Here is a 115343-nt window from a genome sequence, read left to right as displayed (position 1 = left end):
GTCGCGATACTCGACAGCGGGATAAAACGCTGCCCAATACGCAGGGTAACGGCCTTAAGGCTTTCCACCGTCGTCAGCGCACCACTGACGCGAAGCGCGATATTCTCTTTATCGGTGCGTATTTCCCCAGCAGGTGCCACTGCGTTCTGAGCGGTTAAGGCATCGCTCACCTGCTGAAGATTAAGGCCCATGCCGTCCAGTTGCCTGGGCGAAAAGGCGACAACGATCTGTTCTTCCTGTTCACCCAGTAGGGTGATTTTGCCCGTATCGGGCACATCCATCAGGCTACGACGAATCTCATCGACCTTATCACGCAGTTCACGCGGGCTAAATCCGTCGGCGGTAAAACCATAAATCGTGCCAAACGTATCACCAAATTCATCATTAACACTGGGGCCCTGAACCCCTTGCGGAAGGGACGGGGCAATATCCTGTATTTTTTTACGGATTTGATACCAGATAGTCGGCACCTGTGCCGGTGGCGTATCATCGCGCAGATTGACAAATATCACCGACTTCCCGGCGCGCGTTTCACTTTCAATAAAATCCAGCGAAGGCGTTTCCTGAAGTTTCTTTTCCAGCGTATCGGTGACCAGTTGCATGGTGTCCTCGACCGAAGCGCCAGGCCATTGGGCGGACACCACTGCGGTTTTAATGGTAAAGGCCGGATCTTCATTACGGGGCAGATCGATGTAACTGAGTACGCCGGTCGTCATCACCAACAGCATAAAGAAAATGACCAACTGCTGGTGAGCTAATGCCCAGGCGGACAGATTAAATTCGTTCCGATTGCTGTCCGACCTCATTTTTCACTCTCCTCAAGCTGAACGCGTTCACCCGGCAACAGCGTTTTTACACCTGCGGTAACCACGCGCTCACCGGGTTGAACCCCGGCACTGAGATAGATCTGCTGTGCGTCAAAGCGTGCCAGCGTAACGGGCCTGACCTGAATCTGTTGGTTTTGCGTGTTCACCACGAGTACCGCGGGGCGATCCCCGGCCCGCGTCAGTGCACTGGCTGGCAGGGCAATCACCTGGTCGGCTTTTCCAGAGAAAACGCCTAAAACGGTCGAACCCAGTGCCATCGCGGCGGGCGGATCGGTCAGCATAACGCGGAGCCGCCAGGTGCGTGTTTGCGAATCGGCCTGCGGGCTGATATCGCGAAAACGGCCCTCTGCCGTTACGGCGGGGTTTGATAACAGCGCAATCTTAACTGGCGTGGTCGTTGCACTTTCAGAGAGTGTAGGTTCGGCAAGGTCAAAAACGGCATCGCGATCGCCGTCAGCGGCCAGCGTCATTACCGTCTGGGCGGCACTGACGACCTGCCCGGGTTGAACATTCACCGCCGTAATCACGCCAGCCCCTGGCGCAGTAAGCTGTGTCCAGGCCAGATTATCGCGCGCGTTTTTAAGTGCGGCCTCACTGCTCTGGCGACGGGCGACTGCGGCCTGCCAGTCGCCTTGTGCGCTATCTAACTGCGCACGAGAAATGGCCCCGCCCGGCATGAGCAGTTGCATACGGCGGAGTGTGAGAGCGGCAACGTGTTCTGATGCGCGTGCGCTGTTGAGGTCGGCAGTGGCACTGCTGAGCTGATTTTGGGCGGCATTATTCTCTAACGTGGCAAGTACCTGGCCTGCGTTAACGTGCTGACCAATATCGGCGGCTCGGGCAATCACGCGGCCATCCAGCCGGAAGGCTAAGGCAATCTCCTCATGCGCCCGGATTTCGCCCGTCTGCGTCATCAGGCCCCCCGAGGAAAACGGCGGCACCGTTACGGTCCGAACAGGTCGTAGTGTTTCGTCCTGAGCAGGCTTTTCGTCTTTACAGCCTGCAAGCACCAGCATGCCCACCATCACGAACAGTGACGGTACAACATAATTAAAGATGGCAAGGTGACGCAGTGCCTGACGAGCAAAAGAAGGAAAAAAATCTGTCATAACCGGATTCCTTAAATGAGACAGGCTCATTTAACGTGGGTTATGTCCAGAAACCTTTTATGGATCATCAAGAAATGGTCAAGGTGAGCAAAAAATGCCTGACCAGGTTGGCTGACAGGCAGACTCGCGCGGTATTTTACGCAGTCTGCATGGCGTCATGTAAGGGCAGGGTAATGGTAATGTGCAGTCCGCCCTCTGACGGCAGCTGCGCCTGGATATGACCGGCATGAGCCTCAACGATAGCTTTCGCAATGGACAGTCCCAGACCACTGCCGCCGGAATGGCGGGCACGTGAAGACTCTGCCCGGGTAAAACGGTCAAAAATAACGGCTAAAAACTGAGGTTCGACGCCAGGCCCATAATCACGAAACTGCAGGGTGATTGCCGTGGCGGACGCCTGAGCATAAACGGAAATTCGTTTGCCTTCTGCAGCATAGCGCAACGCATTCTCCATCAGAATCGTCACGACCTGACCTAAGCGAGAAGCATCTCCCGTGTAAGGCAGCGATGCGGGCGACTGAACCTCTATTGCTACCTGCCCGGCCTCGGCCTGAAGCGCCAGCCAGGCGGTTCTCTCACGCAATAACTCAGCAAGGTTGAACCGGGTCAGACTCAGGCTGAGCTGACCTGCCTCTGCTAACGACAGTAAATGAAGCTCATCCGTCAGACGACTCAACTGCGTCAGCTGTTTCATGATCATGGAAAACTGCTGGGGTTCGGGTGCAAATACCCCGTCCACAATGCCTTGCAGGCGTCCCATTGCGGCGGTCAAGGGAGAACGCAGTTCATGAGCAATCGCGACATGCGACGCTTTAAGTTCACGTTCGTAACGCACCAGTTGCTGTGTCATCAGGTTGAAGTCTTCTGTAAAACGCACTAACTCTTGCGGCGCGCCATCAACCTGACCGACCGAGGTGCCGAATTTACCCTGTGCAACATCCCGTGCCGCGTGCGCCAGTTGACTAAATTGTTTCGCCAGTGGCAGGGCAAAGCGCAATCCCATCACGACAAAAAAGGGAATAATCACCGCGACCAGCACCGCTACGGTAATCCAGTCCGCAGACGCGATAGAGGGATCGGAGAAGCCGACGCCCCACCACTGATCGACAATTTGATGGAAGCGAGCCGTATCGCGCTCCGGATGCACGCGCAGTCGAGAAAACTCCTCCCACAGCGCGGTTGGCATCCGGTAGTAAACCCAGAGCGTTTGCAGGGCAAACCTCAGCCACATACAGAACGCAATAAGAATGACGCTGCCTAAGCCGAGAATGAGTATACGAATGCAAATCCAGCGCCACATGGAGTCATGGGTTTTCTGCTTCATGGTTGTCTGAACCTGTAACCTACGCTGCGAACGGCGGGTAAAATTTCCGACATCCCTGCAGCTTCAAGTTTGCGACGCAGATTATACACATGCGTATCAACCACCCGCTCAAGGGCATCACTTTCTGGAAGGCAGTTCTCAAGTAAAAATAAACGGCTGAAAGGACGCGTGGGCGCGCGCATCAGGGTAACCAGAATGGAAAATTCCGTTGGCGTCAGATCGAGCCTGTGGACGCCGTTAACCACGGCGGTAAGTGATTCAGGATCAACCTCCAGTCCCGCCCAGCAGAGCTTTTCATCTGGCACTTTCGCCTGCTGTGTGCGACGCAGTACAGCCTGAACACGTGCGACGACCTCTCCGGGATTATAGGGTTTGACGACATAGTCGTCAGCGCCATAACGCAATGCGCCAATCCTGTCGGGCGCTTCCCCCATCGCGGTTACCATGATGACAGGCGTATCACCGCTGCGCCGGATGGCAGCCAAAACTTCGGTGCCATTCATCACCGGGAGCATGACATCCAGCAGAATCAGATCGGGTTGCCAGCGCTGGGCCTGTTCCAGACCGGTCATGCCGTTGCTGGCGATCGCCACGTCATAGCCATCTCGTTTCAGATAGGCTTCAAGTACGCCCGCTGCATCAGCGTCGTCTTCAATAATCAGCACGCGTTTCGTTTTCATTTGGGCCACCTTGACCGTTTCTCCATCGTTTCCTGGGCTTACGTTGACACGTTGTTTTTATACTCCAGCCTGGTCGCGACATCGTCGCCTTAGTGACACAACCTGATGAGATCAAGCAAAGTGATAATAACCGGAAAACATGCGCTTCACATGGTCAGTTTAATGCTGACGTTAAGTGTTCTGGCTAGAACCAAAGGAGGCAATTGCCTCCTTTGGCGCCCCTCGTCATCAGGCACGACAACGATCGTTCCATGAGTCTCTGTAGATAATATTACCCTCCGTATACTTCCAGGTAATTGCCTCATAACGTAATTCGAGTGTTTCCAGATGGGTGCTGCTCATACCTGTAGGGGCAAGGTAAGGGGAAACTGTCGTGATTTTGACGTTTTCCAGGATGATATTGAAATATTCAGACTCAATGCCCGATTCCAGTATTCGGTACATCTTGATCGTTGCTTTTTTCAATGTGCGGCCTTCACAGACGGCGCGATACAAAATAGGTGTCGTTTGGTCAAATTCTTTCACTATCGTGATCGGACTATGAACGCGCGTTCCGGTAAGTTTTCCCCAGCTTGGGTCAACTGGAATAGTGACACCGTGAGAGAATGATTTTAACTCGATAGAACCCAGACGGAGTGGCATCATGCAACTACCGACTATCGGAGATCCGTTCTCATCTTCAAGCCATAAATGTGCGGGTGTAGACATATTATTTCCTTATAAATAAATTTACGATGATGCTAACGTTTGAACTTTACAATCTCACATATTGATAAAACAACCATCACAAATACAAAAAATACGGGGATAAGCCAGATTGGGCTGTCAGGAAAAAACAAACCCTGAACTAAAGCGAAAATTATTGTCAGCACTGACGGGCCATAATACGAGATCAATGATCTGAATACCCGTCTGAAAAACCTTTTAATAAGATTCATCATGATTATCGAATCATCCTGGTGATGATAGCTGCAATATCATCATCCGATGCCCATTGTGCTTTAAACGCCTCAGCCCGCTCAAACAATGGCTCTATGAGGAAGTACATCATTTCTAGTTGTTGCATGTAGAGTGCAGAGTAATAGGCTGGGTATTGGACGTGTAGGCGATGGGCACTATCTGCCGCTTTCTGTACCACGCCGTATATCCCAATAGCCCCTACAACCTCGCCCGCTCTTCGCCCTGCCAGTGCACTGAGTTCAAGACTTAGATTCATGCCTGCTGCGACAAATGATGCTGTTGCCAGAGCAAATCCAGCGTTTGTGAGTGAACTGGCGGCAATATGGATATTAACAGCCATAAGCATTTGTTTGATGCGCTCCAGTTGATCGGGGGTTTTATATTTAAATATTTCTTCGAAATATATTTTAAACATGTCATACGCAACATTGCCATGTTGCAAAAGATAAATAACGCTGTTTTTGAATCGAATGTCTTCGGTCTTTTGTTTCTGGCAGACATCCTGATATTCATCAGTAAAACAGGATGTGTAATACAGTGCTCGCGTTGCACCTGCAGCGATCGTCTCAATCTGATTTGATACGGCTTTTCCTGCACCCGCTAATGCATGGTCGAGTTTTAACGCAAGAATTTTATTAGCCTGAAAATAGCTGATAACTTCATTGCTGTAGTACATAACTGCTCCTTGCTTATTTCATTAAATCCTCTTGCTCATTTTTGTCCAGGGGAAAGCGTCCGATAAACAGTCGGCAGCGAAACGGAAAATAATTCGGCCAGATCGCTTATTGAGTACTCACCGCTTCCGTGCATCCTGCAAAGTTCTTTTTGCTGTTTATCTGACAACTTTGGCTGTTTTCCTCGCCGTTTCCCTTTTGCCCTGGCGATGGCCATACCTTCGCGTGCAGAAAAATGCGCACTGTATGGCCTGATTTTGATGAAGGCCAGCAACTGGAGTATTTGTCGCTTACGTCAGATGAGCTGGCGCTCGCAACCAGCCGCCCCGGAATACTGGCGCAAATTTATTGTATCCTGCAGACGAGTTATTTTAAGGCCAAACATGCTTTCTTTCATTTTCTACCGAAGGATGTGGAAAGTGATTTCGATTTTATGATTCAGCGTTACTTTCGTTAAGTATCACTCACCGACAAAATCATTACCGGTCATCAATATTACGCCCAGCGTAAGCTTACTACCGACTTCTTTGGGTCCCATCAGTGGTCAGGCTCCGTTGGTCCACAGTTGGATGCCCGTGCAGCGCAGATTGTGCGTCGTGATATTACTCCTGGATTTGTTGCCACCGAACTTATCTGCTGGCTGAATGAGAAAACTGTCCGGCCAGGATATTCAACGCTTCAGAAAATCATCAGTAAAGCGCTGTCAACGAACGTTAGCGCCTTTCCGCGATACAGAAACACAAAGTGCACTGAACTCACTCTTCTGCGCGGATGATCCAGAACGTTATAAAAGATGTCTTATCCAGCCTTTAGGCCAGATAAATCAGAACGTTATCATCGATGAGAAACTTCATCTGGACCAGGTTGTCTCCACGCTGGGGATGAAAGACATTACTCAGGGTGCCCTGACCCGCAAATGCCGTATGGCAAGCCCGCAAAATTTTGTCGGCTTCCGGCTCACAACCCTTAATGCGGATCAACATGCCCGTAGCGGATACAGTCAGTACAGTGCCAAGGGGGGTTTTTACGGTACGGATACCAGCGTAACGTGGAGTCACCAGTTTGCGTCAGGATGGGGAACCAGTTTAATCGGCGACTATCGTTGGCTGGATAAAAATGCTGCGGACAGTCCTGTGGTATTCCGTCACAATGATGCCTCTCTGACGGCGGCGATAACCTATTCTTTCTGATAGCGTTTGGACCAACAGCATAAACCTGACTGCTACTGGTCCATCATATCCTGTGACGATTAACTAAACCGTTGAAACAGGCGAGTAAAAGCTTCAGCCTTTATGGCATGCCACACGTTCATAGCCTGTCGGGGATGTTTTTGAAGCGGCTTTGCGCTTTCTGCTATTGATTTTAGGCAGCCAGATTTTGAACTGTTCAGCCAGCAGTCTCGCCTGTTGTTCATCAACTGTACGGCAAATAAACAGCTTGCTCTTGGTTTGATGGGTCACATCAGTGGCGTAAATTTCATAGCTACTGCCGCGCTGATCGTACTCAATATCGGTGAAATGCATGTGTGGCCACAGGCCTGTTCTGACCTCAAACTTACTCAATTCCATATTTGTTACCGTTCTGTTATTACTATGATTAATGTCGTTATCCCTGGTCGGGCCAGTAACTGTAGAACAAATTAGGATTTGTGCCACCGCCGGACAAATTTTTTACCTGACATTCCATTCTGTTGTATAAAATCAACGCATTATCCTCAAATGAAGACGGCTTTTAAGGAGAAAACGATGATTGTAAGAACGTGGCACGGATGCGTTCCGTTAAAACATGCAGAAGGGTTTGCCAGACATCTTCAAAGGACCGGCGTTGAACACGCCAGCGCGACATCGGGAAACAAAGCCGCATTCGTCTATCAGGAAACACAGGGAGAGTGGCAACACTTCTTCCTGGCGACGTACTGGGAGGATTTAACTGCGGTGAAAAATTTGCTGCTGAGAACGACAACGTCGCAGTGACCTGCGTGATGATATGACGTTTGCGCTAACCTCGAATTTCAGTGCTGCGTCTGCTGAAAGTCCGTGCGTTTAACGGCTAAGGTGATCCACCGCCAGGCTGACAAAATCGCAGAAGATAGCCGTCGGGGTCCTGAACCAGGAATTCTTTCTGACATTCATATTGAGCGCCGGTGTGATAACAATTTTCGCGCAGGGGACGAAAGAGGGGCGTTCCGTGCGTAAGCAGTCGATTGTAGAGCGTGTCGATATCCGCTACTTCAATCTGAAAATTGATCCCCCGTCCCAGAGGTCGGGCCAATTTTGCGGTCTGCCAGCCTTCTTCATGCATCTGCTCAATCATTAACTGTGCTTCACCATAACACAAATAGGCGAAGTCCGGCTGAACTCGTCTTATCCTGACTTCCCAGCCGATAACGTCAACATAAAAAGCATAAGACGCGGCAAAGTCCGCGACGGTCAGCTCGGGAACCATAGGGTTCCAGTAGAGAGTATCAACTGCGTTTTCGGCGCACATGGTTACGGGTAACTTTATGTAAATAAATAAAATAATGCGACATGCGTTTTTTTTCAGCAATTGTCACAACGCTATCCGTTTAAATAACAACAGGATTCTGCCGTCTAACTTTCAACGATATGAAAGCCTCTGTCAACCACCGCACATACTGAACCCGCTCCTCAAAAACCTCTTTTTAGTACCTTCACGCAACTGTCAAACATATCTGTTTATTTAAAGTGATTAGTCTGGTAAAAGTGATAAATATCATGTCAATTTGTTAATTACATAAGGTGTTTAATGTTCGGTTAAGGTTGCGGGCGTATGATTTGATACCGGTATGAAATAAAGGTTTTGCTAATAATTTATTTCACCAGGCAGATTTTAATGATTTTGCATGTTTTTCGCAGATTTTGGCGATTTTTGATGAACGTTAAACGACATTTTGTTCATTATTTTATTTCAAAATTGCGCTCAATTTTCTGGAAAAATTGCAAAACAGTTTAAGGATATTACTTAATGGCATTTCTTCCGTTTTCACGACCTTCTTTGGGTGAAGCTGAACTGTCTGCAGTGCGTGATGTGTTTGCATCTGGATGGATTACTACCGGGCCAAAATGTGCCGAACTGGAACGTGCATTCTGCCAGCTGACCGGGAATCAACATGCTATTGCCGTGACGTCTGCAACAGCAGGTATGCACGTGATGTTAATGGCGCTGGGCATCAAGGCAGGTGATGAGGTCATTACCCCTTCGCTGACCTGGGTTTCTACTCTGAACATTATTACCTTGCTGGGCGCAACCCCGGTAATGATTGATATCGACGTTGATAATCTGATGGTAACGCCTGAGGCCATTGAAGCGGCGATAACCCCTAAGACCAAAGCCATCATTCCTGTCCATTACGCCGGCGCGCCTGTCGACATCGATGCCATTTATGCTATCGGTAAACGCCACGGGATTCCGGTCATCGAAGACGCCGCACATGCCGCAGGCACTTACTACAAAGGCCAGCATGTTGGTGGACATGGCAATGCGATTTTTTCTTTCCACGCAATCAAGAATATGACCTGTGCTGAGGGTGGGCTGGTCGTCACGGATGATGCCGCGCTTGCCGATCGAATTCGCAGCCTGAAGTTTCATGGTCTTGGCGTTGATGCCTTTGACAGACAAACCCACGGCCGTCAGCCACAGGCTGAAGTCATCATGCCTGGGTTCAAATACAACCTGCCTGATATCAGCGCAGCTATTGCGCTGGTCCAGCTCGAAAAGTTGCCTGAAATTAACCAGCGCCGTGCGGCCATTGCGCAACGCTATCTGGAGGCGCTCAAAGACACGCCGTTCAAACCGCTGGTTCCGCCAGCCTGGCAGCATCAACATGCCTGGCATCTGTTCATCATTCGTGTTGATGAGCAGGCATGCGGTTTCTCTCGTGATGCGCTGATGCAGAAGCTTAAAGAGCAGGACATTGGAACCGGTCTCCATTTCCGGGCGGCGCATACTCACAAATATTACCGTGAACACTATCCGCACCTATCACTGCCCGCCACTGAGTGGAACAGCGAGCGTATATGTTCGATTCCGTTGTTTCCCGACATGACCGACGATGACGTTGAACGCGTTATCAGCGCACTACGTGGACTGACTGGGGTTTAAATGTTCGACGATAAAGAGATTGAAAAAGTATCGGTGGTTATCCCGGTCTATAACGAGCAGGAGAGTTTACCGGCGTTGATTCAGCGTACCAATGACGCCTGCAAAACCCTTAATCTGGACTATGAAATCCTGCTGGTCGATGACGGTAGCCAGGACGCCTCCGCCGTGATGATTGCGGATGCAGCTTCACTGCCGGACAGCCATATTGTGGCTGTGTTGCTTAACCGAAATTACGGTCAGCACTCTGCCATTATGGCGGGCTTCAGCCATGTCAGCGGTGATTTGATTATCACGCTGGATGCAGATTTACAGAATCCCCCTGAAGAGATCCCGCGTCTGGTTGCTGCCGCTCAGGAAGGCTATGACGTTGTGGGAACCGTGCGCCAGAACCGCCAGGACAGCTGGTTCCGTCGTCAGGCCTCACGCACTATCAATCAGATGATTCAGCGCGTGACCGGCAAATCGATGGGCGATTATGGCTGCATGCTCCGGGCTTACCGCCGCCACATTATCGATGCCATGCTGAATTGCCACGAACGCAGTACGTTCATTCCGATTCTGGCTAACACCTTTGCACGGCGCACCATTGAATTACCCGTGACGCACGCTGAGCGTGAGCATGGCGATTCAAAATACAGCTTTATGCGCTTAATTAACCTGATGTATGACCTGGTGACCTGCCTCACCACCACACCACTGCGCATGCTGAGCGTCCTCGGCAGCCTGATCGCGCTGACGGGGTTTGCCTTTTCCCTGGTGTTGATTCTGCTGCGTTTGTGCTTTGGCGCAGCCTGGGCTGGTGATGGCGTCTTTATGCTGTTTGCCGTGCTGTTCATCTTCATAGGTGCACAGTTTATTGGCATGGGGCTGCTTGGCGAATATATCGGCCGTATCTACAACGATGTCCGTGCCAGACCTCGCTATTTTATTCAACGTGTTATCAATCCTCAGAAAGACCGTTCTGTACAGGAAACCGAGTAATGAAAACTATCGTCTTCGCTTATCACGACATGGGTTGTGCGGGCATCAATGCGCTGTTGAAAGCAGGTTACACCATCAGCGCCATCTATACCCATGCCGACACGGCGTCAGAAAATCACTTTTTTGGCTCAGTGGCGCGAATCGCGGCTGAAAATTCTATCCCGGTTTATGCTCCGGATGAAGTTAACCATCCTCTGTGGATCGATCGCATCAAATCGTCTGAACCCGATGTGATTTTCTCTTTCTATTACCGTAACCTGCTGTGCGATCAGATTCTGAACAGTGCGAAGCAGGGTGCCTTTAACCTTCACGGTTCACTGCTGCCAAAATATCGCGGACGCGCACCGTTAAACTGGGCGCTGGTTAACGGAGAAACCGAAACCGGTGTCACCTTACACCGCATGGTTAAAAAAGCGGATGCGGGCGAGATCATTGCTCAGCAGCGTGTCGCCATCGCCGATGAAGATAACGCACTAACGCTGCACCGCAAACTGGTCGACTGCGCCACTGAGCTGCTGGAAAGCGCGTTGCCTGCCATGAAGCAGGGCAATATCGTCGGCACTGCGCAAAATGAAGCGGAAGCCACCGTAGTGGGTCGCCGCACGCCTGAAGATGGTCGGATTAACTGGGCATTGCCAGCCAGCCAAATCAATAATCTGGTTCGTGCGGTAACTGACCCATGGCCGGGTGCCTTTGCTTTTGCTGGCACCACCAAATTCGTGGTCTGGAAAGCAAAAGTATTATCTACTGCGCATAATGTCCGTCCTGGCACCGTGCTGTCTGCGGAGCCTTTCGTTGTCGCTTGCGGTGAGGGCGCACTGGAGATTCAGACCGGACAGACCGCCAATAGCGTTTACATGAACGGTATCCAGCTGGCTCAGCATCTTGGCATGGTGAATGGCGCGCTGCTGTATTCCCAGGCCGTTGCAGCCGTTAAACGTCGTACGCGTGTATTGATTCTGGGCGTAAACGGCTTTATCGGTAATCATCTGACCGAGCGTCTGTTGCAGGACGATAACTTTGAAGTGTTTGGCCTGGATATCGGTTCAGATGCGATTAGCCGCTTTGTCGGTCATCCGCGCTTCCAGTTCGTTGAAGGCGATATCAGTATTCACTCTGAATGGATCGAATATCACATCAAAAAATGTGATGTCATCCTGCCATTAGTGGCCATCGCGACACCGATCGAATATACCCGTAACCCGCTGCGCGTTTTCGAGCTGGATTTTGAAGAAAACCTCAAAATCGTGCGTGACTGTGTCAAGTACGGCAAACGCATCATTTTCCCATCGACGTCTGAAGTGTACGGCATGTGTACCGATGCAAACTTCGATGAGGATCACTCCAATCTGGTTGTGGGTCCGATTAATAAACAGCGCTGGATTTACTCCGTTTCCAAGCAGCTGCTGGACCGCGTCATCTGGGCTTATGGTGAAAAACAAGGGCTACGCTTTACCCTGTTCCGTCCTTTCAACTGGATGGGCCCGCGCCTGGACAACCTGAATGCGGCGCGCATCGGCAGTTCACGCGCCATCACACAACTGATCTTAAACCTGGTGGAAGGATCGCCGATCAAGCTGTTTGATGGTGGCCGTCAGAAACGTTGCTTTACCGATATCAGCGATGGTGTAGAAGCGCTGTTTAAAATTATTGAGAACAAAAACAATAATTGCGACGGACAAATCATCAACATCGGTAATCCGGATAACGAAGCGAGTATCAAAGAGCTGGCCGAACGCCTGCTGGAAAGCTTTGAACGTCATCCGCTGCGTGCCAGCTTCCCACCGTTTGCCGGTTTCCGTGAAGTGGAAAGCAGCAGCTATTACGGTAAGGGCTATCAGGATGTTGAACACCGTAAGCCATCCATCCGTAATGCAAAACGCCTGCTCGGCTGGACACCAACCGTGGAAATGAACACCACGATTGATAACACACTCGACTTCTTCCTGCGTACCGTTGAGCTTCAGGACGACAAGGAATGAAGAAAGTTGGTCTGCGTGTTGATGTAGATACCTGGCGCGGGACAAAACTTGGCGTCCCCGCGCTCCTGGATCTGTTCAATAAACATGATCTTCAGGCGTCGTTTTTCTTTAGTGTCGGACCCGACAACATGGGACGCCATTTATGGCGTCTGATGAAACCGCGCTTTCTGTGGAAAATGCTGCGCTCACGCGCAGCATCACTTTATGGCTGGGACATTCTGTTAGCCGGAACGGCCTGGCCAGGAAAGCGGATCGGGGCAGGGATGAGCGATATCATTCGCTCAACCGCCGATCGCCATGAGGTCGGTCTGCATGCCTGGGATCATTTTGCCTGGCAAACCTGGGCCGGCGTCTGGAAAGAGCCGCAGCTCATTCAGCAGATTGCCATGGGCCGCGACGCGCTGGAGGCGATAACCGGTCAGCCAGTGACCTGCTCAGCAGTGGCTGGCTGGCGGGCAGATGGTCGGGTTATTCAGGCTAAAGAAACCTTTGGCTTTCAGTACAACAGCGACTGTCGCGGGACGGCACCCTTTCGACCGCAGTTAAGAAACGGCGAACTGGGTACGGTCCAGATCCCCGTCACGTTACCGACATGGGATGAAGTGGTCGGACCCACGCTCAGTGCCGAGCGTTTCAACGATTATATTCTGGAAAAAATCCAGGCTGATCAGGGCACGCCGGTTTATACCATTCATGCCGAAGTGGAAGGTATCAGTCAGCTTGATGCTTTTGATACGTTGTTGCAGCGTGCCCGTGCGCAAGGAATACAGTTTTGTCCGCTGAGCGAACTCTTACCTGAAGACCTTGATACTTTACCTGTGGGTAAGGTTGTTCGTGGTCATATCGCTGGCCGGGAAGGCTGGTTGGGTTGTGAGAATTTAACAAGGTAAGCACCATGACTGCCACCAAAAAGACCCTTTTACTGGTTTCACTTTTTATCCTCTATTATTTAGTTCCTCTGGAGTTCCGTAACCTCTGGCAGCCTGATGAAACACGCTATGCCGAGATCAGCCGTGAAATGCTGCAAAACGGTAACTGGATTACGCCCCACTTCTTTGGTCTACGTTATTTTGAAAAACCTATAGCGGGTTACTGGATCAATACCGTGGGTCAGGCCATTTTTGGTCACAATAACTTTGCGGTCAGGATTGGTTCCGTCTTTTCTGTGCTGATGAGCGCGGTATTACTTTACTGGCTGGGATGCCGTATTTTTGTCCAGCATAGCGTTGCTTTAACGGGCAGCGTCATCTTTTTAACGTCCCTTCTGGTTTACAGCATTGGCAGCTATGCTGTGCTGGACCCGATGCTGACGCTGTGGATGGTGGCTGCCATGTGCAGCTACTGGTTTGCCACTGAGGCGCAAAACACCCGGCAACGTATCGTACGTTACCTGTTGTTGGGGCTGGCCTGCGGCATGGGTTTTATGACCAAAGGTTTTCTGGCGCTGGCCGTGCCGGTACTGGCTATCCTGCCGTGGGCCGTCTGGAATCAGCGTTTCCGCGAACTGATTATCTATGGCCCCCTTGCCATAATCAGTGCGGCGTTAATCAGCGCGCCCTGGGCGATAGCCATTCAGCAACAGCAGCCTGATTTCTGGCATTACTTCTTTTGGGTTGAGCATATTCAGCGGTTTGCCGAAGATAATGCGCAGCACAAAGCCCCTTTCTGGTATTACCTGCCTGTTCTGGTTGCCGGCTCGCTTCCCTGGCTGGCGCTGCTGCCGGGGGCATTGCGGTCGGGCTGGCGTGAACGTAAACAGTCCCCGGGTGCAGTTTATCTTCTGAGTTGGGTTGTTATTCCTCTGGTGTTTTTCAGTATTGCAAAAGGCAAACTGCCAACGTATATCTTGCCCTGCTTTGCGCCACTGGCCTTGCTGATGGCTGAGTATGCCTGGCAAAAGGCCCGCAATCACACGCGCGTGTTTAAAGTCAACGCGTGGATCAATGTCCTCTTTGGTAGCGCCTGCGTCGTGGCGTTGTTAGTGGTCTTTGCGCCCTGGGGATTAAGCCATCGACCTCTTTATGGTTCACACCAACTGCTGGCATTGACGATGGCCGTGCTGTCCTTTGCCGGCTGGGCCATCGTGGGCGTTTTCAGCCTGAAATCGCCACAACATCGTTGGCTGGCCGCGGCACTGTGTCCTTTAACGTTGGCGCTGTGTGTCGGCTCGGCCATCCCTGAAGGGGTTGAAAATACCAAGCAGCCGCAGGTGTTTATTCGCAGTATTGAAAGCAGCCTTGCTAACAGCCGCTATATCTTAAGTGATAATTCGGGTGTGTCATCGGCGATCGCCTGGACAATGAAACGCAGCGATATCATTGCATACAGTGAAAAAGGCGAACTGCAATATGGCTTAAGCTTCCCTGACGCACGATCAGCCTATGTCAGCAGCGAAGATTTCCCCCAGTGGCTTCAGGCGCACCGTAAACAGGGCAATGTCTCGCTTATTATGATGCTGGATCGAGGAGAAGCCACACCAACAGATTTGCCGCCAGCGGATGCCGTTTATCGCAACGGTCGGATGCTTCTGCTGCAATATAACGCGGCGGAGTAGCCATGAGCCTGTTGTTGGTCTTACTGACCAGCCTGCTGACCTGCGCGGGTCAGCTCTGCCAAAAGCAGGCGGCGCGTCAAACAAACCGGGCTAAACTCACCGGCTGGCTGATTGCCAGCCTGGCGATGTTGGGCCTGGGGATGATCGTCTGGTTGTTGGTGCTGCAGCGTTTACCGGTAAGCCTGGCGTACCCGATGCTGAGTATCAACTTCATCTTAGTGGCGCTGGCTGCACGCTTTATCTGGCATGAAAAAATGACCCGCTGGCAATGGGCTGGCACCGTCCTGATTGTCGCGGGCGTCGCTATCATAGGGAGTTATGCATGACGGGCTATCTGCTGGCAATGTGTAGCGTTTTACTGGTGACGGTTGCTCAGTTGATGCTGCGCTGGGCAATGCACCAGTTGCCCGCGTTGTCTCTGCTTATGACGCACTATTCCCTCCACTGGCTACCGCTGCTGGTATTGTGCGGCGGATTAACGGCTTATGCCTGCTCAATGGTGTGCTGGTTTTTAGCATTACGCCATCTACCGCTGAGTCGGGCTTATCCGCTGCTAAGCATCAGTTACGTACTGGTATGGCTCCTGGCTATCAGCCTTCCGCTGTTCGCTGAGCCATTCCATGCAGGCGCGATGGTGGGCGTGTTTCTGATATTGGCCGGATTACTCTGTATGTGCGTTAAACCTGGAAAAACAGGCTGAGCACCGCTCTGTCTCTCGGCAGATAAATCAGCCTTGCTGTTGGCTAATGGCAGGATCATTAGGCGTGCGAAATGGCGGGAGCAAAGCGTCGCTTTGGCCGCGCAGTCTGCATATTCGGATGGAGAAGGGTGCTTTCGCCTGAATGAAGCAGAGAAGGGATTGATCTTCTTTGTTCAACGGGAATCAGACGAACTGGACAGTCATGCTGACTGTAGATGCGTCAGGAAGGTAAACGCCGGCATAAAGCCGGCGTTTGTTTTAGCAAGGATCAGAAAGTCTCCCAGTTACCTTCTGCCGTGCTGGGCTGACGTGGAGAGATCAGCGTCTTAGGTGCAGACTTCGGTGCGCTGTGGCTGATGGCCATACCACTTCTGTTCGCAGGCACACGGAAGACAGCGACGGTTTTCTCCAGCTCTTCCGCCTGAGATTCCAGCGAGCTGGCGGCGGCTGAAGACTCTTCAACCAGCGCGGCGTTTTGCTGCGTTGTCGTATCCATCTCCGTCATGGCCTGAGCGATTTGCGATATTCCACGGTTTTGCTCATCGGAGGCTGCAGCAATTTCACTCATGATGTCTTTCACCTGGGTCACAGACAGCACAATTTCATCCATTGTGCTTCCCGCCTGATCGACCAGCGTTGAGCCTTCGTTAACGCGGTTCAACGAATCACGAATCAGTGTTTCGATTTCCTTCGCCGCAACGGAACTGCGCTGAGCAAGGTTTCTGACTTCGCCTGCCACGACCGCAAAACCACGGCCCTGTTCACCGGCTCGTGCCGCTTCAACGGCCGCGTTGAGTGCCAGAATATTCGTCTGGAAGGAAATCCCATTGATGACGCTGATGATTTCACCAATTTTACCCGAACTGGTCGTAATACCTTGCATGGTGGTGACAACGTTACGGATGATGTCACCGCCTCGCCCAGCGTTCACAGACGCTTCCGTTGCCAGTTGGCTGGCGTGGTGGGCGTTCTCGGCATTTTGCTTCACGGTTGAGGTTAACTCTTCCATGCTGGCCGCAGTTTGCACCACGGCAGCAGACTGCTGTTCAGTGCGCGATGACAAATCCATATTACCGGCGGCGATCTCAGAGGAAGCGCGTGCCACGCTGTTCACACCGTCGCGCACGTTGGTGATGATGTTTTGCAGGCTCTCATTCATCACACTGACGGCCTGCATTAACTGCCCGAGTTCATCACGACGCGTGGTTGAAAGCGTAGCAGTGAGATCGCCTTCAGAGATACGCTGGGCAACGCTCAGGGTTTCTTTTAGCGGAACAGTAATTGAGACGGTGATGCGCCAGGCCACTAACAAGCTAAGCAGAACACAAATAGCCGCAACGATTGCGATCTGGCTTTCAGCGCTACGTAATGCGTCAGCGGATTCAGACGCCTGATAGTTAAAGAGTCCAGCCACATATCCATTCAGCTTTTCTGCTGTAGCACTGAGCTCCGTCGATGCCGTTGATTCCTTACCCATGGCGGCAATGTAATCCACGAAACCCTGTTTAAGTTTCGCTAAATCCGTTTTTTGCGTATTCAACACCGCCTGGATTTCGGGGACAGAAAGCGCTAACAGCTGAGCACGTATCTGTTCGACAGAGGTAATGTTGCCATAAATTTCGGTCTTGCTGGACTCACTGGGTTTATCAATAAAGCGTTCTACATCACCCGCAATTTCCTTGAGGAGTGAGGCCAACCGCAATACCTGTAGCATCGCTTCGGGCTGAGCGGAAAGATTCAGCCCATCAAGGCTTTGTCCAAGAGAGAGGAGATCATTATCCTGAATCAACGTAGCCGCCGCTGAGGAGCTTTTCGCCGCACTGTAAAATGCCTGCCGCAGCGTCTGATAGTTTTGTATAGCAGTGCCTAATACACTGAGTTGTTCTTTGCCTTCGGTGTTCCAGTCAAAATTTTTCAGCTTATCAAAGTGGGTACTTAGCTGGTTGAGCGCACTGGCGTTAACCTGAGCATATTGATCATCTTTAGTATATTGATACAGCAGACGGTTCGTGCGTGCCTTGCTGAGAGCATTGACCATATCAACAGTAATATCTTGTTTTGCTGCATTCTCTTTGATGCTTTGAAAGCCTTTGAACGCTAAGAGAGCAATAGCCAGAGTGGCAACAATCAGCACACAAAAACTCAATCCCAGCTTTTTACCCATTTTCATATCGGAAAACGTACGCGTAATAGACATAATTTCACCCTGATAGGCCGATACAGAATTATTATTTTGCAGCCTGTTTTTAAACCACACTGCTTAATAAAACTTATCGACTGCCACAATGAAAACTTTAAAGACATTTTGAAATATAAATTCACAATTGTGACATGGATGCATTTATGTGGATTTTTATGGCTATTTCAGGCTTTGGTGTTAATAGTAAGGGCCAGGATAGTTAGGGAACGAATAATTTATGGCGGATTTTTGCTGACATACTTTTACATTTATGGCCAATGCAAGCATAAATATTTAATATGATTTTAAGCGGAAACTCAACTAATAATTATATTAATATCAATAACATAAATATAAATCCGCGCTCCATCAGTAAATTAACAGCTTAAAGGCTTAATAATCACTGGCGAAACCGAATCATCCACAAAAGATACGTTAACCTCTCTTAACATGTGTTAGCTGTTATGTAGCATTCTGGTTATAATTTGTATTAGTTAATTACAGAGATTAAATAATATTTCACCGACACTCCATCAATGAGAGGGACGTTTAATCTGATTAATCTTTTTCAACTATTTGGAAACAGGCTAACCAAACATGCAATATATGACCTTTCTTCTTGCTGCGTTAATTTTTTGCGGCTCTGCTGCTGCGGCCCCGTCGGCGTCAGAACCCGTTTCGCAACTCTCGCGTGCGCTTCATGAGAGAATGTTATTAATGAAGGATGTCGCCGCCTTCAAAAAAACCCACAATAAGCCGATTGAAGACCTGGCGCGAGAGCAGGATGTACTGGCAGAAGCCAAGGAGAAATCGGCACAAGCCGGGCTTGATCCGCAGTCCGTAACGGTGTTTTTTCAGGGTTTAATGGATGCCAGCAAAGCGATTCAGTATCGCTATCTGGCTGACTGGTTGGGCGCACCTCATTCCGTGCCGCCCGCAAAAGATCTGGCAGACCTGAGGAAGCAAATTAATCTGTTAGACGGACAAATTTTGCAAGCCATCAATCAGCAACTGTCACAGGGTGGTTTCACAAAAGATGAGCTGACCCATCTGCATCAGCAACTCAACGTCCAGCATCTGGCGGATAACGATATCAACCACGTTTTACAGGGGCTTGAGCAAATCAAACTCAAAGGCTAACGCGTCGCAACGGGCCGACAAGCACGTTGAATACTTATGAACGCCTTCTCATACTTTTCGCAATGCCATCGTTAACACGCTATCCGCCCGTTAAGGCGGATAGCGTAAAATGTCGCCCGGTTAATTAGCCTGGCGGCTCTTATCACTTATTGTCCTAAATCGTAAATAGCGCGCCTTATCATGCTCAGCCTGTCGGGCGAGATAACGTACCCGGAAAATATCGTGCCGCGTGATCACCCCAACCACCTTGCCAGATTGTGGCACCGTCACGACGACAATACCGATTTCCTGATCTGCAATCTGGCTGCACAACGTATCCGGGCAGATACTGACAGGTTTTTCATCTTCCACCAGATCTTGCCAACGACTGTCTGGTGACTTGTTCTGCCTTTGCCAGTGAGTCCTGTCTTTACGCGACACTACAGATAAAAACACGACCATCGGGTAATGATGATGTGCATGGCGATCTGACATCCGTTCAATGACCTCACTCAGCGTGAGCGATGCATCCAACGTCGCGGGCGACGTTGACATAATTTGCCGGGCTTTTGTGGTTTCTGGCGTATCGGTCGTATATTCCTGCTCGATGTGCGTGCGATGACACCGATGATAAGACGGTGCGGCCAGAATATGCAGCGCGTTGGCATTTCCCGACATCGGGTTTTCAGCAAATGAAAACTGTTTGTACCAGAACACATTCGTCATCAGTGCAATGAGCTTAAGCAAGGCAATGGCACCGAAAGCACCACCCATGCCTGGCAGCAATCCCCTTAAAGTCAGTATAATGACGCGTTTCGTTACAGTGTGGTCGGCTAATTTGAGCCTGGCAGGTAATTCACAGCGAGCTCCTGCATAATGTCTTCCTGAGCAAGGTAAAGGCGGGGAACTTACATCGCATCGCGACCTGGATTAAATGACAAAAGGTTATTGCATGTCACAGCCGAAGATGAAAGATGCTGATTACGCCTTACTGGCAAACTTCCGCGCGACGTTACGCACGTTTATCGCGTTTAGTGAAAGTCAGGCTCGCAGCGTTGGGGTACGTTGCCGAGCGGCTGATTTTAAAACCACACAGCGCATCAGGACTGATTAGTCGGCTGGAGGAAGCGGGGTTGATTACCCGCGAAGCGGATGCCGCCGATCAACGTAGGATGGCCCTAAAATTAACGCCTCAGGCAGAAGTCTTGCTTGAGGCGCTGTCTCTGGCGCATATAGAAGAGTTGAAAACCTTAAAGCCCTTGCTGGTGAATCTGGTCGATGATTTTGGTGGCTAAAACAGTCTCAAACGTGGCGGCAGAATAGCGGCGTGTTTCACCGTAAACAGTCTATATATTTCTGTGCAGATTGCATCACGACCTGTTTCGCATTGGGCGCAATGTCGCGTCCTTCAAACGCACTGTAAAGTCGTTCGAAATCATAGGGCTCAAGGCGGGCGGCGATGTCGCTGATTTTAGCCGCCGGCAAAGGGAGCATATTGGGGTAACTCCACATAAAGGAGACGGCGTTCGCGCCAGCCGTGACCTGCACAACATCGCCTGACAGTAAGACGCCATCGTCTTTCGCCCAGTGCAGCACCGTGCCACCGTCGAAATGCCCTCCTAAACGTAACAGTGTCACTTCAGGCATGATTTCTTTGGCCTCGCCCTCCCATAACCGCAGGTACGGACTGTCGCGCATAATCCACTCGCTATCGCTGGCGTGCAGATAAATCGGCGCATCAAAAGCCGCCGCCCAGTCTTGCATCGTGCTGTAGTAATGAGGATGAGAAATGGCAATCGCACTAAGGCCGCCAAGTGCGCGAACAATATCAATCGTTGCATCATCAAGGTTAGGAATACAGTCCCAGAGGACGTTGCCCTGTGTGCCTTTCACTAAAAAAGCGCGCTGATCGATGGCAAATCCTGGCACCGTTTTCAGGCTCAACAAGGCTTTTTCATGCTGATACCATTTATTGCTGTGGCCTGCGTGCAGTGCCTCAGGTGAAATCCATTGTTGCCCCTGTTTAGGGACATACTGACGTTCATCTTCACAAATTTTACAGTGCGCGATCTGAACATCCAGCTGTTGATAAGACGTGCCGCATGTGAGGCAAATTTTAATCATCACGGTCGCTCCCGTTAACCATTCAGATTAATTTTAGCGTTTTTACCCGGTGCAGGTTTCAATTTGTGCGAGGACAGACGTCTAAAAACATGCCGGGCTGTATATCAAAAAGTCGCTGCCGTTCAGACTAAACCGTCCCACTTCACGCATTCCAAGGCGCTGGTGAGCCTGAATGGAATGATAATTGTCAGCCTGAATAAACAGAACGGGGGCTTTATTACCGTAATATCGGCACATTTCATCGTACAAACCCGTCAGTAAGCCCTGACCACGGGCGGCCGTGCTGATGCAGACCGGGCCGTAAATCCAGCACTGCTGCGCGGGCGGCCAGGCACGAAGCATCGTTTTCACGATCTCCGGACCTTGCTGGAACGATGTGGTGCTAAATAACACGCCGGCGATCCCAGAAGCGGATTGCGCGACCACCACAAAGGCCCCCGGATGATTCAACATCCCGGCAACCTTTTCGCCAGGAAAATCCCCGTTCAGCGTTCCGCCATTCCCCGCTGAGTTTTCCTGAAGCAGGGCAGTGATGCCTGCCAGGTCCTGCGACGTTGCTTGCCTGATGACATATTTATCCGAACTGACCATGCTCTCTCCCTCCTGAACCGGTGTTGCGGTGGCGTGTTATCACGCCTACCTCTTCGATGTGTTCCCTACTGTATCCCACGTCGCCCGCGACCATTTTAACAATGTCACGTTTACTGCCGTCAGCAGGCAATGGCGGCGCGCTGGATTGGCGCTATGTGATTTTGCAGGATGTACCTGTGGAGGCGGAATATAAAGCCAGCTAACACATTCTCATAAAAAACCTGCTTCTAATCGCATAGAATACGCATACGCTTCCCCAGGTTTTTCGGGGATGATTTTAGCCATCAAAAAGAGGAAAAATGATGTCTGATAAACCGTTGAAAATCGTCACGCTACTGGGAAGCCTGAGAAAAGGTTCGTACAACGCAATGATTGCCCAGGCGCTACCGCAACTGGCCCCACAGGGCGTGCTGATTGAGGCGCTTCCATCCATTCGGGATATTCCACTTTATGACGCCGATATTCAGCAAGAAGAGGGGTTTCCTGCCTCTGTTGAAAAGATCGCTGAACAGATTCGTCAGGCAGATGGCGTGATTATCGTCACACCTGAGTACAACTATTCTGTCCCGGGCGGATTGAAAAATGCGATCGACTGGTTATCCCGCGTTCCCAATCAGCCGCTCGCGGGAAAACCGGTGGCGATTCAGACCAGCTCCATGGGCGCGATCGGTGGCGCGCGTTGCCAGTATCACCTGCGTCAAATTCTGGTGTTTCTTGACGCCATGGTACTGAACAAACCGGAATTTATGGGTGGTATCATTCAGAATAAAGTTGATGAACAGGCGGGTAAGGTGATTGAGCAGGGCACGCTTGAGCATCTGGCCAGGCAATTAGCGGCATTCAGTGATTTTATCCGCAAAGTTAATTAGCCTGGTTTTCCCGCAGGCGGTCTGAAAAAAACCACGCTTAAAAAAAGCGTGGTTTTTAAATTGAGGATTAGCGCAGTAAAGACAGCATGGTCTGTGGAACCTGATTGGCCTGTGCCAGTACAGATGAACCCGCCTGCTGCAGGATCTGCGCACGTGACATATTTGATACCTCGGTCGCATAGTCCGCGTCCTGAATACGGCTACGTGCAGCAGTCAGGTTAGTCACGGTATTATTCAGGTTGCTGATTGTAGATTCAAAGCGGTTTTGAGACGCACCCAACAGGCTACGTTGGCTGTCGACGGCCTTAATCGCTTTATCGATATCCGCCAGCGGGGTGCTACCAGAAGCGCTACCACTACTACCACCAGTGACTGCACCTTTCAGCACGTCGAAGCCGATAGCCGCGGTGCTGCGGGCTGTACCATTAACCGTCTGCCCGGTTGTCACACTGGTGTTCTGCACAGTACCTGAAGACGCGTTACCCGCTGCAGCCAAATCGAAGCTGTCACTTGAGCTAATGGTGATACCGATAGTCTGTCCATCCTGAGAACCGACCTGGAAATTATAAGTGCTGTTGCCTGAACCCGTGTTCAACACTTTAATGCCGTTGAAATCCGTCTGTTTCGTGTCACGGTCAATTTCCTGCATACGCTGGTTAACTTCGGCCTGGATAGAGTCGATATCAGAGGCTGAGTTAGAGCTGTTCTGCGCCTGTACAGTCAGGTCGCGGACGCGCTGCAGGTTGTTGTTTATTTCATCCAGCGCGCCTTCAGCCGTCTGAGACAACGAAATCCCATCATTGGCGTTACGCGCCGCAACCGTCAGACCGTTGATATTTGACGTAAAGCGGTTAGCAATGGCTTCGCCAGCGGCATCATCTTTGGCACTGTTGATGCGCAGACCCGATGACAGGCGCTCAATCGCCGTACCGAGAGATGACTGAGACTTATTCAGGTTATTTTGAGTAATTAACGACAGGACGTTAGTGTTGATGACTGACATGGTAAATTCCTTCTTATGAGAACGTATTATTTACGCATTATTATTATCGAACCCTTCCTGCTAAACTTTAATAAAAAAAAGCCAGATAAGATTAATTATTGAATAAGTATTTTGTTGTAAAATCTCAGTTGTAAATATAAGAATCAACCGGAAAGAAATGATTATAACCCCACACAAAACCCAACCAAAAAACCAATTTCCTTAAGGTTAAACACGTTTTGTTACAGCGTAAGGCTTTAAAAAGCACAGATGATTAAAGGGTTTACTCAGTATTCCACAAAGCGTTTATCTGTGACCTTTTCGCTAAAAGATGCTTTCATTAGAGAAACTGCATTAAATATTTAAAAATACATTGGGTAAGATATATCATTAACGGAATATAAAAAACCAATACTCACGTTAATGAGGTTTGTACAGGCGCGAGGTTAAAGCAGTAGCGTTGACGATACCGCGCGGCATAAAAAATTCTGCATTAGTTTTTGGCTTATGACAAAGGCGATGTGTCTTGTCAGCGTGCGAGCATTCGCCTAATGGATATTGGCCCGGCAATGCGACGAGGTTCTGGATAAAGAGTTACGCCAAATTCATGGCTTACGGATGCGATAAAAAAGTGCTATTGAGGAAGTAACCTAATACCAGATAAAATCAGGGCCTTATAATGGATAAATGCTGATGGCGCAGGAGCACCATCAGCATTAAAGGTAGAATGTTCATGTGGCAAAACGGCGTGAGGCAGGCGTTACATCTTCGCGAACTGGGCTGACAGATAATCACCCGTCTGCGTCATTGAAGAGACCAGCGTACTCAGATTGGTAAATTCCGTTTTGTACTGTGCCATCACTGCCGTGATTTGATCGTTGACGGTATTGTACTGATCGGACAACTGTTTTAACGAGGTATTAATCCCCGTGGTCGCATTTGATACTGTGCCGTTACTTGCCAGCATATCATTCAGTTTATTGGTCACCTGCGTGGCGAAACCTGTTGTTTTTCCATCCCCCGTCAAAAAGCTTAAAACATCTGCGGGTTGGTTGGTTAAGGCGGCATTCAGCTTCGTACTGTCTACCGTCAGATCACCTTTATCGTCCTGCGTTATTCCGAGCTGAGAAAGTACCTGAATATTTCCTGTACCCTGAGGATCGGAAAATTGACTGCGCAGACTGGTCTGGATATTCATTAATGTATTATCCCCCAGCAAATCGCCATTATCTGTACTCTGTGCCTGTCCTGCCTGAACCGGAGTATAGTTTGTCTGGTCTGCGATGGTTTTCTGCAGCGAATTATACGCATCAACATACGACTGAACGGCTGTCGCCATTGGCGAGGTATCTGTAGCAATGGATAAGGTTTCAGGCGATCCGCTGTTAACTTTATTAAGATTCAGCGTTACGCCCTCCGGCGCATCCGTCACGATGTTGCTGCTGCGCGTAATAGATAATCCGTTAACCTTCAATTGAGCATCCTCAGCGGCAACCTGCTGTGTCATAGCGTTATTACTCCCGCCCTGGCTATAGTTAATGTATTGCGACAATGTGGCATCATTTGTACTTACGGTCATGGCATTCGCCGTGCCGCTATCGCGCGCCGTCAGGGATAAATAGTAGGTATTGTCATTGGCCATAATCACACTGGCATTGACGCTACCTTGTTGCTTGTTAATCGCATCACGGATATCAGACAAGCTGGTCTGATTCTGATTTAACGTCACGGTTAACGGCGATTTCTGTCCAGGCTGGCTGATCGTAATCGTGCGTGATGCCATGCTGCTGTCGCCCAGATCGGTCGTTTCGTCGCTTGCCGATTTGGAGAGCAGGGACTGCGACGCCGCTAACTGGTCAACTTCAACAGAATAATTTCCAGCTGCAGCACCGCTGGCAAGCGTAGCCGTAAAGGCCGAATTCGAGCTGGTCACTTTTGTTGTCGCAATGCTGGAGGCATTTTCCAGCGCAGAGGCTGCGGTCTGCAATTTCGACATTGAACTTTGTACCACGCCCCAGGCCGTCAGTTGCGCATTATAAGACGCTTGCTGATTGGTAATGGGTGTCAGTTGCGCCTGTTCGGCTGACTGTATGTTGTCATATAAGGTATTGAGGTCGAGGTTAGTACCAGCGCCAAGTGTGCTTATGCTTGCCATATTCTTGTCCTGATGAAGTGACACCAGTGATTAAAATACAATGCATTAATTAGGTGTTTTTCTGATTTTAACGGTTGTTGCAAATCGGTTTATGGTCATTACGCGACTATCAATTTTTTGTTAAGCCGGTAAATATATGTTAACAGAATAACAAATTGTAATTATTAGGTGGTAGTATTTGCCGTATTTCCTGACGCCGTTATTCTCTCGTTTAAAACACCGAGATTATTAATCAACAGGTTAAAGTTACGCCGCGCAACTTAAGTAAAATTCAGGCCAGCTAATCTCTAACGCAAGGTTATAAAGCATCCTTATAAGTTCCTGATCATCATTTCTGCCGCACGGATGCTAAACAGCCTGGTGATACTTAATACAAATTGCCTGTCACCTTAAAATTATCATCAATTAATCAATGAGATTACGTAGGGTTATCGCATCTTTCTTAATGCTTTTATTAAGTGCGACGTCTTCATCACTGCATAAAATATTTTATGAGCCCGAAACCTTACATTTGTTACATTGATTTACCGCTCATATCGAAAGGCTAACAAAGCGCTGTATCAGGGGGCAGTTTGGTCCTCAAAAGCCTTATGCCCGTCAGGTTTGCGAGAAGTAGTAAAAATTTCTACTAATGCTGTCACGTGCCGCAGCTGCGCGTAGGCCAGTAGGAACGCTGCCACTTTAAAGTGACAGCCCTGCACAAACTGTGAAGAGAAGGGTTACAAAAGTAATAAATGGAATGACCTTCCCACTGTATTAGATACAACGATCAGTTAGTCATGTCGGGTTGTTTACCTTCTATTTTTACATGTTTCCAGCTTGCTGCTAAAAATCTCAATAAATCCGTTCTGGGCCGGCTTGCCCGGCTGGATAAGACGCAGTTCCACGCCATGCTCAAAGACCCATTGATCCCGTGCGAGGCAGGTGAATTCCGGTCCCTGAACGGTTCTTATCTTAGCCGGATAGCCACGAAAGAGCGTGATACTGTCCAGAATACGCGAGACCTGAACGCCTGAAATACCGAAAGCAGCAGTGATCGCCAGACACATATTTGTAAAATTACTAATAAATTCAGTTACTTAACTTTCCGGTCGCTGGTAAGTGCATCCATGGCAAATTCCATTGACCAGGTCCGGGCGAAGAAGCGGAAGCCGCTCAGGCGCCAGGCCCTTACGATGTCGTCTGCGCTTCACGCCCAGACCGTTAAGGTGGTAAATGCAGTATATCTGGGATGGGATTTTTTCTGACGTGTCAGAGGCAGCCTCTATTTTCAGATAATCAGGGATGAAGAGTGGCAGATGGCACGAGATATGCCATAAGTAGCGAAGCCATGCTATCTGTGATTTTGCCGACTGGCTCGCAACGTCAGCCGTGATTGTCCAGGGCATTTTTATACCGTTCATAAGCGGACAACCGGCAGGAAAAGCAGCCAGCGTTCTCCTAAAACGAACAGGATGTACAGCAAAAACGCCCGCGAGCCGTGGCTGCTTTTTACCAGCCTTATGGGATATAAGCCGCGGGTGATAATTAAAATATACAGCCGCCCTATGCAAACAGAGCAGAACTTCAGAGATGAGAAAAGTGAGCGGCTACGGTCTGGGACTTCGGGCAAGTAAAAGCTGGGGAGAAAAGCGGATATCGATGCTTTGCCTGGTCGCGACACTTTACAGCATCATCATGTGGCTGACAGGGTATTACCCTGAAAGTAAGGAATAAACAGATGGTTTCAGGCTAATAGTGTGAAGTCGCGGAGGGTATTGTCGTATCTGACATTGAGTGAGAATGTCATCCGGCAGTCACCGGGGATCCTGTTGGGGATGAACCCCGACAAGGTATATGCCGATATGGTGAGAACCTATCGAAACATCATCATGGTGTATTGATGATGTTTCTGGGGATCCTTCAGACCGTAAGGGGCTTACTAATTTGGCCGTTCAGGTAAAACCTTGCCGATCAGATAGACAACCGCGATAGACAAACCAATCGCTATCAGTCTTTCATGCCAGGTTTCATAGTGAAAGAACCAATAGCAGCACAGCAGGAGAAGCAACCCGCCTATGATTGCACCTGACGCTTCTATAAGGCTATACATGATGCGTTTACCTAAGCTCAATTTGGCAGGCCTATTATCTCTCATTGGCATTAACCTCCTTGTCTACCATCTCAATGATCCTTTCAAAGGCAGTGACCTGTCCCCCAGTATTAGATACAACCTTCAGTTAGTAATGTCGGTTGGTTTTTCTTAATGTTTCCCGTTTCGCCAGCCTGCTGCAAATTCAGACGGCGTTTGGTAATTCAGCGATGAATGAGGTCTGGAATGGAATGTACTGACGTTAAGGTTTATGGCTCCGGGGAGAATAATTTATCCGTACGAGCTGTACATGACGCTGCAATTAGTCATTTTTCGCGCCGTACGCCTATTTCTCCGTACCCGAACGGGCCTGCTTATTCGTAGCACCAGCGTCCTGCGTGGGCTGATTCGATTAACATTGCAATGGTAAAGTCAGGAACTTCAGGAACGCTTCGCCGACGGCGGAAAGGATTCAGTATCGTCAGCAGTGGCAGCTCGGGTGGATAGTACGTTTCAATAGAGAAATTCTCCCTGCTAACGTTGAATTGCATAAAAAATTCATTCATCAGCGACTGCGCCTCGTCTTTACTGAGATGGAGATCCGCATCCAGATCGGTTTCTGGCCTGAGTTCCTGCGCTGTGAAAACGCCGCGTCCGTTATGACGCTTAACCAGTGCGTAAATTTTCTCATCCAGTTCGTCGATTACCATAGTTTGTCATCCCCCCGTGCTATCCGGTTGTATTCCACAACGCTGTGATAACCAATCTGTGAAACATCAGCAGCCAGAATGACCCAGCCCGGTCCAGGTACCAATCTGCGCCACCATCCGTATTCTGAGAGTTGAAGGCGGATAACCTCCGACAAAGGAAGGGAGCTTTATGCCCCAGGGGAATTTGGCATCACCAAATACGCGCCTTGCAGCTTTTGAAGCATACGACGTTCCGGTAACCGTACCGCCAGGTTTTCTGCGTGTGGCGATGATATTGCGTCCTGAGAGTATGGCCACAATGGCACTGAAATCACGCACACCCAGTTGAAGAGCGACCTGTTCACAGAAAATTATAAAGAACAGTTCACCGGCAGAGAGATTCGGGCGCCCGGCATAGAAATAGGTCTGTCCCAGCTCCTCAGTTGTATCCACTTCCTGCTCCCGTAATCGCAGTTGCAGCTATATTCCTGATGTGAGTCTGAAGATACCGCTGAGAATGATGACTGGCAACCTGACCGTCAGGTATGCATGACCCGCCATCTGCGGGACTGACATCAGTTTCCTTCTGCCTTTTCCTCTTTCTGGTAAACCGGATCGGAGCCCTTTGGCAGAGTCAGGGAAATCTGGTGTTAACAGACGAGGCGCTCACGGAAATATTCCCGCAGCGCCTCAGGATGCTGCAGTTCTGTTTCCATCGGGATGACAGGTTTATTCATCAGCTCTTTCAGGCAACGCCCGAGGCAGCATTTTCAATGAGGTAACAGATGGACGACGTTTACTCGACATTTTTCGCATAAAAAATGACATTACTCGTCCGGATACCCGCCTTCTCTTGACCACCATTATTTCGGGTCAATACAGCCCGTATTACACCTGCATAATCCGTCAGGTCAGGGATTCACCCCATGTTCTCGATGACTTGCTGTACCACGAAAGCGAGCTGGAAATAAGGGAGCATTACACCGATACAGGGGGTTCACTGATCATGTCTTTGCCCTGATGCATCTGCTGGGATGTGTGTTTTGTCCGCGAATCAGAGATCTCCAAGACAAGAAGTTTTTTAGCAAAGGGAAAGCAGACCAATACCGGCGCTTCAGTCACTGATATCAACGACCACACTTAATCTGAAAGAGATCGAAATTCACTGGCGTGAAGTGCTGCGTCTGGCAACCTCGATAAAGCAGGGGACCGTGTATATAGAAAGAGTGATCGATGCCCTGAAACGTAAGGGGCTGAAGCTCAACGAACAACTGCTGTCGCATCTGTCACCATCAGGGTGGGAGCATATCAATCTGACAGGCGATTAGATCTGGAAAGCAACCGTATACCGACTTCCGATAAATTTCGTCGGCTGAGACCAGCTAAAGTCGAAAGGTTAAAAAAAGCCTTAACGTACAATAATTTTCGATATCCAAACTGCCCCCTGTCAGGTATTAATTCCCCTGATCTGGACGCTTATTTTAAAACGCTCGGTTAGAAGTAACGGGATAGAGGTTTTTAATTTTACAGGCGTTTTACCTGCAGCGGTTCAGCGCTACCGCAAAAAGCGTGCGTCAAACCGGAAGGGGATGTCGCGGGCCTGCTTAACAATCGCATTGAACGCGGGATGTTCAGGATTAAGCAGATAGTTTGATTCCACCGGCGAGAGGGCGTTGGGCACGCGTAATGCCACGGAACCACCACTTTGTACCCAGGCATCCCCGAACAGGCGCAATGCAGCAGGCCCTTCCGGTGCAGCCCAGTCGGCGGGTAGCTGATTGATATCAACCCACTCAATCAGTCGATCGGGAACCTCTATACTCAGGAGTGTAAAAGAGTCCAGCACGCTGGCGCTTTGCAGATGGATCAGCGTCTCCAGCATGGTCAGCGAGGCCGTTTCAGAAGCATAAACCATCGACACACCGACGCTGTTCCAGCGACCGCCACCTTCACGCGCACCAAAACCACTCCAGGCCGATCCCAGATAACGCGTCTTAGTCATGCGGTAGAGCTTCACGAATAAACACCGTGTTCGAGTCGGGTAATGAGTTTCAGTACTTCATAAGCCCCGGTTTCAGACGCCACCAGATCGGCCGGTTTTTTATTGCCCAACGCGCGTGCAGGCTCATTGAGCCACTGGCGTGCTTTTTCTTTATCGCCCTCAAACAGCTCAACGGCACGATCCATCACGCGAATAAATCGCACCAGCCGTTCGCTCTGTTCTGCAGTGAAGCGACTCTTTACGCTACGAGTAAATGTCGAGCCGGCGATGCCGGTCATCCGACGCAGCTCTGCCTGAGAGATTTGCGCCCACGTGACAATGCGACTGGCGACCGTACCGTCAAGGCCATCATCGATTTGATCCATCAGCACAACGCCGTCCGCACTGCTCAGACCGGCAAACTGCCACAGGCGATCGGGTTTTGCCGCGGATGCGGGTAATGTGAATTGTTTCATGATCACCTCCATTTGGTTATTTGATTATAGCCAAATGGCGATAGGGTTCAATGCGCCATTTTTTGCGCTGTCATATTTAGAAAATAAACCCGGTTTATTCTTTTTTTGGCGGAGAAAACGGGGAGGGTAAGCAACACATCCTTCGGTTTTGATCTGGCATTCTGTGGTCAATAGCTGACAGAAGAAAGGGACATGCGCAGTAAGAGGGATGAACAGGGGCGATAACAGCCGAAGTCGCCTGTCTGCGTGCGGCTGACGACAAGCAGGTCAGTCAGTTGAACGTCATCATCACAGGTAAGCGGCACTCTGTGCTGTCTCTCGCTGTTTCGCATGACTTTTGCCATGACAGGATAGTCACCGTGACGAAAGATTGTCGGTGACTGTGATATATTGCCGCTCTTAGTAGTGCAGGCGCTGGGTTCAACCGATAGGGACTATCCGTTATGAAACGACACGACATCAACTCTTCAACATTATTTCGCAGTGCGGGATTCGATCCGACGTCTGGGGTGCTGGAACTTGAGTACCGCAACGGTACGTGCCGCCGCTGGCTTGCTGTACCGGCCCATACCTATCAGGGATTCTGTGCAGCCGTCGATCAGGACGCGTTTTTTCGCGAAAGCATCGACAACCGTTTTTTTTCTATGTATCAAAAGAGTGATGCATAGCGATATAAGATGACGGCTCATTTTTTCAGGCATGGCGGTGAAGATAAGCGTCAAACGCCGTCTTTCTCGCTAAGTGGATAGGGCGACGGCGATAAGGTGATTTTGCGGGTCCGTGCGAATTATCTTCCCTTCAAAGCAATCATTGAAACACTCAATGATTGCCTGAAAAGGACCGCTCAGATAACCCACTAATGGGCTACTTACCGCCACTGAATTACATCATTTGCGGTTCGCGAATCGCGTTACCTTTCTCGAAACGTGACAGACGATAAGGTGCGATGTCTGTATAAACGGGATTATTCGTCAGCAACTGTGCGCACAAAAGCCCTGCGCCGGGACCAATGGCGAAGCCATGTCCACTGAAGCCGGAAGCAATAAACATCCCTGGTATTGCACTTACCTCATCAATGACGGGCACTAAATCAGGTGTGGTGTCAATCCAGCCCGCCCAGGCATAATCAACTTTTATCCCATTCAATTCTGGAAATAAACGGGTCAACTCCGCAAGACCATTGCGAATGATGCTGTTATCCGGGTTGGGATCAAGGACACGGATTTTTTCAAACGGTGAACGGCTGTCATGATGCCAGCTTCCAGCCGCTTCAGGGCCCGAAAAGAACGAGCTGTTAAGCCGGACCTTGAGCTTTTTAGCCACTTTACTGCGATACATTGGATAGAACTTTGCAGCATAACGGATGTTTTGCGGTGCCAAATCAATTTGTCCAAGACCGGGCACGGCAACGGTATAACTGCCATCCTCACGGCGGCGAAGGCAAAGGTTAGGTGTACTCAGACATCCTTTCACCACTTCAGGCGCAACGGTCGTTTTGAACACCGTGCCCAAAATATTCGCTGCAGGGAGTTCAATGCCATATTGTCTGCAAAAACGTGAACTCCATGCTCCACCACAACAGATAACCCGGCTGGCGTTTACCCGCCCGCGTTCTGTCCATACACCTGAGACCCGGCCCGCACTAATGTCCAGTGCGCGCACCGCGCAGTGCTGAAATATGCTGGCACCCAAATTTTGCGCACCGCGAGCGATGGCCGGCGCTGCCTGCGAAGGTTCCGCGCGACCATCAGTAGGTGACCACACGCCGCCTCGCCAGGCCGTTTTATCTCCAATCCGTGCCTTAGCTTCCTGCGCAGATAAGAGATGACTGGTAAAGCCCATTTGCTTCGCTTGCTGACCCCATGTTTCCCAACGCGCCAGATCAGCATCGTTGACTGTGCCATAGAGAATGCCGCTCCGCCTGAAACCAAGATCCATTCCGATTTCGGCACTCAGTTCATCCCAGCGCTGTAGGCTGCGCATCGCCATAGGCAGTTCATACAAGTCACGATTCTGCTGGCGCACCCAGCCCCAGTTCCGGCCAGACTGTTCACCGGCAATAACGCCTTTTTCAAACAGGGCCACTGAAACGCCCTGTTTCGCCAGTTCATAGGCCGTTGACGTACCAACAATGCCACCGCCTATCACAACAACATCGACAGTGGTGGGGAAGACGGAGCTGTCATGGACGCTATCGACCTTGATTCGCATGGGTTAACCTTGTTTCAGATATGATGTCGCGGCGGAATATGCATAATCCACAATACACGGGCTTCTGTGTCGCTATCGTTGAAAATATTATGCGGGAGATGGCTTTTAAACTGAAAACTGTCACCCGCTTCGATTAAGGTTTTCCCCCCCTCTACCTCAAGGGTCAGTTTACCTTCCATTACTACACCTGCTTTTTCACCCGTGCCTGTCAGCATCTCTTCTGAACGTGTGCGCGGAGGAATACTGATATACATAAACTGAATATCGTGTTCGCCTGAGGGCGATAACATCTCTTTAGTTATCCCCAGTTTGCCAACATGAAAGTGCGGCCGCTCATGCCTGCGTCGCACGTAATGCTCTGCGCCCGGCCGCATTACGTCATCTTGTTCAAGGAAGGCTGTCAGTGGCACATCTAAGACCACACGAAGTTGCTCCAGAACGCGTATCGTAGGGTTAGCCAGATTACGTTCAATCTGGCTAATTGCGCCCGCTGACACATTAGCCTGTTGCGCCAGCTCTTTGATCGTCATGCTACGAGACTTACGAATTAATTTTAAACGTATACCGATGTTAGCCTCTGCTGCACTCAGCTCCTCTGCGTGCATTACCGCTGTTTTCATAACCATGCTCCTTAAGGTTTGTCGCATCCCTGTGTGAAAGCGCGATCAGGGCATTCCCCATTTAGCTTTAATTTTTTGCAGTGACCCATCTGCTTTCATTGCTGTCAGCGCATTATTAATATCGGCAAGCAGCTTATCGTTGCCTTTTTTCACACCAAACGCCATGGGCGATATATGCTCGGGTTTATAATCGTCTACAACGTGCATACCTTTAAAAGATCCAGTTTTTTCCTGAACTTTCAAAATAGGATAATCATTCATGCCTGCCGCGATACGACCCAGTGACAAATCGCGCATCATATCTGAAGGGCTATCGTAGACTTTGACTTCTTTAGCAATGCCGCTTTTTATAAGGCTTTGCGTGTAGTCAGTGCCTGTCATAGTACCCACGATTTCGTCCTTAAGATCTTGTTGCGAATGGTAGGTTTTTTTATTGTCATCACGCACGACGAGTCCAGGCCCAAATGCAGTCACCGGCTGAGAAAAGGAGATGCGTTTTTCCCGCTCTGGCGTCGGTGTCATTCCCGCCACGATCATGTCAATTTTGCCTGCAATAACAGACTGAATAAGGGTGGAGAAGGGCACGGCGCTAAAATTAATCTCCAGATGCTGACGCCTGGCCACTTCGGCGGCGACATCGGGCATGAATCCTTCGATTTTTCCCGTTTTTGTATCCAGAAAGGTCGTTGGCGCACTGGATGGCGGGGAGCCCGCCGTCAACAACGCCGCATTAACACTGCAAGTGAAGCCTAATGCGGCAAACAACAAAGCCACACTTACGCACGATCGGTTAGACATGACGCACTCCTGCTTAAAACGGGGACCATTAACTTCAATATAATGAAATTAATTATCCTGCTGTCAATCATTTCTTTTCTAAAAAAAATCCCCCCTCACAAATGAGCATCAAACCCTTTGATTTGCGACTATAAGCGATCTTAAATGAAGGTTGTCGTACAAATAAGTTAATGCTATGACGCCATGAGAGGAAAAGTTTGACAGTATTTAACGGGGGAATATTCATTAAAATGAATTTTTAGCATGCCACCTAACACCGGCTGGAGCGCATAATGGACTGGAGCAGCATTCATGTATATCTCCCTTTTCTCTTGAAAGGGGCTGAAATGACAATCTACATCACACTGTTGTCGTTACTTATCAGTACGCCGCTCGGCCTGATCTTTGCTGCTGCAAAAATGTGCCCTTTTAAAATCATTTCATGGCCTGTAGCTGTCATCATTAACATCACCCGTGCGTTGCCCATGATTGTGGTGCTGTTTTACATCTACTTCGTTTTTCCCGACATTGGTATAACCCTTACCTCTTTTCAGGCCAGCGTGATCGGTATTGCTTTCTGTTTTTCTACCTTCCTCGCAGAGATCTTTCGTTCTGGCATTGAATCCGTGGATCGCGGTCAACTGGAAGCTGCACGTTCTATGGGAATGAGTTTTAGTAAAGCGATGCGGCGGGTCATATTGCCTCAGGCCTTTCATGTTGCACTGCCGCCTTACAGCAACACCTTGGTGATGATGCTTAAAGATTCGGCTCTTGCTTCAACGATCGCGGTAACCGAAATGACACGCCAGGGACAGCTTCTTGCTGCCTCGACCTTTGATAACACAACGGTATATACCCTGGTGGCGTTACTTTACCTGACGTTATGCATGCCATTGCTGGCCTTTACCAAACACCTTGAAAATCGTCAGAAAAGAGGAGCCTGAGATGATTGAAATTATTGATGTTCATAAGCGCTTTGGCTCAGTAGAAGTGCTTAAAGGGGTCAGTTTTCGCGTCGAAGAGGGCGAAGTGGTTTGTCTGGTTGGACCTTCAGGTTCCGGAAAGTCCACGGTGCTGCGCTGTATAAACGGGCTTGAGACGTATGAAAACGGTCAAATTCGCGTTCTCGGTCAGCATGTTGATAATAAAAGCAAAAATATCAATTTGCTTCGACGCCAGATAGGTATGGTTTTTCAGCGCTTTAATCTCTTTCCCCATCGCAATGTGCTTGAGAACGTGATGGAAGGCCCGATTTACGTTAATGGCGAATCACGCAATGCCGCAGAAAAACGCGCGAGAGAATTGCTGGAAAGAGTAGGGCTGGCAGACAAGGTTTCCGCGTGGCCGGCGCAACTTTCAGGTGGTCAGCAGCAACGTGTGGCCATTGCCCGAACACTGGCGCTACAGCCCAAAGCGATTCTTTTTGACGAACCCACCTCCGCGCTGGACCCCGAACTGGTTGGTGAAGTGTTGCAGGTTATGCGTAATCTGGCACAACAAGGCATGACAATGATCGTTGTCACACACGAGATGCAATTTGCACGAGAGGTCGCGGATCGCGTTTGTTTCCTGCATAGCGGGCAAATTGTGGAACAGGGGCAAGCCGAACAGGTCTTGCTGCGTCCTCAGGAAGCACGCACCCAGGATTTCTTGCGTCGGGTTCTGAGGGACTCCGGCGTGTCGAATATGATGAATGCGTAAACGTCAGAAAAAGCAGTTCTGATCACGTAAAAATGGTTATTACACGTTGTCAGTGCTGCGTCTTTCTGGCAGCTGCAAGGCCGGGAGAGTAAATGAACATATGACCGGGGGACCGGTGAACCTGTGTTGTGTTCATCCCCACGTTCATTGACAACCACACCGTTCTGCTTTGCTGCATGGTCCTTTTAAGCCCGAAGCTGAATGCCTTTGATAATGATGTCCTGAACACTCTTCACCGTTTGTTCAAAAAACACCGGATCGCTGAGCGTTTTACCGGTGATCGCCTCAACCTGCACGCCAAAATCCGCGTAATGCTGCGTAGTTGCCCACAGCATAAAAATCAGCTGCATCGGATCGACCGGTGCGATCAGCTCGTCTTTAATCCAGCCGCGAATAACATCCGATTTATCTTCCACCAGCGTTTTCAGGCTGCCACCCAGTTCCTGTTTTAGCAGTGGCGCGCCCTGCACCATCTCCAGACAAAACAATCTCGACGCCTGCGGATGGTCACGGGATACGCACAGTTTCAGACGGATATATTCGCGTATGGCTTCCAGTGGATGCTGATCGGACTGCAATGCTTTAAGCGGTGCTAACCAGATATCCAGCAGCCCTTTCAGCACCGCAATATATAAATCTTCTTTCGAGGGAAAGTAATAAAACAGATTGGTTTTTGAGACGTCAGCACGTTCCGCTACCTGCTCCAGTCGGGTGCCGTGGAAGCCATACAACGAAAAAAATTCCAGTGCAGCCGCCATGATAGCGCTACGTTTGGCGGCGACCGCCCGCGAGCGGCGCGTCAATGATTTCGACGCTGCCTGAGGGGACTTGCTTTCGCCGGCGGCAGATTCCGGGCTTTTGACCAATGGCTTCACAACGTCTCCATGACATAAACATCAAGGTGGAAAGCATAACAAATAGGGATAGGGGCGACTATCGTCATGCACGCCATTTATGAAAGCGGCGAAATAAGATCCCGCTTAACCGACTATTTAATAAATTTGCACCATTTGCGCTCAATCCTGCCTGATTTACGTGCAGTTATTTTTGAACAAATGGTCTGAAACAGACCAACTGCTCCATAAAAAAATTAAACCCCGCTTTAACCTCATGAAAATAAACATTTTTAAAAACATGGCATCCACTTTGCAGTTGTTCTCTCGTCAGGAGATTTCAGCACGGTGCAATCAGGAACCCGCAGGACGCACTTAAGCCGCGCAGATATTTTCGCAAGCCCTTGTTGTGGTCCTTATTATTTTCAATCGAGGTGAGCTATGAAAATCGGTGTCTTTATTCCTATCGGCAACAACGGTTGGCTAATTTCAGAAACTGCGCCGCAGTACAAACCTACCTTCGAACTGAACAAAACCATTGTGCAGAAAGCCGAGCACTATCATTTCGATTTTGCGCTTTCGATGATCAAACTGCGCGGCTTCGGCGGTAAAACTGAATTCTGGGAACACAACATGGAATCGTTCACGTTGATGGCCGGTCTGGCTGCCGTGACCTCCCGCATTCAGCTTTACGCGACTGCCGCCACGTTGGTGATGCCACCAGCAATCGTTGCACGTATGGCTGCCACTATTGATTCCATCTCCAATGGCCGGTTCGGCGTGAACGTCGTCACCGGCTGGCAGAAACCGGAATACGAGCAAATGGGCATGTGGCCAGGCGATGACTATTTCAGCCGCCGCTATGATTACCTGACCGAATATGTCAGCGTGCTGCGCGACTTGTGGGGCACGGGCCACTGCACGCTCGACGGTGAATTCTTCAAAATGGACGACTGCCGCGTCAGCCCGCGTCCGCAAAGCCAAATGAAAGTCATCTGCGCCGGGCAAAGCGACGCAGGCATGGCGTTCTCCGCCAAACACGCCGACTTCAACTTCTGTTTCGGCAAAGGCGTCAACACACCCACCGCTTTTGCGCCGACCGCCGCGCGCATGAAAACGGCGGCAGAAGCCGAAAACCGCGACGTCTCCTCTTACGTTTTGTTCATGGTGATTGCCGACGAAACCGACGAAGCCGCCCGCGCCAAATGGGAGTTGTACAAAGCCGGGGCCGATGCCGAGGCGCTCTCCTGGCTCACCGATCAGAGCAGTAAAGACACCAAATCCGGTGCGGATACCAACGTCCGCCAGATGGCCGATCCGACTTCCGCGGTCAATATCAACATGGGCACACTGGTTGGTTCTTACGCCAGCGTCGCCAGAATGCTCGATGAAATCGATACGGTTCCCGGCGCAGGCGGCGTGCTGCTGACCTTCGACGATTTCGTCAACGGTATCGAAAACTTTGGTCGTTACATCCAGCCATTAATGAAAACCCGCCAGCACATCGGCATTGAGCAGAAAGAGGTCGCATGATGAACGTTGTTGAGAATCAGACAGTGGTCCGCCGCGCGCCCCAAAATACCGGCGAGGAAACGATCCTCACAGCCCGTCCTGAAGCCATTGCCTTCACGCCGCAGCAAACGGCGCTGATTGTGGTGGATATGCAAAATGCCTACGCGACTCAAGGCGGTTATCTTGATCTGGCGGGCTTTGATGTCTCTGCCACTGCGCCAGTGATTGCCAATATCAAAGTGGCGATAGCCGCTGCACGCGCTGCGGGCATCAAAGTGATTTTCTTCCAGAACGGCTGGGACAATCAGTACGTCGAAGCGGGCGGTGCCGGTTCACCGAACTACCATAAATCCAATGCGCTGAAAACGATGCGCAAACGCCCGGAACTGATGGGTAAACTGCTGGCGAAAGGCGACTGGGATTATGACCTGGTCGATGAACTGCAGCCGCAGCCGGGCGATATTGTATTGCCCAAACCGCGCTACAGCGGTTTCTTTAATACGCAGCTCGACAGTCTGCTGCGCAGCTACGGCATTCATCATCTGGTATTTACCGGCATTGCGACCAACGTATGCGTCGAATCGACCCTGCGTGACGGCTTCTTCCTGGAATATTTCGGTGTTGTGCTGGAAGACGCGACACATCAGGCCGGCCCGGAATTTGCGCAGAAAGCCGCCATTTATAACATCGAAACGTTCTTTGGCTGGGTCTCCAGCGTGGGTAACTTCTGCGACGCGCTAGGTTACAAAACTGAACAAAATGCGGCCTGACCGCTTTATAAAAAGGACGATTAACGATGCCTAAAAGCGCCATTATTCCGGCTGGCAGCGGCGTTCCGCTGGCGCCTTTCGTTCCAGGTACTCTCGCCGATGGCGTGGTGTACGTTTCGGGTACATTGCCTTTTGATAAAGACAATAACGTCGTGCATGTCGGTGATGCTGCCGCGCAAACCCGTCACGTGCTGGAGATCATCAAAAGCGTGATTGAAACCGCAGGCGGCAGCATGGATGACGTCACCATGAACTCGATTTTTATCACCGACTGGGCAAATTACGGCGCGGTCAATCAGGTGTACGCCGAATACTTTCCGGGCGAAAAACCGGCCCGGTTCTGTATCCAGTGCGGCCTGGTGAAACCCGATGCACTGATCGAAATCGCGTCCATTGCGCATATTGGCCGGTGATCCGTCCGAGTGTCCCCGTCCTCCTGAAGAGGAAACAGCATGTATTACAAGGTACTGGGTAGGAAAAATGCCGATGCAGAAACCGTGGTGCTCTCATCCGGGCTGGGGGGTTCTGGCAGTTTCTGGCAGCCGCAGCTGACGATGCTCGCGGAGCATTTCCGGGTGGTGGTCTATGACCAGCACGGCACCGGGAACAGTGAGGGCACCGTGCCTGCCGGTTACCGGATGGAGGACATGGCCGACGAACTGGCGAGCATGCTCAATGCGCTGGATATTAGCCGCTGCCATCTGGTCGGTCATGCTTTAGGCGGCATTATTGGCCTGCATCTTGCACTGCGTTATCCGATGCTGTTGCAAAGTCTGGTGGTGATTAACGGCTGGACGACGCTTAACAGTCAAACGCGTCGCTGCTTTCAAGTCCGGCAGAATTTGCTGCTTAACAGCGGTGTCGATGCCTACGTCCAGGCGCAGCCGCTGTTCCTGTATCCGGGCGACTGGCTGTCTGACCATGAGGCGTTATTGCAGGAAGATCACACGCACCAGGTCGCGCATTTTCAGGGAATGGAAAACCTGCTGCACCGCCTGCAGGCACTAATGGAATCTGATCTGACGGCGTCGCTCAAAGAGGTGATCGCGCCGACGCTGGCTTTCAGTTGTAAAGACGATCTGCTGGTGCCGTGGTCGTGTTCGGTCGATCTTGCTTCACGTCTTCCTCATGGCGAGCACCGACACATGTTGTACGGCGGTCATGCAATGAGCGTGACCGACCCCGATACGTTTAACCCGATTTTACTGGATTGGTTACTACGGCACTCATCGCAAGCGTCCGTTACGCCGTCCGGTTACATTTCTACGGAGACATCATGACCGATGCATTAACCGCCAGCGCACTGGCAACCTTATTCACTGAAGCCCGCACCCATAACGGCTGGCTGGATAAACCGGTGACAGGCGAACAGCTGAAAACGATTTACGCACTGGCGCGCATGGGGCCGACGTCGGCGAACTGCAGCCCGGCTCGTATCGTGTTTATTCAGAGTCAGGAAGCCAAAGAAAAACTGGCACCGGCACTTTCCAGCGGCAATCTGAAGAAAACCCTGAGCGCCCCGGTGACAGCGATTATTGCCTGGGACCCGGAATTCTATGCGTTGTTGCCTGAGCTGTTTCCTTCTGGTGATGCCCGTTCATGGTTCACCTCCAGCCCACAGCTGGCCCAGGATACCGCGTTTCGCAACAGCAGTTTGCAGGCTGCGTATCTGATTATGGCCTGCCGCGCGATCGGCCTGGATACCGGACCGATGTCCGGTTTCGATAACGCCAAAGTCGATGAAACGTTTCTGGCGCAGGAAGGCTGGAAATCCAATTTTCTGATCAACATCGGTTACGGCGACAGCAGCAAACTGTATCCGCGCGCGCCGCGCCTTGATTTCGACCGCGCCTGCCGCGTGTTGTAAGCATCATTGATTAATTCTGAGGACCGGACCATGCAATCAACCCTGAACGCCACACTGCCCGCCATCGATGCGCCTGAAGTTGCAAAACAGGCGGCTGTAGAAAAACAGGAATACCGTGATGCGATGGCGTGCCTCGGTTCCGCTGTCAATATCATCACCACTGACGGCCCTGGCGGACGGGCAGGGTTCACTGCCTCCGCCGTGTGCAGCGTAACCGATGCGCCGCCGACATTGCTGGTCTGCCTGAATCGCTCTGCGTCGGTGCATCAGGCGTTTACCCAAAATCAGGTGTTATGTGTAAACACACTGGCCGATTGTCATGAGTCGCTGTCCGGTTTATTTGGGGGGAAAACGCCGATGGAGCAGCGCTTTGCCGCCGCCGAATGGACAGGTCTTGCCACCGGTTCACCGATCCTCACCAACGCGCTGGTGTCGTTTGACTGCACCATTACGCAGATCACCCGCGTCGGCACCCACGATATTTTGTTTTGTGAAGTCGTTGCACTCCAACGCAACGATGACTGCCACGGACTGGCGTATTTCGATCGACGCTATCATCCGCTGATGCGTCAGACAGCCTGTTAACTCAGTCCTCCCTCAACACAGTAAGGGTCGTGCATGGCAAATACCTGGTTTCCGCAATGGCGTAAAAGAGAAGGCAATCTGGATGGTGCGGTGATCGCGCCGGATGAACGGCTGCCGTTGGGCGCAACGGTGATCATGGGGCTGCAACATACGGTGGCGATGTTTGGTGCCACCGTATTAATGCCATTGCTGATGGGGTTTGACGCCAATATGGCGATCCTGATGTCGGGCATCGGCACGCTACTGTTTTTTCTGGTGGTTGGCGGGCGCGTACCCAGTTACCTCGGTTCCAGTGCGGCGTTTGTCGGGCTGGTGATTGCGGTAACCGGCTACAGCGGTCACGGCGCGAATCCAAATATCGGCGTAGCGCTGGGCGGCATTATTGCCTGTGGCCTGATTTATACGTTGATCGGTTTTGTAGTCATGGCGGTCGGCACGCGCTGGATTGAACGCCTGATGCCGCCAGTTGTAACCGGGGCAGTGGTGATGGCGATTGGTCTGAACCTCGCGCCCATTGCGATTAACAGCGTATCGGCTTCATCGTTTGACAGTTGGATGGCGGTGATGACCGTGCTGTGTATCGGATCGGTGGCGGTATTTACCCGTGGTCTGGTGCAGCGGCTGTTGCTGCTGCTGGGTCTGGTGGCGGCGTACCTGATTTATATGGCGATTACCAACGGCCTTGGGCTGGGTACACCGGTGAATTTCAGCGCAGTAGCACAGGCACCCTGGTTTGGCGTACCCACTATTACCACACCGGTATTCAGCACTCACGCGATGCTGATGATTGCCCCGGTGGCGGTAATCCTTGTAGCGGAAAACCTTGGCCATATAAAAGCCGTGGCGGGAATGACGGGTAAAAACCTTGATCCTTATATGGGCCGCGCGTTTATCGGTGACGGCCTGGCGACCTTACTTTCGGCTTCTGCGGGCGGCACCGGTGTGACAACTTACGCTGAAAACATCGGCGTAATGGCCGTTACCAAAATTTACTCCACGCTGATTTTTGTCACCGCAGCGATCATCGCCATTGTCCTGGGCTTCTCACCCAAATTTGGCGCGCTGATCCACACCATTCCCGGCCCGGTGCTCGGCGGCGCGTCGATTGTGGTGTTCGGATTAATCGCCGTGGCGGGCGCGCGCATCTGGGTACAAAACCACGTCGATCTGGGGCTGAACGGCAATCTTATTATGGTGGCGGTCACGCTGGTACTTGGCGCGGGTAACTTTACCCTGACGCTTGGCGGCTTCAGCATGGGCGGTATCGGCACCGCGACTTTTGGCGCGATTTTGCTTAATGCGTTTTTGAGCCGGAGCAAAATGGCAAGCGCACAGCCGGAGAAAAAGACTGAGGCGGTGGTGAAGGAGTAAGCCTCTAATGGAGAGTTAAGAAGAGCGGGCAGGGAGTGTTTCTGAATGAAGAGCCGGGTGTTTTCGTCACGTCTAAAGCGTGGTGGGAAATGCCCGGTTTTTGCTTTTAGTAGTAGGGGGCAGTTTGGATATCGAAAATTATTGTACGTTAAGTGACCTGCCAACCTTCAGTTAATAATGTCGGTTGGTTTTTCTTGATGTTTCCCGTTTCGCCAGCCTGCTGCAAATTCAGACGGCGTCTGGTAATTCAGCGATGAATGAGGTCTGGACTCGTTATAGTCCTGCCGCCAGTCATTGATCATTTTCCGGGCATGAAGAACATCACTGAAACAGTGCTCATTCAGGCATTCATCCCGAAAGCGACCGTTGAAACTCTCAATAAATCCGTTCTGAGTTGGCTTGCCCGGCTTGATTAAGCGCAACTCAACACTATGTTCAAAGGCCCATTGATCCAGCGCGCGGCAGGTAAATTCCGGACCCTGATCGGTTCTTATCGTCGCAGGATATCCACGAAACAGCGCAATGCTGTCCAGAATACGCGCGACCTGAACACCCGAAATCCCGAAAGCGGCGGTGATCGTCAGACACTCCTTCGTGAAATCATCCACACAGTTCGGGCACTTAATCCGGCGGCCGCTGGCAAGTGTATCCATGACAAAATCCATCGACCATGTCAGGTTCGGCGCATCCGGGCGAAGAAGCGGAAGCCGTTCAGTCGCCAGACCCTTACGGCGCGGCCTGCGTTTTACACCCAGACCGTTAAGGTGACAGATGCGGTAAACCCACTTGTGGTTGACGTGAAGATCCTCCCGACGCAATAACTGCCGGATGCGCCGGTAACCAAACCGGCGACGTTCAAGTGCCAGCTCTGTGATACGCAGAGACAGTTGCGCGTCAGTTGCCGGACGCTGAGCCGAATAACGGCAGGTTGAAAGTGACAGACCGGCCAGCCTGCAGGCACGGCGTTGCGACAGACCCGCTGTCTCACACATGACTTCCACGGCTTCCCGCTCCTGGTCTGTCGTCAGAACTTTCGGCCCAGAGCCACCTGAAGCGCCTCCTTATCCAGCATGGCTTCAGCGAGCAGCTTCTTAAGACGAGCGTTCTCCTCTTCAAGTGACTTGAGCCGCTTCACTTCGGGGACTTCCATGCCACCGAACTTCTTACGCCAGGTGTAAAAGGTGGCGTCTGAAATGGCATGCCTGCGGCAGAGTTCCCGGGCCGAAACCCCGGCTTCTGCCTCGCGGAGAATACTGATGATCTGTTCGTCGGAAAATCGCTTCTTCATGGGGATATCCTCATGTGGCTTATGAAGACATTACTAATATCGCGGTGTGTTAATCAACGGGGAGCAGGTCAGACGGATAAGGTTCAGTCTTTCGTAACCTGCTAACGCCAATCAATTGCATCTTTTATTTGCGGCATGCCATGTGGGATGCTTTTGAGTTTATCAATGGGGGAGCAGGTCACGTTCCATTGCTCTGAGTGGCGTCGCGTCATCGCCTCGATAAACATTTCCGCTGCAGCATCCGGATCGCCCTCAAAACTCACCATGCAGTTGCGCCCGCGTGCCGTCCGATCCGCAGAAAGTTATCACAAGCAGCGCAAGGGCCATGGGCAGAGAAAATGCTGCGCCGGCGGCGTTCACTGTTTCTGGCAATGATGTATGGGTCTGCTGGGATGGTCATGCAGGTGGCCTCTGAGTAAATCTGAAGGCCAGGGTAAAAGGTTTGCGATTTAAAACGAAAGCACATTATTCTGACGCAAACTCGACTGTTAATGTTCCACAATCCAGCATACCGAACTGCTTTTTATCAGGGAATTTTTCATCATAGAACGGTATCAGCCAGAGTTTACCTGGACCTTTAATTTCGTTATCAATGAACCTTATGCCACTTTGACTGGCGACTTCAGAAGCATCTCCCCAGTTTTTCCAGCCATTGGGCTGCTTTAGTCGTGCGCTTAGTACTGCTTCTTTTGCCTGGTCATGAGTATAGTTTTTACACTCTTCAATATTTGAAACGCTGTAATACTGTTCGCCAGTTTTGAGATAAACCAGCGTACCGACTCCGCCCAAGGCTAATAAAACGCCACAAGCTAATACCAAAGCGATTCCTGTAACTGCTCTTCCTGCCATAACAACCTCGCCTTAGAGTATTCATTAGCTTTCATTATATATAAATAGCAATCATTATCAATTGCAGTCAATAATTCTGGTGTAAGTTTATGTATTTCAAGGGTAATAAAGTTTAAGAATATTAAAGCCCCGTAAGAATGTTTTTAAAGCAGTTAAATAAACTAAATAATACTGTATAAAAAACCATATGTTTCTGGCTGACACTAAGCCTGGGTTGTTATCCTCTTAACCGCATTAATATCATGATAAACATAGGGAGATACATATGAGTGAAGGCACTATGGTTGTAACAGCACCTCCGGTCAGCTTCGGGAATTCAGCGCCAACTGGTTTTGGGAGTTACAACCCAGGCGGAGCAACGGGGGTGCCGCCTGGTCAAGCACAAGCAATGCTCATGCAGCAAATCTTTGCAGGCCAGACTTTCAACAGTTCTGAGGGGGTTGAATTAGTTAATAAAAACAACCTGAATGATCTATTAGCCTGGATCAAGAACTGTGTGTATCTCGATAATTGTGTTTCTTCAAACAATAGTCGTGGTATTACAGATATGATTGAACATCGAGACTCGTTTAAAAACTGGCAGCTTAATAGCATGAGCGATCAGTTAAGCGGTGGCCCTTATAGTGTTGTTTCTGCCTTGGCTAATTTCTTTTGGGGTAACGGTCGTCCAATGAATGTTGATATAAACAAAATTGGCCTACAACTCGCACCGCAGAAGATTGCCGGATTTAATGACCAGTTAATGGCTATGAGCGCGCCAGGAAGTTACAACTTCAGCCTAAAGTTTGCTTATGACACTGGTATCGACAGTCTGGTTTCTAATTACTATCTCGGAAATGTCACACTTCAGATGGAAGGTACGTTAAATCGTGATGCATCTGGTCAATGGACGTTCAACGGTGTTGTCCGTGGTTATCAGGATAACTATGACTTTAACGCTTCCACACACCGCACTAAAACTAACGAAGATATGACAACGATTGGTAATTTTCTCGGCCAGCATTTCCAAGGTGTAAATTACCCGATCAACATTAATGGTCAGCTAAATGATGTCTCTTTCTCAGGACAATAAAAAATAGCGTCATAAAGGAACTACAACTAATAACCTTGAAAATCAACTTATGAGGTTAGTTAGCTGCGCGTAATAAATAGCATCAATTTTTAAGGAGAAAATTATGAGTGAAGGTACTTTGGTAGTAACCGCCCCTGTGGGAACCGGCGATGCAGGAGCTAGTGGAACATATGGCGCATACAACCCTGGTGGTGCGACTGGGGTTAATCCTGCCCAGGCTCAGGCAATGCTAGCTCAGAGTATTTGGAATGGTGGTGGTTTTGACGGCACTTGCGACATTATTGAAAGAGCATCAAATGAAAATAATCAAGAAGTAGTGCTCAACAATTTTCGTCAAAGCATCTTTTTCGATCAATGCATAGTCACTGATAATACAGCCGGTGTTATGAACTGGCTTTCATCAGTGGAAGTCAGAAGAAGTTTTCAGATTAGCGATATGGGCGATCAGCTTAGTGGCAGCTTGTAGAGTCCATTTTCAGCTATGGCTAATTTCCTCTGGGGAAATGGTCGCCCTATGAATGTCGATATTAACAAGATCGGCCTGAATCTTCAGCCTGCAGGTATTAATGGCTTTCAGGACAAATTAGCCAGCATGAGTGCTCCGGGTGTGTATAACTTTACCCATCAATTTGCGTATAATACGGGAAATGACAGCGTGGCGGCTAACCTGTATTTAGGGAATATTACGCTTAAAATTGAAGGCACGTTTAACCGCGCAGCGGATGGAACCTGGACGCTTAGTGCTAATGCAAGGGGATTCCAGGACACTTATGATTTTAACGCCAGTACTCACCGGACAAAAGCAGCGGAACAGCTCACCACTGCAGGGCGCTTTCTGCAATCGCTAACTGGTGGAAGTATGCCGTTCCCTATTAATATTAACGGCGACTTACCTGTAACAATGTCCGGTCGTTAACCTTACGTTGAATTAAAGTTAAGCCTGTCCCGTGCAGGCTTTTTTTATGCGAAAGGTAATACTTTGCTCTGGTTGGTTTGTGAGGTATCAAAAAAAACCGCAGAGTGCGGGCAATCAGAATTATTGAGCGTTAAGCGAAGCTTTCCCGCCAAAAGGTGTCTCCACACTTACGCAATACCACTGCCTGTTGTAGTTCTCCCGCGCTCTGCGCCAGCTAAGGCTGTTGAGGTGTGCCAGCAGCGCCGTTATCAGCAATGCGAGGATTGCGCCGGCAATTGCCAATCCCAGTACTATCCCTGACTTTAGCCTCAATCCACGCCCAAACCTGTTCCAGACTTCTTGCACAGCGATACAGAGAGAAACCTGAAAAAACATGCACCAGCGACAGGGGCCTTTTTGTAATGCAAAAAGGTTACGAAATTTAACATCAGGCTGGATCTAAGATTTTTCTGAGGGTGTGATTTTCGGACGATCGTGTGGCGCGATCGTAACGATCCTTTTCGCCGGGCTATGGCGGTCTGCAGGAGAGGAGGGTACAAGCCTCCGTGACAGAACATGCGCGGCCGCGGGGCCCTCCGAAAATCCGGATGGGACGTATCCGTAAAACGTCCAGAGTCAGAGTCCGGCGAGTCCGGATTCTGAATGCAAAACCCCCTGATTCTGTCTTCAACTTTGTCGGGCTGGATTCAGAAATCAGGGGGTCAAAAGCAGGCGCTGTCCTGTGATGGATTAAATCGCATGCATTTCATAAGATAACCCCTGTCCGCCATAAGTCCGGGACAGGGTGGATGACAAGACACCCATCGGGAATTTGTGCCCGACTCCGCGCGCAGGAGAGCGCCCACGTGGCGACCAATCTGCTGTCAGCAAATGCTCCGTAACAGTATTCACGCCCCCGACGGCCGTCATCCGACCACGGTTTTGCCGGCAAATAATGAACAAGGCCAAGAGTCTGTCGTCCGGATATCGCTTCGCAGTGACTTTATTCTGGGCTAAAGCGCAGGGTGAGTTCAAAAGGATGACCCGGAAGCTACCGGCACCATGTGCCCAGTTCACCCTGGCGGGCATCAGCTGGCGCCTTCATGCCGTTTATGCGGCATTTAAGATGCTGACTTCATTACCTCAAGCCAGTCTTTAATTTGGATGGCATTTTAGCCAAAGCTTCCGCTTTGTGCCAAGAGTGGAGATAGCTAACACCTGTCTGTATTGTTCAACGGGGAATAAGTCAATCAGCCCAGAGAGAGTGAAGCGAACAATGTAAACTAGTAATAACAGTTGTTAGTACGTGTCATCAAAGCCAGTTTTTTTTAGACTACTTCGCAATGAATGAAAATAATTTCGACTGATAATACTAAACTTTAAAGTTTTCATATACATCCAGCGTCTGGTTCTTGGAATCTTAGAATGAAGCAATCGTCGAATGGAACTTATCGAAAAATATATGAACCAGAAGATGCAAATGACAATTCCCAAGACAAAACCTATTGGCATCAAAACGCATTGCAAAATATCTTTTAAAAACTGGAATAAAGAAAAGGAGCGCTCATAAGTATGGTGTTTCAGTAACGCATCGGAAATAACATTGGTGCCAATTGCTCCTGATATGAAGGGAAACATGTAGGCGAACACTAGGTGGTAGCGCTCAAACCGTAATAGTACGTCCAGAGATACTTTACCACTCGCTTCCAGTTTCCTGCAGAGCTCTAGCATATCGAGAAAAGTAATGTGTCCAAAGACGCCGACACCAATAAAACAAAATCCAAGAAAAATTACGACCGGGCGTGTCAGATTAATGCTGAACAGAAAATTGAACAGACAGAATAAGAGCATTGCTATACATGCATAAAGAGCAAGCAATATATGTGGGGAGAATATGAAATCGGCATTCATAATTATATTCCTACCAGTGACTAGATAGTCTATTTGATTAATACATAGTAGTTCTGAGAGAAAAAGTTGAACTTTAGACCACCATATCTTATTGTAAGCAATCAAAAACTAATAGCTTAACGGTTGGCTTCAAGTTTCAGCATACTTTCTTGACTTCCAGATTTACGTACCCCTAACTATCGCACAGATTTAAACAATAAAGCCACGACCATCAAAGGATAGCGTTCAGCCACTACGGTCAGCGCCATAATCACCTGCTCATCCCGTCGCGTATCCGGCTGATAACGAAATACCGTCCTGCTCAGCGAAAGAGTCCTGCATGCCTGACGTAAGCTCATGGCAAACTCCGTGGTCAGATAGCTGACCAGCTCACGCTTTGTCGCTGCTTTTAAAGCTTTATTTCAATAACGTCTTTCAGTATTCGAGACTCAGGTTCGCGAACATCTGTTTAAGGCGACGGTTTTCATCCTCTAGCTCTTTCATCTTTTTGATACAGAGGCTTCCATACCGCCAAACTTCGCTTTCAAGTTGTAATAGCTTGCTTCGGAAATACCTGCTCCGCGACAGACATCTTTGACGGTGCATCCGGCTTCGACGGACTTGAGAACGGCGATGCTCTGGTGTTCGGTAAATCGTGCTTTACGCATGGAGATCTCATCCGGGGACATAATCAGTATGCCGGAAGATCTCTAAATGCGAATGGTCCAGTTTGCCGGAATGTTTACAATTTGATTAGGTGCTTGTGCTCATAATTTAACATAAATAGCATTTCCCGCCCTGCCTTAACGAGCAGTGCACCTGCATCACGAGCAGGGACGCTAGCCACCTGATGAATCATTACCGCCTGTTTCTGGTCATCCGACAGTCTGACAAGCTGAATACGTGTTTCAGGTTGAGTGCGATCAGCTGCACCTTGAAATCCGTCCATAAATCAAAAAAACGAGCCTTGCCAGTGTGTGTCCAAAGTGTATACTTTTAACTCACACTCTGGAGGTGCGCATGAAATACAGAACTAACGTAACCATCGATAAAGAAGCCTATGAGGTTTTTTCATCTGCTGGCTTAAATCTCTCTGGAATGGTTAACGAACTTGTCATCAATGAGGCCCGCAGAATCCGAGCGGAACGCTGGAAAGAAGAAAACCGTGAAAGCATGAAAGCTTTCTCTGACTTTGTGGGAGAAGAGGGCTCGCTTTCTGATATGTACAGGAACTGGTAACGATGCAATTTGACGTTTACCCGCACATAAACGGAATAAAATACCCCTATCTTGTTGAAGTACAGAGCTATCTAATAGAAACACCAGGCCGTTTAATGGTTGTACCACTTGCACGTCCGAGCGAGTTCAAGGGGACAGGTGAACTCTATCCTCAAGTGCTTGTTAATGGCATCAAATACCGGGTTGTGACAACCGACGTGTCATCAGTCCCGATGAAAGCGTTAGGGGATAAAGTCGGTGATGTCAGACAGTATGAAGAGATAATCAAAAACGCGATTTTCAGGCTCTTTTGGGGGTTCTGACACGTTTTCTCAACGCGCCGATGGACGGCGAAAAAAACCTGCCATTGTTATAAGTGCCTGAAAATGTCATGTCGACGCGTCCACACAGCGCATTACGTCTCATTGAATTTAGAATTCGCTGGAGCTTTTTATCTGCCGCAAACAATTGCTCGCGGCAGAGAGTCGGAAACCCAGCAACGCTATTCGGTAATAAACCAGAAAGCAGAGATTACGTAATCAGGCTGCGATCGTTCCAGAGTCGAAATCCACCTTCGAACGCCAGAGTGTTGTCGCCTTTGCGGCACTTTGGCGGAAGTGAAGCGAGTTTATCCACATTGCCGCCACCCAGCACCACGTAGTCAGGCTCCAGGGCTTTGGTCAGCATCTCCACGACATCGAAAACCCGCTCCTGCCATTTTTTGTTTCCCTTATCTTTCCGATAGGCTTCGCTCACATAGTGTTCGTAGCTGTTGCCTTTGCGGTAGGGTAGATGACCAATCTCCATGGGTTGAGCGACATTCTCGACGATCATGGCAGCACCCAGTCCGGTGCCGAGACCGAGGAACAGCATTCGTCCTCCCTGATAGGAGCCGAGCGCCTGCATCAGGGCGTCATTGACGATACGGACAGGGCAGCCAAATGCGTCCGCATAGTTAAACCCCACCCAGCCCTGACCCAGGTTGGCGGGCTCACTGAGCGGTTTATCGTGCGCCACTGGACCGGGAAAACCCATCGCGATCACATCGTAAGTCATGCCTTCAGCCATGGCCTTGACCGCCGCAACCATGTCAGCTGCAGACATGGTCTTTCCGCTTTCTGCCTTCTTTTCCTCACCGCCAGCGCTGGAGAGGATCTTCACATGACTTCCGCCGATGTCGATGGACAGAACGATAGGCTCTTTCTTTTTTAAAGTATGCTTTGTCATTTATATTTATCCATCAGCTCAAACGGGGTCAAACCAGCCGCCGGGGGGCGCAAAGTCCGCCATCGCAGCGGGTCCCCAGGACCCTGGCTTGTAGGCAGCGGGAACGGTTTTCTCATCCAGTATCGGCTCGACGATTTTCCAGGCCAGTTCCGCTGCATCTTGCCTGGTGAAAAGCTGCCTGTCGCCAGCCATGGCATCTCCGATCAGCCGCTCATAAGGCAGCATATCGCCAATACCATCGTCAAGCGCCGTTAGCTCGACGGCCTCACCTCGCATCTTTTCGCCGGCAGCCTTGCGTCGCGCGCCAATGCCGATCGTAATATCCGGGCCGAGACGAAAGCGGATATAGTTGGCGGGTTCGTTGGTAATGTCATCGAAAAGGGTAACCGGCGGTCGCCTGAAGCGCACGACCACTTCCGTCGCATGTGCAGGCAAATTTTTGCCGGCACGGATATAAAAGGGAACGCCACTCCAGCGCCATGTTGCAATGTGGAAGCGAACTGCAGCGAAGGTCTCCGTCGGAGAGAAAGAGGCGACACCTGGTTCATCGGTATAGCCTTCAAACTGACCACGAACCACGTCAGCGTCTGACAGGGGCGGCATGGCCTTTAGCACCTGTACCTTCTCATCAACCAGATCGTCGGACGCGCCGGACGCGGGAGGTTCCATGGCAAGCAACAGCAGCACATTGACCAGATGGTTCTGGATCACGTCGCGAATGCAGCCAACTTCGTCATAGAATTTGCCGCGGCCCTTGATGCCGAAGTCCTCTGCCATGGTGATCTGAACGCTTTCGACATGATCGCGATTCCATATTGGTTCAAGGAAGCTGTTGGCAAAGCGAAAGTAGAGGAGGTTCTGGATGGCTTCCTTACCCAGAAAGTGGTCAATGCGGAAAATCGCGTCCTCATCGAAAACCTTATGAAGCACGTTGTTCAGTTGTTTTGCCGACGCGAGATCGCGTCCGAACGGCTTTTCCACCATCAGGCGGGCACCTTTCGCGATTCCTGCCTCTTCCAGACTGTTGGCGACAGTTTCGAAAAGGGAGGGCGGAATGGCAAGGTAATAGAGCGGGTTATGATGGCCTGCCAGCGCATCCCGCAGCCCGTCGAATGTTGACTGAGTACGATAATCGCCGGAAACGTAGGACAGTCTGTCCGCCAGCTCGGCAAAGACCGTCTGATCAATGACATCGACATGCTTTTCAACCGCATCTCTTGCCCGCGCGATCAACTGATCACGCGTCCAGTCCTCAAATGCCACACCGATGATCGGCGTCTTGAGCGCGCCATGCTTCACCATTGCGTAGAGCGAAGGAAAGATCATCTTGTGGGCAAGGTCGCCGGTGACACCAAACACCACCAGCACGTCTGAACGCTGCTGCGCCATTGCTGTGCTCCTCTACGTTACTTGATTTTTTCCAAATGGCCGCCGAAGGCATGCCGCATGGCTGAGAGAACTTTTTCGGCAAACTGTGCTTCGCCACGAGAAGAGAAGCGCCCGAAGAGGGCCGATGCAAGAACCGGAGCAGGGACGCCCGTTTCCACCGCCGCCTGCAATGTCCAGCGGCCCTCGCCGGAATCAGAAACACGGCCATCATAATTGTCGAGATGCGGGTCCTGTTTCAATGCCTCGGCTGTGAGATCCAGCAGCCAGGAGCCAATGACCGAGCCATGTCTCCATACCTCTGTAACAGCGGGAAGATCGACATCGAAACGATAATATTGCGGGTGGGAAAGGGGTGCAGTTTCCGCATCAGCCTCTCGCTCGACGGTCCCGGCATTAGCGGCTTTCAATATGTTCAGGCCTTCGGCATAGGCAGCCATCACACCATATTCAATGCCATTGTGTACCATCTTGACGAAGTGTCCGGCGCCTGCCGGTCCGCAATGAAGATAGCCTCTTGGAGCCGTGCCCACGGCCGGGTCTTCCGCGATGCTCTGACCTGCACCGGGCGCAAGTGATGCAAAAATCGGGTCCAGGCGTTTTACGGCCGCCTGCGGGCCCCCAATCATAAGGGAATAGCCACGCTCCAGGCCCCAAACGCCACCCGATGTGCCGACGTCGATATAGTCGATGCCAAGAGATGAAAATTCCTCGGACAGGTCGATAGCCTCACGGTAAAAGGAGTTGCCGCCATCAATGATGGCGTCGCCCCTGGTAAGCGTTGATGCGAAGTCCCGCGCAATCTTCGGTGTGATCGCGGCAGGAAGCATAAGCCAGACCGCGCGCGGCGTCTCCAGCTTAGCAATAAGATCCGCTGGCGATGACGCGCCGGTTGCTCCCTCTTTGATGAGTGCTTCAACGTTATCAGCGTTCACGTCGAAGACGACGCAATCATGGCCCTGTTTAAGAAGGCGGCGTACCATATTGGCGCCCATGCGCCCGAGACCTACCATTCCAATCTGCATATCATTTTCCATTGTCGATGCGTGTTTGATCTTCCTGTTCATTCACGACGTGAACGGTAAAGTCGGTGTGTTCCCAGTGTCCGACGTCAGGCCAGTAGAAGGTGAAGACAACGCAGGTTCCTGCGTCTTCATGCTGCAAAGGCAGGTCGACGTAATAGGTTTCCAGCCCGGAAGAGACTGCTGGCGTGTCAGAGACGGTAGCCCAGCCATCCGTGCTCCAGTGCACCAGGGCGTTCGCTTCCGTTTCCAGCCTCAGTTGCTTCCCGACAGGAAGCGAGGCCAGGCGGTTGTTAAAGCGCCATATGCGCAAATGCGATGCAGTCTTATTCCTGATATAGCGCTCGACGCCTTGCGGTGGCATATCGAAGACCGCGCCATCGTGGAGCGATCGCAGGAGTTTGATATGTTCGGAATGCGCCCAGACAAGGGGCATGGCGCTCCCGGAAGGCCGCCCAAAAAACAGTTCCTTTTCGGGAATATCGGGGCCGTCCCATATCTGTTCCGGTAACAGCCCGCCCGGGCCTGCCGATTTTTCCAGCGTGGATAATAGCGCCTCAGCCACATCATGCCTGCCCGCTGCCAGCTCGTAATGCGCACGTTCGCCCGCCAGCAAAGGCCAGGGACGTCCCTGGCCGATACCATCGAACGGCGCGCCGTCTTCATGCTCGCCATAGCCGTCGCCGGTGTACCGATACCATAGTGGACCCTGAGGTAGCTCGACACGAAGACTGTGGTCGATTGCCTTTATCGTATCGACGATGTGCGGGTCGTCAGCGGCGCGCAGTCCAAAACGCACTAACGCCAAAGCATCCGGGCTCAGTACATCGGTGGTCGACAGAAGCGCCCGATCCGGCGTCTGGTTGCGGATCTCGGTATTGCCGGATGCACTGGCCTCATCCGTTACGCCCGGCGGAGCAATGCGGACATAGTGACCGGAAATGCCGATCGAGCCGCAGAAATTTGGCTCTCCCGCAAAGGTCCATTTTTCAATCTGTTCATTCCAGCAGTCCGCAGTTTCTCGCAGGTGATTTGCCGCCGCCTCGTCTCCATCGACAGAAATCAGGTCTGCGGCAGCAAGAAGGGCGCTAACCTCTACCGCCAGGGTAAAGGGGCTGTAGCCCGAGTCTTCCTCCCAGCGGTCCTCGCTGGTCGTCGGGCCGTTGGTCAGAATGTAGCTGGCCGCGCTGCGCAGCATTGGCATAAAATGTTTCTGCGCTTTCTTGTCGAGATGACCGAGTCGACGCAACATATCGGTAAGCAGAATGGGGAAGGCGCACTCATCCATCTGGATACCGGGCCAGTAAGGTTTTCCATCGAGCCACAGGTTCTGTGGCCAGCGCCCGGAGGGCTCTTGAACGTGCCGGAGATATTCGAGGATAGCGAGTGCTGCGTCGGGGTCGCCAGCGGCCAGGAAACCCCCTGCCGTTTCAACCAGGTCGCGCGGCCAGACCAGATGATAGCCGCCAAGATCGTCATCACCCTTCGAAAATCCCCAGGGTATTGTCAGGCTTGCGACAACGGCGCCGGGGGAATCGGCGTCTCTGTGCGAGGCCAGAACTGCTGTTGAAACCCGGTATGTATTTACGCCGTCCCGCTCTTTCTGGTCGAGTGGCATGAGCTTGTCCTGCCACGCTTGCCAGTTGCCGATATAGTGATTCTGCGCGGTGTCAAAGCCCGCTTTCAGACTGGCGGTTGCCGCCGCTGCGGCCTCGAATTCCGTCTGGCCGAAACCAACAGCCAGCGTGGCTTCACGGCAGTTGCTTGTGAACACCAGTTCCCCAGCAAGCGCGACATTGCCATCATCCGCGCGCTGATATTGGTTAGCGAGGCGTCCGTGTTTTTTCAGCTGTTGCCAGCCGTCTGAAGTACCGACAAAACCCGCGCTCACTGCTGTCCAGGGTAGATCGCAGACGAGCGCCAGGTAGCAAGAGCGACCCGTGGCAAAAAGCACGGGCTTGTCTTCAAATTCGCCGATCCATGCAGCGTTCATTTGTCCCGCATTCACCAGATGGGGTGCAAGCAGTGCGGTGACCTTGTAATCCTCGATATCACCCTTCAGAGCGGTGAAACGGACGCGTTGCAGCACGCAGGTACGAGCCGGATCTGTAATGATGTCCTTTTCAAGCCTGTAACGTCCGTCACGGGACGTGTTGCTGATTGAAAAGGCCGGAATGCCTGGCGAGCAGGTATTGATTTCGGTCGAGCAATCGCGGTTTTCTTCGGAAAAATAACCTTCCGGCCCCGTGATGACGAAAACGAAATCACGGGTGCAGGCGCTGTCGACGCGCGGATAATAGATTTCGTTGAGAACACCATGGCTTAAGGAGAACCAGACAGGGGAATCTGTTGAAAGGGCCGTGCCGATTCCGCTCTTGGCACTTGATGTCCAGCGGGGTGCGATACCCGGCGCTCCCGGGGCGGAATCAACTTTAGCGCTTATTTGCTGGTCGCCCTGTCTCATGCACTTTTGCAACGGCAGGGCGTCGCTGTCAGAATCTGCCATTTTTAGGCTACCTTGGCTGTATGCGTAGAAAAATCTCAACCACGAGATTGCGGATAAAATCCTGTCTTCTCGCGGGCAAGACTGAAATATTTCTATACCAAAGCAAATTGCTTCAACGTAATTTTTTGCGATTTTAATATCAGAGACAATATTGTTATAGCTGGTGTAGCTTTTTGGGTCAACCACCTGAAAAGTTTCAATACAATTGAAAGTGTAAAAACAAAAAAACATCTTAGTCATTAAGGATAAATAATCAATTAAGTATTAACTAAGCCTTTCGCACTTAAGCCAGCAGCAGGGAGAAATCAATTTTTATTTTATCTTATTGACTAATAGATGGTTACTGCAGGGGCTATACGGACACACTGACATTGTTCTGACATGACGGAACCTCTACGCCAGGATGCTTAAATGTGGTTTTTTGCACAAAAATACCCTCAGTCTCCCGGGTATGTATTTCGCTTGAAGTTTATGATGAGCAGATGATCGGTTCCACACCAGATGTAAATTTCAGTTGCGCATTTTTACACTCTGAATTCACACAGGTTTTGTTTTTATCAGCGTTAGCTGAACCAGCGATGCCCGCGACATAATTTTGCGCCTGAGCCACCATCCTTTCAGCAGTAGCAGGCACCCGATGCAAAATGACGCCTGTTCATTTCAAGATTATTTAGTCGGGACCGTCTGAAGCCATAATCGGGGACGCACTGAATTCAGAACAGGAGAAACATTGTCGATTAATTATAAGGGCAGGATGAGTAATACACGGATGAATAGCTTCTTGATCATTTTATATATCCTGATGCGACTATTATTGAGTCAGATAATTTTTGAGTCATCTTCGGTGAGGCGTTTAAATTATTTAAGGGTTTTATCTTTCTCTTAAGGCATTCCCTTCAAAACATAAAAATAGAGGTCGTTAAATACCATTAAAAAGAAAATCTATCACCGCTTTAATCACTGTCTGATAAGGCGATGCGTCACAGAACAGTGCGCCTGACGCATGAGCGGGGATACTCGCCATCTCGTGGGTCATAACCGCATATTCACGCTCATCTGGCACTCTCACAAGCGGGATAAGTCTTTCCGGTCGGGTGCGAGCTGGATACTTTCAACGGGCAGAAGAGGGATAGCAATCCTGCGATTTCACTGGCCAATGAAGTCGCGGATTTTATCACGCAGCAAGAAATAGAGAGTACGTTTGCCGATATTGCGGTAGACAGTGAACTAAATTATTAAAACGCCTGTAATCATCACTGAAGCAACTATTTTCATCGTGAAAACAATTTAATGCATCAAGCGCTTCCGTGTTTTCTTCCTGGCACTTGCGTGCTTTATATTGACGCAGTTCGGCGTCAAGCGCGGCAGTCAGCGCGGCACTAAGGTTGATTCCGGCCTCACGTGCACGGCCAAGTAAGTTACGTACGTTCTACTGTCATCGTGACAATTTGTGGGACTCGCTGTTTTCCAGACATAATTAGCTCGCGTCTGACTCCGTCCAAAATACACGGCTTACTTAAGCGTAATATTAACGCGGCTGACAACGCTATGTGAATTCTACGAAACCCGCAGGGGATTTATGGGCCAGTTTTCGATCGGTGCAGAACAGGCTTTAGAAAGAAAAGGTACGCAGGTGAGGAGCCAGGGATGCCGGGGAGCCATCTGAGTGCGTAACTAAATATCTTATTTAACATAAGATAGATTATGCGCACCTATATGGTAATAGCTAAATTCAGATGTTCGCCTCTGGTTATAATGAGATGTCCGCATTATCGTCCTTTTTCCAGGGTTTCACAGCTGAGGACGCAACTGATGACGGCTTAGGATTCGGAGTGCTTTACAATGAACGACGTTCCCCGTCTTAAAGTGGTTCATGACTTTGCCACCTTTTCTCATGGAACTCTGCTTAAGCACCCGCGCCCGCTGACGGATGTTGGTCAGCAGGCGCAGGATATTTAGACCTTTGCGATAGTTCGTCGCCAGGGATAGTCAGATGTACATCAGATCCCCGCCAGTTAAATATTATCCTCAATAATCACCGCTACGCACTGTCCTGCGCGTACTGCGCTGCCCGGTTGCACATTAACCTGCTGGATCACGCCGTCGCAGGGTGCCAGAAGCGGAATCTCCATCTTCATCGATTCCAGCACAACCAGAACATCGCCCGCGCGCACCCGGCTACCCACAGTGGTTTGCACTTGCCATAAATTGCCGGAAACAGGGCTTTCCACCCCCTGTTCACCCGGCTGTAGCGGCGCATCGCCGACTTCATCAGCCACAATCTCCTGACTGTCAAAATGGGCCTGGCCGCTGGCGATCCAACGGTCGCGTTCAGCATTAAACGCCTGCCGCTGATGGTCGCGAAACGCAGTGATGCTCTGTGCTTCGCGTGCGAGGAACTGCTGATATTCTGCTAACCGTAGCGTGCTGTGTTCAATACGCAGCGGATAGCGGCCAAGTGGAAAATCACGACGAATATGCAGAAGTTCCTCTGCCGATACGGGATAAAAGCGTAGCTGATCGAAAAAACGCAACAGCCAGGGTTGACCGGCAAAATCAGCGACGTTGTGATATCGATTCCACATCTGAAGCGTGCGGCCCACAAACTGGTAGCCGCCAGGCCCTTCCATGCCGTAAACGCACAGATAGGCACCGCCAATGCCAACCGAGTTCTCGGCCGTCCAGGTGCGCGCCGGATTGTATTTGGTAGTGACCAGACGATGGCGCGGATCAAGCGGCGTCGCGACTGGCGCACCGAGATACACATCACCCAGCCCCATCACCAGGTAGCTGGCTTCAAACACCGTATTCCATACTGCTTCTTCATCAGGCAGATCGTTAATCCGGCGGATAAACTCAAGGTTACTCGGGCACCACGGCGCGTCATGGCGTACGGTGGTCATATATTTATCTATTGCTTTCCGGCAGGCCGGATCATCCCAGGAAAGCGGCAAATGCACCACGCGCGTGGGTACCTGCAGGTCATCGCTAACGCATACTGCCGCCCATTCATCGCGCACCCAGGTCAGCAGCGAGGCCAGCGTCAGGGTTTCAGGCTGAAAATGGATTTGCAGTGAACGAATCCCTGGCGTGATATCAATTACGCCCTTTCGGGATGGCGCTTCCAGTGCCTGCATCAAGGCGTGAATACGAAAACGCAGCACCAGATCCAGCTCCGGCTCGCCTGCCTCAAGGAGCAAATGGGTGTCGCCGGAAAGGCGCGCTACCAGGCGTTTATCTCCCTCGCCGCAGGTCATGATGATCGGTGACGTCAAGGGGGCCGGTTGCCAGGCGATTTTCTGCACCTCGAGTGTCGCTAACTCGTTGCGTCGTCCTTCAGCCAGTCGGCGGGCGGTAGCTAAATCCACGGCCACAAAACGCACTTTATCGCCGGCTTTAAGTTGCCCTAACTGCCAGAGGTCGGCTTCTATCACTGTCACCGGGCAGACAAAACCGCCCAGGCTGGGGCCATCCGGCCCGAGAATCACCGGCATATCGCCTGTAAAATCTACGGCACCGACGGCGTAAGGATTATCGTGAATATTTGACGGATGCAACCCCGCTTCTCCCCCGCTGTCGCGCGCCCAGATCGGCTTTGGTCCGATCAGGCGCACACCGGTACGGCTGGAGTTAAAATGCACTTCCCAGTCTGTCGCAAAGAAAGTCGCAATATATTCTGGCTCGAAGAACTCCGGCGCGCTATGCGGGCCATAAATCACCCGCAGCGTACGCACCTGCGGGAGTGCCGTACGCAGCGCGATGGGCAGCGTTGCGCTGGTCTGGCTGGCAGCTCGCGGAGCCAGATGCAACACATCGCCGCCGCGCAGCGCCCGTCCGGCGTGACCGCCAAACTGACCAAGCGTAAACGTGCTTTTACTGCCCAAATAATCCGGCACCTGAATGCCGCCGCTCAGACAGAGATAGCTTCTGACGCCCGCGTGGCTAATCGCGCCCAGCTTCAGCGTTGCGCCAGCCGGAATGCTAAAAACACAGTCCATCGGCACAGCAACATCCTCTAGCGTGGCAGCCAGGGGCGCACCGCATATCACCGCCTGAACGTCGGTATTAAATTTCAAATTTGGCCCCATAAGGGTGATTTCTAACGCGGCTTCCCCTTCGGCATTGCCCAAAAGCCGATTGCCGAAACGCAGGGCGCGGTCATCCATCGGTCCCGACGGCGGCACGCCCACCGCCCAGTATCCCAGCCGCCCAGGATAGTCCTGAACGCTGGTTTGGGTTCCGGCACTCAGTACCTCAACCGTGGCGGCTCGATAACACAATTGCTCAAGACAGCGGGTCCAGGGTTCGCCTGTGACAAAGGGAGCGAACGCCAAAATTTGCATCAGGTACAAGCGATTAGTTTCTACGCCGTATAACCGGGTCTCCGCCAGCGCCTGCGTCAGCGTGGCGATAGCCTCATCGCGGCTGGGACGCCAGGCGATGGTTTTTGCCAGCATTGGATCAAAAAACGGCGGGACTTCGCATCCCGCTTCGACCCAGCGGTCAATACGTAGTGTTTCACCATCGGCAGGCGGGAAGACGACTTCGGTTAACAGGCCGGGCGAAGGCTGGAACTGTCGGCCGGGATCTTCCGCATAAATTCTTGCCTGGATAGCATGCCCCTGTGGTTTTAGCCCGGCAAATAAGTCATCCAGTGGGGGCAAATCGCCCGCCGCCAGTTCAATCATCCATCGCACCAGATCAACGCCCCAGACCTGCTCCGTTACGCCATGCTCCACCTGAAGGCGCGTATTTACTTCAAGAAAATAAAACTGCTGCGCCACGCTGTCATAGACAAACTCAACCGTTCCAGCGCTGCGATAGTTTACGGCTTTGCCCAGCGAAATGGCCGCCGCGCAGAGCGCCTGCGCCATGCCTTCAGGGAGATTGGGTGCCGGCGTCTCTTCAATCACTTTCTGATTACGCCGCTGCACCGAACAGTCACGTACGCCTAAGGCGATAACCTCCCCCTGCCCATCGCCAAAGATCTGCACCTCAAGATGACGGGCGCGCTCAATGTATTTCTCAAGAAACACGCCGGCATCGCTGAAGTTGTTTTGCCCCAGCCGCTGGACCGTTTCAAACGCCTCCGCGAGTTCCTGCACATCCCGGCAGACGCGCATACCAATTCCGCCGCCTCCGGCGGTACTTTTGAGCATCACCGGATAGCCTACCGCCTCTGCTGCGCGGCTGGCGTCGTCGATATCTGCCAGCAGTTCACTCCCTTCCAGCAGCGGCACACCTTCTGCTTTGGCCAGGGCTCGGGCGGTGTGTTTCAGGCCAAAGGTACGCAGCTGCTGTGGCGTTGGCCCGACAAAAATCAGCCCTGCTTTTTCACAGGCTTCGGCGAATGCGGCGTTTTCTGAGAGAAAACCGTAGCCAGGGTGAATCGCGTTGGCCCCGCTTTGCTGCGCCGCGGCGATGATTTTTTCAGCCACCAGATAGGTTTGCATTGCCGGGCCGTCACCGAGGCTTAAAGCTTCATCCGCATCGCGGATATGCAGACTGCTCAGGTCTGCTTCAGAGTACACGGCGACGCCCTTCACCTGCATGGCGCGCAGGGTACGCAAGATGCGGCAGGCGATCGCGCCGCGATTGGCAATCAGTAAGCTATCAAACATAAGCGGAACTCTCAGGGAAGCGGGCCGTCCCGCAACATTCGATGTTCCCCTGGGGCCGTCCCCGGGGCCAACCGGCACGTAAGATGGGTGCGACGGTGTACGTGTTCAGGTGGTCGGTGCTAACAGCGAAGAGCCGGAAGGCCAGACATCGCTGTTACTGCCGTTGGCTCAGTTCCATACCAGCACCTCTGCAGGCGTAGGGTTCCAGCCATTGCAGGGGTTGTTCAACTGCGGACAATTGGAGATCAGCACCACAGCGTTACACTCGGCAAACAACTCAACGTATTTTCCTGCGGCCGATATACCGTCCTCAAAGGTCAGGCTGCCTTCCGGCGTCACGGGGACATTCATAAAAAAGTTGATATTGGCACCGATATCGCGCTTATGCAGGCGGCCATCGTGTAGGCAGGCGCAGAGAAAATTATCCCGGCAACTGTGCATATAGCGTTTGTCGTGGGCATAGCGCACGGTATTACTCTCCTGCGCGCAGGCACCACCAAGAGTATCGTGGCGTCCACAGGTATCGGCAACGATGGTCAGCAGCGGATTGCCGAGATTTGAATAGAGGACGCTGCCCGCCGTCAGGTAAGCGTTACCTTGACGACGCAGCGTGCGCTGCGGATCGTAGCGTTCGCGTGGGTTATCAGCATTGTAAAACAGCGTATCGATCGCCTGATTGCCTTCGAGGTCGAGCAGGCGCAGCGTTTGCCCTTTCTTTACCTCAAATAGCCAGGGTTCTCCCGCCGGGATCACATGGCGATAAACGGCATCTTCAGGACGACGGTTACTGTTGATAAGGGTCATCACAGCCTCCTTACAGGGAAAAGAGTTGGGTATTGAGGAACGCGCGCTGATTTTCATCGCGTGTGAATAGCGCTTCCGTCACTGCCTGCACATCGTCAGCCTGATACCAGCTCAGTTGGATCGGGCGCGGATCGTATTCAGCGGCGGGGTCCTGAGGATGTGGCAGCGCAGTCAGTACTATCAGCGCATCCATAGGTGAAAACAGCTCGACGTAATCCCCCGCGCGACTATTGTCCCGGTGAAACGTGAAGCGGCCGTCTTTATCAACGCTCACTTTGCTAAAGAAGTTGATAACCATCAGCAAATCTTCAAGGCCCAGATCCCATTTGCCCATCTCCACCAGGAGATTATCGACACCGTTACGGTAGAAGCCGTTACGCAGTTCCTGGTAGCGGCCCGTACCGTACTTATTACGCGTTTCCTCTGCATTGAGTACCCCGCCGAACGGGTCGTGCCAGCCGCAACTATCCGCGACAATACCGGCCAACACACGGCCCATATCGGAATAGAAGCAATGCCCGGCTGTCAGGCGAGCGGTATGTTGGCCCTTAAGCGTATCCGGCAGATTCAGGCGTTCACTTTTTTCGTGAGGATTAAGCATCATCATGCTGACGTTAGCCCCGCCGTCGATATCAGTCAGGCGCAGAATTTGCCCCTTGCGCAAAATGAACGAGGTATGCGCCCCGCCGTGAAGCCGCTCTTCGCGCAGGCTGGGTGAGGAGTGAAAAAGTGCGGTCATCAAACTATCTCCTTAATGCATAAAGATTATTGTTGCTACCGGTTACCAGTTGCGCCATGCGCGCTTCATTGAGCGGGATGTCGTAAGTCACGCGCGCGCCCCATGCGTTGGGTGCCTGGGGGTCAAGGCGCACTTTGTCGAAAACCAGCAGCCGGGTGCCCAGGTTGAAGCCTTCCGCAAGATCGTGGGTGACCATAAACACCGTCATTCGGGTTTCGCTCCACAGCTGGAGCAGCAGCGCATGCATATCTTTGCGAATGCCGGGGTCCAGCGCGCCGAAAGGCTCATCAAGCAGCAGCACCCGCGGCTGCATGACGAAAGCCTGGGCAATTGCCAACCGCTGCTGCATCCCGCCGGAAAGCTGCGCCGGGTATTTATCGAGCGCGTGCCCCAGCCCTACTTTCTCCAGCATCAGTTGCGCTCGCTGACGGGCATCGCGTTTTCTTGCGCCAAACAAACGGCCAAACAGCGGTGAAGCCGCCAGTTCAAGACCAATGGCGACGTTATCCAGTACGTTAAGATGTGGAAATACTGAATAGCGCTGGAATACCACGCCACGGCTGCGATCGGGTTCCGCCGCCAGCGTCTTGCCATCGAGCAAGATTTCTCCCCTGGTTGGCTTTTCCTGGCCAAGTAGCAGACGTAAAAACGTCGATTTACCGCAGCCGGACGCGCCAACCATTGAGCAGAACTCGCCCTCTTTCACCTGCAAATTGATGCGCTCCAGCACCACGTGGTCACCGTATTCCTGCCAGATATTTTTGATATCGATAAAACTCATCCCTGGCCTCCTTCCGCCCACTTGAAGCAGGTTTTATGCAACTGCCGCAAGGCCAAATCCATCAGCCACGCGATGAGCGTTATCCAGATGACATAAGGAATAATCACGTCCATCGCCATGTAGCGTCGAACCAGGAAAATGCGGTAACCCAGACCGGCAGTAGCGGAAATCGCCTCACCGGAGATCAAAAACAGCCAGGCCGATCCCAGCAGCAGTCGCAACGAGGTAATAAGGCGCGATAAAAGCTGGGGTAGCACTACCCGCAGGACGACCGTCCAGCTATTAGCACCAAGGGTTTGTGCTTTGATAAACAGCTCTGCGGGGATTTCGCGCGCGCGCTGTTCAAGGTCACGCGCCAGCATTGGTGTAATGCCGATAACGATGAGCATGACTTTCGATAGCTCATCTAACCCGAAAACGATAAACAGCACCGGCAGGATAGCCAGCGGTGGGATCATCGAAATCACGGTCATGAGCGGCGAGAGCGCCGCGCGATACAACGGGAAGACGCCAGCGGCGATACCAATACACAAGCCAATCAGCGAAGAGAGCGTCAGGCCAATCAGCAAACGGCTGAGGCTAATCAGCGTGTCAGCCCACAGAAGATACTCACCACTGCGCTTATCGGGGGTCAATGCCATCCGGTCAACGGCTGCGATCATTTGTGACAGATCAGGCAGCAGCTTGTCCTGCGGATTAGCCTCCAGCCGCACCGCCGAACCGATAAACCAGGTGGCGATCAATAACACAAACGGCAATAGCATTAGCGTCAGGCGCATCCCCTGTCGGGGATGGCGATTGATGTGGCGCATGACATGAACTCCCGAGATCAGTTATTACAGCTTGCCCGCAGCAGCCATCTTCAGATAGCTGTCGTCGAAACGCAGTTTGATGTTTGCTGTATCGCCGACGGTGGTGTTGCCGGGAAACATCATGCCGATAAAGTCAGCACTTTGTGCGCCCTCTCCCAGCAATCCTTTATCGAAGGAGAATGTTGCAACCCGCTGCATGGTTTTCGCCAGATCCGGCGAGGAGATAAAGGTCAGCGTGTCGGCAGGCGTCCAGAACAGATGGGTCGTTTTCAGCTGTGCTTTGTAACCGGCGAGGTCAATGCCGGAATCGGCAGCCATAGCACTCAGTGCCTGCGTATCGCCAGCCTGCATTTTGCTCATCATTTCAAACCAGGCACCGGTCAGCGCTTTGCCCAAGGCGGGATTATCTTTTAAGGTTTGGGTATTCACGACCATCATATCAATCAGTTCGCCGGGCACTTCCGAAGAGCTGAACACTTCTGTGGTTTGCGGGGTCTTTTTGATAACCGAAAGCTGTGGATTCCAGGCCACTGCCGCCCGTACGTTGCTGGTGCCGAAAGCCGAGACAATATCCGCATCTGAGGTATTGACGACTTTAACGTCTTTTTCCTGCAGTCCGGCTTTTTCCAGACCACGGACCAGCAGATAGTGCGACACCGAAAGCTCAGGCAGATAAACCGACATCCCTTTCAGATCGCTGAGTTTTTTATTCACCCCTTTTAGCACGACACCGTCATTACCATCGGAATAACTGCCGGTAATCAGTGCTGTCGTATCGACGCCGCCTGCTGCTGGGATGGTCAATGCATCCATATTGGTCATGGTGCAGCCGTCAAACTGACCCGCCGTGTACTGATTGATGGATTCGATATAGTCATTGAGTTGCACGATATTGATTTTGATGCCGTATTTACTGGCCCATTTGTCGATGATTTTTTCGTTGCTGATGGTGCCCCAGGGCATCCAGCCCGCATAGATAGTCCAGCAGATGTTGAACTCTTTTTTTACTGCGGCGAAAGAGGGAAAGCTGGCCAGCAGCGCCAGCGACAGAAAAAGTGAGCGGAGGAGCGGCGATGTCTTCATGGTTAACCTCTGGTTGGCACAAAAAAAACGGGAGCAGCGCGACACCCAAAGGTGCTGCTGTCTCCCGGGCTTTTGTCCCGCCGTGTAACCTCGCAGAGGTCGCCTGCTCTCGGACCAGACGTTCACCTGTGTGAACCGGAACCCTAGCTGGCTATTCGATAACAAATTGTGTGATGCGCTGCTTTATTTTAAAACTTTAGCAATTGGCGTGCCAGAAATTAAAGGGTGATAAATCAGTAGAATGCATAATTTAAGGGCATCATGAGCACCAGAATGATGAGCGTTGAATGTGCGTTGCACGCAATCAGTGCTAAGAGCGGCTTGTTTTGATAAAGGATGTGGGCGCGGCCAGGCGAGATATTGTTCACTTACGTGCATACTTCCAATGCCATGCTCCTCGTCATCAACTACAGTTAACTGATTCAATATTCAGTCAAAACAGGATTACCATGTCCTCTTCCCTGACATCACATCTCTTTGCACGCCTGCGCCTGCTGATCTCCATCGCCGCAGGCGTAATCTGTTATTTCTTCTTGCCTGAGCAGTTAGGGGAATTACAGCGTTTGTTGATCGGCTGGAACGTGCTGGCATGGCTTTATCTATGGTTTATCTGGTTTCGTATGCTGCGCACGGAGGCTGACCAAATCAAGCACATCGCCCAGATGCAGGATCAAAGCGCCACGTTGGTTCTGGGGATGGTGATTGTTGCCTGTATGATCAGCATCGTCGCGATCATGAGCGAGCTGCCAACGCTAAAAAGTCTCACGGGTACGCCGCGCGCCCTGCATATGTTACTGACTGCATTGACGCTCATTGCGTCATGGGCCTTGCTGCCCAGTTCATTTGCTATGCACTATGCTCATCAGCACTACCTGCATCGGAGCCATGGCATTATCCCGCTGATCTTCCCGGAAAAACCTGCCAATCCCGCCTATTGGGATTTTCTGTACTTCTCATTTACCATCGCGGTGGCATCCCAGACGGCTGATGTGGCAACGGGCACGATGGAAATGCGTAAACTCGCGCTGTTACAGTCGGTCATCTCGTTTATTTTTAATCTGGCTATTCTGGGGCTATCCGTCAATGTGGCAGCCAGCTTACTGAGCTGAGGTACTGCGGCGAAGGAGGAAAGAGGGCAGGAATGCGTGGAGGAGCTGAACAGGGTGTGACAGGACAGAGAGGTGCGGGCGACCAAACCTGTGTAGCCCGTTCCTGCCGCCTCTCAGAGAGGGGCAGGAATAAACAGGAGGATTAACCGCCCTGCTGTTGCCCCTGCTGTTGACGGTCAGCTTCTTTCTGTTTCTTTTTGGCCATATGGTGGCCAACTGCGCAGCCTGCTGCTGCACCGGCAACGCCGTGATGTTTAACGTGACCCGCCACACCGCCCACGGCCGCGCCCTTCAGACAGCCTTTTGCCTCTGCCTGTGAACTCATCGCCATAAGCAGACCTGCGGTAACAAGAATAAGTGAAAGTTTTTTCATCGAATGACTCCCTGATAAATAGCGAAAACGGGTTACTGTCTTCTGAGCATAGCTAACCAGAACACTTCTGCTGGCCGGGGTGAGTAAATCTTCAAACCGTTTAACCGCCGTTAAGAATTTTATTTATCGTGGCGCAGATCGTTCATTTTTAAAGCGAAACGGTTAACCGGTAAGGAAAGATGTGATGGCAAACCGCGTTAAAAATGGGCATTAGCGATGCGATGCAGACACCGTCTGAGCCGCGCAGGACAATATAAAAAAACCGCCCTTCGGCGGTTGAGATCCAATCGAACCATCACTACTATTCAGCTCAGGAAATGCGGCAGGTCGAATTCAGGACATGTCATCCTGAGTGTCATCGTGCGGGCAGGGTTCACCGGTATCATCACAGGCAGGATTAATACGCAGACCGCTTGACAGCTTTTGATGTGCTGCAAGCTCAATTTTACCCGTATTATCCGTCATGTTTTTCTGGAACAAAGAAGAAACTGGCTGTTGATCATTTATTGAAAATAAGTGATGCGCGTCGGGAGCCGCTAATGCTGCATTCTGAAAAGTAACAAACGTCGCGATCGAGAATACCGTTGTTTTCAGTGCCATTTTGACGGAGGAATTTTTCATAGCTTACCCTTAAGAGATTGCTCCTAGGATCACAGAACGCTCTGCTGTTCTGCTCTGTGCTGTATCTAACCTCAGCAGTGGCAAAATAGATCCTTTATATTTCCATTGTAAGACGGACCTGATAAATCAGATTATCCCTTGCCAGATCGTGACCTGTTCACCTCATGTTTAAATTAAAATTATTCAATAAAATCATAAAATAAGTCAGATTAATGTCGTTTATATTGGCTGCGAAGACTCTCAGTAACACACCGCGAATAACGTACCAAATTCAATTATAGCAGTGGAAAATAAAAGGCTGTTTATCCCGCCTGACTCCAGTCTTAAACGTGGCTTCAAACCGTAATGCCAACATCCGCGTGCGTGTAAACCCTGTGCCCAAGGCTGTCAGAAATTTCATGCTTTTACGGCGATCTTATTTGCGCATAACTTTCATGAGGAAACGTTAAAGACGCGCTTTGTTTTTCTGCTTTTGTTTATCCTGAAGCATCAATCACTATCAGGCCGCATTCGTGGCGGCTGGCTCGGGAAGCCTAAAATGAAAGTACAAAAACTTGAACAACCTGCTTCACTCAAGACGCTTGAGCCATGGGGAACCGTGGAAGGTCTGCCTGGCTCACCCGAAATCGCACTGGCAGGACTGCAAAAGGTAATTCCGGGCCATGAAAGCATTGATATGGGCATTTTTGAATGTACGCCTGGAAGTTATCGTCGTGGCGTTAAGCAAGCAGAGATGATGCATTTCCTGTCAGGAACGGGGTCGTTTACAGCAGATGGCGAAGCGCCGCAGCATTTTAAACCCGGTGATACCTTGTTCTTCGAAGCCAATACCGAAGGCACCTGGGTGATGGACACAACCATGCGCAAGCTCTACGTTATCTTCGACACGCTTTAAACGCCTGTGCACTGATTCACTCTGTAAGGGTGAATCAGGACAGCATGAAATTTACCGCATCGCTGGCATGGATTTTGGTGGTATCGAACACCGGTAACGCACTTTGCTGTTCTGGAATCAGCAAACCAATTTCCGTGCAGCCAAAAATAATGCCTTGTGCGCCTTGCGTAGCCAGTTGCTGTATCACGTCAAGATAATAGTGCCGGGAAGCGTCCGTAAATATCCCCATACACAGTTCATCAAAAATGATGCGGTTAATGACCTCACGTTGCTCCGCTTCGGGTACGACAGTGTTTATTGAGAACGACTTAGTCAGGCGACCCAGATAGAAATCCTGTTCCATCGTATATCGTGTGCCAAGCAAGGCAACACGGTTCATTCCTTTGCCCACTATCTCGCGGCCCGTCGCGTCGGCAATATGTAAAAACGGCAAATCACAGCGGGACTCAATCGCGTCGGCAACCTTATGCATGGTATTGGTGCAACACGATGGCATCAGCTCCGGCCATTGCCAGACCTTGTGCTGCCTCGGCCAGTAACTCACCTGCCCGATCCCAGTGACCACTGCGTTGGCAGGCTTCAATCTCATAGAAATCGACGCTGTGCAGAAGCAGTTTTGCAGAATGCAGGCCGCCTAACCGGGACCTGATCCCCTCATTAATTAAACGATAATAAGGGATTGTCGATTCCCAGCTCATGCCGCCAATAAGCCCAATCGTTTTCATCATTATCCTGTGAAGGGTTTTGCTACAAAAGCCATGAAACTGCTGATAATAGCGGCCTTAGCCCAACGGGCTATGGCCGTTTATCAGGCATTCACGTTCTGCTTTTGCCACTAAGATTTATTGCCTTTTTCACTTGCCTGCTGCAAGGCAGTAATTACCGTTCCGGGGGTTAATACCTGAGGCAACACCACCGGTTTTCCGCCATCAGCCGGATAAACCACATAAAGCGGCAACCCACCACGACCAAAGTCACTGAGCGCCTGTTCAACGTCAGGATTGTACTTTGTCGAGTCTGCAATCATATAGATGGTGTTCGTGCGTGCCATGGCTGTTTTTACCGCCTGGGTAGACAGCGAGGTGCGTTCGTTTACCTGGCAGGTAATGCACCAGGAGGCGGTAAAGTTCACCAGGACCGGTTTACCCTGCCCTTTAATGGCATCAACGTTCTGAGGTGACCACGCAACCGCCGCCGCCGCAACAACATCTGACGAATCCGCTGCCGCCGTTGAGCCCTTAAGCGTGACTAAAGGGGGAACCAGCAAAACGATCACGACAGCCGTAGCGATGTGTAAAGCCCAATGCCGCCTTCCCATCATCTGCCGCTTTTGTGCCAGTCCATACAGCCAGGCGGCAAAACTCAGTAGCAGGCAGCAGGTCAGTATCGCCGCCAGCGCGGTTGAGCCTGCCTGGCGCTCCAGCACCCAGATTAACCAGCCAGCCGCACCTAACATCGGAAATGCCAGGGCATGTTTTAAGGTGATCATCCAGGCGCCCGGCGATGGCAGTATCCTGGCGACGATGGGGAAAAAGGAAATCAAGGTGAAAGGCGCGGCAAAGCCCAGCGCCAGCGAAAGGAAAATAATAAAACTGATAAAGGGCGGCTGCGTCAGCGCATAACCTACCGCACTGGCCATGAAGGGCGCACTGCAGGGAGTGGCAACAATGATGGCCAATGCCCCTGTCAACGCGGAACCAATCAGCCCACCCTGGCTGCCCCCGACTTCGCCGACCCGCTGAAGTGATAATCCCACTTCAAACAGGCCGAACAGATTGAGCGCCGAGGCCAGCATCACCAGGACTAACACTGCAATCACCAGAGGTGATTGCAGTTGAAAGCCCCAGCCCACGGATGCCCCACCCAATCGCGCCAGCAATAACAGACTGACCAGTAAAACCATGGTGACAACAACGCCAACCAAAAACGCGAGCCCTTCTGCGCGAGCATGGGCTGGCCGGGCGTGATGCCGTATCAGGCTCAACGCTTTGAGCGAAATAACCGGGAACACGCATGGCATAAGATTAAGTATGATGCCACCCAGAAAAGCGGCGGCGATAGCAGTCAGCATGATTTATCTGTCCAGATCTGAGATTAAGCCGGGTTAGCCTGGCGGTATTTTTTCACGGCATCCAGCGTTTTCTGGATATGGGATTCCGGGTTTTTATCCGTATAGCTCAGTAAAATTTTGCCATCTGGCGCAATAACATAGGAGGTACGATCGGAAAGCGTTTTACCTTTCATCTCCATGGTACTTTTATATTCTGCGGCCACTTTTGCACCCGGATCGGCGGCAACGGTGAATTTATCGCGGCATTCAAGCTTTGAGAATTTCTCAATCTGGTCGGTGTTACCTGCGGTCACGCCGATAACTGTCGCACCCTGTTTTTTAAATTCATCGGTGGCTTCAGCAAATGCGTGTGCTTCTAACGTACAACCGGCACTAAACGCCGCTGGGAAAAAATAAAGCACGACCGGGCCTTTTTGCAGCGCCTGCTGCAAGGAGAAGGTTGTTTCTTTACCTGCCAGTGCGGCTTCCAGTTTAAAATCTGGCGCATTTGCACCGACCGGTAATGCAGCAAATGCGGAGGTCATCGGCAGGCTCAGTGCCAGGAGCGTTGCGGTCGTCAATATTTTCAGGTGATTCTTGATACGCATTATTTTTTTCTCCGTCGACAAGCAGGCAAAAGTGCCCTTGTACTTTAATACTAGGTTCGTTAGCTAAAAATGGAAAAATTAACGTCATGTGATAACGCGACTGCGTTGCCAGCGTGGTGATACGAAATAGTCTGGCCTGTACTGTAAGATAGCCACACAACCGGTCATTTAGATATCCGGTTAACCGATAATTTTGTGTCAGACGGTAAATAAGGCACATTTAGGGAAAAGAGAGACGACCAACCTCGTAGTGTTGCGTGTGCAGTGCATTTTGCGCAGGCGCTTTTGTCCACAGGCAAAATGCTATGCGCCGCCAGTGAAAGGTATCCAGAGCAGAGACGCGTGCTACAGCCCCGGATTGATTTGTGCACTGAGTAAGCCCGGAAAGTTCGCTGTAAGCAGGAACGCGACTCACCGCCAGGGATGCAAAGCCAGCATGCGAGATATCTGGCCCTAAGTCAGCCGATAAGACCGGAAAGGTGTGCACCTGTGGCCAGCCGAAATCCTCGGTAAGTTTTTTAAAACCTGCCCCGGACAGAAAACGGTGCAGGCTTTCTGCGTTCTGCCACAGATAAAATGGCGCATAGCTGTTTTCTTCACTGTATGTCGGGCTGTTGGATTTGCAGGCATAAAGCCAGGCTTTAAACAGGAGACCCGGAAAGCCATCCATCTTATGCCCATGGTCATTAATCCGGCGTTTAATGATTGTCATGTCATAATCAGCAGGAAGAACAAACCGATATTGCATAGCAAGCATACTTTTCTCCTTAAGCGTGTGGAATAGCCGTCAGGCTAAACATTTTCCCATGACTGAAAGACCAGTCTTCAGATTGTGTGAAATGAATAATGACCATGACATCGCGGGGGTTTATGCCAATCGCTTGTTCAAGACGCCCGATCAGATCGCGATAAAAAGCCTGCTTTTGTTGAGTGCTGCGCGCTTTACCGGCGGTAACAGTAAACATAAGGAAGTCATCGCTACGGCCCGCTTCCCCGTCACACAGATAGTGCCGATCAAAAATGCGGCTACGTTCGTCATAACAATCAAAAAACTGAAAGCAGTCACCGCGTGGTACGGCAAACGACGCTTCAAGTGACTGCTGTAAAGCATCAGAAACAGCCTCTCGCCACTGCTGAAAACGCGGTGTTGAGATAGCGATACGAGTGACAGGCATACAGGCTCCTTACTCAGGCTGTGCATTTTTGAAGACGGTCAACGCAGAAACGGCATTTGGCCATCCGCAATAAAAGGCAAGATGCGTTATCACTTCCGTTATTTCCTCATCAGAAACCCCATTCTTCCGCGCGAACTGAAGATGCCAGTCCAGTTGCTCATGTCGAGACAGCGCAATAAGTGCACTGACCGTCACTAAGCTTCTGTCCCGCGGGGAAAGCGCTTCCCGCTGCCAGATATCGCCAAACAACACCTCTTCACTGAGCAATGCCAGCTTTGGGGCAAGTTCAGCCATGTTTTCTCGGGTCACCTTTATAGCGTTCATTTATCTTCCTCTGGTGGATGTGGTAAAAAGATAAAACGCCTTGATAATTTATAAAATCAGAAATAATGGGACACTTAATCCCAAAAAACAGGACAGATAATGGCTAAAAGACCCGTTACGTTCGATGCGGAAACCTTACGCACTTTTGTGACCGGCATTGAGCTGGGTAGCTTTGCTTCTGCCGCTGAACGCTTAGGTCGTTCAACATCGGCCGTAAGCGCCCAACTTAAAAAGCTCGAACAACAGGCAGGTGCAGCGCTGGTGCAAAAGTCAGGGCGACATCTGGTTCTTACAGCCCAGGGGGAAATTATGCTTGCTTACGCGCGCAGGCTCATGAGTTTGAACGATGAAGCTTATGCAGCCGTTAAGGCCGTTGGTATCCGTGGCGAGCTACGTCTGGGTTTACAGGAAGACTTTGGAGAGTCACTCCTTCCCACCATTCTTGGACAATTTTCACGTGCGCATCCCGATGTGCAGATATCAGCAACGGTCACCCGTAATAAACCTCTGTTAGAGGCTATTCGCCAAAATGAACTCGATATCGCACTGAGTTGGCAGGGTAAAGAGAGCAGTGCTTATAGCCAGTCGCTTGGCACGTTACCGCTATGCTGGATAGGCGCAAAGGATCTGGATATCGGCACATTTCTCTTGCAGAACCGACCGTTGCCGTTACTGGTTTTTGATGCACCCTGTATGATGCGTAGCGCAGCGACAGCCGCACTGGACAGCATGAATATCCCGTGGCGTATTGCGTTTACCAGCAGAAGCCTGAGCGGTATATGGGCGGCGGCCGCAGCGGGGCTGGGCATAACGCTACGCACTGAAACAGGCATGCCGTCATCGTTAGGGATTATTACCGGGCAAAAATTGCCTGATGCAGGAAGCATTGGCGTCACGCTGCATTACGCAGAAAAAAACGTATCCGCAGCAGCAGCTTCACTCTGTCAGATGATAAAAGTACACTTTCCCGGTGCTCAGGCGCACTGACAGATTAAGGCGTTATTTTTTACTCTTCGTTATAAATATTCATGCTGTCCTAGTGAGTATGAAAACAAGAGACAATATTTCAGCGCGACAACATATCTCTGTCCCACCAGCCGCTGATAGCACGATGAGCCAGGCGGAAAATATATAGCCAGGGTCTGAATGACACCACATTCATTTAATCGATCGATGAACGGTTAAGCGGGTGGCGTTAGCGCACGCTGGCTTAACAGGGTTCGCCGTCTCAGCTAAGCGCCATCTTTCTCTACATCGCCATTACGCCTTAACTTACCCGCCGCTCTGCGCCTGATTCGGGCACCTTGATGATTCCACTTACAGTATGATGTAACTAAATCATCTTTAAAAAGAGGGGAAAAGAGGTCTGATTAGGAATGGTGGTGATTAAACGCGATTTAATGTCCTTGAGCAGTGGCTTACCTCTCCCTCAAAGCCATGTAACCTGAGTGTGTTATCGTCTATTTCCACCCGCGCAAAGGGCGCATCTGACGGACCATCCAGCATTCCTTTCATAGTGAAAAACTCGGTGTGCTCGATACGCGCATAGCCGCCACGATGATCGTGCCCGGCAAAACAGGCGCGTACCCGATAGCGAGTAAATAAATCCACCAACTCTCCGGCATTCATCAACATATGTGTATTCTCGGGTGCCAGCGGATAATGCCCCAATACCACGACGCTTTCCCCGCACTGTTGGGCGGCCTGTAACTGCTGCTCAATCCAGTCCAGTTGCTGTCTACCCACGGCGCCATTCCAGGGCTGTGCCTGGGGCTGCTGCTGGCGCTGGAGTCGGGCCAGCAACGCCGCGGCCTGTTCACGGTCTGTGCCGTTGAGTGCATTGCAGTAAACACTGATATCGTTGCCATCGTAGACAATGAAACGCCATCCGTTGAAACGGAAGGCGTAATAGCGCTTAGGTAAGGGAAGCTTTCCCTCAAGCCGTGCGGCTATAGTCTGCGCATCGTGATTACCCAGCACCACGGCATGAGGATGCTGTAAGCCTTGATACACAGGCAGCACCGCCGCATAGCTTTGCCAGTCGCGATCGACCAGATCGCCCAGCGTGACAACAAAATCGAGCGGCTGCGCGTTAAGCACCCCGATGGCCCGCTGTAGCTTTTGTAGTCCGTTGCGATAATAGAGATTATTGTCAATATCCGGCTCGATATCCGCATATTGCGGATCGGCAATCAGACCAAAACAAACCCTGTTATCCCCTGTCGCCACCGTCCGCAGCGACGGCGGTTGATACAGCTGAACGACTTCCGCCAGTAATGCGCGTTGTGGCAGACTAAGCGAGTGAGGCATTAACATGCGGGACACCTTAACGTATGCCAGCACGCATAAACGACTGGATAAACTGGCGCTGGAAAATCAGAAACAGCAGCAGTAACGGCAGCGTTGTCATGATCGTCGCCGCCCCAATAAGCGCCCACTGAACGCCCTGCTCCGGCGAAGAAAATAACTGCAGCCCGACCGTTAATGGCCGCACCTTAACAGAATCGGTAATCACCAGTGGCCAGAGAAAATCATTCCAGTGGAAGCTAACAGATACCAGTGCAAAGGCGATATAAATCGGCCTGGCCAGCGGGATATAAATTTTACGTAAAATATAAAACCGGCTGGCACCTTCCACGACAGCCGCTTCTTCCAGTACCACAGGAATGCTTTTAAACGTCTGGCGCAGCAGGAAGATGGCAAAGGCCGAGGCGAAATAGGGTAAGGCAATGCCAGTCAAGGTATCACGCAACCCGAGCGCGCCAATCGTTTTGTAATTGTTGAGGATCAACACATCGGGGCTGATCATCAGCTGTAACAGGATAAGCGCAAATAAAACCCCCGAATACTTCAGGCGAAAACGCACCAAAGCGTAAGCCGCCATGGTGGCCAGCACCAGCTGACATACGACGATCATTAACACCAGCAAAATGGTGTTGAGAAAGTAGCGGGCAAAGGGCGCAGCGTGCCAGGCGTCAATAAAATTCTGCAGCGTCAGGGGAGCAAAGAGCGTAAAGCTCCCCTGCTCTGCCGCCGGATGTATCGCCACCCACAGCGCGACCAGGATGGGAAGTAACCATAGCACCGCCGTCAGCCAGATAACGGCATTCAGGCACAGGCGACCAACAGCACATTGAGGCTTCATTGATAATGGGCTCGCTTGTCCAGTAACCTAAACTTAACCACAGCAATGGCCGCTAAAATCAGCAGTAACACCACGGTCATTGCCGCCGCTGCCGGTAAATCCCAGTAACTGAATGCGGTGCGGTAGATGTAAAACAGTAACAGGCTGCTGCTGTTGTCCGGGCCGCCATTGGTCATTGCAATCACCTGATCGACAATGCGAAATGCGTTCATTGATGCGTTGATTAGCACAAATAACGTGGTCGGCATCAGTAATGGCCACTGGACGCGTCGGAAGAAGTACCCGTGAGATGCACCTTCAATTTGTGCCGCTTCACTCAGTCGCGGATCAATCTGCTGCAGAGCGGCCAGATAGAAGATCATAAAGAATCCGGCTTCACGCCAGACGGAGACCGCCATCAGACACCACAGCGAGGTGCCTGGCTCCCCGAGCCAGTTAATGGGGGCAAAGGAAAACAGCGCCAGCAGCTTGTTCAGCAGGCCAAGCTGCGGCGTGTAAAAAAACAGCCACAGGTTGGCAATGGCAATCATTGGCAGCAGAGAAGGAATAAAAAACGCCGCACGAACCACCGCATTCCCTGCCAGCCGCCGGTTAACGGCCAGCGCCATCAGTAAAGCCAGCGTGACCGCCAGCGGAATAGTGATCAGGGCATACAGCAGGTTATTCCACAACGAGCGGATAAACACATCGTCATCCAGCAGCGCAGCATAGTTATCCAGCCCAACAAACTGGGCCGGATGACCATTACGTGAGGCGCTGAACAGACTTTCCCACACCGTCGCCAGTGCAGGATAGTGGGTAAAGAGCAGCAAAAAAACCAGTGCCGGTAAAATCAGCAGATAGCCACACAGCTGTAATGACCCGCCACCAGAGCGAGAGGCTGACGCTGCCGGTGTAAGAATGCGCATCGCCATAGCGTTACTGGTAAGCCTTTAGCAAACGATCGGCCTGTTTCTGCGCCGCTTCCAGAGCTTCTGCTGGTGTTTTAGCTTGGGTAATGGCGGCTTCAATGGCGTGGTTCAGCGCCTCCTGAATTTGTACGCTGTTGTAGGTCGACAGTTCTGGCTGGGCATATTTGAGTTGCTCACGAGCCACCAGCGCCTGGGGTACCTGTTTCACATACGCTTCCATTGCCGGTGTTTCCCATGCGGCGGGAGAGGTCGCCACGTAGCCGGTGGCAATACTCCAGCGAGCGGCCTGTTCAGGGGCGGTGACCCAACGGATAAATTCCATTGCCGCTTTCTGCTGCGCTGCCGATGCATTTTTGAAGACGTAAAGATTCCCGCCGCCGGTTGGGCTACCGCGCTGGGTTTTTTCAGGAAGCATTGCGATGCCAAACGGGAATTTGGCATTTTTGCGCACGACACTCAGGTTCCCGGTGGTCGTCACCATCATCGCAGTTTTGCCACTGAGAAAATCCTGCGGCGTCGTGCCCCAGGCGATAGCGCCTTTCGGTGAAACGCCTTCTTTCTGGCCTAAATCGGCCAGCCATTGCAGCGTTTCACTATTTTTAGGTGTATTAAAATAGACGGCGGTGCCCTTGCCGTTATCAAGATGCGCGCCGTTTGTCGCAGCAAACCCCTGAAACACCCAGTAGCCATTGGGCGTAGTCGGGATTTCAATGCCCCACTGGCTGACGTTATCACCGTCTTTCACGACCAGTTTTTTACCAAAGTCCACCACCTGCTGCCAGTTCGCCGGCGGTGTATCCGCATCCAGACCCGCTTTTTCAAACGCCTGCTTATTCCAGTACAGCACCACCGTCGAGCGCTGAAAAGGAACGCCCCACACTTTACCGTTGATATGACGCAAAAAAGCAGGATAGAAGCTGTCGATCCATTTTTTACCGTCATCGTCCTTTGCCAGGTCGCTGGCCGCCACAATGGCACCCGCATCCATCAGTGAATAGGCTTCGATATCACCAATGACCGCCATTTGCGGTGCATTACCGCCGCGAAACGCAGTCAACGCTTTGGTCACCGTCGTGGCGTAGTCACCGGTATATACCGGCTGAATACTGACTTCAGGATGAATTTTTTCGAAATCAGCGACCAGTGCTTCGACGGTGTGGCTGATTTCTCCGCCCACCGCGATGGGATAGTACATCTGCAACTTAACCGGATCGGCGGCAAATACCGACGCGCTCGTTGCGATAAGCAATGCAGGAAGCAGATGTGACAGACGAATGGCAGACATGATTTTCCCTTAGGTAAAAAGACCGTTAAACCGCATATTTTTTGGATGACACAGACATCAGCTGCTCAGCGTGCAAACAGCGTTTACCGCTATCAGTTGAAAACAGGTATTGCTTATCGGCAGGCCATTGCAGCCCGGTCAGACTTCCCTCGATAAACCGTTTCATTCCCGGGACCGTGACGGTTAACGACGCATGGCTGTGAGCAAGCTGGCACTGTAATAAGGTGTCCGCCCCCATATATTCATAACTCACGACGTTGGCCGTCAGCGCCGCGCCATCGGCGTTAATGAGCTGGATATCTTCTGCCCTGATCCCAAGGCTGAGCGCGCCATTGCTAAAACCTTCAACGACGGGCTGCGTAAGCGGGCTCAGGTAGTGATTCGTGTGGTCAAAGGTCAGCGGTAAGATATTCATGGGCGGTGCGCCTATAAACTGTGCCGCAAACACACTGGCTGGATTGTTATAGAGGTTATCTGGCGTGTCATGCTGCTCAATTCGCCCCTCATTCAGCAAGATGATGCTGTCGGCCATGCTCATCGCTTCTGTCTGATCGTGCGTCACGTAGAGCATCGTCAGCCCCAGTTTTTTCTGTAAGGCACGAATTTCACGACGCATGCTTTGGCGCAGTTTGGCATCAAGGTTAGAAAGGGGTTCATCCATCAGGCACAGCGTATTGTTGGCGATAACGGCACGGCCTAACGCCACCCGCTGTTGTTGACCACCGGACAGTTGGGACGGTAAGCGATCCAGCAACGTCTCAAGTTCCATCAGCTTACTGACCTGACGCAGACGATCGGCAAACGTGAGTTTATCTTCGCCACGGGCTTTTAAACCGAACAACAAATTCTCTTTGACGCTCAGATGAGGAAATAACGCATACGACTGAAACACCATGGAAAGCTTGCGCTGGGAGGGCGGTAAGTGGGTGATGTCCAGATGGTTAAAACTGACCGATCCGTTGTCGGCCGTCTCCAGCCCGGCAATGGTGCGGAGTAAGGTCGATTTACCGCAGCCTGAAGGGCCCAACAGTGCAACAAACGTCCCTTCTGCGGCGTCAAAATTGATATTATCCAGCGCGATTTTCTCGCCCCAGCGTTTGGTGATGTTATGAAGCGCCAAATGGCTCATACATGCGCCGCTTTGCAAATGAGAATTGCAGTAAGCTAGCGGAGAAAAATGAACGATTTATGGCTGAAAAATGACAGAAAAATGATAAGCCTGCTTTTAATCATCCAGGCTTATCCTTCATCAGCTGCCCGTACCCTGTTTATCCCTTCAGACAGGTATCCGCCTTTCCCGTGTGGTGGCGAGGCCTGCCGCACCCTTCCCGCCAGCGTGCCACTCACCAGAGTGGTAAAAACGCAAACCGGGTGTTATCTCAGGCACATTAGTCATGCTTAACGTCTCCAGGTGGCCTGCCCGTTAAATTTGTTATTAATCGACAGGTTAAGGCCAGTGCGGTTAAAGAGTGGCTGGCATAAATTTGTTATCCTCAGGCAACTCAATTTTAGGTTAACGTTTTGGAGCAACGATGAGCGATATTATTAACCTGTTTACCAGCCATAAAAGTGAACGCAGCTTTACCGACAAACCCGTCGACGATGCCATCCTGGATCGCATCATCAGCACCGCCTATCGCGCGCCGACTTCTGTTAATTCACAGCAGGTTTCACTGGTCGTCACGCGGGATGCCGGGAAACGTCAGGCGATCTCCCAGATTGCCGGTGGACAGCCGTGGATTGCTAAGGCCCCGGTGTTTATTACCCTGGTGCTCGACATGCATAAATCCCGTATGGCAATGGCGGCAGTAGGCAAAGAGCAGGTTGCTCAGGAAAGTATTGAGAGTATTGTTTCTGGCGCTACCGATGTCGGCATTGCGCTGGGAAGTATCATGGCAGCAGCCCGGGCAGAAGGCTTAGGCATCGTGCCCATCGGGGGGATTCGCCGCGATCCTGACGCGATGATCTCACTGCTTAATTTGCCAGAATATACGTTCCCGGTGGCGGGCGTCGTGATTGGGTATGTCGATCAACCCGCATTTCAGAAACCACGCCTGCCGATGCAAACCTTCCGTCATGAAGAAAGCTATCACACCGAAGGTCTGGAGCAGCAAATCGCGGCTTACAATGCTGAAATGGTTCAGCACTGGCAAGCAACCGGGCGTGCGGACGGCGAAAGCTGGAGCGACAGCGTGAGCGGATATTACCAACACATCTATTTCCCCAACGTCTTGCCAGCGCTGCACAAGCAGGGATTCGGTAGCGACAAATAATCTTTACCCGCCCGGGCAATGCCCGGGCGGTTTCCCTGCCAGATCGGCTCGACACGCGCTAGATGCTGGCCCCGTTTCGTCCCTGGTGTTTGACACGATAGAGCGCTTCATCCGCGCGTTTAATCAACAATCCTGCGCTTTCCGGTCCTTCCCCGGGCGCCGAAGACGCCACGCCGGCGCTTAACGTTACGCACCCCGTCTCCAGCCCCGTAGAAGTATGCGGTATAGCTAACGCTCTGACCGCCTCAACCACACTCAACGCCATCCTTAATGCATCCTCGGCGCGAGTATCAGCTAGCACGATGGCAAATTCTTCACCGCCATAACGGGCCGCAATATCGGTCCGACGCTGGGCGAACGTTTTCAGCACACGGCCCACCTGTTGTAAACAGGCGTCACCTGCAACGTGACCATAGGTATCGTTGTAGCGTTTAAAATAATCGATATCGAAAAGTATCAACGATACCGGTCCTCCGCTACTGCGTCCGTGCAACAGGCTTTTTTTCAGAAAGTGGTCAAAATAACGACGGTTGGCCAGTCCCGTTAGCCCATCGGCGTTCGCCAGATTTTCCAGCGAGTGGTTGGCGGCGGTGAGTTCATCCCTGAGATGGGTTAATTCAATTTGGTAGCGTAAACTGCGCCGGGCTTCATGCCGCATTAACATCCACAGCAGGATGATCGCCATCAGTAACACCAGACTCAGTACCACTCCCTGCACCCTGCTTTCAGCCCAGTGCACGAAAAGCCCTTGTTTATCAAAGCCGGCGGCAACGACGAAAGGATAACGGCTTGAGCTAGCGAAGCCAAAAATGCGCGTTATACCGTCAACTTCAGCCTTCCACTGACCACTACCGCGCTGTGAATTTTCGAGTAACTGATGGAAAAGCGGGCTGGATGAGAGGTTTTTACCAATGTAGCTGTCTGGCAAAGGGCGAGCATAAAGCACAGTGCTGTCTGCCAGCATCAGCGCCAGTAAATCCTTGGGGCCAATGACAAAATAATCATAGTAATGGCGAAAGTAATCGACACTCACCGTGGCAAGAAGTACACCACGGAAATCACCGTAGTTATCGCTGACGCGCAAAGAAACAGGGATCACGTAGCGTTCCGAACTGCGGCTACGTAAAGCGGGCCCGACGTGCACGCTGTTACGGGGATTGTTGCGATGGTAGGCAAAATATTCCCGATCGGCGTTATTTGCTGAAGGTGTCTGCGTTAAGGAACTGGCTATCCATTTACCCTGCGCGTCGTAATAAAAGATGCCATCCATCTGAGGCAGACGGCTCTGTAAGGTGCGCATGATGTTATTGATTGCTGAAACATCCACGCCGGTCTCAGTCTGGGACTCAATTTCTCGCTGGACTTCACGCAGTGACAGTTCTGTCTGGAGAAACGTGTCTTCTGCCTGGCGCGCCTGTGCCAGAGAAAGATCGATCGCGCGCTCTTCAGCTAATCGAACCGTCCTTTGCCAGTCCAGGTGAAGCGTCCAGACATTAACAACAATCACGCCAATCGTTAATAAACTCCCCGCCAGGGTAATACTTCTGAGCAGCGGCGAAATGCGCATCATTGCAACATCTTTTTTTCGACGTAATTCCATGCCGGTTTACCATTCTCTCGCTACGGGATAATGCAAAATATCAGAAACAGCGTGTTATCAATCACATCCTGACGGAATACTTATATCAGCTGTTTTCAGTTTAGAGTAAAGGAGAGGCTTCAGTATAGCGTTGCGCGCGGTCAGGAATGTGTTCAGAAGGCGTGTAGCTGACTGCCGTAATAAGCAGCCGGGTCTTATCCGGGGACCATACCGATGTCACGGCGATTCTCCACGTCCACGGGGACGTGGAGAAAAAGCGACTAGCGTCGGCGACGCCACCACCAAAACAGCAGCAGTACGACCGCCAGCACAGCCACCGCTATGCCTGCGCGGGCTAGCGGCAAGAGTAGTGATGGCTCGCCGCCCTGACGCAGTGATTTCACCCGGTCCGGGGTAATGCGCACCGCACTGTTACCGATATCCTGCATAACATAATTGGTGACGTCAGCAATTTGCGTATCATCCAGCGTATGGGCAAAGCCAATCATACCCTGCCCCTTCGCTGGCCAGACACCGCCAAGCACAGCCATCGCAACGTTATCCGCCGTAGGTTTCTCTAATACCGGATGTTTAGTCAGGGCGGGGAATCCTGTTAAGCCCTGTCCTTCCAGGTTATGGCACGAGGCACAATTATTGCGGTAAACACGCTCGCCATCCGTCATGTCCGATAACATATCTGGCGTATCATCACCGGTTACTGGTGTGAGTCCGCTGGCCGGTTCCTGTACATCTGACTCGGTGTCGGCATCGCTGTCTTCCTGCTCGGCGACAGGCATCAGATAGGTCGCAATCGCGTTCCGGTCTTCCGGCGTCATCCTGGAAAAGCTTTTATCGATGGCTTCAAGCATCGGACCCGCTGCGGTCGCCCCGTTATCGGCGTGACCGCTCGCCAGATAGGCAGCCAGCGATTCTCGTGACCACTGATCGTCACTCTGTAAGGTATTCGCCGTGATATCCGGCGCAAACCAGGTTCCCAAAGAAGCACCCTGTAGCGATTTGCTCTGTTGCTCCGCCATCAAAAAATTCCGCGGCGTATGGCAGGTGCTGCAGTGGGTTAATCCTTCGACCAGATAAGCGCCACGGTTCCATTCTGCTGACTGGCTGGGATCGGGCCTGAAGGGTTTGGTGTCGAGGAACAGTAAATTCCATGCAGCCATACTAAAACGCAGGTTGAACGGAAAAGGCAGCGCAGTTTTCTCCGGCTGTGTGTCAACAGCTTTGACGCCATGCATAAAGTAAGCATAAAGCGCCGAAACATCGCTGTCGCTCACTTTGGCATAAGCAGTGTAAGGCATGGCGGGATAAAGATGGCTGCCATCGGCACGCATGCCCCTGCGTAGCGCATCGGCAAACTGTTTCTCACTGTAGTCACCTATGCCGGCCGTTTTTGATGGCGTAATATTGGTGCTGAAAATGATCCCTAACGGGCTACTAATGGCATGTCCGCCGCTAAAGGGTGCCTTGCCTTCATCTGTGTGGCAGGCAGCACAATCCCCGGCGACAGCAAGGTATTCACCCCGTTTTATAAGGTCAGTCTGGCTTTCTGCCTGCACACTGCCCTGGGTTGCAGTGAGCATGAGCACCACTAAAGGCAGTAACCGACTTAATCGCTTACCCATGCTGTGTCTCCTGCAAAATCTTGTCAGCGGTGCGCAGCGCAAGCGCCATGGCGGTGAGCGTAACATTACAGGTACCAACCGTTGGCATCACGCCGGTACCGACCATGAACAGATTTTCATGATCGTGCGCCCGTCCCCAGGCATCAGTTACGCTGGTGGCGGGATCGTGCCCCATCGACAGGGTGCCGGTGATATGTTGGCGATTGGAGAATTTGCCGCTTTTGCTGTGCTGGATATTGGTTGCGCCAAGCTTGGCCGCTATCGCGTCATAGCACTCACGCGTTTTTTCTGTGCCTTTCTGCACATAGTCATCCACATCCCAGAACAACGCAGGTGTGGGTAATCCCAATGCATCTTTATTGCGGCTTAAGGTCACGCGATTGTCAGGATTGGGGAGCTGCTCCAGCGCATTTTTAATGCTAAGACGGCGTGCCGCACGGAAACGGACTTGCTCCTGGAGTTTTTTACCAAAGTATCCCTCTTCCAGCACTTCTTTTGTCACCGCCGCCACCTGCGAGGCATTGGAGATATCCAGACGGAATGGCGCATGTTCGCGGCGGAATTCGCCGTCTCTGAACTGACCAATCGAGCACGGGCTGACAGGGCCGCGTCCCGGCCAGATCTCCTCATCTACGTCGAAGGTGACGCCAATCGCGGGATGATCGCAGAGATGACGCCCGACAGTATCCCGGGCATTGGCAATTCCCTGCGGAAATTTATCGCTGGTGGACATCAGTAACAGCTTCGGCGTTTCAATCGCGTTGGCCGCAAGGACAAATGTCTGTGCCGTGATGCGATGGCTGGTTTTATTCCAGTCATAATAGTTCGCGGCAACAATCCTGCCCTGCGCATCGTGTTCAAGCTGATAAACCACCGCCTCGGTAATGACCTGGACGCCGCTGTCTTCTGCCTGCTGGGCGGCCAGCCCGCCATGATACTGGGCATCAATCGGGCACAACGGCATACAGTTATTGTTGCCGCAGCAGGCTGGTCGACCATCATAACTACGGCTGTTGCGCCCCGTGCTGTCATCCAGCACGGTGAAATCTGGCGCGAGCCGTGCCGTTACACGTTGCTGTAGCCATGACGCCGGTACGCGCTCCATCGGGAAAGGCTTGCTACGTGGCGATCCGTTATCCGGCGATCCCCCGACACCAGCGATAACTTCCGCCTCATAGTAATAGGGTTCCAGATCCTGATAGCCAATCGGCCAGTCTTTTCCCACGCCATAACGTGTGTATTGCTGGAAATCATTGGGCACAAAGCGCCACAGTTGGGCAGCCCAGTGCCAGCTGGTGCCACCAAAGATGCGGATGTACTGTGCATTAAACGCCTGCGGGCCTAATTGCTGCAGATAGTCGTTGGGTTCAGGCGTATATCGCGGCTGCGGCGCCATGGGCGAAAAGGGATAAGGCGACATAAAGTCAGACTTAAAGGCGGAGCTACGGAAGCGCTCGACCAGCTCATCCCGGCCGACTTTCGGCCCGGACTCAAGTAATACAACGGTTTTACCGGCTTTAGCCAATCGGGTAGCCAGCAATGCGCCATTCACGCCCGCGCCAATCACGACGACATCAGCCGACTCATTCTTCTTCATTGATGACATTACTCTTAAAAAGGATCACGGTTGACTCGCCCAACTGCCACAGACGCCATATGAGAAGCTCGGCGGAACCAGTTTGTCATTGACGACCTGATTCGCAAGGGTGTTGATGTAGGTGATGTATCGCGCATTTTTACCTTTCCCCACCACCCCGGTGTACCAACCGCTAAGAATGGCGCCCGCCAGCTTCGCACAGCCCGCATCGCTCTCGGCAAACTGCAAACGTTCCTGTTGCAACAGATCGGTCTGACGCGTCAGCAGGTTACTTAAATGTACCAGTGCAGCCGAGAAATTCTTTTGCGTCTGGCTTAAGGTGTCATAGAGCGCACTGCCCACGGTTTCGTTAAGCTCATCCCGCTGTGTGAGTTGCTGAGAAACCTGCATGAAAACGTCCAGCTCATCTGCCTGGGCGTCCGGTTGTGCGGCATTAAGGCGGGCCAGGGGGAGCAGATGTCCGGCGGCGCTGGTCACAGCCACCAGTCCGACCATCTTCAGCACGCGGCGGCGTGAATAGTGATTCATAATATCTTCCAGTAAAAGCCGCCTGTCGCTGGCAGCAAATCAGTCTGCGGAATACGGGTTATGATGAGGGTAGTGCCCATGATGTCAGACATGTCGCCGCCTGGGTTAAGAGCGAAAGCCTGACGCGTTCGCGCCTGAACCTGCGCGTAAGAGAAAATCAACTGAGGTTGCAGAATCACGTCATCCGATTCTCTCCATGCCTGCGAATCATGGACGTCTCTTTTTTAATAATCCACTGGTAATTAACCAAATCATAACAATCTGCAGAGGATAAACCTGATAGTTGTTTGGGTTATAAATATATTAAATCGATATTAAACAAATTTGATACAAAGCGGAACTCACCCGCAGAACCGGCCATGCTGCACGGCATCACGATCTCCGCTTAGCCCGTCAGCCTGTCCTGAGGCAATTGCCTCTGGGGCTGGCTGAAGTAAACTGCTCTTCTGTCCTACTGTAGCGGCAGAATTTCTCAAGGAAACGGAGTCGATAATGCCCCCTTTGCGTTTACTGTTATCAGAATCGAACGATCCCTGGTTCAACCTGGCGGTGGAGGAGTGTATTTTTCGCCAGATGCCGGCGAGCCAGCGGGTACTGTTTTTGTGGCGAAATGCAGAAACCGTGGTGATTGGTCGGGCGCAAAACCCGTGGAAAGAGTGTAATACGCGTCGAATGGCAGAGGATGGCATCAAACTGGCGCGGCGCAGCAGCGGGGGCGGAGCGGTATTCCATGACCTGGGAAACTGCTGCTTTACATTTATGGCGGGCAAACCCGAGTATGACAAAAGTGTCTCAACCGCCATCATCCTGCAGGCACTGGCAAAGCTGGGGGTGAATGCGCAGGCGTCCGGACGCAACGACCTGGTGATCGATACGGATGAAGGCGTGCGCAAAATTTCCGGTTCGGCTTATCGTGAAACCCCCGATCGTGGCTTTCATCATGGCACAATCCTGATGGATGCCGATCTGTCACGCCTGGCAAATTATCTCAATCCGGATAGCAAAAAATTACAGGCTAAAGGGATCGCCTCGGTGCGTGCACGCGTAACCAATCTGCAAACCCTGGTTCCCGATATTCGCTACGAACATATCTGCCACGCTATCACTGAAGCCTGTTTTGAACATTTTGCCACGCGCTGTGAACCCGAGCACATCTCACCCGACCGGCTGCCCAATCTGCCCGGCTTTGAACAACAGTTTGCCCGGCAAAGCAATTGGGAATGGAATTTTGGTCAGGCGCCGGACTTTTCACACGTACTGGATAATCGTTTCGTCTGGGGCGGTGTGGAAATCCATTTTGACGTTGAGCGCGGCACGATTAGCCGCTGCCAGATTTTCAGTGACAGCCTGAATCCTGCGCCTCTGGAAATGCTGGCCTCGCGCTTACAGGGGGCAGCCTATCAACCTGATGTGATGGCGCAGCACATTGAAGCGTTAAAAGCGGAATACCCACTGCAGCAACATGAACTGGACGAACTGACGCCATGGCTGGTGGCAAGCGTCAGTTAACAGGTGATGCGCGGCTGCCTTTGCCAAAGCCCGCCAGCATGTGGGCAACGACAGGCGACGTTACTGCCGTGCCGTTGCCCCTTTCGCGCTTAGCTTCCTGTATTCACGCGCTGACCTATATCCTTGAGTTGCGAGTATTTTTCAAGCAGACGCGGCCCGTCATCCAGGCTCATTGCGAACATCCACAGATAGGTCATCACGGAATAGATATGTCCTGCATCACCAATCCCTTTTCGGGTCATGGCGAGGATCGTAAAGGCAAACAGCAGCGCCGCAGCCGTACCGATGGTCAAAAAACCCAGCGCCTCACGATCGGAGAGTCCAATACGTAATCGCGCCAGCACAGCGTAGTGCTTCGCCAGTGTGGGTGCCTGCGCCATCGTCACCAGACTCACCTCTTTTTCAAGCCGGTTATTCAGACGACCAAACAACGCCTCATTCTTGCGTGAGAAGCCGGGTAAAAAACAGGCAAGAACCAACAAAATGATCACACAGCCCACGCCGGTCCAGAATTCAATCACCAGCAGCATGATGGCTGCGCCGCTGATCGATGCCAGAGAAGTGATCAGCATGGGCAGATGAAGTTCGAAAAAATCAACAAACTCACGTGACAACGTCACACGAGCGGCAACCGTTGACGCATTATGCTTTTCGTGACGCTGCGCCACGATAACCGGCACCGCCAGTTCGGCATAAATACGGGCGAAGGAGCGGGTATCGACGCTGCGTCTTGCGGCTCCGATGACCCACATCGTAAATACCATGGCCGCATAGAGCACAGCATAGAGCGCCTGCCCGGTGACAATGGCGTTTATGGCAAACCCGGCTAATAGCGGATAAAGCAGGTAGGTGACGTTTTCTGCCACGACTAAAAGCAGAGTGAGCGCGAGCTTTTTATTGTGACGTCGACCTAACCGCTTTAAGGTCGCAATAGCGTTTGGTGGTGCGAGATCCGGTGGTGTCGTTCGGGTAGAACACATGATTTTCTTTTCTTAAACGGTTAGAATTGAGCGAATGCTCAAGTACCAGCGCATCGTATTTGAGCGTTTGCTCAAAGTCAATTCGGGAGTGATGATGAAAGCACCAATGGCAACATCTGGGGAAACCTTGAAAGAAAAAATCCTCACAGGCGCCGTCGCGCTTTTTATCGAAAAAGGCATTGAGAAAGCCACGACGCGGGAATTAACGGAATCGCTGGGTATATCGCGTAGCCATATTTATCACTATTTCCCTGACTGGCACACGCTTACCTTAACCGCGCTGGAACACTTCATGCAGCGCGAGTTAAAGGAATTTACCGCTGAACTGGCCGGCCTGGAACCTGAGCAGCAACTACACTGTATGATTGAAGGCCATATACCTGATACTTCAGATTCGGTCTGGCGGCTCTATGCTTCTTTCTGGCAGATAGCGGCACATAACGCCGATTATGCAGACTTAGCCGACAAGATTACGGCGGGCTGGGATGCGTTGCTCTGTGACATTATTCGTGCTGGCGTTGCACAGGGTTGTTTTCATACGGATGATGTCGCGCGCAGCGCGCGCCAACTCAATGCCATGCTTAATGGCTATGCTGATGTGTTGAGCATTAAATCTTCGCCAGAAAAAATTGAGCAGGTAATGGCCGACATTAATCACTTTATACAATTTATGCGTTAACGGAGCGGGAAGGACGCAAAGCGTCTTTTTCTCGCGTATTGGCTTTAATGGAATGTTAAATAGAAGTTATACGAATATTCATTCTTAGCTTTTTAGTGTGTCATTCAGATGGCGTGCGTTTTACATTTTGTTGATTGATTAATCTCAAATTTTATCGCTTATCTGTCCTGAAATGCTTGCTAACACACTTTATTTTTCGCTGGCAGATTCTCACGGGAATGCGGTAAGCAGGTGTTTTTAGGCGCTTTATTGTTTACTCATTTTAACATAAGTGGTTTACCTCGCTTCCCTTTCCGGGCTAAGTCGCTGGTTTATAAAGTAAATACATCCACAAATCCTTATAAAATTAATCATTGAGTCCTGTGTTAAAAAACCCTATATTGGCCGCGTTTTTAACACGAGCTCTAAATTTTATTCACTTATCCAACTGCAGCGTGATGCCACGCCCGGTTGTAGGAGAGATATGATGACGGATAAAGTCCGTATTGATAGTTTGAATGCGAATACATTAAACGGTAACAATGAGACTTATCTGGCCCGCCAGGCCGAGTTTGAATCAAATGTTCGAAGTTATCCGCGTAAATTACCGTTAGCGATTGCGAAAGCTAATGGTGTCTGGATCACAGACGTCGAGAACAAACAGTATCTTGACTGTCTTGCCGGTGCCGGAACGCTTGCGTTAGGTCACAATCACCCTGACGTACTGCAAAGCATCCAAAATGTCATTACCAGCGGCTTGCCGTTACATACTCTGGATCTGACCACGCCATTAAAAGATGCGTTCTCAGAATATCTGCTCTCCCTGTTACCGGGTCAGGGCAAAGAATATTGCCTGCAATTCACTGGGCCTTCCGGCGCAGATGCGGTCGAAGCGGCGCTCAAGCTGGCGAAGAAACACACCGGCCGTTCAGGTGTGATCAGCTTCTCCGGCGGTTATCACGGCATGACGCACGGTGCACTGGCTGTTACCGGCAACCTGTCACCTAAAGAAGCCGTCAATGGCATGATGCCAGAAGTCCAGTTTATGCCTTACCCGCATCTGTACCGCTGCCCGCTGGGCATTGGTGGTGACGCCGGTGTGAAAGCCCTGACCTACTACTTCGAAAACCTGATCAACGATGTTGAAAGTGGTGTCCGTAAACCTGCTGCTGTGATTCTTGAAGCGGTTCAGGGTGAAGGCGGCGTGAATCCGGCACCGGCTGAATGGCTGCAACGCATCCGTAAAGTGACGCAGGAGCACGGTATCCTGCTGATTCTGGATGAAGTTCAGGCAGGATTTGCCCGTACCGGTAAATTCTTCGCGTTTGAGCATGCCGGCATTGAGCCCGATATTATCGTGATGTCAAAAGCGGTAGGCGGCGGTTTACCGTTAGCCGTGCTGGGGATCAAAAAGCAGTTTGATGCCTGGTCACCGGGCCATCATACCGGCACGTTCCGTGGCAACCAGCTGGCGATGGCGACGGGCCTGACAACGCTGAAGCTGCTGAAAGAAAACAATATCGCTGACAGCGTCGCGGAAAAAGGTGAGTGGCTGAAAGGCAAACTTGGCGAACTGCAGCAACGCTATCCGGCCATCGGTAACGTGCGTGGTCTTGGCCTGATGCTCGGTATTGAAATGGTCAAGCCAAACGACGCGCAGGATCATATGGGCTGCTACCCGGCTGATGGTGATTTATCCGCTCTCATTCAGAAGAAATGCTTTGAAAATGGCCTGATCCTTGAGCGCGGTGGACGCCACGGCAGCGTATTACGTCTGCTGCCTTCCCTGCTGATCAATCATGATGAAATGCAGGTCTTCCTGGATAAATTTGAAAGCGCCCTGCTTGCCGCTGGCGTCGAAGCAGTTTGAGTGGAGTAAAGTCGATGTCACGGTCAAATCCAATTCTGGCGTCCTCAGTGCAAAGCACTGAGGCTTACCAGCAGGCTATCGCACAAAGCAGTGCGGCAGTCGTTAAGTGGCTGGAACAGCCTGAGATGTATCAGGGTAAAACGGTTGCAGAACTGCGCGAACGCATCAAGCTGGACTTTAATCCAGAGGGCCTGGGCAACCAGGTCGCCATCGAACGCGCGATTGAGTATTTCCTGAAAGACAGCCTGTCGGTGCATCATCCGCAGTGTGTTGCGCATTTGCATTGCCCTAGTCTGGTGATTAGCCAGGCGGCTGAAGTGCTGATTAACGCCACGAACCAGAGTATGGATTCGTGGGATCAGGCACCCTCTGCCACCCTCATTGAAATGAAGCTGATCGAATGGCTGCGTTCCCAGGTTGGCTATCAGGCGGGCGATGCCGGCGTGTTCACCAGCGGCGGAACCCAGAGCAATCTGATGGGTTTGATGCTGGCGCGTGACGCGTTCTTTGCCCGTCAGGGTCATTCTGTACAGCAGGACGGTCTGACTGGCGATCTCAGAAAGATCAAAGTCTTTTGTTCAGAGAATGCCCACTTCTCAGTGCAAAAGAACATGGCGCTGCTCGGCTTAGGCTATCAGTCCGTGACGTTGGTGAAATGCGATGCGTTTGCACGCATGGACATGACCGATCTGGCGGAGAAACTGGCACAGGCCAGGGCCAACAACGAACAGGTGCTGGCCATTGTCGCGACGGCAGGCACCACCGATGCCGGTGCCATCGATCCGCTGCGTGATATCGTCAAACTGGCCGCAGAACAACAAATCTGGGTGCACGTTGACGCGGCCTGGGGCGGCGCGCTGCTGCTGTCAGAGAAATATCGTCATTACCTGGATGGCCTGGACCTGGTGGATTCCGTGACGCTGGACTTCCACAAACAGTTTTTCCAGACCATCAGCTGCGGGGCGTTCCTGTTAAAAGAAGCCCGTCACTACGAGTTGATGCGCTATCAGGCTGCGTACCTGAACTCTGAGTTTGATGAAGCGCAGGGCGTGCCAAATCTGGTCTCAAAATCGTTGCAGACCACCCGCCGTTTCGATGCGTTGAAACTGTGGATGGGGCTGGAAGCCCTCGGCCAGAAACAGTATGCCGAGATCATCGATCATGGCGTAACCCTGGCACAGCAGGTCGCTCAGTTTATTGAGCAGCAAGATGCGCTGGAGTTGGTAATGAAACCACAGCTGGCGAGCGTGCTGTTCCGTTATCGTCCACAGCCGCTAACGGGCTGGAGCGATGCAGACGTTGCCCTGTTCAATCAGCGTATTGGTGATGCGTTGCTGGAATCGGGTCGCGCCAACGTTGGCGTAACCGAGCACAACGGTGTGACCTGTTTGAAAATGACGTTGTTGAATCCAACGGTCACGCTGGAGGATATCACTGTCCTGCTGGCGCTGCTGGAGAAAACCGCCGAGTCATTGCGCTAAGTGCGATAACCATCCGGTGACAGTGTCACCGGACGGTTGCTTTCTGCCAGACCTGCCTACTGCCATTATCGCCTTACCAACTGTCGCCGATATTAAAGTGGCATTTCCCCTGGTACCTGTTCCATTTTACTGGCTGACAACCGTGGCGTCGTCTGCTGTGTGCTCTGGAGACAACACGCTCATCCTGCATTGCAGCCCTCATGGACGTCCTGCAGGGTAAACCGTCTTCCCCTCGGTCTTTTTCAAAGCGAAGAGCCGGCAAGATGCCGATGTTGTGTATTCCTTTCCAGGCCCTGCCATCGGGAAAAACGCGCCAGGTCAATGCTCACCATCGCTGACGTCAATCATCTCTGAAACGCACCTGAAACAGTTCTGTTAACGCAGGAAGCATGATATAGCACTGCAAAAAAACGCCATCCTCCAATGGCTTCACGCAGCGATCTCTGTGGCCGAAAACAGCGAGTACTTCCGACCAACAGAGGATACTGTCCGTCTGTTAATTAGCGGAGGATGAAATGAAATACCGAATCTCAGGCCTGAAAGCCGATCCCTTTATCCATCTTTATGGACAGGATGAAGGCTATTTAAAACAACATGGGGTGATAAGAAAAAAGGTCGATAGTCATCCTGGCTATCCCGACAGAATTTCCCTGCGCGATATCCCGGCAGGCGAAACCGCGCTGCTGATTAATCATCTCTATCAGCCGGCACAAACGCCCTATTTTGGTTCTCATGCGATCTATCTTTGGGAAAACTGGACCCAGCAGGGAATTTACACAGATGAAATACCTGCGGTCATGACGCACCGGCTGCTTTCGTTACGGGGTTTTGATGGGCATGATTATCTGACACAAGCAGACATCTGTGAAGGAAGCGCCGCAGACGAGATGATAATGCGTTTTTTTGCCAACCCGGCGGTCTGCTATATCCAGGTGCACAATGCAAAACAGGGATGTTATTCCTGTCTGGTTGAGCGCATTACGTAACCTCTCTACCGCATCCGTGCAGCAGATCTTCAGGGCAAGCAGGGTTTATGTTCAGTAAACACTTGCGCCATGCAACGCCATCCCGCAGGATCAAGGTTTGACAGCATTAAGCGGAAAGACGATGAACGTTCACGCCTCTAAAGATCCCCTGCATGGCATTACGCTTGAAATGCAGGTCAACAGCCTGGTCGAACAGTATGGCTGGCCTGAACTGAGCAAGCGTATCAATATTAACTGTTTTAAAAGCGATCCCAGCGTAAAGTCCAGCCTGAAGTTTTTGCGCCGAACGCCCTGGGCGCGTGCCGAAGTGGAAGCGCTCTATCTGGCTTCATTGAGTGAATCTGAGCCGGATTCTACGCCCCCAGCCACTGATGATCCCTGGGCTAACTGGCGCGGCGATAAAACCTGATAATTTTTACCGCATTGTTTAGACGTAAAAAAAGCCCGCGTCATCAATGACGCGGGCTTCGTTTTTTCTCAATTACAGCATTACAGCGCCATATCGTGCTTAGCTGGAGCAGGTGCTTTTTCGCTTTTGGCGGCAGGTGCTTCAGTTGGCTGATTTCCCATCTGAATAACCGGTGGCTTGGTCAGCTGCAGCGTTGCTGCTGTTTCATCCCAAACCTGCTGCGTGAGCGCAGGATTGTCGTTAAGTTTCTGACCATAGGCAGGAACGATTTTACGGATTTTTTCCTGCCATTCTGCTGACTTGAATTGTTCAGGGAACAGTTTCTGCATCACATTGATCGCGATGGGCGCGGCGGTCGACGCGCCAGGCGATGCGCCCAACAAGGCGGCAACGGTTTTCTGCTGATCGGTCACGATTTCCGTACCCAGTTTCAGCACGCCGCCTTTCTCCGCATCTTTCTTGATGATCTGTACGCGCTGACCGGCCTGAATCAGTTTCCAGTCTTCTTTCTTCGCGTCAGGATAGTACTCTTTCAGCGCGGCGAAACGGTCATCATCGCTCAGCATAACCTGACCGATCAGGTATTTCACCAGGTCGAAGTTATCCATGCCCACGTGCGTCATCGGCATAAAGTTGCTGGTGGTCGTAGTGCTCAGTAAATCAAACAGCGAACCATTTTTCAGGAACTTGGTTGAGAACGTTGCAAAAGGTCCAAACAACACTACACGTTTACCATCAAGATAGCGGGTATCCAGATGCGGAACCGACATCGGTGGTGCACCTACCGACGCCTGGCCATAGACTTTCGCTAAATGGCGATCGGCAATGGCAGTGTTCTCTGTGACCAGGAAAGAGCCCCCGACCGGGAAACCTGCATAGTTGTCGGCTTCCGGAATACCGGTTTTTTGCAGCAGTTTAAGCGCACCACCACCTGCACCAATAAACACATATTTCGCGTCGACAGTACGTTCGCCGCCGTTTTTGGCGTCTTTGATGGTAACGTGCCAGGAATTATCACCGTTACGTTTGAAATCGGTCACTTCTGAAGAGGTTTCCAGACGGAAATTATCGTTCTTCTTCAGGCTGCCAATTAACTGACGGGTAATTTCACCGTAGTTAACATCGGTTCCCACTGGCGTCCAGGTTGCTGCCACTTTTTGTTGTGGATCGCGCCCTTCCATGACCAGCGGTGCCCACTGTTCAATCTGCTTGTGATCGGTTGAGAATTTCATGCCCTGGAACAGCACGGTTTTCTGCAGCGCAGCATAGCGTTTGGTCAGGTAATCAACGTTATCACCCCAGACGAAGCTCATATGCGGCGTTGAGTTAATGAACGAGCGCGGGTTATTTAACACGCCATCTTTAACCTGAGAACTCCAGAACTGGCGAGAAATCATGAATGCTTCATTGATTTCCAGTGCTTTGGTCACGTCGATAGAACCGTCTGCACGCTCGGGCGTGTAGTTCAGCTCCATGTTGGCAGAGTGGCCGGTGCCGGCATTATTCCAGCCATTAGAGGATTCCAGCGCAACACCATCAAGCTTCTCAACCATGATCTGTTTCCAGCCAGGCTGCAGCTCTTCCAGCAGGGTGCCCAGAGAGGCGCTCATGATACCGCCGCCGATCAGCAGGACATCTGTTTTTTCTGGTGAATTTTCAGCGTGGGTAACTGAAGAAACGAGTAACGCTGCAAGCGACAATGCAGGTACAAATTTAGTTGATTTAATCATTCGGGATCTACGATTTTTGTGGAGAACTGGTTAAAAAAAAGTCCCGAAATTTTAAAATATTGTTATTGCGTAGTTAATATGAAAATAGTTAAAAAATTAAAAGGCAGGATGGTGTAGTTAATTTAGTTACAAAAGGTTAACTTTGTTATCGATATATTTTAACCACACAATAAACGGGCGTTTCGCAATATTCAATGCCTTAACACAAATATTCTGTGTGAGGCTAAAAAACAATAATAAGAGCAGCTCCGGCCTTACTCTGCGTCTCTATTAGCCTGGCAGGCAGCCTGAAGGGCTTTTACAACTGTTTGCGAATAAACGCCGAATGGCTATTTACATTGTCTGGCAATAGCCTGCCGCTACGGGCACCGCTTAGTGACGGATCAGCGCGAGGTCGTCTTCGTTCAGCCCGGTCATTTTCATTACCGTCTCACGATCAAGGCCGCTTTGCAGCATTGTGCGGGCAATTTTCAGTGTCGCTTCGCGTTCCCCTTCAGAGCGGCCTTCTTCGCGACCCAGCTGGATGCCTTTTTCCATGCCTTTTTCAATCCCTTTTTGTTCAAGCTGTTGTGCAATGGTCATCAGTGCATCTCCGTGTTGCGGCACGCGATGTGCCAGTTCTCTTACCAACGCTTCAGCATCGGCGGTTTCGCCCGCCTGCACAATGTAGTGTATCAGCGATATGACCTGTGATGAAGAAAGATAGCCCGCCAGCAATACTGGGACCAGCTTATCCACCAACTCCGCTAAATCACGCTGGTGAATATGCTTCTGCAGCAGGGTTAGTGCCGCCATACTGCGGTGCTCAGCAATCTCCTCGTCAGGAATGATGGTGACATCCACCAGCGGGAACGCCTCGCCGTATAGCCTGCTGGCCAGCGCAGGATCGGGAAACTCATCCAGCCAGCGCGTGGAATAAGGATACGGGCTACGTTTACCGGTATAGAACAAGACCGGAATCACCAGCGGTAATGTTTTATGGCCGGCTTCAAGGTGGCGCTGCATCGCGGCCACAGCGTAACGCAGCAATCTGAATGCCATGTGCTTATCAGGTGAGGACTGATGTTCGATGAGCACATGGACGTAGCCATCGTCGCCATGGGTGGTTTTCAGGCTGTACAACACGTCACTGAAATATTGGCGTAGGTCATCTTCAACGAATGACCCTGATTCGAGTTTTAACGTGCGGAGGTCGCAAACCGCCCGTAATTCCGCAGGCAGGTGCAATTCCATAAAATCCCGCGCAATCTCTGGCTGTGTAAGAAACTGTCGGAAGGTCGCATCGTGAGGCGTGGGCGTCGTGTTTTTTTTCTTCATCTTTCCTGACTCTGAAATCGCATCCTGGTGTAAAGGGAACGCGCGAAAAACCGAATTTGTCGATTCATACAGACATTTTGCACAGCACACGCTGATTTACCTGCCATGCTGTCAGTAGGAGCCACAAGCGTTGCTCGTTATCATGCCAGACATACGCGGTAGAAAGCACGCTAACCGGCTTAATTTGCCGGATGTCAGGCTCAAACTGTACTGGTGCCACGACTTCGCGTATGTTGCACCGCGACCCTCAACACTTCTGATGCTCACTATGAATGTATCCCGGCCACACCGTTCGTCAAAAAAGCGCCCGATGAAGCTCAGCACCTTATCGTCACTGATGATGGCAGCCGTGCTGATGACCGTATTACTCAGCGTCCATCTGCTTTACTACATTCAAATCGATAATTTCACACGCTCGCATGTGAAAGATAAAGCGTTGGCGGTGGCACGGACCCTGGCTGACAGCCCTGAGATTCAGCAGGCGCTAACCCGGCCTGACGGCAGCGCTATTATCCAGCCTATTGCGCAGGCCACGCGTAAACGTAACGATTTGCTGTTCGTCGTGGTAACCGATATGCGCGGCATTCGTTTTTCTCACCCAAACCCTGAAGTGGTTAATCAGCACTTTGTCGGGGACGATATCAATCCGGCGCTGCGTGGCAGGGAAAATGTCGCGGTCAATCATGGCGTACTGGTTGAAGCACTCAGAGTCTTCACGCCTGTTTTTAATCAAGCGCATCAGCAAATTGGTGTGGTGGCGATAGGGATTTCTGTTAACGATGTCGCGGCGCAGATCGCCAAAAGCCGCTGGAATATCCTCTGGACGGTACTGTTTGGTGGCCTGGTTGGCATGCTCGGCATTTTAATCTTAGTGAAACGCCTGAAGCGCATCTTACTGGGATTAGAACCTTATGAGATCTCCAGCTTGTTTGAACAGCGTCAGGCTATTCTCGATTCCATCAAAGAGGGCGTGATTGCCGTTGACGATCAATCCCGCGTCAGCCTTATCAACCAGGCCGCTCAGCAGCTGTTAAAAGAAACCACCCGCGAAGCCTTTCTGAGCGGCGACCGCGTGCCGGAAAACGCACAAATGCTGGCCCACCTGCGCGAAGCATTACATGATGGTAAGGCCTCGTATGACGAAGAACTGAACGTACGGGGCAAAATACTGATCAGTAACACCGTGCCGGTGCGGAGCCGCGACAGCATTATCGGCGCGGTAAGTACCTTCAGGGATAAAACAGAAATCAGTCAGCTGATGCAGCGTCTTGATGGCATGGTAAACTATGTCGATGCACTGCGGGAACGCTCCCATGAGTTCATGAACAAACTCCATGTGATCCTTGGGCTGCTGCATATGAAAAACTATGCGCAGATGGAAGAGTACATTCTTAAAACGGCCAATAACTATCAGACAGAGATTGGCTCGCTGCTGCAGAAGATTAAGTCGCCTGTCATTGCGGGCTTCCTGCTGAGCAAAATTAACCGCGTGACCGATGAAGGCCATCAGTTGATCCTGAGCGAAGCCAGCTATCTGCCCGACAACGGCAGTGAGCAGCAAGTCGCCGCATTAATCACGGTGCTGGGGAATCTGATTGAAAACGCGCTTGAAGCGCTTGATCCGGAAGTGGAAGGGGAAATCCATGTCATGCTGCATTATCAAAACGGCTGGCTGTCATGTGAGGTCAGCGACGACGGCCCCGGAATTCCTGCCGATCAGATAGCCGCTATTTTCGAACGCGGCGTCTCTACCAAAGGTGAAGATCGTGGCGTTGGACTGTTTTTACTCAAGCAACAAACGGAAAGCCTGGGCGGTAACGTCAGCGTTGAATCCGAGCCGGGCGTGTACACCCAGTTCCTGGTTCAGCTTCCGTGGGAAAGAGGAAATATTAACGAATGATCAATGTGTTAGTTGTAGACGATGATGCCATGGTGGCCGAGCTGAACCGATGCTATATCGGGCAGATTGACGGTTTTACCTGCTGTGGCACTGCGTCCACCTTACTGCAAGCCAAAGAGCGACTGTTAAAGACAGATCCGGCCGTTGATCTTATTTTGCTGGATATTTATATGCAGCAGGAAAACGGACTGGACCTGTTACCCGAGCTGCGTAGTGCAGGTCGCCCGATTGACGTCATTATCATCTCTTCTGCTGCCGATGCGGCGACGATCAAAACGTCTCTGAATTATGGTGTCGTCGATTATCTGATTAAACCGTTTCAGTTTTCGCGCTTCGAAGAAGCCCTGACCGGCTGGCGCCAGAAAAAACGATTGATGGATAATCATCAGTTTTATCAGCAAGCCGATGTCGATCAGCTGTTGCACGGTAATCAGGCCAATGCCAACGAGACAAAACGTCTGCCAAAAGGGCTGACGCCGCAAACACTGCGCACCCTCTGTTTATGGATTGATGCGCATCCCGGTACAGAGTTCTCGACCGATGAGCTGGCAACCGAGGTGAATATATCGCGCGTATCCTGTCGTAAGTATCTGATTTGGCTGGCTCAGAGCAATATTTTATTTACCAGCATCCATTATGGTGTAACGGGTCGACCGGTTTATCGCTATCGTCTGCAACCTGAGTACCACGCGCTTTTACGCCAGTACTGTCAGTGATGAAGCTGATAGCTATTATCCAGTAAGGTGAAGCTGAAGTGGCGTTGTGACGAACAAATGACCTGCTTGTCGCGCGTCACGAAGATGGCTTCAATGTCAGGAAAGGTTTTCAGATAGTCGATGCCCTTTTCAACGCCCATGCCATAAATCAGCGTGGTGAAAATATCACCATCGATTGACTGGTCCGAAATAATGGTCACGCTAAGCAGTTCATTATCCAGCGGATAGCCGGTACGCCGGTCAAGAATATGGTGGTAACAGACGCCGTCCCGTTCGAAGTAACGTTCATAGATGCCGGACGTCACTACTGATTTGTTGACCACATGAATGACGCCAATCAGCGCATCCTGCGCTGCAAATGGAGTTTTCAGACCGATAGCCCATCCTTGCTGCGGCGCATCGCGTGGTGCGCCCAACGTCTGCACGTTGCCGCCAAGGTTAATCAGGGCACTGTCCACACCCTGCTGCTGCAAAAATGCCTGCACACGATCGGCGATGTAGCCTTTGGCGATCGCGCCTAAATCAATCTCCATCCCCGCTTTTTTCAGAAAGACTGCACGACTGTCAGCATCAAGCTCAACGTTCTCCGGATCGGTTAAGGGCAACGTCGCCAGCAAGGTCTTCCGGGCAGGAACGCTGTCGCCCTGAAAGCCAATCTTCCAACATTTTACCAGCGGACCAATCGCCAGATTAAAACTGCTGCCTGGCAACAGGCTGACCGTTAACGCTCGCTGAATCAAATCAAAGACGGGTTGACTGACGCTCACAGGATGCAGACCTGCAGCATGGTTAACAGCCATCACTTCGGAGTGCGCCCGGTTAACCGTCAGCAGATTCTCATACTGTTTAATTAACCTGAAAGCCTGAGCGGCAAGCTTTTCGTCATGATCAAACAGCTTAAGCAGAATGGGCGATCCCATCAGGACGGCAGAATAAGCATAAACTTGCGAATCGGTTTGCATAAGCGACACGGCCCTGAATGAAATAAAACCGGCATCTGCGTGCTGGCAGATGCCGGATGTCACGGCTTAACGTTTGGCGAAAGCCGCTGCGTTTGCGCCGGCCAGAATACCGAAGATGATGATATCCGCAACGGCGTTACCGCCGATACGGTTTGCACCGTGAATACCGCCGACGACTTCACCGCACGCCCAGGCACCGTTGATGGCCTGTTTGTCACTGTCAAGCACCGCCGTGGTGGTATCGATGGTGACACCGCCCATCGTATGGTGAACGCCAGGGGCGATACGAATGGCATGGAAAGGCCCTTCATTCAACGGATGGCGCAGCGCCGTCTGTCGGTCAAAATCGACGTCTTTCTGTTGCACAACAAACCCATTGTAGCGTTGCAATGTGTCTTCCAGCGTCTGATGCTCCATATTCAGTTTCACTGCCAGTTCACCGACGGTGGGAGCACTGATGACAAAACCTTTGGCAATATACTCATCAGCCGCTTTGTTATTCATACGGACCTGCTCGTCAAACACAATCCAGGCGCTTTTCTCTGGCAGCGCAATAATCTGTGCCGAGACTTTATCGCGGGTTTCCATTTCATTACAGAAACGCTGTCCCGCCTGGCTGACCAGAATGGCCCCACCGCCACGAATGGACTCGGAAACCAGATAGGACGTTGTCTGTTCAACCGTTGGGTGAATCTGAATTTCACCCATGTCCACGGTATCTGCGCCGATTTTTTGCAACATTGCGATGCCCGCGCCGGTGGCACCTTTATGGTTAGTGGTAACAAAACCATCCAGCTCAGGACGGTATTTGACCACCATTTCCCGGTTAGCGCTGAAACCGCCCGTTGCTACGATGACACTTTTCGCATTGAGGATGCGGCTGTCGTTGTATTCGTCCACCACTTTCACACCGCTGACCGCCCCATTTTCAAACAGGATTTCCTCTACGGCAGTTTCCAGCAACACATCGATGTTGCGGTTATTAATATTTTTCACCAGTCCACTGATCAGGAAGCCCCCTACCGCTGAGCGGTCGGCAGGACGGTGTGTACGGTCAATACTCATGCCACCGGTGATGGTAATGTCATTCAGTTCAATACCGTGATCAGCCAGCCAGTCAATTGCCTCGGGCGCCAAATCCACAAATTCGCGCAACAGGGTTGGGTTATTTTTAAATTTGCCGCCCTTGAGGGTTTCTTCATAAAACAGTTCTTTACTGTCTTCAATCCCTTTTAGTTTCTGAAAGCGCGTTTCAGCCGCGTTCATTCCGACAGACGCTTTAATGGTGTTGCCGCCGATAGTGGGCATTTTTTCAATGACAACCACTTTGGCGCCTTCATCATGAGCCTGAATAGCCGCAGCCAGCCCGGCACCACCACTTCCCACGACCACGACATCATACTGCTGCGGCGCGTTCGGATTGCCGCCCTCCTCAATCACATGGGCTTTGTTGGATGTGGTCATCGCACGTGAAACCGCTTTTTTCAGCGCCTCACTCTGCGTTGTGGCACCGGTGATAGCATCCACGTGCGGGCTGTTAGCCACCAAAATACGATTACGCAGGCTTTCAAACGTGGTGGTGAAGTCGACGTCGAGCGTATCGTCCGGCACCAGAGAAATATCCGTAATACGGTCGGTATCCAGCGTGACATTGATTTTCAGCTTCAGCGCCTCGGCCTCCACTTTCTCCTGATAAACCCCGGCTTTGTATTTACGTCCGGTTTCGCTCATGTCACGAATCATCGCGTCAACCAGCGAGAAGCGCCACAGCGGCTCAGGGATCAGTAACGCTTCACGTTTGTTACTGTCGATATAGAGTTCGAGGTGCTCATTATTGATGATGCGGTCTGTCCAGTCTGGATAAGCGATACAGGCTTTCCCGATCGCAACCAGGTCGTAGCCTTTTTCCAGCGCTTTCTCTGCATCTTCTTTGTTTACCACGCCGCCAACACCAATCACCGGCACTTTTGCCAGGGTTGCGGAGCGCATGGCGACGAACTTTTCAATGAGCGGCGTCGGATCGCGGGTATCTACGATTGACGGGCGCATGAGCTGTCCAACGGAAAAGTGAACATAATCCAGCCCGCGTGCCGCCAGCTTTTCCAGTAGGTACAGGGTATCTTCAAAGCGGATACCCGGGACTTCAATTTCTTCAGGGGAAAAGCGATAGCCGATAATAAAACCGTTATGCGCAAATCGCGCGGCCATTTTATGGGTGATTTCCAGGACTTCTAAGGGAAACCGGGCACGGTTATCGCGGCTGCCGCCCCACTTATCCTCGCGTTGGTTTGAATTGGGGGAGTAAAACTGCTGAATCAGATAGGTATTTGCACCATGGATTTCCACACCATCAAAACCGGCTTTGATGGCGCGGTTAACGGCATCACCAAACTTGGTGATCATGGTTTCGACTTCCTCAGCCGTTAATGCACGTGGTGTCGTTGCGCCTTCCCGCGGTGCGGCAATCGCGCTTGGAGCAACAGGCGTTTTACCGCCTATTAGCTCAGGCTCAACCATGCGACCACCATGATAGATCTGTAAAATCGCCGTCGATCCTTCTTGCTTGATGGCGTCAGCGATTCTCTTTAAACCCGGTATTTTGTTATCACTGTCGATGGCAATGGCACCTGGAAACGCGGGGCCATGCGGATCGATAAAGCAGCATTCAACAATGACCGTTCCGATACTGCCAGCACGGGCACGATAATATTCAACCAGTTCACTGGTGACGGTTCCGTCATAAAATCCCGTACAGGTTGTCATCGGTGCCATTATCAGGCGATTTTTTAAAACCGCGCCCCGCGGCAAAGTAATGGGATTGAGAATGGGGGTGAGTGTATTCATTGCGATTAACTCCAAAATTTCAAAAGCTGGGAATTTTTTTCGGACGCTATTTTATTAATAATTAAGTGGTCCGATGTCATGACACTAATATACCAATTATTTTAGTTTCATAAGCTATAATTTTAATTATTTAACTTTTAAATATTTCTGCCTGGCTATTTGCGAAAAACGAAATCGTAATGTATATTTATTGTTAACCAATAGTTAACTAAAATCAATTGAAAGCATAAAATTAAAAAATAACCAATAAAAACAACATATTAAAAAGTTATTTTTGTTAGCCGCCATTCAAAAAACCGCCAAAAAACCTTATTAATTAATATATTTAATCTATTTATACGTTATAAAAAATATGATTGTTAAAAAATTAAAAATATAATTTAACTTACTTGATCTGGATCAATATTTTATTTGGAATAAATCGCATCATATCGACATGACCTCTTAAAGTTTCTGCATCGCATTCGTGGAAACGCTTAAAAAATATAAAGCATCACGGTTTATTCGCATAAACAAGAATAAAAAGACAAGTATTGATGAATAGCCGGGACGCAGATCGAATTATCCTTAACACGTAGAAAAATACTATGAAAACACTCTCAAACGTCAAAGAGCCCCCAAAAGCAGCCCCTGCAGCTGCGGGCAAAAATAAAGCGCTGATGTTAATTCTACCGATTGTGGTAGCCGTGCTTTTATTACTTGTTCCCGTGCCATCAGGTCTTGAGCCTTATGCATGGCACTTCTTTGCCATCTTCGTTGGCGTTATCGTCGGGCTGATTTTTGAACCGCTACCCGGCGCAGTAATTGGCCTGACCGGGGTGGTCGTCATTGCCCTGTTCAGTCAGTTTCTACTTTTTAGCCCGGCAGAGCTGGCCAATCCCAAATTTAAGCTGGCCACCGAGTCATTCAAATGGGCAGTGAGTGGCTTTGGTAACTCAACGGTGTGGCTGATTTTCGGCGCATTTATGTTTGCCGCCGGCTATGACAAAACCCAGTTTGGTCGACGTCTGGCACTGATTCTGGTGAAATACCTGGGCCGCCGGAGTTTAACCCTGGGCTATGCCATTACCTTCGCTGACTTACTGCTGGCCCCTTTCACCCCGTCTAATACGGCGCGCAGTGGCGGCACCATTTATCCCATCATAGCTAACCTGCCACCGCTGTATGGTTCAAAACCCAATGATCCCAGTGCGCGTAAAATTGGATCTTATCTGATGTGGGTTGCTATCACTGCCGCCTGTATCACCAGCTCTATGTTTCTGTCTGCTCTGGCTCCCAACCTGCTCGCCCTTGCGTTAGTCAAAAGCGTTATTGGTTTTGATATTTCATGGGGAATGTGGTTCCTTGCCTTTCTGCCACTGGGTCTGCTGCTGATTCTGACGATGCCGCTGCTGGCGTACTGGTTCTACCCGCCGGAAGTGAAAGTGAATGATGAAGTGCCTCGCTGGGCCATCGCTGAGCTGGAAAAACTGGGTAAGCTGACCCGCAATGAAATTCTGTTACTGGTGTTTGTGGTCTGTGCGCTGCTGATGTGGATTTTTGCCACCGCCTGGATCGAACCGGCGATGGCAGCCCTGCTGGTCATTATCCTGATGCTGTGGACCGGCGTTCTCAACTGGAATGACATCACCAGCAATAAAGCCGCCTGGAACACCTTTGCCTGGTTTGCCACGCTGGTTGCCCTGGCTGATGGTTTAGCCCGTGTAGGCTTTATCGCCTGGCTGGGCAAAGAAGGGGGAATGTTGCTGCAAGGGTACGACCCACAAATATCCGCTGTGGTACTGCTGATTGCCTTCTTCCTCTTGCACTATCTGTTTGCCAGTACCACCGCGCACACTACCGCGTTGCTGCCTGCCATGTTGACCATTGCGGCCTCAATTCCAGGTATCAATATGCCGGTGTTCTGCCTGATGCTGTGTACTTCGCTGGGTGTCATGGGCATCATCACACCTTACGGTACTGGTCCAAGCCCCATTTATTACGGCAGCGGCTACTTACCGACAAAAGATTACTGGCGGTTGGGTACCATCTTTGGCGCTATCTTCCTGATTGCTATGATGCTAATCGCCTATCCCTGGATGGTGTGGATGTTCTGATGGTGCCAAATGCAATTCGACGCGTCATAAGATAACATGCCAACACTTGCCAGCCTGTGTTAAAGGCTGGCAAGCATAATAAACAACTCATTCGCCTTTGATGTTGCTCCTGTCAGCCTGCCTTAATGGAGCCAGCACGTCATTAAGTGAGATACTATGTCGAACAAACCTTTTTTTTATCAGAACCCCTTTCCTCTTACCCACGAGGACACCGAATACTATCTGCTCAGCCCTGATTATGTTTCCGTTGCTGAGTTTGACGGCCAGTCCATCTTAAAAGTGGATCCACAGGCATTGACCCTGTTGGCACAACAGGCATTTCATGATGCCTCTTTTATGTTGCGCCCCGCCCACCAGCAGCAGGTGGCGTCAATTCTGGCCGATCCTGAAGCCAGCGATAACGATAAGTACGTTGCGCTGCAGTTTTTACGCAATTCAGAGATTGCGGCTAAAGGTGTATTGCCCACCTGTCAGGACACGGGCACGGCCATCATTATGGGGAAAAAAGGCCAGCGAGTCTGGACCGGCGGGGGTGATGAGGCGGCGCTGTCACAAGGTATCTACAATACCTATATCGAAGATAACCTGCGTTACTCGCAAAACGCCGCGCTGGATATGTACAAAGAAGTGAATACCGGCACCAACCTTCCGGCGCAGATTGACCTGTACAGCGTGGACGGTGATGAATACAAATTCCTTTGTATTGCCAAAGGCGGCGGTTCCGCAAACAAAACGTATTTGTATCAGGAAACCAAAGCGCTGCTCAGCCCGGGCAAGTTGAAAAATTATCTGGTTGATAAAATGCGCACGCTGGGTACGGCGGCTTGTCCTCCTTACCATATCGCCTTTGTGATAGGTGGCACCTCTGCTGAAAGTACGCTGAAAACCGTAAAGCTGGCCTCGACCCATTACTACGATGGCTTGCCAACAGAAGGTAACGAGCATGGTCAGGCGTTCCGTGATGTTCAGCTTGAGCAGGAGTTACTGGAAGCGGCGCAGCAGCTTGGGCTGGGAGCACAGTTTGGCGGCAAATATTTTGCGCATGACATCCGCGTAGTCCGCTTGCCTCGCCACGGCGCATCCTGCCCCATTGGCATGGGTGTTTCATGTTCCGCCGACCGCAATATCAAAGCAAAAATCAACCGCGACGGTATCTGGATTGAAAAACTGGAAACCAATCCGGGGCGCTTTATCCCTGAAGCATTGCGCAAACAGGGCGAAGGTGAAGTGGTTCATATCGACCTGAACCGTCCAATGAATGAAATCCTTGCTCAGCTTTCGGAATACCCGGTTTCAACGCGTTTGTCTCTGACCGGCACCATTATTGTTGCCCGCGACATTGCGCATGCCAAATTAAAAGAACGTATTGATAACGGCGAAGGGCTGCCACAATACATTAAAGATCACCCGGTCTATTATGCTGGCCCGGCAAAAACACCGGAAGGCTATGCGTCGGGTTCACTGGGCCCAACCACCGCAGGCCGTATGGATTCCTATGTCGACCTTCTGCAGGCCAATGGCGGCAGCAAAGTCATGCTGGCAAAAGGCAACCGTAGCCAGCAGGTCACCGATGCCTGTCATAAACATGGCGGTTTCTATCTTGGCAGTATTGGTGGACCCGCTGCCGTTCTGGCGCAACAGAGCATCAAGAGTCTGGAGTGCGTGGAGTATGCAGAGCTGGGAATGGAAGCCATCTGGAAAATTGAGGTAGAGAATTTCCCGGCCTTCATTCTGGTTGATGACAAAGGAAATGACTTCTTCCAGCATATTGAACGTGAACACTGCTCGCGCTGTGTGAAATAAGCTTACGCAGTCAGCAATACAAAACGGCCCCTGTTACGGGGCCGTTTTTTTTAATCGCGCTGCAGGCGATGCATTGCGTCGCTTATTCTTTCATCACCTTCGGTCAGCTCGATAATTTTGTGTGAAATTTGCGGTGTTTCGACCAGCGCCACCAGCGTGGCGGCTACGTCCTCGCGCGGGACCGACCCGTAAGGGATAGCTAAATCTGCACGTACCCTGCCCGTGCCCGCAACATCGGTTAACGTACCGGGCCGAAGAATAACCCAGTCAAGCGCGCTTTCAACTAAACGCACATCGGCAAGTCGCTTCACGCGCATATAGTTCTCGAATCCCTCGGAGGTTTTTTCACCACGACCGGCATCCGGGAAGGCCGAAACCAGCATAAAGCGCTTCACATGGGCTTTTTCTGCTGCGTCGACGGCGAGAGCCAGGCCCTCACCATAAATGGCATTAGTCAGTTCAATGCCCGCGCCACCCGCGCCCGCGCTAAAAATCACCACTTCATGATGTGCCATCTTTTGCGCCAGTTGGTCCACAGTCAGTTGCTGAATGTCGCCAGCCACAGGAACAGCACCCGCTAACTTAAGTGCTTCGGCCTGCTCGGGTTTGCGATGCAGTGCAGAAACCGCATGTTGCTTAGCACTGAGCTGCTTCGTCAGATGAGAGCCGACTTTGCCAGCTGCGCCAATAATAAAACATGTCGTCATCATTCTGCTCCTTATCTCACATCAGTCAGACAATCAGTATAGACATAAGCACAACGATAAATGAGCGCCGGATAAGGCGCTCTGTAAGGCGTTATGACGGAATGATTTTCTCTTGCTTCAGCTTATCGAAAAGCTGAATAAACGCGTCCAGAGTACTCCGGTAGCCGGTGAAGCCCGCTTTGCGACTTTTGCTCATGTCAGTAAAGGCTTCCATTGGGCGGCCCAGATCGGCATCGGTGTGCCACCAGGAAGCCAGTCGGGTAATATCTTTCTCACGCAGGTTCTCGCGCTGGGCAAGTTCCTGCCATACACTGGCGGCCTCCTGCATGCGCCCGTCAAGCGGCATCATCTTCGCCGGATAATCTGCGGCCTCTACACCAAAATACTCAGCCAGTTTTGGCCACATCCAGTTCCAGCGGAAAACGTCACCGTTCACCGCGTTAAAATCCTGATTAGCGGCAGCCGGGCTGGTCGCGGCCCACGCGAGTTGCTCCGCCAGAAGGCCAGCGTCGGTCATGTCAACCACGCCATTCCACTGCTCAGGCGAGCCAGGGAAGATAAATGGCCAGCCTTTCTCTTTACACAACGTCGCATAGACGGCGAGGGTTTGCCCCATGTTCATGGCATTCCCCAGCGCATAACCAATGATGGTGTGCGGACGATGTACGCTCCAGCGATAGCCATACTTGTCTGCGCCAGCAAAGACTTCGTCTTCTTGCGCATAATAGAAATTGTCTACCGGCTGACGGCCTTGTTCTTCACGGAAAGGTGTTACCGGAACGGCTCCTTTCCCGTAAGCTTCAAATGGCCCCAGATAGTGCTTAAGGCCCGTCACCAGCGCCACATGGGCACCCTGCAATCGTTCGCCGAGTGCTTCGATAACGTTGCGAATCATGCCGCCATTAACACGAATATTCTCTTTTTCCGTATCCTGTCGTGCCCACACGCTGAAGAAAACCGCATCGGGTTTGATCGCTTTTAGTGCCGCCCGTACGGCTTCAGGATCGGTGAGATCGGCCGTTAAGCTGCTGCAGCCTTCGGGCACTGCGCCGCGGCCGCGCGACAGTCCGCTGACCTGCCAGCCCTCATTGTGTAGTCTTTCAGCTAACGCCCGACCGATCACGCCACTAATGCCGACAATCAAAGCCTGTTTTTGCATGTTAATTCTCCTCGTTTTACGTAATGCTAAGGGTAATAGAGAATTTCATTCCCATTTCGGGTAATAATTCACACCATTATCAACCTGAGTTCATCAATCATGCACGATCAACGTTTGAAGGACATTGTCCCTTTTGTGGCCAGCGTAGAAAGCGGAAGTTTTACCGCTGCCGCTGCGCGTTTACATGTTACCGGCTCAGCCGTAAGCAAAAGCGTCAGCCGGCTGGAGACGCGTCTGGGATCGCGCCTGCTTGAACGCACAACCCGTAAACTGCAACTGACCGATGCGGGCAGCGCCTATTACCAGACCTGCTTACGTATTATGGAAGAGCTGGCTGAAGCGGAAGCCGTACTGGCAGCGCAACGTATTATTCCTTCTGGACGTCTGCGGCTTGCGGTACCTCATACTTATGGTCGACTGAATGTGATGCCGTTGCTGATTCCGTTTTGTCAGCAACATCCTGAACTTGAGTTGAGAATGCGTTTTTCGGATCGCTTCACCGATCTGTTTGATGAAGGGATTGATGTTGCGGTCAGAATTGGGGGATCAGACGATTTGCCTGCCTCAATGGGCTGTCGTCACATCGGACGTGAACGAATGGTGTTTTGTGCTTCGCCTGACTGGCTGGCGCGCGAAGGGCGGCCGCAAAGCGAACAGGCGCTGATGCAGCATCGGGCGATCCTGTATGAACGTGCCGATAATACGCCAAAGCCGTGGTTGTTTACCGGCAAAGACGGACATACCTACTGGCGCGACGTGCCTTTTCGCATGGCACTGGCTGATGTGGATGCGCAACTTCAGGCAGTCATTGCCGGGTTGGGCGTCGCGCAAATGCCATCGTGGCTGGTGGAGCGCGCCGTCGCACGTGGTGAACTGGAAATCGTATTACCACAACTGCAACCTGATGGTCTGCCGCTGAGTGTCATTTGGCCACGACGTAAACAGCTCCTGCCCAAAGTGGATGTGTTATTAACGGCATTAACCCAGTTGACCATTCGTTGATCCTGTCAGCACACGATGTCTCCGTTGCCACATTGCCAGGCGGGTTTATGCCGGCCCTTTCAGAAATGGACAAAACACGTTATCTCATCATCTTTCAGTCTTTTCTGGCGTTTCCAGTGGTGTTCATTACCGAGTGGCGCTAACTTACGGGATAGCAGACCGCTCAGACGAAAGGACAAACGCGATATGGCATGGGAAGGATTGAGCGGTACAGGTAGCAGAGGCAGTGAACGCTTTTCCGATCCCCACAGGTTATTCCTGGCTGTGAACGGTTGAGTTTATGCTGACGCTGCTCTGTCGCCTGATGATACTGGCTGGAATGGCGCTCACGCAGGCGGGATGCGCTCGCTCAGATGCGTTGTGGGCGGTGACGGACAACCTTTGCATGGTGAACTATCAGTACACCGGCCATCCCTCCCCTTGCCAGCAAGTTTATATTCCAAAAGGAAAACAGCAGGGTTTCACCCTGATTCAAAACCCACGCTATCCCTATCATTTCATTCTGGTTCCCACGATTCCGATGTCCGGTATTGAAAGCCCGTTGCTGTCGGTGCGTAACCGACCAGACTATTTTGGCTACGCCTGGCTGATGCGTTATCAGTTAACGTCGGTATACGGCAGGCCGGTGCCCGAAGACAGGCTCGGGATGGCGATCAATTCAGCCTGGGGCCGCAGCCAGAATCAATTACACATCCACCTCACCTGCCTGCGAGAAGATGTTTACAGGCAGTTGAAGGCCGAGCGTCCCTATATTCAGGATGCGTGGCATCCCCTGCCCGATAAGCTGCTTACTCACACCTACTACGCCCGTCGTGTGCTGCAACCCACAGCCATGGGCATTTATCCCATTGTCTCTGTTGCCAGCCACTTTCGCCTGTCGCCCCCTATGCTGGCGGAATATGGTATCGCCTTGGTGCCAACGACCTTCTGGGGTGAAAAAGGCTTTATCCTGCTGGCAACCCGCCGCGGCTGGGATAAGGGCAACAGAGCATCAGTTGAGTCTTTGCTGGACAAGGAATGCCGTATTCTGCGCGGTCTTGTTTTGCCGCCCGCGGTCAGCGTCAGTCCATCATCGGGTCGCACTGACGATTTCCCCTAAACCTTAACCGGGCTTTCATCTTAACGACGGCGTAAATCCTCAAGAGGCACAATCCTGCCGCAGGCGCTCAGCACTTATCCGGGAAGTCGTTAGAACAAATTGCATAAAAAGTGAATTTTTTCATTTTGTAACTTTAACGTTATGTTACTTCGTATTTTTGCTGCCATGATTCACCAGGTTACTTATTGAAATGTGTTGGTCACTCAACCCTTACTATTGCTACAGGGAAAATCACATGTCACAACGGTCACTTCAGGCACTGTGTCTGATGAGTTTTTTTCTGGCCGACGTCAGAGACGGTCTGGGACCCTTTTTAGGCATTTTTTTGACAGAGCGCCACTGGAGCCCGGATGAAATAGGCCTGGTGATGACGTCGGGCGGCATCGCCGGCCTTCTGTCAACCTTACCCGCTGGCGTGGTGGCGGATGCGACGCGGTATAAACGACTTGTCATACTGGTCGGATGCATCGTCATTACCGTTGCCACTTTATTGCTCTGGTACAGCGATCAGTCCTGGACAGCGATCATTTCACAAATCGTTGCGGGTATTGCTGCCGCCTTTATTGGCCCAACCGTAGCAGGGATAACGCTGGGTTTGACCGGACAAAAGGGATTTAACCACCAGATGGGCCGCAATGAGGCCTACAACCATGCAGGAAACACGCTGGCGGCTGTCCTGGCAGGATTTGCAGCCTGGAAATGGGGGCTGGGGGCGGTATTTATTTTAATGATGATCATGGCCGTCTTTGCAGCTATCGCGACAATGGCGATCCGGGGGCAGGATATCAATCATGAGGTGGCGCGCGGATTAGAAGATAATCAGTCGCACAAGCCTACTCTGAGCCTGTGGATACTGGCACGTAAACCGGCACTGTTGATTACCGGCCTGACTTTACTGCTGTTTCATCTGGCCAACGCCGCCCTGCTGCCCATGCTGAGTATGCGCGTTGCCTCCTCTACCGGACCACATGCGGTTGACCCCGGCTTATATGCTGCGGCGACCGTGGTGATTTCCCAACTGGTCATGATCCCGGTAGCGATTTATGTCTCACGACGCGTGGATAAAATTGGCTATCGCCATTTAATTATGACCGCCCTGTTAATGATGCCGCTTCGTGCGCTTATTGCTGCAGAATTTCCGGAAACGTTATTTGTGATCCCCGTGCAAATCCTCGATGGTATCGCGGCCGGCATCCTCGGCGTTGCCGTCCCGGGTTATATTGTGTCGCTGCTGCGAGGAAGCGGGCACGTTAACGCCGGTCAGAGCGTGGTGATGCTGATGCAAGGCGTTGGCGCATCAATGAGCCCGGCGATGACCGGACTGATCGTGGCGCGCTATTCCTACAGCATTGCCTTTAGCGCATTAGGTTGCATCGCCCTGGTGGCGTTACTGCTGTGGTGGAGCAGCGGACGAACACCGGCTGCAAAACCGGCATAAATCAAATCGATCTGCCAGCGCCTTTGCTGGCAGATCGATGAACCCCTACCCATGACGTTATCCGCGACTCACCGTGCTTCTGTGACAGCATTGATGTGCATAAAATGGCATTTACACCGCCCAAAACATCTCAATATGTAAACAAAAGTAAAAGATAATGTATGGCTATCTCTTTTATACAACAGTCTTTTTTGCTGATTACTTGCAAAAAATTACATTCATGTACTATGTTTTCTCGCTGCGGTTAAGAACGCTCTATCATTAATGTAACTGGCCTCTTATAGCTTTCACTTCCTTTTTTTCCGTTAACCTCGCTGACTGGCTGCGAAAGCTATAGGTCGTCTTCATTTAAGTAGTATGAGGAAAATATGGATACTAATCGTTCATCGTCACCCAGGCCTAAAAAACATTTCTGGAATAAAAAACCAAAAAAGCTCACGTTCGATGACATCACCGTTATCGATAACGGAATGTTGAAACGTGCTGTCGGTGCAGCCGCATTAGGCAATGCCATGGAGTGGTTTGACTTCGGTGTTTACAGCTATCTGGCTGTCATCATCGGCAAAGTTTTCTTCCCCGATGCCAATACGGCCATCCAGTTAATCGCTACATTTGGTACTTTTGCCGCAGCCTTTTTGGTGCGCCCGCTGGGCGGTATGGTATTCGGTCCCCTGGGCGACCGCATTGGGCGCCAGAAAGTGCTGGCGATAACCATGATAATGATGTCGATAGGCACGTTCTGCATCGGCATCATCCCGTCCTATGCCTCAATCGGTATCATGGCGCCAATCCTTCTGCTGGTTGCAAGACTTGTTCAGGGATTTTCTACAGGGGGAGAATATGGCGGTGCAGCAACCTTTATCGCTGAATATTCAACTGATAAACGCCGTGGTTTCATGGGCAGCTTCCTGGAGTTCGGGACCTTAGGCGGTTATCTGCTGGGTGCCTGCCTGGTGACGGTTATGACGACCGTTATCTCGCCTGAAGCCATGATGTCATGGGGCTGGCGCGTGCCCTTCTTTATCGCCGCACCACTGGGTTTGTTCGGCCTGTATGTCCGTCTGAAGCTCGAAGAAACACCGGCCTTCAAGCAACACATGCAAAAACAGGAGGAGCTGGAGCAAAGTAAACCCCGTCTGACGCTCCTCAAGATGTTAAGCAAGCACCGCGTGCCAATGATGAAGTGTATTGGGCTGGTCCTGTTGTTTAACGTTTCAAACTATATGCTGACCTCATACATGCCCAGCTACCTTACTGGCGTACTGGGTTTACCCGAACTCAGCGGACTGCTGCTGGTGATGGTGGTGATGTTTGTCATGATGCCGCTGACACTCATGTGGGGCCGCTGGACCGATCGCATTGGTCGTCGTCCTGTGATTGGTTTTGGTGCGGTAGGACTGATCCTGCTCGCGATTCCTAGCTTTATGTTGATCGGTACACATAACATGTGGGCCGTTTTTGCCGGGCTGCTGATATTGGGCATATTACATACCTGCTTTAGTGGCACCATGCCTTCAACGCTCCCTGCGCTCTTTACCACTGATATTCGTTACAGTGCTCTGGCGATTGGCTTTAATCTTTCGGTCTCGCTGTTTGGTGGTACCACACCTTTACTGACCGCATGGCTGGTTGATACGACGCAGAACACCATGATGCCCGCTTATTACATGATGGTCGCCGGCGTTATTGGGTTGCTGACGATTCTGACAGTTCGGGAAACGGCCCGTAAACCATTAAGTGGCTCTTCTCCCGCCGTGGCAAGTGAAGCCGAAGCCCATAGCCTGATCAGTAAACTGGATAAAAAGCCTGATCCCAGTCAGACAGCGTCAGCTGACGCGAAATAAGCTGTCGATCTCGATAAAAACACCCTGTCCGCAGGGTAATGCTGGTCACTTAAGGTGACCAGCCTTTTTTTTATCGGCATATTTCCGGGATCTTATTCGCAGCTCCCGCGGATAACTTCGTTCTCTTCGCC

The 115343-nt window shown here is 51.3% G+C and carries 102 protein-coding genes, 11 pseudogenes and 1 riboswitch (1 of these 114 running past the window's edge); of the genes and pseudogenes, 48 read left to right on the top strand and 65 right to left on the bottom strand.

Annotated features, from left to right (window positions below):
- The 7 genes and pseudogenes from FBY13_RS13195 to FBY13_RS13155 form a co-directional block, all read right to left on the bottom strand.
- Nucleotides 1-806 carry the 5' end (the start) of an efflux RND transporter permease subunit gene (locus FBY13_RS13195; protein WP_145394373.1) on the bottom strand. Its footprint begins 2254 nt before the window's first position, so only the first 806 of its 3060 coding nucleotides appear in the window; the start codon lies at nucleotides 804-806; its stop codon lies off the left edge, out of view.
- On the bottom strand, nucleotides 803-1936 hold the full coding sequence (locus FBY13_RS13190; protein WP_145394372.1) for an efflux RND transporter periplasmic adaptor subunit: 1134 nt from the start codon (nucleotides 1934-1936) through the stop codon (nucleotides 803-805). The genes FBY13_RS13195 and FBY13_RS13190 overlap by 4 nt, the downstream gene beginning before the upstream one ends.
- A 136-nt stretch (nucleotides 1937-2072) precedes the next feature.
- Complete coding sequence (locus FBY13_RS13185; protein ID WP_145394371.1) at nucleotides 2073-3260, bottom strand: cell wall metabolism sensor histidine kinase WalK; 1188 nt, start codon at nucleotides 3258-3260, stop codon at nucleotides 2073-2075.
- Nucleotides 3257-3940 (bottom strand): response regulator, encoded by a 684-nt coding sequence (locus FBY13_RS13180; RefSeq protein WP_096011606.1) that lies wholly within the window; start codon nucleotides 3938-3940, stop codon nucleotides 3257-3259. Before FBY13_RS13180 ends, FBY13_RS13185 begins: the two co-directional genes overlap by 4 nt.
- 228 nt (nucleotides 3941-4168) lie before the next feature.
- Entirely contained in the window at nucleotides 4169-4648 is a 480-nt protein-coding gene (locus tag FBY13_RS13170; protein WP_063876917.1) for a type VI secretion system tube protein TssD, read from the bottom strand.
- Nucleotides 4649-4883: 235 nt separating this feature from the next.
- The gene (locus tag FBY13_RS13160; RefSeq protein ID WP_145394369.1) at nucleotides 4884-5576 is read right to left on the bottom strand and encodes a hypothetical protein; all 693 of its coding nucleotides are present in this window, start codon (nucleotides 5574-5576) and stop codon (nucleotides 4884-4886) included.
- A 35-nt stretch (nucleotides 5577-5611) separates the two neighbouring features.
- Nucleotides 5612-5800 (bottom strand): annotated as a pseudogene (locus tag FBY13_RS13155) (helix-turn-helix domain-containing protein); the annotation flags it as partial.
- A gap of 9 nt (nucleotides 5801-5809) precedes the next feature.
- Between FBY13_RS13155 and FBY13_RS23745 the strand changes: the two are divergent.
- Both FBY13_RS23745 and FBY13_RS23905 read left to right on the top strand, forming a co-directional pair.
- A pseudogene (locus FBY13_RS23745) lies at nucleotides 5810-6214 on the top strand (DUF4158 domain-containing protein); the annotation flags it as partial.
- Between the two features lie 4 nt (nucleotides 6215-6218).
- Entirely contained in the window at nucleotides 6219-6764 is a 546-nt protein-coding gene (locus tag FBY13_RS23905) for a MipA/OmpV family protein (RefSeq protein WP_370513218.1), read from the top strand.
- 93 nt (nucleotides 6765-6857) lie between these two features.
- On the opposite strand, the gene FBY13_RS13135 is transcribed toward FBY13_RS23905, so the two are convergent.
- Entirely contained in the window at nucleotides 6858-7142 is a 285-nt protein-coding gene (locus FBY13_RS13135; RefSeq protein WP_063876912.1) for a hypothetical protein, read from the bottom strand.
- A gap of 177 nt (nucleotides 7143-7319) precedes the next feature.
- On the opposite strand from FBY13_RS13135, the pseudogene FBY13_RS13130 reads away from it, so the two are divergent.
- A pseudogene (locus FBY13_RS13130) lies at nucleotides 7320-7549 on the top strand (hypothetical protein); the annotation flags it as partial.
- 74 nt (nucleotides 7550-7623) lie between these two features.
- On the opposite strand, the gene FBY13_RS13125 reads toward FBY13_RS13130, so the two are convergent.
- Nucleotides 7624-8019, bottom strand: a complete 396-nt coding sequence (locus FBY13_RS13125; protein ID WP_145394367.1) for a VOC family protein — start codon at nucleotides 8017-8019, stop codon at nucleotides 7624-7626.
- A 540-nt stretch (nucleotides 8020-8559) separates the two neighbouring features.
- Here FBY13_RS13125 and arnB point away from each other — a divergent pair.
- From arnB to arnF, 7 genes are read left to right on the top strand one after another with little or no spacing between them, the layout of a single operon-like run.
- A complete protein-coding gene (arnB, locus tag FBY13_RS13120; RefSeq protein WP_145394366.1) occupies nucleotides 8560-9696 on the top strand; it encodes a UDP-4-amino-4-deoxy-L-arabinose aminotransferase in 1137 nt (378 codons plus the stop codon).
- Nucleotides 9697-10677, top strand: a complete 981-nt coding sequence (gene arnC, locus FBY13_RS13115) for an undecaprenyl-phosphate 4-deoxy-4-formamido-L-arabinose transferase (protein WP_096011598.1) — start codon at nucleotides 9697-9699, stop codon at nucleotides 10675-10677.
- Nucleotides 10677-12659, top strand: coding sequence for a bifunctional UDP-4-amino-4-deoxy-L-arabinose formyltransferase/UDP-glucuronic acid oxidase ArnA (gene arnA / locus FBY13_RS13110; RefSeq protein ID WP_063876908.1), 1983 nt, complete (start codon nucleotides 10677-10679; stop codon nucleotides 12657-12659). Before arnC ends, arnA begins: the two co-directional genes overlap by 1 nt.
- The gene (gene arnD / locus FBY13_RS13105; protein WP_063876907.1) at nucleotides 12656-13549 is read left to right on the top strand and encodes a 4-deoxy-4-formamido-L-arabinose-phosphoundecaprenol deformylase; all 894 of its coding nucleotides are present in this window, start codon (nucleotides 12656-12658) and stop codon (nucleotides 13547-13549) included. The genes arnA and arnD overlap by 4 nt, the downstream gene beginning before the upstream one ends.
- Before the next feature lie 5 nt (nucleotides 13550-13554).
- A complete protein-coding gene (gene arnT, locus FBY13_RS13100) occupies nucleotides 13555-15213 on the top strand; it encodes a lipid IV(A) 4-amino-4-deoxy-L-arabinosyltransferase (protein WP_145394365.1) in 1659 nt (552 codons plus the stop codon).
- A 2-nt stretch (nucleotides 15214-15215) separates the two neighbouring features.
- Nucleotides 15216-15539, top strand: coding sequence for a 4-amino-4-deoxy-L-arabinose-phosphoundecaprenol flippase subunit ArnE (gene arnE, locus FBY13_RS13095; RefSeq protein WP_063876905.1), 324 nt, complete (start codon nucleotides 15216-15218; stop codon nucleotides 15537-15539).
- Nucleotides 15536-15913, top strand: a complete 378-nt coding sequence (gene arnF / locus FBY13_RS13090; protein ID WP_145394364.1) for a 4-amino-4-deoxy-L-arabinose-phosphoundecaprenol flippase subunit ArnF — start codon at nucleotides 15536-15538, stop codon at nucleotides 15911-15913. Before arnE ends, arnF begins: the two co-directional genes overlap by 4 nt.
- A 268-nt stretch (nucleotides 15914-16181) precedes the next feature.
- On the opposite strand, the gene FBY13_RS13085 is transcribed toward arnF, so the two are convergent.
- Nucleotides 16182-18110, bottom strand: coding sequence for a methyl-accepting chemotaxis protein (locus FBY13_RS13085; protein ID WP_145394363.1), 1929 nt, complete (start codon nucleotides 18108-18110; stop codon nucleotides 16182-16184).
- 579 nt (nucleotides 18111-18689) lie between these two features.
- Between FBY13_RS13085 and FBY13_RS13080 the strand changes: the two genes are divergently transcribed.
- Complete coding sequence (locus tag FBY13_RS13080; RefSeq protein ID WP_145394362.1) at nucleotides 18690-19232, top strand: chorismate mutase; 543 nt, start codon at nucleotides 18690-18692, stop codon at nucleotides 19230-19232.
- Nucleotides 19233-19352: 120 nt separating this feature from the next.
- Here the strand turns inward: FBY13_RS13080 and FBY13_RS13075 are convergent, their stop codons facing one another.
- Nucleotides 19353-19985, bottom strand: a complete 633-nt coding sequence (locus tag FBY13_RS13075) for an HPP family protein (protein WP_145394361.1) — start codon at nucleotides 19983-19985, stop codon at nucleotides 19353-19355.
- A gap of 200 nt (nucleotides 19986-20185) precedes the next feature.
- Here FBY13_RS13075 and FBY13_RS13070 point away from each other — a divergent pair, with 200 nt between their 5' ends.
- A complete protein-coding gene (locus FBY13_RS13070) occupies nucleotides 20186-20506 on the top strand; it encodes a MarR family winged helix-turn-helix transcriptional regulator (protein WP_255474491.1) in 321 nt (106 codons plus the stop codon).
- A 37-nt stretch (nucleotides 20507-20543) separates the two neighbouring features.
- Here FBY13_RS13070 and FBY13_RS13065 read toward each other — a convergent pair whose 3' ends face one another.
- On the bottom strand, nucleotides 20544-21335 hold the full coding sequence (locus FBY13_RS13065) for an MBL fold metallo-hydrolase (RefSeq protein WP_109717654.1): 792 nt from the start codon (nucleotides 21333-21335) through the stop codon (nucleotides 20544-20546).
- Nucleotides 21336-21416: 81 nt separating this feature from the next.
- Nucleotides 21417-21926: a GNAT family N-acetyltransferase gene (locus FBY13_RS13060; RefSeq protein ID WP_145394360.1), complete on the bottom strand. Its 510-nt coding sequence runs from the start codon at nucleotides 21924-21926 to the stop codon at nucleotides 21417-21419.
- Nucleotides 21927-22228: 302 nt separating this feature from the next.
- Between FBY13_RS13060 and FBY13_RS13055 the strand changes: the two genes are divergently transcribed.
- Nucleotides 22229-22795, top strand: a complete 567-nt coding sequence (locus FBY13_RS13055) for an NADPH-dependent FMN reductase (RefSeq protein WP_145394439.1) — start codon at nucleotides 22229-22231, stop codon at nucleotides 22793-22795.
- 67 nt (nucleotides 22796-22862) lie between these two features.
- On the opposite strand, the gene FBY13_RS13050 is transcribed toward FBY13_RS13055, so the two are convergent.
- From FBY13_RS13050 to FBY13_RS13040, 3 genes and pseudogenes are all read right to left on the bottom strand, one after another.
- Complete coding sequence (locus FBY13_RS13050) at nucleotides 22863-23798, bottom strand: flagellin (RefSeq protein ID WP_096011589.1); 936 nt, start codon at nucleotides 23796-23798, stop codon at nucleotides 22863-22865.
- A gap of 739 nt (nucleotides 23799-24537) precedes the next feature.
- Nucleotides 24538-25932, bottom strand: a complete 1395-nt coding sequence (gene fliD, locus FBY13_RS13045; RefSeq protein WP_063876896.1) for a flagellar filament capping protein FliD — start codon at nucleotides 25930-25932, stop codon at nucleotides 24538-24540.
- A gap of 800 nt (nucleotides 25933-26732) precedes the next feature.
- Nucleotides 26733-27161 (bottom strand): annotated as a pseudogene (locus FBY13_RS13040) (DDE-type integrase/transposase/recombinase); the annotation flags it as partial.
- On the opposite strand from FBY13_RS13040, the pseudogene FBY13_RS13035 reads away from it, so the two are divergent.
- Nucleotides 27159-27815, top strand: a pseudogene (locus tag FBY13_RS13035) (IS4 family transposase); the annotation flags it as partial. The pseudogenes FBY13_RS13040 and FBY13_RS13035 sit on opposite strands and share 3 nt — an antisense overlap.
- 562 nt (nucleotides 27816-28377) lie before the next feature.
- Here FBY13_RS13035 and FBY13_RS13025 read toward each other — a convergent pair.
- The 3 genes and pseudogenes from FBY13_RS13025 to FBY13_RS23740 form a co-directional block, all read right to left on the bottom strand.
- Nucleotides 28378-28713, bottom strand: coding sequence for a DUF1493 family protein (locus FBY13_RS13025; RefSeq protein WP_145394359.1), 336 nt, complete (start codon nucleotides 28711-28713; stop codon nucleotides 28378-28380).
- Nucleotides 28707-29145 (bottom strand): annotated as a pseudogene (locus FBY13_RS13020) (STM2901 family protein). Before FBY13_RS13020 ends, FBY13_RS13025 begins: the two are co-directional and overlap by 7 nt.
- A 197-nt stretch (nucleotides 29146-29342) precedes the next feature.
- Complete coding sequence (locus FBY13_RS23740) at nucleotides 29343-29408, bottom strand: DNA polymerase III subunit theta (protein ID WP_241568088.1); 66 nt, start codon at nucleotides 29406-29408, stop codon at nucleotides 29343-29345.
- Nucleotides 29409-29551: 143 nt separating this feature from the next.
- Here FBY13_RS23740 and FBY13_RS13010 point away from each other — a divergent pair.
- Nucleotides 29552-30190 (top strand): annotated as a pseudogene (locus FBY13_RS13010) (Tn3 family transposase); the annotation flags it as partial.
- 57 nt (nucleotides 30191-30247) lie between these two features.
- Here FBY13_RS13010 and FBY13_RS13005 read toward each other — a convergent pair.
- Entirely contained in the window at nucleotides 30248-30709 is a 462-nt protein-coding gene (locus FBY13_RS13005) for an RES family NAD+ phosphorylase (RefSeq protein ID WP_145394358.1), read from the bottom strand.
- On the bottom strand, nucleotides 30706-31149 hold the full coding sequence (locus tag FBY13_RS13000; protein WP_145394357.1) for an antitoxin Xre/MbcA/ParS toxin-binding domain-containing protein: 444 nt from the start codon (nucleotides 31147-31149) through the stop codon (nucleotides 30706-30708). The genes FBY13_RS13005 and FBY13_RS13000 overlap by 4 nt, the downstream gene beginning before the upstream one ends.
- Before the next feature lie 443 nt (nucleotides 31150-31592).
- Between FBY13_RS13000 and FBY13_RS12995 the strand changes: the two genes are divergently transcribed.
- On the top strand, nucleotides 31593-31817 hold the full coding sequence (locus FBY13_RS12995) for a KTSC domain-containing protein (protein WP_063876889.1): 225 nt from the start codon (nucleotides 31593-31595) through the stop codon (nucleotides 31815-31817).
- A 214-nt stretch (nucleotides 31818-32031) separates the two neighbouring features.
- Here FBY13_RS12995 and FBY13_RS12990 read toward each other — a convergent pair whose 3' ends face one another.
- From FBY13_RS12990 to FBY13_RS12980, 3 genes are read right to left on the bottom strand one after another with little or no spacing between them, the layout of a single operon-like run.
- Nucleotides 32032-33360, bottom strand: a complete 1329-nt coding sequence (locus FBY13_RS12990; RefSeq protein WP_145394356.1) for an FAD-binding oxidoreductase — start codon at nucleotides 33358-33360, stop codon at nucleotides 32032-32034.
- A gap of 14 nt (nucleotides 33361-33374) precedes the next feature.
- On the bottom strand, nucleotides 33375-33980 hold the full coding sequence (locus tag FBY13_RS12985; RefSeq protein ID WP_096011585.1) for a helix-turn-helix domain-containing protein: 606 nt from the start codon (nucleotides 33978-33980) through the stop codon (nucleotides 33375-33377).
- 45 nt (nucleotides 33981-34025) lie between these two features.
- Nucleotides 34026-34778 carry an ABC transporter substrate-binding protein gene (locus FBY13_RS12980; protein ID WP_063876886.1) on the bottom strand — a complete coding sequence of 251 codons (753 nt, stop codon included), beginning with the start codon at nucleotides 34776-34778 and terminating at the stop codon, nucleotides 34026-34028.
- A gap of 272 nt (nucleotides 34779-35050) precedes the next feature.
- Here FBY13_RS12980 and FBY13_RS12975 point away from each other — a divergent pair, with 272 nt between their 5' ends.
- A complete protein-coding gene (locus tag FBY13_RS12975; protein ID WP_063876885.1) occupies nucleotides 35051-35701 on the top strand; it encodes an amino acid ABC transporter permease in 651 nt (216 codons plus the stop codon).
- 1 nt (nucleotide 35702) lies between these two features.
- Nucleotides 35703-36458, top strand: coding sequence for an amino acid ABC transporter ATP-binding protein (locus FBY13_RS12970; RefSeq protein ID WP_063876884.1), 756 nt, complete (start codon nucleotides 35703-35705; stop codon nucleotides 36456-36458).
- Between the two features lie 185 nt (nucleotides 36459-36643).
- On the opposite strand, the gene rutR is transcribed toward FBY13_RS12970, so the two are convergent.
- Nucleotides 36644-37333 (bottom strand): HTH-type transcriptional regulator RutR, encoded by a 690-nt coding sequence (rutR, locus tag FBY13_RS12965; protein WP_145394355.1) that lies wholly within the window; start codon nucleotides 37331-37333, stop codon nucleotides 36644-36646.
- A gap of 399 nt (nucleotides 37334-37732) precedes the next feature.
- Between rutR and rutA the strand changes: the two genes are divergently transcribed.
- The 7 genes from rutA to rutG are packed head-to-tail and all read left to right on the top strand — an operon-like array spanning nucleotide 37733 to nucleotide 43396.
- Nucleotides 37733-38824, top strand: coding sequence for a pyrimidine utilization protein A (rutA, locus tag FBY13_RS12960; RefSeq protein ID WP_145394354.1), 1092 nt, complete (start codon nucleotides 37733-37735; stop codon nucleotides 38822-38824).
- The gene (gene rutB / locus FBY13_RS12955; RefSeq protein ID WP_172823874.1) at nucleotides 38821-39573 is read left to right on the top strand and encodes a pyrimidine utilization protein B; all 753 of its coding nucleotides are present in this window, start codon (nucleotides 38821-38823) and stop codon (nucleotides 39571-39573) included. The genes rutA and rutB overlap by 4 nt, the downstream gene beginning before the upstream one ends.
- A gap of 26 nt (nucleotides 39574-39599) precedes the next feature.
- The gene (rutC, locus tag FBY13_RS12950; protein ID WP_096011583.1) at nucleotides 39600-39986 is read left to right on the top strand and encodes a pyrimidine utilization protein C; all 387 of its coding nucleotides are present in this window, start codon (nucleotides 39600-39602) and stop codon (nucleotides 39984-39986) included.
- A 39-nt stretch (nucleotides 39987-40025) separates the two neighbouring features.
- A complete protein-coding gene (gene rutD, locus FBY13_RS12945) occupies nucleotides 40026-40853 on the top strand; it encodes a pyrimidine utilization protein D (RefSeq protein ID WP_145394353.1) in 828 nt (275 codons plus the stop codon).
- Nucleotides 40850-41440: a malonic semialdehyde reductase gene (locus tag FBY13_RS12940; protein WP_063876879.1), complete on the top strand. Its 591-nt coding sequence runs from the start codon at nucleotides 40850-40852 to the stop codon at nucleotides 41438-41440. The genes rutD and FBY13_RS12940 overlap by 4 nt, the downstream gene beginning before the upstream one ends.
- A gap of 30 nt (nucleotides 41441-41470) precedes the next feature.
- The gene (gene rutF, locus FBY13_RS12935) at nucleotides 41471-42025 is read left to right on the top strand and encodes an NADH-dependent FMN reductase RutF (RefSeq protein ID WP_096011580.1); all 555 of its coding nucleotides are present in this window, start codon (nucleotides 41471-41473) and stop codon (nucleotides 42023-42025) included.
- A gap of 33 nt (nucleotides 42026-42058) precedes the next feature.
- Entirely contained in the window at nucleotides 42059-43396 is a 1338-nt protein-coding gene (gene rutG / locus FBY13_RS12930; RefSeq protein ID WP_145394352.1) for a pyrimidine utilization transport protein G, read from the top strand.
- A 167-nt stretch (nucleotides 43397-43563) separates the two neighbouring features.
- Here the strand turns inward: rutG and FBY13_RS12925 are convergent.
- From FBY13_RS12925 to FBY13_RS12920, 3 genes are all read right to left on the bottom strand, one after another.
- Nucleotides 43564-44684 (bottom strand): IS3 family transposase gene (locus FBY13_RS12925; protein ID WP_145394351.1). Its coding sequence is split into 2 segments (ribosomal slippage): nucleotides 43564-44426 and nucleotides 44426-44684, totalling 1122 coding nucleotides; the frame shifts between segments, so codons are not numbered across the junction.
- A gap of 101 nt (nucleotides 44685-44785) precedes the next feature.
- Nucleotides 44786-44950, bottom strand: a complete 165-nt coding sequence (locus FBY13_RS23450; RefSeq protein WP_186440816.1) for a hypothetical protein — start codon at nucleotides 44948-44950, stop codon at nucleotides 44786-44788.
- Nucleotides 44951-45149: 199 nt separating this feature from the next.
- Nucleotides 45150-45533 carry a hypothetical protein gene (locus tag FBY13_RS12920; protein ID WP_145394350.1) on the bottom strand — a complete coding sequence of 128 codons (384 nt, stop codon included), beginning with the start codon at nucleotides 45531-45533 and terminating at the stop codon, nucleotides 45150-45152.
- 265 nt (nucleotides 45534-45798) lie between these two features.
- Between FBY13_RS12920 and FBY13_RS12915 the strand changes: the two genes are divergently transcribed.
- The 3 genes from FBY13_RS12915 (at nucleotide 45799) to FBY13_RS12905 (ending at nucleotide 47521) form a co-directional block, all read left to right on the top strand.
- Nucleotides 45799-46605 carry a lipid II-degrading bacteriocin gene (locus FBY13_RS12915; protein WP_145394349.1) on the top strand — a complete coding sequence of 269 codons (807 nt, stop codon included), beginning with the start codon at nucleotides 45799-45801 and terminating at the stop codon, nucleotides 46603-46605.
- Nucleotides 46606-46708: 103 nt separating this feature from the next.
- Entirely contained in the window at nucleotides 46709-47071 is a 363-nt protein-coding gene (locus FBY13_RS12910; protein ID WP_145394348.1) for a hypothetical protein, read from the top strand.
- A 15-nt stretch (nucleotides 47072-47086) separates the two neighbouring features.
- Nucleotides 47087-47521, top strand: coding sequence for a lipid II-degrading bacteriocin (locus FBY13_RS12905; RefSeq protein ID WP_145394347.1), 435 nt, complete (start codon nucleotides 47087-47089; stop codon nucleotides 47519-47521).
- Between the two features lie 2069 nt (nucleotides 47522-49590).
- Here the strand turns inward: FBY13_RS12905 and FBY13_RS12895 are convergent.
- Nucleotides 49591-50058 (bottom strand): annotated as a pseudogene (locus FBY13_RS12895) (transposase); the annotation flags it as partial.
- 352 nt (nucleotides 50059-50410) lie between these two features.
- Here FBY13_RS12895 and FBY13_RS12890 point away from each other — a divergent pair.
- A complete protein-coding gene (locus FBY13_RS12890; RefSeq protein ID WP_063877079.1) occupies nucleotides 50411-50629 on the top strand; it encodes a type II toxin-antitoxin system CcdA family antitoxin in 219 nt (72 codons plus the stop codon).
- A gap of 2 nt (nucleotides 50630-50631) precedes the next feature.
- Entirely contained in the window at nucleotides 50632-50931 is a 300-nt protein-coding gene (locus tag FBY13_RS12885) for a CcdB family protein (RefSeq protein ID WP_063877078.1), read from the top strand.
- Nucleotides 50932-51139: 208 nt separating this feature from the next.
- On the opposite strand, the gene FBY13_RS12880 is transcribed toward FBY13_RS12885, so the two are convergent.
- The 12 genes and pseudogenes from FBY13_RS12880 to FBY13_RS12825 all read right to left on the bottom strand — a co-directional run bounded on the left by FBY13_RS12880 (nucleotide 51140) and on the right by FBY13_RS12825 (nucleotide 66589).
- On the bottom strand, nucleotides 51140-51835 hold the full coding sequence (locus FBY13_RS12880) for an ROK family protein (protein ID WP_145394346.1): 696 nt from the start codon (nucleotides 51833-51835) through the stop codon (nucleotides 51140-51142).
- An 18-nt stretch (nucleotides 51836-51853) separates the two neighbouring features.
- On the bottom strand, nucleotides 51854-53224 hold the full coding sequence (zwf, locus tag FBY13_RS12875) for a glucose-6-phosphate dehydrogenase (RefSeq protein WP_145394345.1): 1371 nt from the start codon (nucleotides 53222-53224) through the stop codon (nucleotides 51854-51856).
- A gap of 17 nt (nucleotides 53225-53241) precedes the next feature.
- Nucleotides 53242-54246, bottom strand: a complete 1005-nt coding sequence (gene gnd / locus FBY13_RS12870) for a phosphogluconate dehydrogenase (NAD(+)-dependent, decarboxylating) (protein ID WP_145394344.1) — start codon at nucleotides 54244-54246, stop codon at nucleotides 53242-53244.
- 1 nt (nucleotide 54247) lies between these two features.
- Entirely contained in the window at nucleotides 54248-56989 is a 2742-nt protein-coding gene (locus FBY13_RS12865) for a glucan 1,4-alpha-glucosidase (protein WP_255474490.1), read from the bottom strand.
- Nucleotides 56990-57668: 679 nt separating this feature from the next.
- Nucleotides 57669-57958 (bottom strand): annotated as a pseudogene (locus FBY13_RS12860) (CcdB family protein).
- A gap of 28 nt (nucleotides 57959-57986) precedes the next feature.
- A pseudogene (locus FBY13_RS12855) lies at nucleotides 57987-58224 on the bottom strand (type II toxin-antitoxin system CcdA family antitoxin); the annotation flags it as partial.
- A gap of 540 nt (nucleotides 58225-58764) precedes the next feature.
- Nucleotides 58765-62370, bottom strand: coding sequence for an urea carboxylase (uca, locus tag FBY13_RS12850; protein ID WP_145394343.1), 3606 nt, complete (start codon nucleotides 62368-62370; stop codon nucleotides 58765-58767).
- 168 nt (nucleotides 62371-62538) lie between these two features.
- Complete coding sequence (locus FBY13_RS12845; protein ID WP_096011567.1) at nucleotides 62539-63174, bottom strand: urea amidolyase associated protein UAAP2; 636 nt, start codon at nucleotides 63172-63174, stop codon at nucleotides 62539-62541.
- Nucleotides 63175-63184: 10 nt separating this feature from the next.
- A complete protein-coding gene (locus FBY13_RS12840; protein WP_145394342.1) occupies nucleotides 63185-63913 on the bottom strand; it encodes an urea amidolyase associated protein UAAP1 in 729 nt (242 codons plus the stop codon).
- A gap of 4 nt (nucleotides 63914-63917) precedes the next feature.
- On the bottom strand, nucleotides 63918-64694 hold the full coding sequence (locus tag FBY13_RS12835) for an ABC transporter ATP-binding protein (protein WP_145394341.1): 777 nt from the start codon (nucleotides 64692-64694) through the stop codon (nucleotides 63918-63920).
- A complete protein-coding gene (locus tag FBY13_RS12830; protein WP_145394340.1) occupies nucleotides 64691-65506 on the bottom strand; it encodes an ABC transporter permease in 816 nt (271 codons plus the stop codon). Before FBY13_RS12830 ends, FBY13_RS12835 begins: the two co-directional genes overlap by 4 nt.
- Nucleotides 65507-65530: 24 nt before the next feature.
- Nucleotides 65531-66589 carry a putative urea ABC transporter substrate-binding protein gene (locus FBY13_RS12825; protein WP_145394339.1) on the bottom strand — a complete coding sequence of 353 codons (1059 nt, stop codon included), beginning with the start codon at nucleotides 66587-66589 and terminating at the stop codon, nucleotides 65531-65533.
- Nucleotides 66590-66648: 59 nt separating this feature from the next.
- Nucleotides 66649-66747: riboswitch (guanidine-I (ykkC/yxkD leader) on the bottom strand.
- Nucleotides 66748-67038: 291 nt separating this feature from the next.
- Between FBY13_RS12825 and FBY13_RS12820 the strand changes: the two genes are divergently transcribed.
- Nucleotides 67039-67698, top strand: coding sequence for a DUF1345 domain-containing protein (locus FBY13_RS12820; protein WP_145394338.1), 660 nt, complete (start codon nucleotides 67039-67041; stop codon nucleotides 67696-67698).
- 142 nt (nucleotides 67699-67840) lie between these two features.
- On the opposite strand, the gene FBY13_RS12815 is transcribed toward FBY13_RS12820, so the two are convergent.
- Together FBY13_RS12815 and FBY13_RS12810 are read right to left on the bottom strand one after the other, a co-directional pair.
- A complete protein-coding gene (locus tag FBY13_RS12815) occupies nucleotides 67841-68071 on the bottom strand; it encodes a hypothetical protein (RefSeq protein WP_109717766.1) in 231 nt (76 codons plus the stop codon).
- A 333-nt stretch (nucleotides 68072-68404) separates the two neighbouring features.
- Complete coding sequence (locus FBY13_RS12810) at nucleotides 68405-68692, bottom strand: hypothetical protein (RefSeq protein WP_145394337.1); 288 nt, start codon at nucleotides 68690-68692, stop codon at nucleotides 68405-68407.
- A 538-nt stretch (nucleotides 68693-69230) separates the two neighbouring features.
- Here FBY13_RS12810 and FBY13_RS12805 point away from each other — a divergent pair.
- Nucleotides 69231-69587, top strand: coding sequence for a cupin domain-containing protein (locus FBY13_RS12805; protein ID WP_063877101.1), 357 nt, complete (start codon nucleotides 69231-69233; stop codon nucleotides 69585-69587).
- A gap of 34 nt (nucleotides 69588-69621) precedes the next feature.
- Here FBY13_RS12805 and FBY13_RS12800 read toward each other — a convergent pair.
- The 6 genes and pseudogenes from FBY13_RS12800 to FBY13_RS12775 all read right to left on the bottom strand — a co-directional run bounded on the left by FBY13_RS12800 (nucleotide 69622) and on the right by FBY13_RS12775 (nucleotide 73744).
- Nucleotides 69622-70312 (bottom strand): annotated as a pseudogene (locus FBY13_RS12800) (aspartate/glutamate racemase).
- Nucleotides 70313-70422: 110 nt separating this feature from the next.
- The gene (locus tag FBY13_RS12795; RefSeq protein ID WP_109717764.1) at nucleotides 70423-71658 is read right to left on the bottom strand and encodes a protein-disulfide reductase DsbD; all 1236 of its coding nucleotides are present in this window, start codon (nucleotides 71656-71658) and stop codon (nucleotides 70423-70425) included.
- Between the two features lie 23 nt (nucleotides 71659-71681).
- Entirely contained in the window at nucleotides 71682-72245 is a 564-nt protein-coding gene (locus FBY13_RS12790; protein WP_063877072.1) for a peroxiredoxin, read from the bottom strand.
- Nucleotides 72246-72465: 220 nt separating this feature from the next.
- Nucleotides 72466-73002 carry a DUF4865 family protein gene (locus FBY13_RS12785; protein ID WP_145394336.1) on the bottom strand — a complete coding sequence of 179 codons (537 nt, stop codon included), beginning with the start codon at nucleotides 73000-73002 and terminating at the stop codon, nucleotides 72466-72468.
- A 10-nt stretch (nucleotides 73003-73012) separates the two neighbouring features.
- Entirely contained in the window at nucleotides 73013-73420 is a 408-nt protein-coding gene (locus FBY13_RS12780) for a tautomerase family protein (RefSeq protein ID WP_109717762.1), read from the bottom strand.
- A gap of 9 nt (nucleotides 73421-73429) precedes the next feature.
- Nucleotides 73430-73744, bottom strand: a complete 315-nt coding sequence (locus FBY13_RS12775) for a carboxymuconolactone decarboxylase family protein (RefSeq protein WP_063877069.1) — start codon at nucleotides 73742-73744, stop codon at nucleotides 73430-73432.
- 99 nt (nucleotides 73745-73843) lie between these two features.
- Between FBY13_RS12775 and FBY13_RS12770 the strand changes: the two genes are divergently transcribed.
- Nucleotides 73844-74731: a LysR substrate-binding domain-containing protein gene (locus FBY13_RS12770; RefSeq protein WP_109717761.1), complete on the top strand. Its 888-nt coding sequence runs from the start codon at nucleotides 73844-73846 to the stop codon at nucleotides 74729-74731.
- Nucleotides 74732-75130: 399 nt separating this feature from the next.
- Here FBY13_RS12770 and FBY13_RS12765 read toward each other — a convergent pair whose 3' ends face one another.
- The 5 genes from FBY13_RS12765 to FBY13_RS12745 are packed head-to-tail and all read right to left on the bottom strand — an operon-like array spanning nucleotide 75131 to nucleotide 80214.
- Nucleotides 75131-76060 (bottom strand): metallophosphoesterase, encoded by a 930-nt coding sequence (locus tag FBY13_RS12765; RefSeq protein WP_145394335.1) that lies wholly within the window; start codon nucleotides 76058-76060, stop codon nucleotides 75131-75133.
- Between the two features lie 10 nt (nucleotides 76061-76070).
- Nucleotides 76071-76889, bottom strand: coding sequence for a carbohydrate ABC transporter permease (locus FBY13_RS12760; protein WP_145394334.1), 819 nt, complete (start codon nucleotides 76887-76889; stop codon nucleotides 76071-76073).
- On the bottom strand, nucleotides 76886-77797 hold the full coding sequence (locus FBY13_RS12755; RefSeq protein WP_145394434.1) for a carbohydrate ABC transporter permease: 912 nt from the start codon (nucleotides 77795-77797) through the stop codon (nucleotides 76886-76888). Before FBY13_RS12755 ends, FBY13_RS12760 begins: the two co-directional genes overlap by 4 nt.
- A gap of 10 nt (nucleotides 77798-77807) precedes the next feature.
- On the bottom strand, nucleotides 77808-79085 hold the full coding sequence (locus FBY13_RS12750; protein WP_145394333.1) for an ABC transporter substrate-binding protein: 1278 nt from the start codon (nucleotides 79083-79085) through the stop codon (nucleotides 77808-77810).
- Nucleotides 79086-79110: 25 nt separating this feature from the next.
- The gene (locus FBY13_RS12745) at nucleotides 79111-80214 is read right to left on the bottom strand and encodes an ABC transporter ATP-binding protein (RefSeq protein WP_145394332.1); all 1104 of its coding nucleotides are present in this window, start codon (nucleotides 80212-80214) and stop codon (nucleotides 79111-79113) included.
- A 403-nt stretch (nucleotides 80215-80617) separates the two neighbouring features.
- Here FBY13_RS12745 and FBY13_RS12740 point away from each other — a divergent pair, with 403 nt between their 5' ends.
- A complete protein-coding gene (locus FBY13_RS12740) occupies nucleotides 80618-81358 on the top strand; it encodes a nitroreductase family protein (protein WP_096011552.1) in 741 nt (246 codons plus the stop codon).
- A 58-nt stretch (nucleotides 81359-81416) separates the two neighbouring features.
- On the opposite strand, the gene FBY13_RS12735 is transcribed toward FBY13_RS12740, so the two are convergent.
- The 4 genes from FBY13_RS12735 to FBY13_RS12720 all read right to left on the bottom strand — a co-directional run bounded on the left by FBY13_RS12735 (nucleotide 81417) and on the right by FBY13_RS12720 (nucleotide 86702).
- A complete protein-coding gene (locus tag FBY13_RS12735; protein WP_145394331.1) occupies nucleotides 81417-82958 on the bottom strand; it encodes a sensor domain-containing diguanylate cyclase in 1542 nt (513 codons plus the stop codon).
- 260 nt (nucleotides 82959-83218) lie between these two features.
- Nucleotides 83219-84577 carry a cytochrome c gene (locus FBY13_RS12730; protein ID WP_145394330.1) on the bottom strand — a complete coding sequence of 453 codons (1359 nt, stop codon included), beginning with the start codon at nucleotides 84575-84577 and terminating at the stop codon, nucleotides 83219-83221.
- Nucleotides 84570-86174 carry a GMC family oxidoreductase gene (locus FBY13_RS12725; RefSeq protein ID WP_145394329.1) on the bottom strand — a complete coding sequence of 535 codons (1605 nt, stop codon included), beginning with the start codon at nucleotides 86172-86174 and terminating at the stop codon, nucleotides 84570-84572. The genes FBY13_RS12730 and FBY13_RS12725 overlap by 8 nt, the downstream gene beginning before the upstream one ends.
- A 24-nt stretch (nucleotides 86175-86198) precedes the next feature.
- A complete protein-coding gene (locus FBY13_RS12720) occupies nucleotides 86199-86702 on the bottom strand; it encodes a sugar dehydrogenase complex small subunit (RefSeq protein ID WP_063877058.1) in 504 nt (167 codons plus the stop codon).
- A 492-nt stretch (nucleotides 86703-87194) separates the two neighbouring features.
- On the opposite strand from FBY13_RS12720, the gene FBY13_RS12715 reads away from it, so the two are divergent.
- Nucleotides 87195-88211: a lipoate--protein ligase A gene (locus FBY13_RS12715; RefSeq protein ID WP_145394328.1), complete on the top strand. Its 1017-nt coding sequence runs from the start codon at nucleotides 87195-87197 to the stop codon at nucleotides 88209-88211.
- A gap of 89 nt (nucleotides 88212-88300) precedes the next feature.
- Here FBY13_RS12715 and FBY13_RS12710 read toward each other — a convergent pair whose 3' ends face one another.
- Nucleotides 88301-89191 (bottom strand): ABC transporter six-transmembrane domain-containing protein, encoded by an 891-nt coding sequence (locus FBY13_RS12710; protein ID WP_145394327.1) that lies wholly within the window; start codon nucleotides 89189-89191, stop codon nucleotides 88301-88303.
- A gap of 94 nt (nucleotides 89192-89285) precedes the next feature.
- Between FBY13_RS12710 and FBY13_RS12705 the strand changes: the two genes are divergently transcribed.
- The 5 genes from FBY13_RS12705 to FBY13_RS12685 all read left to right on the top strand — a co-directional run bounded on the left by FBY13_RS12705 (nucleotide 89286) and on the right by FBY13_RS12685 (nucleotide 94595).
- Complete coding sequence (locus FBY13_RS12705; protein ID WP_145394433.1) at nucleotides 89286-89870, top strand: TetR/AcrR family transcriptional regulator; 585 nt, start codon at nucleotides 89286-89288, stop codon at nucleotides 89868-89870.
- Nucleotides 89871-90336: 466 nt separating this feature from the next.
- Complete coding sequence (locus FBY13_RS12700; protein ID WP_063877053.1) at nucleotides 90337-91719, top strand: diaminobutyrate--2-oxoglutarate transaminase; 1383 nt, start codon at nucleotides 90337-90339, stop codon at nucleotides 91717-91719.
- Between the two features lie 14 nt (nucleotides 91720-91733).
- Nucleotides 91734-93200 carry an aspartate aminotransferase family protein gene (locus FBY13_RS12695; RefSeq protein WP_145394326.1) on the top strand — a complete coding sequence of 489 codons (1467 nt, stop codon included), beginning with the start codon at nucleotides 91734-91736 and terminating at the stop codon, nucleotides 93198-93200.
- A 515-nt stretch (nucleotides 93201-93715) separates the two neighbouring features.
- The gene (locus tag FBY13_RS12690) at nucleotides 93716-94186 is read left to right on the top strand and encodes a DUF1203 domain-containing protein (RefSeq protein ID WP_145394325.1); all 471 of its coding nucleotides are present in this window, start codon (nucleotides 93716-93718) and stop codon (nucleotides 94184-94186) included.
- Between the two features lie 121 nt (nucleotides 94187-94307).
- Nucleotides 94308-94595, top strand: coding sequence for a VF530 family DNA-binding protein (locus FBY13_RS12685; RefSeq protein WP_145394324.1), 288 nt, complete (start codon nucleotides 94308-94310; stop codon nucleotides 94593-94595).
- Between the two features lie 80 nt (nucleotides 94596-94675).
- Here the strand turns inward: FBY13_RS12685 and mqo are convergent, their stop codons facing one another.
- The gene (mqo, locus tag FBY13_RS12680; RefSeq protein ID WP_145394323.1) at nucleotides 94676-96325 is read right to left on the bottom strand and encodes a malate dehydrogenase (quinone); all 1650 of its coding nucleotides are present in this window, start codon (nucleotides 96323-96325) and stop codon (nucleotides 94676-94678) included.
- A gap of 372 nt (nucleotides 96326-96697) precedes the next feature.
- Nucleotides 96698-97642, bottom strand: a complete 945-nt coding sequence (locus FBY13_RS12675) for an Rpn family recombination-promoting nuclease/putative transposase (protein ID WP_145394322.1) — start codon at nucleotides 97640-97642, stop codon at nucleotides 96698-96700.
- A 259-nt stretch (nucleotides 97643-97901) separates the two neighbouring features.
- Here FBY13_RS12675 and FBY13_RS12670 point away from each other — a divergent pair, with 259 nt between their 5' ends.
- Together FBY13_RS12670 and dcuR are read left to right on the top strand one after the other, a co-directional pair.
- A complete protein-coding gene (locus FBY13_RS12670) occupies nucleotides 97902-99542 on the top strand; it encodes a sensor histidine kinase (RefSeq protein ID WP_145394321.1) in 1641 nt (546 codons plus the stop codon).
- Nucleotides 99539-100258 carry a two-component system response regulator DcuR gene (dcuR, locus tag FBY13_RS12665; protein ID WP_063877047.1) on the top strand — a complete coding sequence of 240 codons (720 nt, stop codon included), beginning with the start codon at nucleotides 99539-99541 and terminating at the stop codon, nucleotides 100256-100258. Before FBY13_RS12670 ends, dcuR begins: the two co-directional genes overlap by 4 nt.
- On the opposite strand, the gene FBY13_RS12660 is transcribed toward dcuR, so the two are convergent.
- A complete protein-coding gene (locus tag FBY13_RS12660) occupies nucleotides 100252-101220 on the bottom strand; it encodes an FAD:protein FMN transferase (protein WP_145394320.1) in 969 nt (322 codons plus the stop codon). The two genes, dcuR and FBY13_RS12660, sit on opposite strands and share 7 nt — an antisense overlap.
- Before the next feature lie 66 nt (nucleotides 101221-101286).
- Nucleotides 101287-104064 carry a flavocytochrome c gene (locus FBY13_RS12655; protein WP_145394319.1) on the bottom strand — a complete coding sequence of 926 codons (2778 nt, stop codon included), beginning with the start codon at nucleotides 104062-104064 and terminating at the stop codon, nucleotides 101287-101289.
- A 587-nt stretch (nucleotides 104065-104651) separates the two neighbouring features.
- On the opposite strand from FBY13_RS12655, the gene FBY13_RS12650 reads away from it, so the two are divergent.
- Together FBY13_RS12650 and fumA are read left to right on the top strand one after the other, a co-directional pair.
- Complete coding sequence (locus tag FBY13_RS12650) at nucleotides 104652-106160, top strand: DASS family sodium-coupled anion symporter (protein WP_063877044.1); 1509 nt, start codon at nucleotides 104652-104654, stop codon at nucleotides 106158-106160.
- A gap of 156 nt (nucleotides 106161-106316) precedes the next feature.
- Nucleotides 106317-107963, top strand: coding sequence for a class I fumarate hydratase FumA (gene fumA / locus FBY13_RS12645; RefSeq protein WP_096011710.1), 1647 nt, complete (start codon nucleotides 106317-106319; stop codon nucleotides 107961-107963).
- Nucleotides 107964-108013: 50 nt separating this feature from the next.
- Here fumA and FBY13_RS12640 read toward each other — a convergent pair whose 3' ends face one another.
- Both FBY13_RS12640 and FBY13_RS12635 read right to left on the bottom strand, forming a co-directional pair.
- On the bottom strand, nucleotides 108014-108670 hold the full coding sequence (locus FBY13_RS12640) for an SDR family oxidoreductase (protein ID WP_145394432.1): 657 nt from the start codon (nucleotides 108668-108670) through the stop codon (nucleotides 108014-108016).
- A 91-nt stretch (nucleotides 108671-108761) separates the two neighbouring features.
- Complete coding sequence (locus FBY13_RS12635) at nucleotides 108762-109829, bottom strand: SDR family oxidoreductase (protein WP_096011708.1); 1068 nt, start codon at nucleotides 109827-109829, stop codon at nucleotides 108762-108764.
- A 99-nt stretch (nucleotides 109830-109928) separates the two neighbouring features.
- On the opposite strand from FBY13_RS12635, the gene FBY13_RS12630 reads away from it, so the two are divergent.
- The 4 genes from FBY13_RS12630 to proP all read left to right on the top strand — a co-directional run bounded on the left by FBY13_RS12630 (nucleotide 109929) and on the right by proP (nucleotide 115212).
- Nucleotides 109929-110831 carry a LysR family transcriptional regulator gene (locus FBY13_RS12630; protein WP_145394318.1) on the top strand — a complete coding sequence of 301 codons (903 nt, stop codon included), beginning with the start codon at nucleotides 109929-109931 and terminating at the stop codon, nucleotides 110829-110831.
- 280 nt (nucleotides 110832-111111) lie between these two features.
- Entirely contained in the window at nucleotides 111112-111930 is an 819-nt protein-coding gene (locus tag FBY13_RS12625; protein WP_145394317.1) for a CDP-diacylglycerol diphosphatase, read from the top strand.
- A 235-nt stretch (nucleotides 111931-112165) separates the two neighbouring features.
- Nucleotides 112166-113368 carry an MFS transporter gene (locus tag FBY13_RS12620; protein WP_145394316.1) on the top strand — a complete coding sequence of 401 codons (1203 nt, stop codon included), beginning with the start codon at nucleotides 112166-112168 and terminating at the stop codon, nucleotides 113366-113368.
- A 368-nt stretch (nucleotides 113369-113736) separates the two neighbouring features.
- The gene (gene proP / locus FBY13_RS12615; protein WP_109717738.1) at nucleotides 113737-115212 is read left to right on the top strand and encodes a glycine betaine/L-proline transporter ProP; all 1476 of its coding nucleotides are present in this window, start codon (nucleotides 113737-113739) and stop codon (nucleotides 115210-115212) included.
- Nucleotides 115213-115343: the final 131 nt, after the last annotated feature.

The sequence above is a fragment of the Pantoea sp. SJZ147 genome (assembly GCF_007828605.1).
GTDB lineage: Bacteria > Pseudomonadota > Gammaproteobacteria > Enterobacterales > Enterobacteriaceae > Pantoea > Pantoea allii.
Note: the sequence above shows the minus strand (reverse complement) of the source record. Positions and strands in the feature narration are given on the sequence as shown.

Bases quoted from the DNA above. Each gene is read 5' to 3' on its own strand.
- FBY13_RS13190 (WP_145394372.1), bottom strand. From the start codon at position 1,936: ATGACAGATTTTTTTCCTTCTTTTGCTCGTCAGGCACTGCGTCACCTT.
- FBY13_RS13185 (WP_145394371.1), bottom strand. From the start codon at position 3,260: ATGAAGCAGAAAACCCATGACTCCATGTGGCGCTGGATTTGCATTCGT.
- FBY13_RS13180 (WP_096011606.1), bottom strand. From the start codon at position 3,940: ATGAAAACGAAACGCGTGCTGATTATTGAAGACGACGCTGATGCAGCG.
- FBY13_RS13170 (WP_063876917.1), bottom strand. From the start codon at position 4,648: ATGTCTACACCCGCACATTTATGGCTTGAAGATGAGAACGGATCTCCG.
- FBY13_RS13160 (WP_145394369.1), bottom strand. From the start codon at position 5,576: ATGTACTACAGCAATGAAGTTATCAGCTATTTTCAGGCTAATAAAATT.
- FBY13_RS23905 (WP_370513218.1), top strand. From the start codon at position 6,219: ATGAGAAAACTGTCCGGCCAGGATATTCAACGCTTCAGAAAATCATCA.
- FBY13_RS13135 (WP_063876912.1), bottom strand. From the start codon at position 7,142: ATGGAATTGAGTAAGTTTGAGGTCAGAACAGGCCTGTGGCCACACATG.
- FBY13_RS13125 (WP_145394367.1), bottom strand. From the start codon at position 8,019: ATGGTTCCCGAGCTGACCGTCGCGGACTTTGCCGCGTCTTATGCTTTT.
- arnB (WP_145394366.1), top strand. From the start codon at position 8,560: ATGGCATTTCTTCCGTTTTCACGACCTTCTTTGGGTGAAGCTGAACTG.
- arnC (WP_096011598.1), top strand. From the start codon at position 9,697: ATGTTCGACGATAAAGAGATTGAAAAAGTATCGGTGGTTATCCCGGTC.
- arnA (WP_063876908.1), top strand. From the start codon at position 10,677: ATGAAAACTATCGTCTTCGCTTATCACGACATGGGTTGTGCGGGCATC.
- arnD (WP_063876907.1), top strand. From the start codon at position 12,656: ATGAAGAAAGTTGGTCTGCGTGTTGATGTAGATACCTGGCGCGGGACA.
- arnT (WP_145394365.1), top strand. From the start codon at position 13,555: ATGACTGCCACCAAAAAGACCCTTTTACTGGTTTCACTTTTTATCCTC.
- arnE (WP_063876905.1), top strand. From the start codon at position 15,216: ATGAGCCTGTTGTTGGTCTTACTGACCAGCCTGCTGACCTGCGCGGGT.
- arnF (WP_145394364.1), top strand. From the start codon at position 15,536: ATGACGGGCTATCTGCTGGCAATGTGTAGCGTTTTACTGGTGACGGTT.
- FBY13_RS13085 (WP_145394363.1), bottom strand. From the start codon at position 18,110: ATGTCTATTACGCGTACGTTTTCCGATATGAAAATGGGTAAAAAGCTG.
- FBY13_RS13080 (WP_145394362.1), top strand. From the start codon at position 18,690: ATGCAATATATGACCTTTCTTCTTGCTGCGTTAATTTTTTGCGGCTCT.
- FBY13_RS13075 (WP_145394361.1), bottom strand. From the start codon at position 19,985: ATGGGTGGTGCTTTCGGTGCCATTGCCTTGCTTAAGCTCATTGCACTG.
- FBY13_RS13070 (WP_255474491.1), top strand. From the start codon at position 20,186: ATGCTGATTACGCCTTACTGGCAAACTTCCGCGCGACGTTACGCACGT.
- FBY13_RS13065 (WP_109717654.1), bottom strand. From the start codon at position 21,335: ATGATTAAAATTTGCCTCACATGCGGCACGTCTTATCAACAGCTGGAT.
- FBY13_RS13060 (WP_145394360.1), bottom strand. From the start codon at position 21,926: ATGGTCAGTTCGGATAAATATGTCATCAGGCAAGCAACGTCGCAGGAC.
- FBY13_RS13055 (WP_145394439.1), top strand. From the start codon at position 22,229: ATGTCTGATAAACCGTTGAAAATCGTCACGCTACTGGGAAGCCTGAGA.
- FBY13_RS13050 (WP_096011589.1), bottom strand. From the start codon at position 23,798: ATGTCAGTCATCAACACTAACGTCCTGTCGTTAATTACTCAAAATAAC.
- fliD (WP_063876896.1), bottom strand. From the start codon at position 25,932: ATGGCAAGCATAAGCACACTTGGCGCTGGTACTAACCTCGACCTCAAT.
- FBY13_RS13025 (WP_145394359.1), bottom strand. From the start codon at position 28,713: ATGGTAATCGACGAACTGGATGAGAAAATTTACGCACTGGTTAAGCGT.
- FBY13_RS13000 (WP_145394357.1), bottom strand. From the start codon at position 31,149: ATGAAACAATTCACATTACCCGCATCCGCGGCAAAACCCGATCGCCTG.
- FBY13_RS12995 (WP_063876889.1), top strand. From the start codon at position 31,593: ATGAAACGACACGACATCAACTCTTCAACATTATTTCGCAGTGCGGGA.
- FBY13_RS12990 (WP_145394356.1), bottom strand. From the start codon at position 33,360: ATGCGAATCAAGGTCGATAGCGTCCATGACAGCTCCGTCTTCCCCACC.
- FBY13_RS12985 (WP_096011585.1), bottom strand. From the start codon at position 33,980: ATGAAAACAGCGGTAATGCACGCAGAGGAGCTGAGTGCAGCAGAGGCT.
- FBY13_RS12980 (WP_063876886.1), bottom strand. From the start codon at position 34,778: ATGTCTAACCGATCGTGCGTAAGTGTGGCTTTGTTGTTTGCCGCATTA.
- FBY13_RS12975 (WP_063876885.1), top strand. From the start codon at position 35,051: ATGGACTGGAGCAGCATTCATGTATATCTCCCTTTTCTCTTGAAAGGG.
- FBY13_RS12970 (WP_063876884.1), top strand. From the start codon at position 35,703: ATGATTGAAATTATTGATGTTCATAAGCGCTTTGGCTCAGTAGAAGTG.
- rutA (WP_145394354.1), top strand. From the start codon at position 37,733: ATGAAAATCGGTGTCTTTATTCCTATCGGCAACAACGGTTGGCTAATT.
- rutB (WP_172823874.1), top strand. From the start codon at position 38,821: ATGATGAACGTTGTTGAGAATCAGACAGTGGTCCGCCGCGCGCCCCAA.
- rutC (WP_096011583.1), top strand. From the start codon at position 39,600: ATGCCTAAAAGCGCCATTATTCCGGCTGGCAGCGGCGTTCCGCTGGCG.
- rutD (WP_145394353.1), top strand. From the start codon at position 40,026: ATGTATTACAAGGTACTGGGTAGGAAAAATGCCGATGCAGAAACCGTG.
- FBY13_RS12940 (WP_063876879.1), top strand. From the start codon at position 40,850: ATGACCGATGCATTAACCGCCAGCGCACTGGCAACCTTATTCACTGAA.
- rutF (WP_096011580.1), top strand. From the start codon at position 41,471: ATGCAATCAACCCTGAACGCCACACTGCCCGCCATCGATGCGCCTGAA.
- rutG (WP_145394352.1), top strand. From the start codon at position 42,059: ATGGCAAATACCTGGTTTCCGCAATGGCGTAAAAGAGAAGGCAATCTG.
- FBY13_RS23450 (WP_186440816.1), bottom strand. From the start codon at position 44,950: ATGGTGAGTTTTGAGGGCGATCCGGATGCTGCAGCGGAAATGTTTATC.
- FBY13_RS12920 (WP_145394350.1), bottom strand. From the start codon at position 45,533: ATGGCAGGAAGAGCAGTTACAGGAATCGCTTTGGTATTAGCTTGTGGC.
- FBY13_RS12915 (WP_145394349.1), top strand. From the start codon at position 45,799: ATGAGTGAAGGCACTATGGTTGTAACAGCACCTCCGGTCAGCTTCGGG.
- FBY13_RS12910 (WP_145394348.1), top strand. From the start codon at position 46,709: ATGAGTGAAGGTACTTTGGTAGTAACCGCCCCTGTGGGAACCGGCGAT.
- FBY13_RS12905 (WP_145394347.1), top strand. From the start codon at position 47,087: ATGGCTAATTTCCTCTGGGGAAATGGTCGCCCTATGAATGTCGATATT.
- FBY13_RS12890 (WP_063877079.1), top strand. From the start codon at position 50,411: ATGAAATACAGAACTAACGTAACCATCGATAAAGAAGCCTATGAGGTT.
- FBY13_RS12885 (WP_063877078.1), top strand. From the start codon at position 50,632: ATGCAATTTGACGTTTACCCGCACATAAACGGAATAAAATACCCCTAT.
- FBY13_RS12880 (WP_145394346.1), bottom strand. From the start codon at position 51,835: ATGACAAAGCATACTTTAAAAAAGAAAGAGCCTATCGTTCTGTCCATC.
- zwf (WP_145394345.1), bottom strand. From the start codon at position 53,224: ATGGCGCAGCAGCGTTCAGACGTGCTGGTGGTGTTTGGTGTCACCGGC.
- gnd (WP_145394344.1), bottom strand. From the start codon at position 54,246: ATGCAGATTGGAATGGTAGGTCTCGGGCGCATGGGCGCCAATATGGTA.
- FBY13_RS12865 (WP_255474490.1), bottom strand. From the start codon at position 56,989: ATGACTAAGATGTTTTTTTGTTTTTACACTTTCAATTGTATTGAAACT.
- uca (WP_145394343.1), bottom strand. From the start codon at position 62,370: ATGTTTGATAGCTTACTGATTGCCAATCGCGGCGCGATCGCCTGCCGC.
- FBY13_RS12845 (WP_096011567.1), bottom strand. From the start codon at position 63,174: ATGACCCTTATCAACAGTAACCGTCGTCCTGAAGATGCCGTTTATCGC.
- FBY13_RS12840 (WP_145394342.1), bottom strand. From the start codon at position 63,913: ATGACCGCACTTTTTCACTCCTCACCCAGCCTGCGCGAAGAGCGGCTT.
- FBY13_RS12835 (WP_145394341.1), bottom strand. From the start codon at position 64,694: ATGAGTTTTATCGATATCAAAAATATCTGGCAGGAATACGGTGACCAC.
- FBY13_RS12830 (WP_145394340.1), bottom strand. From the start codon at position 65,506: ATGCGCCACATCAATCGCCATCCCCGACAGGGGATGCGCCTGACGCTA.
- FBY13_RS12825 (WP_145394339.1), bottom strand. From the start codon at position 66,589: ATGAAGACATCGCCGCTCCTCCGCTCACTTTTTCTGTCGCTGGCGCTG.
- FBY13_RS12820 (WP_145394338.1), top strand. From the start codon at position 67,039: ATGTCCTCTTCCCTGACATCACATCTCTTTGCACGCCTGCGCCTGCTG.
- FBY13_RS12815 (WP_109717766.1), bottom strand. From the start codon at position 68,071: ATGAAAAAACTTTCACTTATTCTTGTTACCGCAGGTCTGCTTATGGCG.
- FBY13_RS12810 (WP_145394337.1), bottom strand. From the start codon at position 68,692: ATGAAAAATTCCTCCGTCAAAATGGCACTGAAAACAACGGTATTCTCG.
- FBY13_RS12805 (WP_063877101.1), top strand. From the start codon at position 69,231: ATGAAAGTACAAAAACTTGAACAACCTGCTTCACTCAAGACGCTTGAG.
- FBY13_RS12795 (WP_109717764.1), bottom strand. From the start codon at position 71,658: ATGCTGACTGCTATCGCCGCCGCTTTTCTGGGTGGCATCATACTTAAT.
- FBY13_RS12790 (WP_063877072.1), bottom strand. From the start codon at position 72,245: ATGCGTATCAAGAATCACCTGAAAATATTGACGACCGCAACGCTCCTG.
- FBY13_RS12785 (WP_145394336.1), bottom strand. From the start codon at position 73,002: ATGCTTGCTATGCAATATCGGTTTGTTCTTCCTGCTGATTATGACATG.
- FBY13_RS12780 (WP_109717762.1), bottom strand. From the start codon at position 73,420: ATGCCTGTCACTCGTATCGCTATCTCAACACCGCGTTTTCAGCAGTGG.
- FBY13_RS12775 (WP_063877069.1), bottom strand. From the start codon at position 73,744: ATGAACGCTATAAAGGTGACCCGAGAAAACATGGCTGAACTTGCCCCA.
- FBY13_RS12770 (WP_109717761.1), top strand. From the start codon at position 73,844: ATGGCTAAAAGACCCGTTACGTTCGATGCGGAAACCTTACGCACTTTT.
- FBY13_RS12765 (WP_145394335.1), bottom strand. From the start codon at position 76,060: ATGTTAATGCCTCACTCGCTTAGTCTGCCACAACGCGCATTACTGGCG.
- FBY13_RS12760 (WP_145394334.1), bottom strand. From the start codon at position 76,889: ATGAAGCCTCAATGTGCTGTTGGTCGCCTGTGCCTGAATGCCGTTATC.
- FBY13_RS12755 (WP_145394434.1), bottom strand. From the start codon at position 77,797: ATGCGCATTCTTACACCGGCAGCGTCAGCCTCTCGCTCTGGTGGCGGG.
- FBY13_RS12750 (WP_145394333.1), bottom strand. From the start codon at position 79,085: ATGTCTGCCATTCGTCTGTCACATCTGCTTCCTGCATTGCTTATCGCA.
- FBY13_RS12745 (WP_145394332.1), bottom strand. From the start codon at position 80,214: ATGAGCCATTTGGCGCTTCATAACATCACCAAACGCTGGGGCGAGAAA.
- FBY13_RS12740 (WP_096011552.1), top strand. From the start codon at position 80,618: ATGAGCGATATTATTAACCTGTTTACCAGCCATAAAAGTGAACGCAGC.
- FBY13_RS12735 (WP_145394331.1), bottom strand. From the start codon at position 82,958: ATGGAATTACGTCGAAAAAAAGATGTTGCAATGATGCGCATTTCGCCG.
- FBY13_RS12730 (WP_145394330.1), bottom strand. From the start codon at position 84,577: ATGGGTAAGCGATTAAGTCGGTTACTGCCTTTAGTGGTGCTCATGCTC.
- FBY13_RS12725 (WP_145394329.1), bottom strand. From the start codon at position 86,174: ATGAAGAAGAATGAGTCGGCTGATGTCGTCGTGATTGGCGCGGGCGTG.
- FBY13_RS12720 (WP_063877058.1), bottom strand. From the start codon at position 86,702: ATGAATCACTATTCACGCCGCCGCGTGCTGAAGATGGTCGGACTGGTG.
- FBY13_RS12715 (WP_145394328.1), top strand. From the start codon at position 87,195: ATGCCCCCTTTGCGTTTACTGTTATCAGAATCGAACGATCCCTGGTTC.
- FBY13_RS12710 (WP_145394327.1), bottom strand. From the start codon at position 89,191: ATGTGTTCTACCCGAACGACACCACCGGATCTCGCACCACCAAACGCT.
- FBY13_RS12705 (WP_145394433.1), top strand. From the start codon at position 89,286: ATGAAAGCACCAATGGCAACATCTGGGGAAACCTTGAAAGAAAAAATC.
- FBY13_RS12700 (WP_063877053.1), top strand. From the start codon at position 90,337: ATGACGGATAAAGTCCGTATTGATAGTTTGAATGCGAATACATTAAAC.
- FBY13_RS12695 (WP_145394326.1), top strand. From the start codon at position 91,734: ATGTCACGGTCAAATCCAATTCTGGCGTCCTCAGTGCAAAGCACTGAG.
- FBY13_RS12690 (WP_145394325.1), top strand. From the start codon at position 93,716: ATGAAATACCGAATCTCAGGCCTGAAAGCCGATCCCTTTATCCATCTT.
- FBY13_RS12685 (WP_145394324.1), top strand. From the start codon at position 94,308: ATGAACGTTCACGCCTCTAAAGATCCCCTGCATGGCATTACGCTTGAA.
- mqo (WP_145394323.1), bottom strand. From the start codon at position 96,325: ATGATTAAATCAACTAAATTTGTACCTGCATTGTCGCTTGCAGCGTTA.
- FBY13_RS12675 (WP_145394322.1), bottom strand. From the start codon at position 97,642: ATGAAGAAAAAAAACACGACGCCCACGCCTCACGATGCGACCTTCCGA.
- FBY13_RS12670 (WP_145394321.1), top strand. From the start codon at position 97,902: ATGCTCACTATGAATGTATCCCGGCCACACCGTTCGTCAAAAAAGCGC.
- dcuR (WP_063877047.1), top strand. From the start codon at position 99,539: ATGATCAATGTGTTAGTTGTAGACGATGATGCCATGGTGGCCGAGCTG.
- FBY13_RS12660 (WP_145394320.1), bottom strand. From the start codon at position 101,220: ATGCAAACCGATTCGCAAGTTTATGCTTATTCTGCCGTCCTGATGGGA.
- FBY13_RS12655 (WP_145394319.1), bottom strand. From the start codon at position 104,064: ATGAATACACTCACCCCCATTCTCAATCCCATTACTTTGCCGCGGGGC.
- FBY13_RS12650 (WP_063877044.1), top strand. From the start codon at position 104,652: ATGAAAACACTCTCAAACGTCAAAGAGCCCCCAAAAGCAGCCCCTGCA.
- fumA (WP_096011710.1), top strand. From the start codon at position 106,317: ATGTCGAACAAACCTTTTTTTTATCAGAACCCCTTTCCTCTTACCCAC.
- FBY13_RS12640 (WP_145394432.1), bottom strand. From the start codon at position 108,670: ATGACGACATGTTTTATTATTGGCGCAGCTGGCAAAGTCGGCTCTCAT.
- FBY13_RS12635 (WP_096011708.1), bottom strand. From the start codon at position 109,829: ATGCAAAAACAGGCTTTGATTGTCGGCATTAGTGGCGTGATCGGTCGG.
- FBY13_RS12630 (WP_145394318.1), top strand. From the start codon at position 109,929: ATGCACGATCAACGTTTGAAGGACATTGTCCCTTTTGTGGCCAGCGTA.
- FBY13_RS12625 (WP_145394317.1), top strand. From the start codon at position 111,112: ATGCTGACGCTGCTCTGTCGCCTGATGATACTGGCTGGAATGGCGCTC.
- FBY13_RS12620 (WP_145394316.1), top strand. From the start codon at position 112,166: ATGTCACAACGGTCACTTCAGGCACTGTGTCTGATGAGTTTTTTTCTG.
- proP (WP_109717738.1), top strand. From the start codon at position 113,737: ATGGATACTAATCGTTCATCGTCACCCAGGCCTAAAAAACATTTCTGG.